This is a genomic window from Enterobacter cloacae complex sp. 402C9 (assembly GCF_050030745.1).
In the GTDB taxonomy this organism is placed as follows: Bacteria; Pseudomonadota; Gammaproteobacteria; order Enterobacterales; family Enterobacteriaceae; genus Enterobacter; species Enterobacter intestinihominis.
The window spans coordinates 576717-690751 of record NZ_JBLGUW010000001.1 but is presented as its reverse complement, the minus strand read 5'-3'; the positions used below and the strand labels follow the sequence as shown (position 1 = coordinate 690751).

At 56.4% G+C, this 114035-nt stretch carries 110 protein-coding genes, 3 tRNA genes, 2 pseudogenes and 1 other annotated feature (2 of these 116 cut by a window edge); of the genes and pseudogenes, 52 read left to right on the top strand and 63 right to left on the bottom strand.

Annotation, left to right across the window (positions count from 1 at the left end):
• From ileS to ACQG1K_RS03310, 3 genes and pseudogenes are all read right to left on the bottom strand, one after another.
• A protein-coding gene (gene ileS / locus ACQG1K_RS03320) for an isoleucine--tRNA ligase (protein WP_199159474.1) crosses the window boundary here: on the bottom strand, nt 1-892 show its 5' end (the start). The gene continues 1925 nt to the left of window position 1, outside the view; 892 of the gene's 2817 nt are visible here — the first part of the coding sequence; the start codon lies at nt 890-892; the stop codon falls past the left edge of the window.
• Nucleotides 893-937: 45 nt separating this feature from the next.
• The gene (gene ribF / locus ACQG1K_RS03315) at nt 938-1864 is read right to left on the bottom strand and encodes a bifunctional riboflavin kinase/FAD synthetase (protein ID WP_023299293.1); all 927 of its coding nucleotides are present in this window, start codon (nt 1862-1864) and stop codon (nt 938-940) included.
• Between the two features lie 7 nt (nt 1865-1871).
• Nucleotides 1872-2089, bottom strand: a pseudogene (locus tag ACQG1K_RS03310) (DUF2575 domain-containing protein).
• Nucleotides 2090-2190: 101 nt separating this feature from the next.
• On the opposite strand from ACQG1K_RS03310, the gene rpsT reads away from it, so the two are divergent.
• Nucleotides 2191-2454: a 30S ribosomal protein S20 gene (gene rpsT / locus ACQG1K_RS03305; RefSeq protein ID WP_003856458.1), complete on the top strand. Its 264-nt coding sequence runs from the start codon at nt 2191-2193 to the stop codon at nt 2452-2454.
• A 58-nt stretch (nt 2455-2512) separates the two neighbouring features.
• Here rpsT and nhaR read toward each other — a convergent pair whose 3' ends face one another.
• The 4 genes from nhaR to dnaK all read right to left on the bottom strand — a co-directional run bounded on the left by nhaR (nt 2513) and on the right by dnaK (nt 7966).
• Entirely contained in the window at nt 2513-3412 is a 900-nt protein-coding gene (nhaR, locus tag ACQG1K_RS03300; protein WP_003856462.1) for a transcriptional activator NhaR, read from the bottom strand.
• A 58-nt stretch (nt 3413-3470) separates the two neighbouring features.
• A complete protein-coding gene (nhaA, locus tag ACQG1K_RS03295; RefSeq protein WP_045621246.1) occupies nt 3471-4646 on the bottom strand; it encodes a Na+/H+ antiporter NhaA in 1176 nt (391 codons plus the stop codon).
• 173 nt (nt 4647-4819) lie between these two features.
• A complete protein-coding gene (dnaJ, locus tag ACQG1K_RS03290; RefSeq protein ID WP_008502040.1) occupies nt 4820-5965 on the bottom strand; it encodes a molecular chaperone DnaJ in 1146 nt (381 codons plus the stop codon).
• Between the two features lie 87 nt (nt 5966-6052).
• Complete coding sequence (gene dnaK, locus ACQG1K_RS03285; RefSeq protein ID WP_006810169.1) at nt 6053-7966, bottom strand: molecular chaperone DnaK; 1914 nt, start codon at nt 7964-7966, stop codon at nt 6053-6055.
• Nucleotides 7967-8262: 296 nt separating this feature from the next.
• Between dnaK and satP the strand changes: the two genes are divergently transcribed.
• Nucleotides 8263-8829, top strand: a complete 567-nt coding sequence (gene satP / locus ACQG1K_RS03280) for an acetate uptake transporter (protein ID WP_022647004.1) — start codon at nt 8263-8265, stop codon at nt 8827-8829.
• Here the strand turns inward: satP and ACQG1K_RS03275 are convergent.
• The 3 genes from ACQG1K_RS03275 to tal form a co-directional block, all read right to left on the bottom strand.
• Nucleotides 8806-10128, bottom strand: a complete 1323-nt coding sequence (locus ACQG1K_RS03275) for an MFS transporter (RefSeq protein ID WP_023305417.1) — start codon at nt 10126-10128, stop codon at nt 8806-8808. The two genes, satP and ACQG1K_RS03275, sit on opposite strands and share 24 nt — an antisense overlap.
• A gap of 122 nt (nt 10129-10250) precedes the next feature.
• Nucleotides 10251-10838 (bottom strand): molybdopterin adenylyltransferase, encoded by a 588-nt coding sequence (gene mog, locus ACQG1K_RS03270; protein WP_367074859.1) that lies wholly within the window; start codon nt 10836-10838, stop codon nt 10251-10253.
• Nucleotides 10839-10948: 110 nt separating this feature from the next.
• A complete protein-coding gene (gene tal / locus ACQG1K_RS03265; RefSeq protein ID WP_003856481.1) occupies nt 10949-11902 on the bottom strand; it encodes a transaldolase in 954 nt (317 codons plus the stop codon).
• 262 nt (nt 11903-12164) lie between these two features.
• On the opposite strand from tal, the gene ACQG1K_RS03260 reads away from it, so the two are divergent.
• The gene (locus ACQG1K_RS03260) at nt 12165-13598 is read left to right on the top strand and encodes an alanine/glycine:cation symporter family protein (RefSeq protein WP_038415297.1); all 1434 of its coding nucleotides are present in this window, start codon (nt 12165-12167) and stop codon (nt 13596-13598) included.
• Between the two features lie 66 nt (nt 13599-13664).
• The gene (yaaA, locus tag ACQG1K_RS03255) at nt 13665-14438 is read left to right on the top strand and encodes a peroxide stress protein YaaA (RefSeq protein WP_367074862.1); all 774 of its coding nucleotides are present in this window, start codon (nt 13665-13667) and stop codon (nt 14436-14438) included.
• 31 nt (nt 14439-14469) lie between these two features.
• Here yaaA and ACQG1K_RS03250 read toward each other — a convergent pair whose 3' ends face one another.
• The 7 genes from ACQG1K_RS03250 to yjjY all read right to left on the bottom strand — a co-directional run bounded on the left by ACQG1K_RS03250 (nt 14470) and on the right by yjjY (nt 21276).
• A complete protein-coding gene (locus tag ACQG1K_RS03250) occupies nt 14470-14757 on the bottom strand; it encodes a DUF2502 domain-containing protein (RefSeq protein ID WP_022646999.1) in 288 nt (95 codons plus the stop codon).
• A 248-nt stretch (nt 14758-15005) separates the two neighbouring features.
• Nucleotides 15006-16292, bottom strand: coding sequence for a threonine synthase (gene thrC, locus ACQG1K_RS03245; RefSeq protein WP_003856490.1), 1287 nt, complete (start codon nt 16290-16292; stop codon nt 15006-15008).
• Nucleotides 16293-16295: 3 nt separating this feature from the next.
• Nucleotides 16296-17225, bottom strand: a complete 930-nt coding sequence (gene thrB, locus ACQG1K_RS03240) for a homoserine kinase (RefSeq protein WP_163346569.1) — start codon at nt 17223-17225, stop codon at nt 16296-16298.
• Between the two features lies 1 nt (nt 17226).
• Nucleotides 17227-19689, bottom strand: coding sequence for a bifunctional aspartate kinase/homoserine dehydrogenase I (gene thrA, locus ACQG1K_RS03235; RefSeq protein ID WP_022646997.1), 2463 nt, complete (start codon nt 19687-19689; stop codon nt 17227-17229).
• A 24-nt stretch (nt 19690-19713) separates the two neighbouring features.
• Nucleotides 19714-19831: a sequence feature (Thr leader region), on the bottom strand.
• Nucleotides 19770-19838 (bottom strand): thr operon leader peptide, encoded by a 69-nt coding sequence (thrL, locus tag ACQG1K_RS03230; RefSeq protein ID WP_015572623.1) that lies wholly within the window; start codon nt 19836-19838, stop codon nt 19770-19772. (Overlaps the previous feature by 62 nt.)
• Before the next feature lie 211 nt (nt 19839-20049).
• The gene (locus ACQG1K_RS03225) at nt 20050-20736 is read right to left on the bottom strand and encodes a tRNA/rRNA methyltransferase (protein WP_063150297.1); all 687 of its coding nucleotides are present in this window, start codon (nt 20734-20736) and stop codon (nt 20050-20052) included.
• Nucleotides 20737-21135: 399 nt separating this feature from the next.
• The gene (yjjY, locus tag ACQG1K_RS03220; protein WP_001541509.1) at nt 21136-21276 is read right to left on the bottom strand and encodes a protein YjjY; all 141 of its coding nucleotides are present in this window, start codon (nt 21274-21276) and stop codon (nt 21136-21138) included.
• A gap of 95 nt (nt 21277-21371) precedes the next feature.
• Between yjjY and arcA the strand changes: the two genes are divergently transcribed.
• A complete protein-coding gene (gene arcA / locus ACQG1K_RS03215; RefSeq protein WP_003856501.1) occupies nt 21372-22088 on the top strand; it encodes a two-component system response regulator ArcA in 717 nt (238 codons plus the stop codon).
• Between the two features lie 48 nt (nt 22089-22136).
• On the opposite strand, the gene creA is transcribed toward arcA, so the two are convergent.
• Nucleotides 22137-22607 carry a protein CreA gene (gene creA / locus ACQG1K_RS03210; RefSeq protein WP_003856503.1) on the bottom strand — a complete coding sequence of 157 codons (471 nt, stop codon included), beginning with the start codon at nt 22605-22607 and terminating at the stop codon, nt 22137-22139.
• Between the two features lie 214 nt (nt 22608-22821).
• On the opposite strand from creA, the gene robA reads away from it, so the two are divergent.
• Nucleotides 22822-23691, top strand: a complete 870-nt coding sequence (robA, locus tag ACQG1K_RS03205; protein WP_022646995.1) for an MDR efflux pump AcrAB transcriptional activator RobA — start codon at nt 22822-22824, stop codon at nt 23689-23691.
• Here the strand turns inward: robA and gpmB are convergent.
• Nucleotides 23688-24335: a 2,3-diphosphoglycerate-dependent phosphoglycerate mutase GpmB gene (gene gpmB, locus ACQG1K_RS03200; RefSeq protein ID WP_006810187.1), complete on the bottom strand. Its 648-nt coding sequence runs from the start codon at nt 24333-24335 to the stop codon at nt 23688-23690. The genes robA and gpmB overlap by 4 nt on opposite strands.
• A 48-nt stretch (nt 24336-24383) precedes the next feature.
• Between gpmB and yjjX the strand changes: the two genes are divergently transcribed.
• The gene (gene yjjX / locus ACQG1K_RS03195; protein WP_022646994.1) at nt 24384-24899 is read left to right on the top strand and encodes an inosine/xanthosine triphosphatase; all 516 of its coding nucleotides are present in this window, start codon (nt 24384-24386) and stop codon (nt 24897-24899) included.
• A gap of 27 nt (nt 24900-24926) precedes the next feature.
• On the opposite strand, the gene trpR is transcribed toward yjjX, so the two are convergent.
• Nucleotides 24927-25256 carry a trp operon repressor gene (gene trpR / locus ACQG1K_RS03190; protein ID WP_003856511.1) on the bottom strand — a complete coding sequence of 110 codons (330 nt, stop codon included), beginning with the start codon at nt 25254-25256 and terminating at the stop codon, nt 24927-24929.
• A 55-nt stretch (nt 25257-25311) separates the two neighbouring features.
• Nucleotides 25312-27249 carry a murein transglycosylase gene (sltY, locus tag ACQG1K_RS03185; RefSeq protein WP_022646993.1) on the bottom strand — a complete coding sequence of 646 codons (1938 nt, stop codon included), beginning with the start codon at nt 27247-27249 and terminating at the stop codon, nt 25312-25314.
• Nucleotides 27250-27475: 226 nt separating this feature from the next.
• Here sltY and ettA point away from each other — a divergent pair, with 226 nt between their 5' ends.
• Complete coding sequence (gene ettA / locus ACQG1K_RS03180) at nt 27476-29143, top strand: energy-dependent translational throttle protein EttA (RefSeq protein WP_426720956.1); 1668 nt, start codon at nt 27476-27478, stop codon at nt 29141-29143.
• A 126-nt stretch (nt 29144-29269) separates the two neighbouring features.
• Here ettA and ACQG1K_RS03175 read toward each other — a convergent pair whose 3' ends face one another.
• The gene (locus ACQG1K_RS03175) at nt 29270-30169 is read right to left on the bottom strand and encodes a LysR family transcriptional regulator (RefSeq protein WP_022646992.1); all 900 of its coding nucleotides are present in this window, start codon (nt 30167-30169) and stop codon (nt 29270-29272) included.
• Between the two features lie 107 nt (nt 30170-30276).
• On the opposite strand from ACQG1K_RS03175, the gene ACQG1K_RS03170 reads away from it, so the two are divergent.
• A complete protein-coding gene (locus ACQG1K_RS03170) occupies nt 30277-31278 on the top strand; it encodes a zinc-binding alcohol dehydrogenase family protein (RefSeq protein ID WP_367074870.1) in 1002 nt (333 codons plus the stop codon).
• A gap of 110 nt (nt 31279-31388) precedes the next feature.
• Here ACQG1K_RS03170 and nadR read toward each other — a convergent pair whose 3' ends face one another.
• The 3 genes from nadR to serB all read right to left on the bottom strand — a co-directional run bounded on the left by nadR (nt 31389) and on the right by serB (nt 35086).
• A complete protein-coding gene (nadR, locus tag ACQG1K_RS03165; RefSeq protein ID WP_003856522.1) occupies nt 31389-32621 on the bottom strand; it encodes a multifunctional transcriptional regulator/nicotinamide-nucleotide adenylyltransferase/ribosylnicotinamide kinase NadR in 1233 nt (410 codons plus the stop codon).
• A 35-nt stretch (nt 32622-32656) separates the two neighbouring features.
• On the bottom strand, nt 32657-34042 hold the full coding sequence (gene radA, locus ACQG1K_RS03160; protein ID WP_003856523.1) for a DNA repair protein RadA: 1386 nt from the start codon (nt 34040-34042) through the stop codon (nt 32657-32659).
• Nucleotides 34043-34117: 75 nt separating this feature from the next.
• Nucleotides 34118-35086, bottom strand: a complete 969-nt coding sequence (serB, locus tag ACQG1K_RS03155; RefSeq protein ID WP_003856524.1) for a phosphoserine phosphatase — start codon at nt 35084-35086, stop codon at nt 34118-34120.
• Between the two features lie 117 nt (nt 35087-35203).
• Here serB and ACQG1K_RS03150 point away from each other — a divergent pair, with 117 nt between their 5' ends.
• Together ACQG1K_RS03150 and lplA are read left to right on the top strand one after the other, a co-directional pair.
• Nucleotides 35204-35848, top strand: a complete 645-nt coding sequence (locus ACQG1K_RS03150) for a YtjB family periplasmic protein (RefSeq protein ID WP_015572615.1) — start codon at nt 35204-35206, stop codon at nt 35846-35848.
• Nucleotides 35849-35887: 39 nt separating this feature from the next.
• Nucleotides 35888-36904, top strand: coding sequence for a lipoate--protein ligase LplA (gene lplA, locus ACQG1K_RS03145; protein ID WP_063146397.1), 1017 nt, complete (start codon nt 35888-35890; stop codon nt 36902-36904).
• Between the two features lie 85 nt (nt 36905-36989).
• On the opposite strand, the gene deoD is transcribed toward lplA, so the two are convergent.
• From deoD to deoC, 4 genes are all read right to left on the bottom strand, one after another.
• Nucleotides 36990-37709 (bottom strand): purine-nucleoside phosphorylase, encoded by a 720-nt coding sequence (gene deoD / locus ACQG1K_RS03140; protein ID WP_003856538.1) that lies wholly within the window; start codon nt 37707-37709, stop codon nt 36990-36992.
• A 125-nt stretch (nt 37710-37834) separates the two neighbouring features.
• Nucleotides 37835-39058 carry a phosphopentomutase gene (gene deoB, locus ACQG1K_RS03135; RefSeq protein ID WP_367074875.1) on the bottom strand — a complete coding sequence of 408 codons (1224 nt, stop codon included), beginning with the start codon at nt 39056-39058 and terminating at the stop codon, nt 37835-37837.
• Nucleotides 39059-39111: 53 nt separating this feature from the next.
• The gene (gene deoA / locus ACQG1K_RS03130; RefSeq protein WP_022646988.1) at nt 39112-40434 is read right to left on the bottom strand and encodes a thymidine phosphorylase; all 1323 of its coding nucleotides are present in this window, start codon (nt 40432-40434) and stop codon (nt 39112-39114) included.
• Between the two features lie 100 nt (nt 40435-40534).
• Nucleotides 40535-41314, bottom strand: a complete 780-nt coding sequence (gene deoC, locus ACQG1K_RS03125; protein WP_022646987.1) for a deoxyribose-phosphate aldolase — start codon at nt 41312-41314, stop codon at nt 40535-40537.
• A gap of 263 nt (nt 41315-41577) precedes the next feature.
• Between deoC and ACQG1K_RS03120 the strand changes: the two genes are divergently transcribed.
• Together ACQG1K_RS03120 and ACQG1K_RS03115 are read left to right on the top strand one after the other, a co-directional pair.
• Nucleotides 41578-43113, top strand: coding sequence for a YjjI family glycine radical enzyme (locus ACQG1K_RS03120; protein WP_063200423.1), 1536 nt, complete (start codon nt 41578-41580; stop codon nt 43111-43113).
• Nucleotides 43088-43948 carry a YjjW family glycine radical enzyme activase gene (locus ACQG1K_RS03115; RefSeq protein ID WP_426720957.1) on the top strand — a complete coding sequence of 287 codons (861 nt, stop codon included), beginning with the start codon at nt 43088-43090 and terminating at the stop codon, nt 43946-43948. The genes ACQG1K_RS03120 and ACQG1K_RS03115 overlap by 26 nt, the downstream gene beginning before the upstream one ends.
• On the opposite strand, the gene ACQG1K_RS03110 is transcribed toward ACQG1K_RS03115, so the two are convergent.
• The 8 genes from ACQG1K_RS03110 to ACQG1K_RS03075 form a co-directional block, all read right to left on the bottom strand.
• Nucleotides 43943-44725, bottom strand: a complete 783-nt coding sequence (locus ACQG1K_RS03110) for a TatD family hydrolase (protein WP_022646984.1) — start codon at nt 44723-44725, stop codon at nt 43943-43945. The two genes, ACQG1K_RS03115 and ACQG1K_RS03110, sit on opposite strands and share 6 nt — an antisense overlap.
• On the bottom strand, nt 44722-45774 hold the full coding sequence (locus ACQG1K_RS03105; RefSeq protein ID WP_023299272.1) for a patatin-like phospholipase family protein: 1053 nt from the start codon (nt 45772-45774) through the stop codon (nt 44722-44724). Before ACQG1K_RS03105 ends, ACQG1K_RS03110 begins: the two co-directional genes overlap by 4 nt.
• Nucleotides 45775-45896: 122 nt before the next feature.
• Nucleotides 45897-46058, bottom strand: coding sequence for a DUF1328 domain-containing protein (locus ACQG1K_RS03100; RefSeq protein ID WP_003856556.1), 162 nt, complete (start codon nt 46056-46058; stop codon nt 45897-45899).
• A gap of 125 nt (nt 46059-46183) precedes the next feature.
• A complete protein-coding gene (gene osmY, locus ACQG1K_RS03095) occupies nt 46184-46801 on the bottom strand; it encodes a molecular chaperone OsmY (RefSeq protein WP_022646982.1) in 618 nt (205 codons plus the stop codon).
• 304 nt (nt 46802-47105) lie between these two features.
• Nucleotides 47106-48695, bottom strand: a complete 1590-nt coding sequence (gene prfC, locus ACQG1K_RS03090; protein WP_022646981.1) for a peptide chain release factor 3 — start codon at nt 48693-48695, stop codon at nt 47106-47108.
• 92 nt (nt 48696-48787) lie between these two features.
• The gene (yjjG, locus tag ACQG1K_RS03085; RefSeq protein ID WP_022646980.1) at nt 48788-49465 is read right to left on the bottom strand and encodes a pyrimidine 5'-nucleotidase; all 678 of its coding nucleotides are present in this window, start codon (nt 49463-49465) and stop codon (nt 48788-48790) included.
• A 19-nt stretch (nt 49466-49484) separates the two neighbouring features.
• Nucleotides 49485-49928, bottom strand: coding sequence for a ribosomal protein S18-alanine N-acetyltransferase (rimI, locus tag ACQG1K_RS03080; RefSeq protein ID WP_022646979.1), 444 nt, complete (start codon nt 49926-49928; stop codon nt 49485-49487).
• Nucleotides 49897-50310, bottom strand: coding sequence for a DNA polymerase III subunit psi (locus ACQG1K_RS03075; protein WP_022646978.1), 414 nt, complete (start codon nt 50308-50310; stop codon nt 49897-49899). The genes rimI and ACQG1K_RS03075 overlap by 32 nt, the downstream gene beginning before the upstream one ends.
• Nucleotides 50311-50412: 102 nt before the next feature.
• Between ACQG1K_RS03075 and rsmC the strand changes: the two genes are divergently transcribed.
• The 4 genes from rsmC to ACQG1K_RS03055 all read left to right on the top strand — a co-directional run bounded on the left by rsmC (nt 50413) and on the right by ACQG1K_RS03055 (nt 51905).
• Entirely contained in the window at nt 50413-51441 is a 1029-nt protein-coding gene (gene rsmC, locus ACQG1K_RS03070; RefSeq protein WP_058677755.1) for a 16S rRNA (guanine(1207)-N(2))-methyltransferase RsmC, read from the top strand.
• Between the two features lie 144 nt (nt 51442-51585).
• Nucleotides 51586-51672 (top strand) — tRNA-Leu (locus ACQG1K_RS03065).
• Between the two features lie 28 nt (nt 51673-51700).
• Nucleotides 51701-51786 (top strand) — tRNA-Leu (locus ACQG1K_RS03060).
• Nucleotides 51787-51818: 32 nt separating this feature from the next.
• A tRNA-Leu gene (locus tag ACQG1K_RS03055) sits at nt 51819-51905 on the top strand.
• A 42-nt stretch (nt 51906-51947) separates the two neighbouring features.
• On the opposite strand, the gene ACQG1K_RS03050 is transcribed toward ACQG1K_RS03055, so the two are convergent.
• Entirely contained in the window at nt 51948-52217 is a 270-nt protein-coding gene (locus tag ACQG1K_RS03050; protein ID WP_026080652.1) for a DUF1435 domain-containing protein, read from the bottom strand.
• Between the two features lie 216 nt (nt 52218-52433).
• On the opposite strand from ACQG1K_RS03050, the pseudogene ACQG1K_RS03045 reads away from it, so the two are divergent.
• Together ACQG1K_RS03045 and fhuF are read left to right on the top strand one after the other, a co-directional pair.
• Nucleotides 52434-53499: pseudogene (locus tag ACQG1K_RS03045) on the top strand (GGDEF domain-containing protein).
• Nucleotides 53500-53594: 95 nt separating this feature from the next.
• A complete protein-coding gene (fhuF, locus tag ACQG1K_RS03040; protein ID WP_022646974.1) occupies nt 53595-54383 on the top strand; it encodes a siderophore-iron reductase FhuF in 789 nt (262 codons plus the stop codon).
• Between the two features lie 77 nt (nt 54384-54460).
• Here the strand turns inward: fhuF and ACQG1K_RS03035 are convergent, their stop codons facing one another.
• Nucleotides 54461-55807, bottom strand: coding sequence for a PTS cellobiose transporter subunit IIC (locus ACQG1K_RS03035; RefSeq protein WP_006810218.1), 1347 nt, complete (start codon nt 55805-55807; stop codon nt 54461-54463).
• A gap of 328 nt (nt 55808-56135) precedes the next feature.
• Here ACQG1K_RS03035 and ACQG1K_RS03030 point away from each other — a divergent pair, with 328 nt between their 5' ends.
• Nucleotides 56136-56594, top strand: a complete 459-nt coding sequence (locus ACQG1K_RS03030; protein WP_046619823.1) for a YbaK/EbsC family protein — start codon at nt 56136-56138, stop codon at nt 56592-56594.
• 37 nt (nt 56595-56631) lie between these two features.
• Here ACQG1K_RS03030 and bglJ read toward each other — a convergent pair whose 3' ends face one another.
• Nucleotides 56632-57267, bottom strand: a complete 636-nt coding sequence (bglJ, locus tag ACQG1K_RS03025) for a DNA-binding transcriptional activator BglJ (RefSeq protein WP_032625381.1) — start codon at nt 57265-57267, stop codon at nt 56632-56634.
• On the bottom strand, nt 57264-58001 hold the full coding sequence (locus tag ACQG1K_RS03020) for a helix-turn-helix transcriptional regulator (protein WP_022646969.1): 738 nt from the start codon (nt 57999-58001) through the stop codon (nt 57264-57266). The genes bglJ and ACQG1K_RS03020 overlap by 4 nt, the downstream gene beginning before the upstream one ends.
• 389 nt (nt 58002-58390) lie before the next feature.
• Here ACQG1K_RS03020 and ACQG1K_RS03015 point away from each other — a divergent pair, with 389 nt between their 5' ends.
• From ACQG1K_RS03015 to ACQG1K_RS02975, 9 genes are all read left to right on the top strand, one after another.
• Entirely contained in the window at nt 58391-59167 is a 777-nt protein-coding gene (locus ACQG1K_RS03015) for a threonine/serine ThrE exporter family protein (RefSeq protein WP_032625377.1), read from the top strand.
• Nucleotides 59158-59631 (top strand): threonine/serine exporter, encoded by a 474-nt coding sequence (locus ACQG1K_RS03010; RefSeq protein WP_058677754.1) that lies wholly within the window; start codon nt 59158-59160, stop codon nt 59629-59631. The genes ACQG1K_RS03015 and ACQG1K_RS03010 overlap by 10 nt, the downstream gene beginning before the upstream one ends.
• A 44-nt stretch (nt 59632-59675) precedes the next feature.
• Nucleotides 59676-60128, top strand: a complete 453-nt coding sequence (locus ACQG1K_RS03005; RefSeq protein ID WP_022646966.1) for a MarR family winged helix-turn-helix transcriptional regulator — start codon at nt 59676-59678, stop codon at nt 60126-60128.
• 84 nt (nt 60129-60212) lie between these two features.
• The gene (locus ACQG1K_RS03000; RefSeq protein WP_003856578.1) at nt 60213-60641 is read left to right on the top strand and encodes an organic hydroperoxide resistance protein; all 429 of its coding nucleotides are present in this window, start codon (nt 60213-60215) and stop codon (nt 60639-60641) included.
• Between the two features lie 124 nt (nt 60642-60765).
• Nucleotides 60766-61311 carry a primosomal protein DnaT gene (gene dnaT, locus ACQG1K_RS02995; RefSeq protein WP_023299265.1) on the top strand — a complete coding sequence of 182 codons (546 nt, stop codon included), beginning with the start codon at nt 60766-60768 and terminating at the stop codon, nt 61309-61311.
• Nucleotides 61308-62045, top strand: a complete 738-nt coding sequence (gene dnaC, locus ACQG1K_RS02990) for a DNA replication protein DnaC (RefSeq protein ID WP_003856580.1) — start codon at nt 61308-61310, stop codon at nt 62043-62045. The genes dnaT and dnaC overlap by 4 nt, the downstream gene beginning before the upstream one ends.
• An 84-nt stretch (nt 62046-62129) precedes the next feature.
• Nucleotides 62130-62612, top strand: a complete 483-nt coding sequence (locus tag ACQG1K_RS02985; RefSeq protein WP_022646964.1) for a DUF2501 domain-containing protein — start codon at nt 62130-62132, stop codon at nt 62610-62612.
• Nucleotides 62613-62884: 272 nt separating this feature from the next.
• Nucleotides 62885-65176, top strand: coding sequence for a phosphatidylglycerol--membrane-oligosaccharide glycerophosphotransferase (gene opgB, locus ACQG1K_RS02980; protein ID WP_063200430.1), 2292 nt, complete (start codon nt 62885-62887; stop codon nt 65174-65176).
• Nucleotides 65176-65685, top strand: a complete 510-nt coding sequence (locus tag ACQG1K_RS02975) for a GNAT family N-acetyltransferase (RefSeq protein WP_023305400.1) — start codon at nt 65176-65178, stop codon at nt 65683-65685. Before opgB ends, ACQG1K_RS02975 begins: the two co-directional genes overlap by 1 nt.
• 229 nt (nt 65686-65914) lie before the next feature.
• Here ACQG1K_RS02975 and tsr read toward each other — a convergent pair whose 3' ends face one another.
• Both tsr and hpaR read right to left on the bottom strand, forming a co-directional pair.
• Nucleotides 65915-67579: a methyl-accepting chemotaxis protein gene (gene tsr, locus ACQG1K_RS02970; protein WP_023305399.1), complete on the bottom strand. Its 1665-nt coding sequence runs from the start codon at nt 67577-67579 to the stop codon at nt 65915-65917.
• Nucleotides 67580-67662: 83 nt separating this feature from the next.
• A complete protein-coding gene (hpaR, locus tag ACQG1K_RS02965) occupies nt 67663-68103 on the bottom strand; it encodes a homoprotocatechuate degradation operon regulator HpaR (protein ID WP_154850072.1) in 441 nt (146 codons plus the stop codon).
• Nucleotides 68104-68371: 268 nt separating this feature from the next.
• On the opposite strand from hpaR, the gene hpaG reads away from it, so the two are divergent.
• The 15 genes from hpaG to ACQG1K_RS02890 all read left to right on the top strand — a co-directional run bounded on the left by hpaG (nt 68372) and on the right by ACQG1K_RS02890 (nt 84631).
• Nucleotides 68372-69649, top strand: coding sequence for a 4-hydroxyphenylacetate degradation bifunctional isomerase/decarboxylase (hpaG, locus tag ACQG1K_RS02960; protein WP_063854308.1), 1278 nt, complete (start codon nt 68372-68374; stop codon nt 69647-69649).
• Complete coding sequence (hpaE, locus tag ACQG1K_RS02955; RefSeq protein ID WP_022646959.1) at nt 69646-71112, top strand: 5-carboxymethyl-2-hydroxymuconate semialdehyde dehydrogenase; 1467 nt, start codon at nt 69646-69648, stop codon at nt 71110-71112. The genes hpaG and hpaE overlap by 4 nt, the downstream gene beginning before the upstream one ends.
• A 2-nt stretch (nt 71113-71114) precedes the next feature.
• Entirely contained in the window at nt 71115-71966 is an 852-nt protein-coding gene (gene hpaD, locus ACQG1K_RS02950) for a 3,4-dihydroxyphenylacetate 2,3-dioxygenase (protein WP_024908288.1), read from the top strand.
• Nucleotides 71967-71975: 9 nt separating this feature from the next.
• A complete protein-coding gene (locus ACQG1K_RS02945) occupies nt 71976-72356 on the top strand; it encodes a 5-carboxymethyl-2-hydroxymuconate Delta-isomerase (RefSeq protein ID WP_367074886.1) in 381 nt (126 codons plus the stop codon).
• Nucleotides 72357-72455: 99 nt separating this feature from the next.
• A complete protein-coding gene (gene hpaH, locus ACQG1K_RS02940) occupies nt 72456-73259 on the top strand; it encodes a 2-oxo-hept-4-ene-1,7-dioate hydratase (RefSeq protein ID WP_015572593.1) in 804 nt (267 codons plus the stop codon).
• A gap of 10 nt (nt 73260-73269) precedes the next feature.
• The gene (gene hpaI / locus ACQG1K_RS02935) at nt 73270-74067 is read left to right on the top strand and encodes a 4-hydroxy-2-oxoheptanedioate aldolase (RefSeq protein ID WP_022646955.1); all 798 of its coding nucleotides are present in this window, start codon (nt 73270-73272) and stop codon (nt 74065-74067) included.
• Nucleotides 74068-74088: 21 nt separating this feature from the next.
• Nucleotides 74089-75435, top strand: a complete 1347-nt coding sequence (gene hpaX, locus ACQG1K_RS02930; RefSeq protein ID WP_032625355.1) for a 4-hydroxyphenylacetate permease — start codon at nt 74089-74091, stop codon at nt 75433-75435.
• Nucleotides 75407-76297: a 4-hydroxyphenylacetate catabolism regulatory protein HpaA gene (gene hpaA / locus ACQG1K_RS02925; RefSeq protein ID WP_022646953.1), complete on the top strand. Its 891-nt coding sequence runs from the start codon at nt 75407-75409 to the stop codon at nt 76295-76297. The genes hpaX and hpaA overlap by 29 nt, the downstream gene beginning before the upstream one ends.
• A 195-nt stretch (nt 76298-76492) precedes the next feature.
• Nucleotides 76493-78055: a 4-hydroxyphenylacetate 3-monooxygenase, oxygenase component gene (gene hpaB / locus ACQG1K_RS02920; RefSeq protein WP_063146387.1), complete on the top strand. Its 1563-nt coding sequence runs from the start codon at nt 76493-76495 to the stop codon at nt 78053-78055.
• 17 nt (nt 78056-78072) lie between these two features.
• Nucleotides 78073-78582, top strand: coding sequence for a 4-hydroxyphenylacetate 3-monooxygenase reductase subunit (locus tag ACQG1K_RS02915; protein ID WP_003856606.1), 510 nt, complete (start codon nt 78073-78075; stop codon nt 78580-78582).
• 120 nt (nt 78583-78702) lie between these two features.
• Nucleotides 78703-78960: an HTH domain-containing protein gene (locus ACQG1K_RS02910; RefSeq protein WP_022646951.1), complete on the top strand. Its 258-nt coding sequence runs from the start codon at nt 78703-78705 to the stop codon at nt 78958-78960.
• A gap of 219 nt (nt 78961-79179) precedes the next feature.
• Entirely contained in the window at nt 79180-81333 is a 2154-nt protein-coding gene (locus ACQG1K_RS02905; RefSeq protein WP_022646950.1) for a carbon starvation CstA family protein, read from the top strand.
• A 96-nt stretch (nt 81334-81429) separates the two neighbouring features.
• Nucleotides 81430-81633, top strand: a complete 204-nt coding sequence (locus tag ACQG1K_RS02900) for a YbdD/YjiX family protein (RefSeq protein WP_003856610.1) — start codon at nt 81430-81432, stop codon at nt 81631-81633.
• Between the two features lie 10 nt (nt 81634-81643).
• On the top strand, nt 81644-82597 hold the full coding sequence (gene yjiA / locus ACQG1K_RS02895) for a GTPase (RefSeq protein ID WP_038415244.1): 954 nt from the start codon (nt 81644-81646) through the stop codon (nt 82595-82597).
• Between the two features lie 186 nt (nt 82598-82783).
• A complete protein-coding gene (locus ACQG1K_RS02890) occupies nt 82784-84631 on the top strand; it encodes a 3'-5' exonuclease (RefSeq protein ID WP_023299250.1) in 1848 nt (615 codons plus the stop codon).
• A gap of 84 nt (nt 84632-84715) precedes the next feature.
• On the opposite strand, the gene ACQG1K_RS02885 is transcribed toward ACQG1K_RS02890, so the two are convergent.
• A complete protein-coding gene (locus ACQG1K_RS02885; protein WP_367074889.1) occupies nt 84716-86074 on the bottom strand; it encodes an esterase-like activity of phytase family protein in 1359 nt (452 codons plus the stop codon).
• 409 nt (nt 86075-86483) lie between these two features.
• On the opposite strand from ACQG1K_RS02885, the gene ACQG1K_RS02880 reads away from it, so the two are divergent.
• Complete coding sequence (locus tag ACQG1K_RS02880; protein ID WP_023299248.1) at nt 86484-87029, top strand: YfaZ family outer membrane protein; 546 nt, start codon at nt 86484-86486, stop codon at nt 87027-87029.
• Nucleotides 87030-87207: 178 nt separating this feature from the next.
• Here the strand turns inward: ACQG1K_RS02880 and ACQG1K_RS02875 are convergent, their stop codons facing one another.
• Complete coding sequence (locus ACQG1K_RS02875) at nt 87208-88578, bottom strand: NAD-dependent succinate-semialdehyde dehydrogenase (protein ID WP_023305391.1); 1371 nt, start codon at nt 88576-88578, stop codon at nt 87208-87210.
• 150 nt (nt 88579-88728) lie between these two features.
• Between ACQG1K_RS02875 and ACQG1K_RS02870 the strand changes: the two genes are divergently transcribed.
• The 3 genes from ACQG1K_RS02870 to ACQG1K_RS02860 are packed head-to-tail and all read left to right on the top strand — an operon-like array spanning nt 88729 to nt 91449.
• Entirely contained in the window at nt 88729-89472 is a 744-nt protein-coding gene (locus ACQG1K_RS02870; protein WP_367074891.1) for a helix-turn-helix domain-containing protein, read from the top strand.
• A gap of 48 nt (nt 89473-89520) precedes the next feature.
• Nucleotides 89521-90174 carry a LysE family translocator gene (locus tag ACQG1K_RS02865; RefSeq protein WP_022646942.1) on the top strand — a complete coding sequence of 218 codons (654 nt, stop codon included), beginning with the start codon at nt 89521-89523 and terminating at the stop codon, nt 90172-90174.
• Between the two features lie 3 nt (nt 90175-90177).
• Nucleotides 90178-91449 (top strand): DUF445 domain-containing protein, encoded by a 1272-nt coding sequence (locus ACQG1K_RS02860; RefSeq protein ID WP_367074892.1) that lies wholly within the window; start codon nt 90178-90180, stop codon nt 91447-91449.
• On the opposite strand, the gene ACQG1K_RS02855 is transcribed toward ACQG1K_RS02860, so the two are convergent.
• From ACQG1K_RS02855 to ACQG1K_RS02825, 7 genes are all read right to left on the bottom strand, one after another.
• Nucleotides 91446-92522 carry a DUF2955 domain-containing protein gene (locus ACQG1K_RS02855; protein ID WP_058645750.1) on the bottom strand — a complete coding sequence of 359 codons (1077 nt, stop codon included), beginning with the start codon at nt 92520-92522 and terminating at the stop codon, nt 91446-91448. The genes ACQG1K_RS02860 and ACQG1K_RS02855 overlap by 4 nt on opposite strands.
• Complete coding sequence (locus tag ACQG1K_RS02850) at nt 92512-93579, bottom strand: HlyD family secretion protein (protein WP_088581776.1); 1068 nt, start codon at nt 93577-93579, stop codon at nt 92512-92514. The genes ACQG1K_RS02855 and ACQG1K_RS02850 overlap by 11 nt, the downstream gene beginning before the upstream one ends.
• Nucleotides 93576-94046 (bottom strand): MarR family winged helix-turn-helix transcriptional regulator, encoded by a 471-nt coding sequence (locus ACQG1K_RS02845; RefSeq protein ID WP_022646938.1) that lies wholly within the window; start codon nt 94044-94046, stop codon nt 93576-93578. Before ACQG1K_RS02845 ends, ACQG1K_RS02850 begins: the two co-directional genes overlap by 4 nt.
• 586 nt (nt 94047-94632) lie before the next feature.
• A complete protein-coding gene (locus ACQG1K_RS02840; protein ID WP_367075516.1) occupies nt 94633-95328 on the bottom strand; it encodes an ArsR/SmtB family transcription factor in 696 nt (231 codons plus the stop codon).
• Nucleotides 95303-95698 carry an amino acid-binding ACT protein gene (locus ACQG1K_RS02835; protein WP_022646936.1) on the bottom strand — a complete coding sequence of 132 codons (396 nt, stop codon included), beginning with the start codon at nt 95696-95698 and terminating at the stop codon, nt 95303-95305. Before ACQG1K_RS02835 ends, ACQG1K_RS02840 begins: the two co-directional genes overlap by 26 nt.
• Nucleotides 95691-96014, bottom strand: coding sequence for an antibiotic biosynthesis monooxygenase family protein (locus tag ACQG1K_RS02830; RefSeq protein ID WP_023305388.1), 324 nt, complete (start codon nt 96012-96014; stop codon nt 95691-95693). Before ACQG1K_RS02830 ends, ACQG1K_RS02835 begins: the two co-directional genes overlap by 8 nt.
• A gap of 243 nt (nt 96015-96257) precedes the next feature.
• Nucleotides 96258-96737: a carboxymuconolactone decarboxylase family protein gene (locus ACQG1K_RS02825; RefSeq protein ID WP_022646934.1), complete on the bottom strand. Its 480-nt coding sequence runs from the start codon at nt 96735-96737 to the stop codon at nt 96258-96260.
• Nucleotides 96738-96838: 101 nt separating this feature from the next.
• On the opposite strand from ACQG1K_RS02825, the gene ACQG1K_RS02820 reads away from it, so the two are divergent.
• Nucleotides 96839-98227, top strand: coding sequence for a PLP-dependent aminotransferase family protein (locus ACQG1K_RS02820; protein ID WP_367075513.1), 1389 nt, complete (start codon nt 96839-96841; stop codon nt 98225-98227).
• Between the two features lie 85 nt (nt 98228-98312).
• Here the strand turns inward: ACQG1K_RS02820 and ACQG1K_RS02815 are convergent, their stop codons facing one another.
• Nucleotides 98313-98474, bottom strand: coding sequence for a DUF1127 domain-containing protein (locus ACQG1K_RS02815; RefSeq protein WP_003863073.1), 162 nt, complete (start codon nt 98472-98474; stop codon nt 98313-98315).
• Between the two features lie 176 nt (nt 98475-98650).
• On the opposite strand from ACQG1K_RS02815, the gene ACQG1K_RS02810 reads away from it, so the two are divergent.
• Nucleotides 98651-100066 (top strand): PLP-dependent aminotransferase family protein, encoded by a 1416-nt coding sequence (locus tag ACQG1K_RS02810; protein WP_022646932.1) that lies wholly within the window; start codon nt 98651-98653, stop codon nt 100064-100066.
• A 102-nt stretch (nt 100067-100168) separates the two neighbouring features.
• Here the strand turns inward: ACQG1K_RS02810 and foxA are convergent, their stop codons facing one another.
• The 3 genes from foxA to ACQG1K_RS02795 form a co-directional block, all read right to left on the bottom strand.
• On the bottom strand, nt 100169-102277 hold the full coding sequence (foxA, locus tag ACQG1K_RS02805) for a ferrioxamine B receptor FoxA (RefSeq protein ID WP_115504204.1): 2109 nt from the start codon (nt 102275-102277) through the stop codon (nt 100169-100171).
• Between the two features lie 121 nt (nt 102278-102398).
• Entirely contained in the window at nt 102399-103352 is a 954-nt protein-coding gene (locus ACQG1K_RS02800) for a helix-turn-helix domain-containing protein (RefSeq protein ID WP_022646930.1), read from the bottom strand.
• Nucleotides 103353-103490: 138 nt separating this feature from the next.
• Nucleotides 103491-103724 carry a DUF2171 domain-containing protein gene (locus ACQG1K_RS02795; RefSeq protein WP_003863067.1) on the bottom strand — a complete coding sequence of 78 codons (234 nt, stop codon included), beginning with the start codon at nt 103722-103724 and terminating at the stop codon, nt 103491-103493.
• A 220-nt stretch (nt 103725-103944) separates the two neighbouring features.
• Here ACQG1K_RS02795 and ACQG1K_RS02790 point away from each other — a divergent pair, with 220 nt between their 5' ends.
• Entirely contained in the window at nt 103945-104130 is a 186-nt protein-coding gene (locus ACQG1K_RS02790; RefSeq protein ID WP_010427252.1) for a hypothetical protein, read from the top strand.
• A 38-nt stretch (nt 104131-104168) separates the two neighbouring features.
• Here the strand turns inward: ACQG1K_RS02790 and ACQG1K_RS02785 are convergent, their stop codons facing one another.
• The gene (locus ACQG1K_RS02785; RefSeq protein WP_023305383.1) at nt 104169-105290 is read right to left on the bottom strand and encodes a cupin domain-containing protein; all 1122 of its coding nucleotides are present in this window, start codon (nt 105288-105290) and stop codon (nt 104169-104171) included.
• Between the two features lie 134 nt (nt 105291-105424).
• A complete protein-coding gene (locus ACQG1K_RS02780) occupies nt 105425-106030 on the bottom strand; it encodes an ATP-dependent Clp protease proteolytic subunit (protein WP_022646928.1) in 606 nt (201 codons plus the stop codon).
• Between the two features lie 318 nt (nt 106031-106348).
• Here ACQG1K_RS02780 and ACQG1K_RS02775 point away from each other — a divergent pair, with 318 nt between their 5' ends.
• Nucleotides 106349-106966 carry a response regulator transcription factor gene (locus ACQG1K_RS02775; protein ID WP_367075507.1) on the top strand — a complete coding sequence of 206 codons (618 nt, stop codon included), beginning with the start codon at nt 106349-106351 and terminating at the stop codon, nt 106964-106966.
• A gap of 3 nt (nt 106967-106969) precedes the next feature.
• Here the strand turns inward: ACQG1K_RS02775 and ACQG1K_RS02770 are convergent, their stop codons facing one another.
• The 5 genes from ACQG1K_RS02770 to ACQG1K_RS02750 all read right to left on the bottom strand — a co-directional run.
• Nucleotides 106970-112555, bottom strand: a complete 5586-nt coding sequence (locus tag ACQG1K_RS02770; RefSeq protein ID WP_367075505.1) for a trifunctional serine/threonine-protein kinase/ATP-binding protein/sensor histidine kinase — start codon at nt 112553-112555, stop codon at nt 106970-106972.
• Nucleotides 112556-112564: 9 nt separating this feature from the next.
• On the bottom strand, nt 112565-112945 hold the full coding sequence (locus ACQG1K_RS02765) for a response regulator transcription factor (RefSeq protein ID WP_006810275.1): 381 nt from the start codon (nt 112943-112945) through the stop codon (nt 112565-112567).
• A gap of 23 nt (nt 112946-112968) precedes the next feature.
• Nucleotides 112969-113229: a XapX domain-containing protein gene (locus tag ACQG1K_RS02760; protein WP_006810276.1), complete on the bottom strand. Its 261-nt coding sequence runs from the start codon at nt 113227-113229 to the stop codon at nt 112969-112971.
• Entirely contained in the window at nt 113226-113447 is a 222-nt protein-coding gene (locus ACQG1K_RS02755) for a DUF1427 family protein (protein WP_022646923.1), read from the bottom strand. The genes ACQG1K_RS02760 and ACQG1K_RS02755 overlap by 4 nt, the downstream gene beginning before the upstream one ends.
• 61 nt (nt 113448-113508) lie before the next feature.
• Nucleotides 113509-114035 carry the 3' portion of a hydrolase gene (locus ACQG1K_RS02750; RefSeq protein ID WP_022646922.1) on the bottom strand. 160 nt of this gene lie beyond the right edge of the window, so only the last 527 of its 687 coding nucleotides appear in the window; its start codon lies off the right edge, out of view — the gene reads right to left on this strand; its stop codon occupies nt 113509-113511.

Here is a 114035-nt window from a genome sequence, read left to right as displayed (position 1 = left end):
CTTTTAAGGTACCCAGCACGCTGTAATCAGTGATGTTCGCGCGTTTAAGCACGCTTTCAACCAGATCTTTTGCCAGGATAACCGCGCGACCATCAATTTGTACCAGCGCGTACTCAAACTCACCGGACAGGGAAATGGCACGGTTGGCTGGTAACGTCCACGGGGTGGTGGTCCAGATAACCAGCGAGACTGGACCGCTTACGCCTGGCAGGCCAAATTTAGCTTTGATCGCATCCTGATCGACCGCTTCGAACGCCACGTCGATAGAAGGCGAGGTTTTGTCGTAATACTCTACTTCCGCTTCTGCCAGCGCAGAACGGCAGTCCACGCACCAGTGCACCGGCTTAGCGCCTTTATGCAGGTGACCGTTGCCGATGATTTTACCCAGCGCACGGATAATGTTGGCTTCGGTTTTGAAGTCCATGGTCAGGTACGGGTGCGACCAGTCGCCCAGCACGCCCAGACGGATGAAGTCAGCGCGCTGACCGTCAACCTGGGTGGCAGCGTATTCGCGGCATTTCGCGCGGAACTCTGCGGCGGTGAACTTCTCACCTGGCTTACCGTACTCTTGCTCCACTTTCAGCTCGATTGGCAGACCATGGCAGTCCCAGCCCGGAACATAAGGCGAGTCATATCCCGCGAGTCCTTTGGACTTCACGATAATGTCTTTCAGAATCTTGTTTACAGAGTGACCAATATGAATGCTGCCATTCGCATAGGGAGGGCCATCATGCAGAATGAAGGTTTTTTTGCCTTTTTTGGCTGCACGAATGATGCCGTACAGGTCATCATCAGTCCAACGCGCCAGCATTCCCGGTTCGCGCTTGGCGAGATCGCCGCGCATCGGGAACCCTGTTTCCGGCAAATTCAGGGTTGATTTATAGTCACTCATCAGATTCTCGGTTCCGTATTTATCACGTAGGCAGTTAAGCCGGTTCTAAAGCCCAAAAAACTCGCGGGCCGTTAATTCATCTCGCGCGATTTGCGCCTTAAGTTCATCCAGCGAAGCGAATCGCTGTTCATTGCGTATTTTTTTACGCAGTATCACATCTATATGGCGACCGTAGAGGTCCATTACAACGTCCAGCAGGTGTACTTCTAACTGTTGACGCACACCGGAAACCGTTGGACGTGTACCAATGTTGGCAACACCGTAAAAAGGCTTCTCACCCAGTCCTGCCACTTCCACCGCATAGACCCCTTTAACCGGGGAGACCTGACGACGCAGCGGTATATTCGCCGTCGGAAAACCTATCGTGCGGCCCAGCGCATCGCCATGGACCACACGACCTGAAATTGTGAACGGATGACCCAGCAGCGTTTCTGCCGTGTCCAGTTCATCGTTCGCCAGCGCCTGACGTACCGCCGTGCTGCTGACGCGCACCCCGCCCTCACAGAAGGTCATCGTACTGGTGACGTCAAACCCGTACTCCAGGCCAGCCTTCTGTAATAACAAGAAATCGCCCTGACGACCAGCGCCAAAGCGGAAATCATCGCCCACGGCGAGAAACTGCACGCCAAGCTGCCTGACCAACAGATCGCTGACAAAGTTTTGTGCGGTCAGCGCGGCAAACCGACGGTCGAAGCGTACGCACAGGACGTAGTCCACGCCGGACTCCGCCAGGTAGCGTAACTTCTCACGCAGACGCGTCAGCCGCGCGGGGGATTTCTCGCCGGCAAACAGCTCCAGCGGCTGCGGTTCGAAAATCATCACCACAACGGGCAGGCCACGCGCCTCCCCTTCTTTACGCAATCCCTGCAACAGCGCCTGATGCCCACGATGCACGCCGTCAAAATTACCAATGGTCAGCACGCACCCGTGCGGGGCTTGACTGAGATTATGTATGCCGCGTATCAGCTTCATGACTGGCTCAAAACAGTGAAAATCGCCAAAGTATACCTTGTACGGCGGTTAAGGTTAACCGGCGATTGTTCACGCGAAACAGAAAGCCGTATGATTTCATCAGGCTGACCTTTCACAGCAAAAAAATCTGCCCGAGAACTGCGATTTTTATGCCGAAAGGCTGTATTCACGAAAGACAAGCTGGTAGAATCCTGCGCCATCACTACGTAACGTAGCGTCGCTCATTAACGGCGCTTATTTGCACAAATCCATTGACAAAAGAAGGCAAAGAGGGCATATTCCTCGGCCTTTGAATTGTCCACATAGAACATATTTGGGAGTTGGACTTGGCTAATATCAAATCAGCTAAGAAACGTGCCGTTCAGTCTGAAAAGGCTCGTAAGCACAACGCAAGCCGTCGCTCTATGATGCGTACTTTCATCAAGAAAGTATACGCAGCAATCGAAGCAGGCGACAAAGCTGCAGCGCAGAACGCATTTAACGAAATGCAACCAATCGTGGATCGTCAGGCTGCTAAAGGTCTGATCCACAAAAACAAAGCAGCGCGTCATAAAGCAAACCTGACCGCGCAGATCAACAAACTGGCTTAATCGCTACTTGTTGTTGCTTGTTTGAAAGAACCCGCTTAACGCGGGTTTTTTTATGTCTTCAGATTGCCGGCGGCGTAAACAGCGCCGAGTAGTCGCGGTTGCAGATTCGCTGCACCGCCGGGTGCTGAATCATCCTTTCGGCGAATATGGCGTGATACTCTTCCATCACGTTATCCACCCTGCCAATCTCGGTAATCTTGTCGTCTGAATAGAGATCGTGCGCGTACAGCGTCGGGGCAACGAAGATAGCGTTGTGCGCCTCGCCAAAAGCCTTCATCAAAGCCGCATCGTCGAACTCACCGAGGATCTCCACGTTCAGCCCCTGCGAGTTAAACCAGTTCAGCAGCTTACGTCCGAGCATAGACCGCCTACCCGGCACCAGCAGGCGGCGCTCTTCCAGGCAGGCAGGAAACGGTTTTTCCGGCGGCGGATTAATGCACCAGAAACTGACGCCGCATTCGCCAATTTTCACCGAGAACAAGCCTTCCTGCTGCGTGGAGTCGATTGGGCAATCCGAAATGATCATATCCAGCTTATGCTGGCTCAGCTGTTCCAGCAGCATCTCGTGAGTGGACTCAAAGCAGCGTAAATGAATCTGTTCATCTTCCACCACCGCCGCATCCAGCACACCGCTTACCAGCCGTTTGGACAACGCATCCGCCACGCCCACGTCAAAGAGCAGGTTCGACTCTTTGCGATAGTTAACGATATCCAGCATCTCCTGGCTCAGGGTGAACATCTTGTCCGCATAGCGGAACACCAGTTCGCCCAGCTCGCTCGGCTCAATGCCACGTCCTTTCCGCTTAAAAAGCTTGCCCTGTAAGCGCTCTTCCAGGGCTTTGATTTGCCCGGTAATAGTTTGTGGTGTCAGGTAGAGCGCCTCTGCCGCTCCCACGACCGAGCCCTGCTTGTAGACATGCCAGAAGTAATAGAGATGGTTATAGTTCAAATGAGACATCACGTTTTCACTCCCTGATAGTTTATCGGGAGAAGGCTTCCCTTCTCCCGGTTTCCTGTTATGCCTGGACAGCCTGTCCGGACAACTTCACCTTCAACAAGGTATAACCAATAACCGCGGCCAGTAACGACCCGATAAGAATGCCGAGTTTCGCCCAGACGATAAGCTCAGGCGCGCTGGCACCAAACGCCAGCGTCGAGATAAAGATCGACATGGTGAATCCAATACCGCACAGCACGCCGATGGCCATAATCTGACTAAAGGTGGTTCCGTTTGGCAATGACGCCAGCTTCAGCTTCAGCGCCAGCCAGCAGAACAGGCTGATACCCAGCGGCTTACCGATAAACAAACCGGCGATGATACCCAGCGGCAGCACAGAGGTGAGTCCGTCCAGGGTAACACCGGCCAGGGAAACACCCGCGTTGGCAAATGCAAACAGCGGCAGGATCATAAAGCCCACCCACGGATGAAGCACATGCTCCAGCTGTCTGGCAGGCGATTTGCCGTCCTGCTCCTTCAGCGGAATAAAGAAGCCAACGATGACGCCCGCCAGCGTGGCATGCACGCCAGACTTCAGCACCGCCGTCCACAGCACCATCCCCACCAGAATATAAATACCCGTGCGTCGGACGTTGAAGACGTTCAGCAACGCCAGCACCGCAATAGCCACGGCCGCCACGCTCAGCGACAAAACCGACAGATCGCTGGTGTAGAACAGCGCGATAATCACGATAGCGCCCAGGTCATCGATAATCGCCAGCGCCATCAGGAAAATTTTCAGTGCTACCGGGACGCGGCTACCGAGCAAGGCTAAGACCCCGAGCGCAAACGCGATATCCGTTGCGGCCGGGATCGCCCAGCCGTCACGCGCAATCGGATCCTGCCACGCAAACGCGAGAAAGAGCAACGCGGGAACGATCATCCCGCCAATCGCCGCGATCACCGGAAACGCCGCGCGCTGACGGCTGGCAAGAGAACCGATCACCAGCTCACGTTTGACCTCCAGGCCTACCAGCAGGAAGAACACCGCCATCAGCGCATCGTTGATCCACAGCAGCATATTCTTGTTAATTTCCAGCGCCCCGACCTTCAGCTCGACGGGGGTTTCCAGAAATGCGTGATAGAGATCGCGCGTCATACCCATATTGGCGAGCAGCATGGCGGCTGCAGCAGCAATAATCAGGATGACGCCGCCGGATGCCTCACTGCTAAAGAAACGGTGTAGTAATTTCACGTTTAAACTCTCTTTTACAACAATACCTCGGTAAAACCATAATATCAGCGCAAACAGATCGGTAAAAACAGATTAATATTGGTTATAGATTCAGTTTAACCGAGGAATAACGCTATAAAGCAAAAAGCCCGGAATCGCTTCCGGGCTTTAAAGGATAGCAACCAGCTGGCAGGTTAGCGGGTTAAATCGTCGAAGAATTTTTTGACGCCATCGAAGAAGCTTTTGGAGCGCGGGCTGTTTTTCTCACCCGTCGGGCCACCAAAACTCTCCTGAAGCTCTTTCAGCAGCTGTTTCTGCTTGTCGTTCAGGCCGACCGGCGTTTCAACGACCACGCGGCATAACAGGTCACCCTGCGCGCCACCGCGAACGGATTTAACGCCTTTGCCGCGCATGCGGAACAGCTTCCCGGTCTGGGTTTCGCCAGGGATTTTCAGGTTAACGCGACCGTCCAGCGTCGGCACTTCGATTTCGCCGCCCAGCGCCGCCATCGCAAAGTTGATCGGCACTTCACAATACAGGTTGTTACCTTCACGCTCGAAGATGGCGTGCTGTTTAACCTGAACCTGAACGTACAGATCCCCTGCCGGTGCGCCGTGCTCGCCAGCTTCACCCTCACCTGCCAGACGGATGCGGTCGCCCGTATCCACGCCTGCCGGGATCTTAACGGACAGCGTTTTGGTTTTCTCCACACGACCGTGACCGTGGCATTTGGTGCACGGATCTTTAATCAGCGTACCGCGACCATGACAATGCGGACAGGCCTGCTGCACCGCGAAGAAGCCCTGGCGCATCTGCACCTGACCGGAACCGTGACAGGTTGGACAGGTCTGTGGCTGAGTCCCCGCTTTCGCGCCGCTGCCGTGGCAAACGTCACACTCTTCCAGCGTCGGGATACGGATCTCTTTGGTTACGCCACGAACCGCTTCTTCCAGCGTCAGGTCCATGTTATAGCGCAGATCTGCGCCGCGCGCCGCGCGCTGACGACCACGACCGCCGCCGAAGATATCGCCAAATACATCGCCAAAGATGTCGCTGAAATCAGCGCCGCCGCCGAAGCCGCCGCCACCAAATCCACCGCCGCCCATGCCGCCCTGTTCAAAGGCCGCGTGACCATACTGGTCATAAGCCGCACGTTTTTGTGCATCGGTCAGGACTTCGTAGGCTTCTTTAATCTCTTTAAATTTGGCTTCAGCCTCTTTGTCACCCTGGTTACGGTCAGGGTGGAATTTCATGGCCAGGCGCTTATATGCCTTTTTGATTTCACGCTCTTCCGCAGTTTTCGGAACGCCTAAAATCTCGTAATAGTCTTGCTTTGCCATTGGTTTTTTTAAGCCCCTTAACATGCGAGCACGGGCGTGGAGAATACTCCTACGCCCGTGCCGATTAATTACCCTGCATCAGGGCGATTATTTTTTATCTTTCACTTCTTCGAACTCAGCGTCGACAACATCGTCGTCTTTCGCGTTGTTCTGGGAAGCATCAGCGCCCGCCTGCTGCTGTGCGTGCTGCTGCTGAGCGATTTCCATCAGCTTCTGAGAAACCTGTGCCAGCTCCTGCATCTTCGCTTCAATGTCCGCTTTGTCTTCGCCTTTCAGAGACGTTTCCAGCGCGCTCAGTGCAGTTTCGATCGCAGTTTTGTCTTCCGCTGGCAGTTTATCGCCCGCTTCTTCAACCTGCTTACGGGTGCTGTGCAGCAGATGGTCACCCTGGTTACGGGTCTGAACCAGCTCTTCGAACTTACGGTCGGATTCCGCGTTAGCTTCGGCATCACGAACCATTTTTTCGATTTCCGCTTCGTTCAGGCCAGAAGATGCCTTGATGGTGATCTTCTGCTCTTTACCGCTGTTTTTGTCTTTCGCAGACACGTGCAGGATACCGTCAGCATCGATGTCGAAGGTGACTTCGATCTGTGGCATGCCGCGTGGTGCCGGGTTAATACCGTCCAGGTTGAACTGACCCAGAGATTTGTTATCCGCCGCACGCTTACGCTCACCCTGAATCACATGAATGGTTACCGCAGACTGGTTATCTTCAGCGGTAGAGAACACCTGGCTGTGTTTCGTCGGGATAGTAGTGTTTTTGTTGATGAGCGGAGTCATCACGCCACCCATGGTTTCGATACCCAGTGACAGCGGAGTAACGTCCAGCAGCAGTACGTCTTTCACTTCACCCGTCAGAACACCACCCTGAACCGCAGCACCGATAGCAACCGCTTCGTCCGGGTTCACGTCTTTACGTGGCTCTTTACCAAAGAATTCAGCAACTTTCTTCTGAACCATTGGCATACGAGTCTGACCACCTACCAGGATAACGTCCTGAATATCAGACACGGACAGGCCAGCGTCCTGCAATGCAACTTTCAGTGGCTCGATAGAACGGTTCACCAGGTCTTCTACCAGGCTTTCCAGTTTCGCACGGGTCACTTTGATGTTCATGTGTTTTGGACCGGTCGCGTCTGCGGTGATGTACGGCAGGTTCACGTCGGTCTGCTGAGCGGAAGACAGTTCGATCTTCGCTTTCTCAGCGGCTTCTTTCAGGCGCTGCATGGCCAGCGGGTCGTTACGCAGGTCAATGCCCTGATCTTTCTTAAACTCGTCAACGAGGTAGTTGATCAGACGGGTATCGAAGTCTTCACCACCCAGGTGGGTATCACCATTGGTTGCCAGAACTTCGAAGGTTTTTTCGCCGTCAACGTCGTCGATTTCGATAATAGAGATATCGAAGGTACCACCACCCAGGTCGTAAACCGCGATAGTACGGTTGCCAACTTCTTTATCCAGACCGTAAGCCAGCGCAGCTGCGGTTGGTTCGTTGATGATACGTTTTACTTCCAGACCTGCGATACGGCCAGCATCTTTGGTTGCCTGACGCTGAGCATCGTTGAAGTAAGCAGGTACGGTGATAACAGCTTCAGTTACCGGTTCACCCAGGTAATCTTCCGCGGTTTTCTTCATTTTCTTCAGCACTTCAGCAGAGATCTGCGGAGGTGCAGTTTTGGTGCCTTTCACATCAAGCCATGCATCGCCGTTATCGGCTGCGATGATTTTGTAAGGCATGATGGAAACGTCACGCTGAACTTCTTCGTCCTGGAAGCGGCGGCCAATCAGGCGTTTGATTGCAAACAGGGTGTTTTGCGGGTTTGTCACTGCCTGACGTTTAGCCGGCTGACCAACCAGAGTTTCACCATCCTGGGTATAAGCAATGATAGAAGGCGTGGTGCGATCGCCCTCGGCGTTCTCCAGCACACGTGCAGTAGTGCCATCCATAATCGCTACACAAGAGTTGGTCGTACCCAGGTCGATACCAATAATTTTACCCATCTAAACGTCTCCACTAAAAATTCAGTCAACATGTGGTTGTGTACCTGTAATAAGGGCAGAACGTGCTTTTTCAACTGCCCAGATTTGATTTTTTTCAGGTCCACACACTGCGGTTGCTTACAAGATGGGGTCACAACGGCATCCATCAAGGGGGAAGGATAAAAAATTTTTTAATTTCACCCCGATGAGATCATAGACGGCGCCGATGCCGCCCATTATGATGCCGCGCCCCGTCAGGGAGAACTGGCGCGGGTTTAACCATTTCACCATATTAATGATGATTTTTTTGAGGACTTATGGGCAACACTAAGTTGGCTAATCCGGCTCCGCTGGGCCTGATGGGTTTTGGCATGACCACCATTCTGCTGAACCTGCACAACATCGGGATGTTCCCGATGGACGGCGTAATCCTGGCGATGGGCATTTTTTACGGCGGTATCGCGCAAATTTTCGCGGGCCTGCTGGAATATAAGAAAGGCAATACCTTCGGCTTAACCGCCTTTACCTCTTACGGTTCGTTCTGGCTGACGCTGGTCGCCATTCTGCTGATGCCTAAAATGGGCCTGGCAGATGCTTCAAACGCCCATTTCCTGGGCGTGTACCTGGGACTGTGGGGCGTGTTCACCCTGTTCATGTTCTTCGGCACCCTGAAGGCGAACCGCGCGCTGCAATTCGTCTTCCTGAGCCTGACCGTGCTGTTCGCTCTGCTTGCCGCGGGTCACCTGGCGGATAACGAAGGCATCGTTCACGTTGCCGGCTGGGTCGGTCTGGTGTGCGGCGCAAGCGCTATCTACCTGGCAATGGGTGAAGTGCTGAACGAGCAGTTCGGCCGCACCGTATTACCGATTGGTGAAAAACACTGATCCCTCTGTCGTGCCCGCGTCGCGGGCACGACATCCCTCTGACTGGCGAAGCCACATCCCCAATACCAGCCCCATCAGCGATAACGCCAGCACGTACCATGCAGGTGCAAGGGGTGACAGCCCCATCAACACCGTGACCACAATCGGGGTCAGCCCACCGAAAATGGCATACGAGACGTTATAAGAGAAAGAGATGCCGGTGAAGCGTACCTCCGGCGGGAAGGCGCGGACCATTACGTACGGTACGGCGCCAACGACGCCCACGCACAGCCCGACGATGCCGTACAGCAGGAACAACTGTTCAGGATGGCTGCCCGCAAGATGGTAGAATGCCCAGCTCGACGCGGCCAGCAGCAGGCTGCCGACAATAAAGGTCACGCTGGCACCGAAACGATCCGCCGCCAGTCCCGCGGCCAGACAGCCAAAGCAGAGCATAATTGTCGCGATACTGTTCGCCTGTAACGTCACAGCAGGCGCAAAACCGTACTGTTTTTGCAGCCAGACCGGCGACATCAAAATGACCACCACGATACCCGCAGACAGCAGCCAGGTCAGAAGCATCGACACGACTACCGCTTTTTTATGCCGCACTACTACGGTTTTTACCGGCAATTCTTGCGCCAGCGCCTTCCGCTGCTGCATTTCCAGAAATACTGGCGTCTCCTGCAACCAGCGTCGCAGGTACATTGCCACTAGCCCAAACGCCCCGCCCAGAAGGAACGGGATACGCCAGCCCCAGTCGTGAACGGCCTGTTGCGTCATGCTGGTATTGATGATGGTTGCAACCACGGAGCCAAGCAGGATCCCAATCGTCAGCCCTGCGGTCAGCGTTCCGCACGCAATGCCGATGCGGCGCACCGGGACGTGCTCAGCGACAAACACCCACGCGCCCGGCACTTCCCCGCCGATGGCCGCGCCCTGGAGAATACGCATCAGCAGCAGCAATAACGGGGCGATAATGCCCATCGACTCATAGGTAGGCAAAAGGCCAATCGCCAGCGTCGGCACGGCCATCAGCAGGATGCTGAGGGTAAACATCTTCTTGCGCCCAACCAGATCGCCAAAGTGCGCCATAACAATGCCGCCCAGCGGACGCGCCAGATACCCGGCAGCGAAAATGCCGAAGGTTTGCACCTGACGCAGCCATTCAGGAATATCCGCCGGGAAAAACAGCGCCCCCACGACGGCGGCGAAGAAGACAAAGATGATGAAGTCGTAAAACTCCAGCGCGCCGCCCAGAGCAGCGAGCGTGAGGGTTTTGTAGTCCTGTCGATTCAGAGGTCGGGTGTTATGTGACATAGCGAACCATTGTGCATGTGTTGTGGATTATTTTTTACAGCAATCGTAAAGAAAAAATTACTATATCGTAAATCCATTTACACGCTACTGCGGCTGGCGCTAATGTCACATTTAAAGCATTTTCAGGAGATTGTTTCGCGGCGAGCGCTTTTAGGGCGAAATGCTGCTACCACGTTGCCGTCAGTTTCCACGTACGGACCGTCAAGCAGTTGTATACAATACGGTACACTTGCAAAGATACCGTGGACGATAACGCTGCCGTCTTCGGCTTTTACTCCTTCCAGCGTTTCTTTTATCGACTTCGGCTGCCCCGGCAGGTTCAGGATCAGCGCCTGTTTGCGGATCACCCCGACCTGACGGGAAAGAATGGCCGTCGGGACAAAGTGTAGACTGATCTGGCGCATCTGTTCACCGAAGCCCGGCATTTCACGATCGGCGATAGCCAGCGTCGCGTCCGGCGTTACATCGCGGCGCGCGGGACCGGTTCCGCCCGTCGTCAGCACAAGGTGGCAGCTCATCTCATCCACCAGTTCACACAGGGTTTGCTCGATGATCGGCTGCTCGTCCGGGATCAGGCGAGTCTGGATCTCAAACGGGGTAGTGAGCGCGCTGCCCAGCCACTCTTCCAGACCAGGGATGCCTTTATCCTGATAAACACCGCTGGAGGCGCGGTCAGAAATCGACACTAAGCCGATGCGTAAGGTAGTCATATCCATTCCATTCAAAAAGTACTGATTAAAGGGAATGATACACGCAGAGAGAAAATTCAGACAGAGGCGGGGGAAAGAGGCGTGACCGGGAACCCGGTCACGCAGAATGATTACAGCAGGTCGCCGATCATTTTTTCCAGTTTTTCCTGGTCGATAGCAAACTTACGGATACCGTCCGCCAGTTTATCTACGGCCATTGGATCCTGGTTGTGCTGCCACAGGAACTCGGACTCGGTGATGCGCTCTGGGCGCGCTTTCACTTCACCGGTGTAGGACAGTTTACGCTCGATAGCACCTTCGCTTTCTGCCAGCTCTTTCAGCAGCGCAGGGGCGATGGTCAGGCGGTCACAGCCAGCCAGCTCAATGATTTCACCGACGTTACGGAAGCTTGCGCCCATAACAACGGTCTCATAGCCGTGCTGTTTGTAGTATTCGTAGATTTCCGTCACGGAAATCACGCCTGGATCTTCAGACGCCGCATACTCTTTCTTGTCGGTGTTGGCTTTGTACCAGTCCAGAATACGGCCCACAAACGGAGAAATCAGGTATACGCCAGCTTCGGCACATGCACGCGCCTGTGCGAAGGAGAACAGCAGAGTCAGGTTACAGTTGATCCCTTCTTTTTCCAGCTGTTCAGCGGCGCGAATGCCCTGCCAGGTAGAGGCCAGTTTGATCAGGATACGGTCGTTGCTGATGCCCGCATCGTTGTACAGTTTGATCAGGCGTTTTGCTTTGGCAATAGACGCTTCGGTGTCGTAGGACAGGCGAGCATCAACTTCAGTAGAGATACGGCCAGGAACGAGCTTCAGGATTTCCAGACCGATGTTTACTGCCAGTTTGTCAGTCGCATCCACAACCTGCTGCGCGCGGTCATTGCTCTGTGCTTTTGCCCAGGTCACCGCCTCGTCGATCAGTTTGCGATACTCAGGGATCTGCGCGGCGTTAAGGATCAGAGAAGGGTTGGTTGTAGCATCCTGCGGCTGGTACAGCTTCATTGCCGCAATATCTCCGGTGTCAGCGACGACAGTGGTGAACTGACGAAGGGAGGTCAATTTATCCGTCATGATAGTGTTTCTCTTTTAACGTTCCCTGGATAATTCACACTACCGACAGCCTGCCAGCAGCGGAAAAATGACAGGTTTACTTGTTAGGGGGATGTAACCGGTCTGCCCTGATGATAACACGAGTGAGAGGCAGCGCAACCGCAGACAGTGCGCTTAGGCAGAGTATGATAAACTCAGAATATTAACAGGCTGCTAAGTAACAGCATGCACAATCAGTGGTAGCGCTTACATATTCACGTTGGCATCAACAAGAGGGACGTTAGTGCCTGATTTCTTTTTCTTTATTAACGAAGTTCTCTGGGGTTCAATCATGATATACCTGCTTTCAGGGGCAGGTATCTGGTTTACGTGGCGCAGCGGACTGATTCAGTTTCGCTATATTCGCAAATTTGGCAGAAGTCTGAAAAACAGCGTCACACCACAGCCGGGCGGCCTGACCTCATTTCAGGCGCTCTGTACCAGCCTGGCCGCGCGCGTCGGCAGCGGTAACCTGGCCGGTGTCGCGCTGGCAATCGGCGCGGGCGGTCCGGGCGCGGTATTCTGGATGTGGGTGACGGCGATTATCGGTATGGCCACCTCCTTTGCTGAATGCTCGCTTGCGCAGCTCTACAAAGAAAAAGACGGCAACGGTCAATTTCGCGGCGGCCCCGCCTGGTATATGGCTCGCGGACTGGGAATGCGCTGGATGGGCGTCCTGTTCTCAATCTTTTTACTGATGGCCTATGGTCTTATTTTCAATACCGTTCAGGCTAATTCCGTCGCCCACGCGCTGCGCTTTGCCTTCAATTGTCCGGAGTGGCTGACGGGCAGCGCGCTTGCCCTTCTCACCCTGCTGACCATTGTGACCGGGCTGAGAGGGGTTGCCCGCCTGATGCAGTGGCTGGTTCCGCTGATGGCGCTGCTGTGGGTGTCAACCAGCCTGATGGTATGCGCGATACATATCGACGAGGTGCCGAACGTCATCGTCACCATTTTCCAAAGCGCGTTCGGCTGGCGCGAAGCGGCTTCCGGCGCGCTGGGTTACACCCTTAGCCAGGCTCTCACTGCGGGTTTTCAGCGAGGCATGTTCTCCAACGAGGCGGGAATGGGCTCCACGCCGAATGCCGCCGCAGCGGCCGCATCCTGGCCCCCGCATCCCGCCGCGCAGGGCATTGTACAGATGATTGGCGTCTTCACAGACACCATTGTTATCTGCTCCGCCAGTGCGATGATAATGTTGCTGTCCGGCGCCGTTGAACATCCATCCGGCAGTACAGCAGGCATTCACTGGGTACAACAGGCGCTGGTCTCCCTCGTCGGCGGTTGGGGCGCAGGCCTTGTCGCCCTTGTCGTGGGGCTTTTTGCCTTCAGTTCTATTGTGGTGAACTATATCTATGCCGAGAACAACCTTATTTTCCTGAAAGTTGACTCGCGTCTGGCCCGCAACATCCTTCGCGCGGGTGTGCTGGCCATGGTATTTGTCGGTTGCCTGCTCAGCATGCCGATGATCTGGCAACTGGCGGATGTCATTATGGCGCTGATGGCCATCACCAATTTGACGGCAATTTTGCTTCTTTCACCGGTTGTGGCGCTGATCGCGCGCGATTATCTGCGTCAGCGCAAGCTCGGCGTACAGCCCGTCTTTGACGCCTCACGCTATCCCGAAATCGAATCACAAATTGCTCCTGGCACCTGGGATGATTTGCCGCGGCAATAACAGCTATCGATCAATTCAGGGCGATTTTTTGTTAAAGTCGCTCTAAATTTCCTGCAAGGACTGGATATGCTGATTCTGATTTCACCTGCCAAAACGCTCGACTACCAGAGCCCGCTCGCCACTGAGCGTTATACCCAGCCGGAATTGCTGGACTACTCGCAACAGCTGATCCACGAGGCGCGTAAGCTTTCGGCTCCGCAAATCGCTTCGCTGATGAGCATCAGTGATAAACTCGCCGACCTGAACGCCACCCGTTTTCACGAGTGGCAGCCTGACTTCACGCCCGCTAACGCCCGCCAGGCGCTGTTGGCCTTCAAAGGTGACGTCTACACTGGCCTGCAAGCAGAAACGTTTAGCGAAGCCGATTTCGATTTTGCCCAGCAGCATCTGCGCATGTTATCCGGCCTGTACGGGGTGCTGCGCCCGCTGGATCTGATGCAGCCATATCGTCTGGAGATGGGTATCCGCCTGGAAAACGCCAAAGGCAAAGATTTGTACCAGTTCTGGGGCGATGTCATTACCGATAAGCTTAACGCGGTGCTACAAGCCCAGGGGGACAACGTGGCGATCAACCTGGCCTCCGATGAGTACTTCAAATCGGTGAAGCCGAAAAAGCTGGATGCGGACATTATCAAGCCGGTGTTCCTCGACGAGAAAAACGGCAAATTTAAAGTGATCAGCTTCTACGCCAAAAAAGCGCGCGGTCTGATGAGCCGCTTCATCATTCAAAACCGCCTGACGAAGCCAGAGCAGCTCACTGGCTTTAACAGTGAAGGGTATTTCTTCGACGAGGCATCGTCAGGAAAAAACGAGCTGGTGTTTAAGCGTCACGAGCAATAAAAGACAACCCCGCCAGCTGGCGGGGTTTGTGTTAATGGTGCTTCCGGTCCGGCCCCGGGCGATGATCGTCATGACGGTGATGATCGTGACGATCGCGATGTTCATCGTGCGGACGCCAGTGGTTATCGCGCCAGTCATAGTGCGCTTTCCACCAGTCATGGTCGCGCCAGCGGCCGCCATCCCAGTAGTGTCCGTTATTATCCCGATCGCCAATTTGCAGTTTTACCGCAGGGACGAGGGTGATCTCAGCTGCCTGCACCGCCATGGGAGCGACCAGCATCAGTGAAAGCGCGATAAGTGCAGGTTTCAGTGTAGACATAGGTGACTCCTTATTCTTCTTGCCCAACGTGGGCCGATGTAAGGAGAGTACGTGATGGGAACGGTGGATGTTATTCTCTGCAATCCTAAACCCTAAGTGACCGCATTTATTGGGAATTTCTGCTTTTTTCCTGCTGTTTTTCTCCTTATTTTCTCCATAAAAAAGCCGGATGGCGGCTTCGCCTTACCCGGCCTACTTTCTGAAATGTTCCAGGCCCGGTAAGGCGTAGCCGCCACCGGGCAATAAACTCACGCTCGGGTCATCATCAGCTTACGCAGTGCGGCAAAGTCTGCGGGCAGCTCATGGGACAGCAACGGCAGGTCGGCGCGCTCGGCCAGCTCTTTTGGCAGCGGCAGCGTTTCACCCAGGATCGCTTCCACGCTCTCTTTGAACTTGGCCGGATGGGCGGTACCGAGGAACAGGCCATACTCACCCGGTTGAAGCTGATCGCGCAGGGCACGATAGGCAATCGCCGCGTGCGGCTCAGAGGTATAGCCCACCGCTTTCAGCTCGCGCATGGTGGCTTTCGTGGTTTCGTCCGTCACCGCTGCGTAGCCCAGGTCGCCCAGACGCCAGACCTTACGGCGGAACAGCTCTTCCACACGCGGCCAGTTGTTAGGCTGTGACACATCCATCGCATTGGAGAGCGTGGCCTGCGTCGCGTTCGGCGCCCATTTTCCGTCCTTCAGGAAACGCGGCACGGTGTCGTTGGCGTTGGTAGCGGCGATAAAGCGCTTCACCGGCAGGCCGAGTGATTTCGCCAGCAGGCCCGCCGTCAGATCGCCGAAGTTCCCGCTTGGCACAGAAACTACCAGCTGATTGCGCGCGTCCTGCGGCAGCTGGGCCACCGCTTCGAAGTAGTAGCAGATCTGCGCCAGCAGACGGCTGATGTTGATGGAGTTGGCAGAGTTCAGCCCCAGCGCCGCCTTCAGCTCTTCGTCATCGAAGGCCTGCTTCACCAGCGCCTGGCAGGCATCGAAATCGCCGTCGATCGCCACGGTTTCAATGTTGCCCCCAAGAGTGCAGAACAGTTTTTCCTGAAGCGGGCTGATTTTGCCTTTCGGATAGAGGATCACCACGCGGACGTTTTTCAGGCCGTAGAACGCATGAGCCACCGCCGCACCGGTATCACCTGAGGTCGCGGTCAGGATGGTCACCGGTTTGTCGCCGCTGATGTGGGTCAGCATCTGCGCCATAAAGCGACCGCCGAAATCTTTGAACGCCAGCGTCGGGCCGTGGAACAGCTCCAGACAGCCAACGTCAGGCTCCACCTGCTTCACCGGGGCCGGGAAAGCAAACGCCGCGCGCACGCGCTCTTCGAGCAGCTCCTGCGGGATTTCGTCGCCAATAAACGCAGACAGAATTTTGGTGCTGCGGGTGACAAAGTCCTGCTTAAGCAGTTCATCGATTTCAGTCAGTTGAAATTCTGGCAGGTCGTGGGGGAAGAACAGCCCCTGATTTTTGCCCAAACCCTGCGTTACCGCCTGCGCAAAGCTGACCTGCTCGTTATGATCTTTAAGGTTGTAGAGTTTCATTCGTTATCCCAGTACTCGTGCGCCAGCCGTGTCCAGACGGCAAATATGAACAAAGCCTTCCTGATTTTGCAGGTAGTGTTTAGAGAGCCAGTCCGCCACGCGCTGCGCGGTGTCTGGCTTGTCGCATAAGGCGAACAGCGTTGGGCCGGAGCCGGAGATGCCGCACGCCTGTGCGCCGATATCCATGGATGCCTGTCGCGCTTCGTTAAAGCCCGGCAGCAGCTTCGTGCGATACGGCTCGGCAATAACGTCTTTCATCAGTTTCGCCGCCAGCTGCGGCTGTCGGGTATAGCAGGCATGAATAAAGCCCGCCAGATGACGCCCGTGGGCGATACAGTCCTGACGACGATACTGCGCCGGCAGGATCGCACGCGCTTCGGCGGTAGAAACCTTAATGCCCGGATAGGCAAGCACCCACAGCCACTCATCAAACCCTGGCACCTGCTGGCTGATGATGCCATTTTCTTCAATCATCAGCTGCATGCCGCCAAGGAAGCACGGCGCCACGTTATCATAATGAATGCTGCCGGAGATGCGCCCTTCCAGCTCGCCCATCAGCGCCAGCAGGCGGCTGTTGTTCAGCGGCTTGCCGCAGTGCTCATTCATCGCCACCAGCGCGGCGACCACCGAGCAGGCGCTGGAGCCGAGTCCCGAACCAATCGGCATGCTCTTTTCCAGCGTCATGGCGACCGGCACGTTTTTACCGATCTCCTGACAGAAGCGTTCCCAGCACTGATAAACGATATTCTCACGCGGTTCAGGCGGCAGCTTGCTGGCAAAACGGCCGACGTTATTCAGGGTGAAGCGCTCTGCCGCCTCAACCGTTACCGTATCGCCCAGCAGCGAACCATCCACCGGCGTGACCGCCGCGCCCAGCACGTCAAATCCGACGCTCATATTGGCGCTGGAAGCCGGGGCATATACTTTAACCATCTTAAACTCCTAACTTCCATGACAGGGTACGCAGCAGATCGGCAAACACGCCCGCCGCCGTCACATCATTCCCTGCGCCATAGCCGCGAAGTACCAGCGGCAGTGGCTGATAATAATGGCTGTAGAACGCCAGGGCGTTCTCGCCGTTTTTCACCTTGTACAGCGGATCGTTGCCATCCACTTCGGCAATCTTCACGCGGCAGACGCCGTCTTCTTCAATATTGCCAACATAGCGCAATACCTTACCTTCATCACGGGCTTTCGCAACGCGGGCGGCAAAGGCGTCGTCAAGCTGCGGTAACCTGGCCATAAAAGCGCTGACGTCGCCGCTGTCATCAAATTCTGCTGGCAGCACCGGCTCAATCACGATATCCGAAAGCTCCAGCTCGCGGCCGGTTTCGCGCACCAGGATCAGCAGCTTACGCGCCACATCCATACCGGAGAGGTCGTCGCGCGGATCCGGCTCGGTGTAGCCCAGCTCGCGCGCGGCGCGGGTGGCTTCCGACAGGCTCATCCCTTCGTCCAGCTTGCCGAAGATAAACGACAGGGAGCCGGAGAGGATGCCGGAGAAACGCTGTAGTTCGTCGCCCGCGTTCAGCAGGTTTTGCAGGTTCTCGATGACCGGCAGGCCCGCGCCCACGTTGGTGTCATACAGAAACTTGCGGCGCGACTTGCTCGCCGCCAGACGCAGCTGGTGATAGTAATCCATCGACGAGGTGTTGGCCTTTTTGTTCGGCGTCACCACATGGAAACCTTCGCGCAGGAAATCCGCGTACTGATCGGCCACCGCCTGGCTGGAGGTACAGTCGACGATCACCGGGTTAAGCAGGTGATACTCTTTCACCAGACGGATCAGACGACCCAGGTTGAACGGCTCTTTCGCCTCTTCCAGTTCCGCCTGCCAGTTTTCCAGGTTCAGACCGTGGACGTTAGTCAGCAACGCTTTCGAGTTCGCAATTCCGCAGACGCGCAAATCGATATGTTTCTTCTTAAGCCACTCCTGCTGGCGCTTTACCTGCTCCAGCAGCGCGCCGCCGACGCCGCCGACGCCCACCAGGAACAGCTCAATCACCTGGTCGGTGTTGAACAGCATCTGATGCACCACGCGCACGCCGGTAGTGGCGTCATCGTTATCCACGACAACGGAAATTGAACGCTCTGATGAGCCCTGGGCAATCGCCACGATATTGATATTGGCCCGCGCCAGGGCGGCAAAGAATTTGGCGGAGATTCCGCGCAGGGTGCGCATGCCGTCGCCTACCACGGAGATCACGGCCAGACGCTCCTGAATAGAGAGCGGCTCCAGCAGCTCTTCTTTCAGCTCCAGGTAGAACTCTTCTTCCAGCGCGCGACGGGCGCGCAGGCAATCGCCCTGCGGGACGCAGAAGCTGATGCTGTATTCGGAAGAAGACTGCGTGATCAGCACCACGGAGATCCCATTACGGGACATGGCCGCAAACACGCGTGCCGCCATGCCAACCATACCTTTCATACCCGGGCCAGAGACGCTGAACATCGCCATGTTATTAAGGTTCGAAATGCCTTTTACCGGCAGGTCATCTTCATCAGCGCTGGCGCCAATCAGCGTACCCGGCGCCTGCGGATTACCGGTATTTTTAATCAGGCAAGGGATCTGGAACTGGGCAATCGGGGAGATGGTACGTGGGTGAAGCACTTTGGCGCCGAAGTAGGAAAGCTCCATCGCTTCCTGGTACGACATCGACTTCAACAGCCTGGCGTCCGGCACCTGGCGCGGGTCACAGGTATATACACCATCAACGTCAGTCCAGATCTCACAACAGTCTGCACGTAAACAGGCCGCCAGCACGGCAGCGGAGTAGTCAGAGCCGTTACGCCCCAGCACCACCAGTTCGCCCTTCTCGTTACCGGCGGTGAAGCCTGCCATCAGGATCATGTGGTCAGACGGGATTTTGCTCGCCGCAATGCGGCGTGTCGACTCGGCAATGTCGACGGTGGATTCAAGGTAGTGTCCCACAGCCAGCAGTTTTTCAACCGGATCGATGACCGTCACGTGGTGACCGCGCGCTTCCAGCACGCCTGCCATGATGGCGATAGAGAGTTTTTCACCCCGGCAAATTAGCGCCGCGTTGATGCTGTCCGGGCATTGACCCAGCAGGCTGATACCGTGAAGGACATGTTTAATCTGGGCAAATTCGAGTTCAACGGTGGTTTTCAGCTGCGCCAGCGGGAAGCCAGGCTGGGCGTCTGCCAGCCCCTGAAGCAGTTCAGCGAAGATACGTTCGGCGTCGCTGATGTTCGGAAGTGCATCCTGGCCACCGATGGTTTTTTCAATCATCGCCACCAGGTGGTTCGTGATTTTTGCCGGGGCAGAGAGCACGGTAGCAACCTGCCCCTGCCTGGCGTTACTTTCCAGGATATCGGCAACACGCAGAAAACGCTCTGCATTTGCCACTGATGTACCGCCGAACTTCAACACTCGCATGGTTCTACCTCATTTCCTTTAGCCGAAAAAAAAGCCCGCACTGTTCAGGTGCGGGCTTTTTTCTGTTTTTCCTGTACGCGTCAGCCCGCATCGTTACCTGTGGTAATGATGATGGTTGTAGTAATGGTGGTGATGCTGATGCGTTTCATGGATGTTGTGTACTCTGTCATTATTATCTGTCTGTGCTCTATTCTTTTAGGGTTAAAGGATCGGACACCTTAAGTCAATGAATTTTTAATTTGATCACAATTCGGGACATTCTCACGTCCCGCTGCGTGCAGATTTATTTTCATCGGAATACCCCAGATGCAACCCCAGACATCAGCAGGATCGGCCATAATAAAAACCTATGACACTATTTTACTCGGCTAATTTTTTTTCAATATCATGAAGCAATCGGTGCAGCATTGCCGTGTCGCGCTGTTCAAGACGCCCCAGGCGCTGCTGTAACCAGTCCACCATTTTTTGATCGTCAGCGACGCCCAGTTGTTCGAGAAGCTTATCTGCACGAATACGCAGCGCCGCCAGCTGGTTTTCATCCGTTACTGACGCTGGCGGCTGAGGAATTTGTATTAAGGATGCTAATTGATAGCAGTACACCATCACCGCCTGCCCCAGATTCAGTGACGGATAATCCGCCACCATCGGCGCGCCCGTCAGCACGTCAGCCAGTTCCAGTTCTTCGTTAGTCAGCCCGGAATCTTCTCGCCCAAACACCAGCGCGGCTTTCTCCAGCCACTGGCTTTTTTCTTCCAGCATTGGCACCAGTTCAGCAGGCGTGGCGTAATAATGAAACTTCGCCCGGCTGCGCGCGGTCGTCGCGACGGTAAACGAAATATCGTGCAGCGCCTCAGCGAGCGTAGCGTAAGTGGTTATATTATCGAGAATATCACCCGAACCGTGCGCCACCCATCGCGCAGCAGGCTCCAGATGCGCCGTGCTGTCTACGATACGCAAATCGGTAAAACCCATGGTCTTCATGGCACGCGCCGCAGCGCCAATATTTTCAGCTCTTGCTGGTGCCACCAGCACAATCGACAGATGCATTTATGCTCTCTTTTTAATCAGTTAGCAGGTAAAAATGTGATTCACTTCAACATATTACGCAGCACGAATTTACAATTTTGCAACACAAATCACCGAAATAGCGTTTCATAACAATTAAAAAAAGCTAAACTATTTTGTGGCTGAACAATCAGTTAGAATGTTAACAGAAGTCCATTATCCTTATGTTTTGTAATGATAATGACCTTATGAATACTCTTTTCCGATTGGATTCGTACCGTTTATCAATCAATGTCCGCAACTAGTTGGTTTATTGAAAAATTGTGACAAAGGCTAGCATTCAGCTACGATGATTTCATCAAACTGTTAACGTGCTACAATTGAACTTGATATATGTCAACGAAGCGTAGTTTTATTGGGTGTCCGGTGTCACTTAGCCTGTTATGTTGCTGTTAAAATGGTTAGGATGACAGCCGTTTTTGACACTGTCGGGTCCAAAGGGAAAGTACCCACGACCAAGCTAATGATGTTGTTGACGTTGATGGAAAGTGCATCAAGAACGCAATTACGTACTTTAGTCACGTTAAGCCGATCATGTTAATTTGCGACATGCATCAGGCAGGTCAGGGACTTTTGTACTTCCTGTTTCGATTTAGTTGGCAATTTAGGTAGCAAACATGCAGACCCCGCACATTCTTATCGTTGAAGACGAGTTGGTAACACGCAACACGTTAAAGAGCATTTTCGAAGCAGAAGGCTACGATGTCTTTGAAGCGACCGATGGCGCAGAGATGCATCAGATCCTTTCTGAAAATGATATCAACCTGGTGATTATGGATATCAATCTGCCGGGCAAAAACGGGCTTCTTCTGGCGCGCGAACTGCGTGAACAGGCGAACGTCGCGTTGATGTTCCTGACAGGCCGTGACAACGAGGTTGATAAAATTCTTGGTCTGGAAATCGGCGCGGATGACTACATCACCAAGCCGTTCAACCCTCGCGAGTTAACCATTCGTGCACGCAACCTGCTGTCCCGCACCATGAATCTGGGTACGGTCAGTGAAGAGCGTCGTAGCGTCGATAGCTACAAATTCAACGGCTGGGAACTTGATATCAATAGCCGTTCGCTGATTAGCCCGAACGGTGAGCAGTACAAACTGCCGCGCAGTGAATTCCGCGCGATGCTGCACTTCTGCGAAAACCCGGGCAAGATCCAGTCCCGTGCAGAACTGCTGAAGAAAATGACCGGTCGTGAGTTGAAGCCACACGATCGTACCGTTGACGTAACCATCCGTCGTATTCGTAAACATTTCGAATCTACGCCTGATACGCCGGAAATCATCGCCACGATCCATGGTGAAGGCTATCGTTTCTGCGGTGACCTCCAGGAGTAATTCTCCCGTCACGCAGTAAAAAACGGCGCTTTTGCGCCGTTTTTTTTATCAATGCCACGGCATAATCGGCACCGCGCTAATCGCGTTTTTCGGTGAGCCTTCCACGACTTTGTCGGAATAAGCCAGATAAGCCAGTGTGTTACGCTTCGCGTCATAAAAACGGACCACCTGTAGCTTTTTGAACACCAGCGAGGTCCGTTTCTGGAATACAACGTCGCCCTGCGCTTTGCCGTTTTTAATTTTGTCACTCAATTCCACCGGACCAACCTGCTGACAGGAGATGGCCGCGTCAGACGTGTCTTCAGCCAGCCCCAGGCCGCCTTTAATCCCGCCGGTCTTCGCCCGGCTGACATAGCAGGTGACGTTTTTAACGTCCGGATCGTCAAAGGCCTCCACCACAATTTTGTGGTCCGGCCCAAACATTTTAAACACGGTGTCCACGGAGCCAATTTGCTCCGCCTGTGCCACGCGCCCTGCCATCAGCGCCAGTGCTGCAAAGACTAAAACCTTGTATTTCATATTGTTACCATTCATAAAAATTACGCTGAGCGATTATTCAACAGGTTAGATAAAAATGTAGCAAGATCACAGGATTAGAATATATCCGCACTTAAATCACCACAAAAAGCATTTATGCGCAAAAAAAACACTGAATGCTAAAACGTCAAAAAATGCTATTATCCGCTAACCTGTAAACAGGCACCTGCGGCAGTTTTAAGGATGAGGATAGTATATGGATCAGGCTGGAATTATTCGCGACCTGCTCACCTGGCTGGAAGGTCATCTCGACCAGCCTTTGTCACTGGATAATGTGGCGGCAAAAGCAGGCTATTCCAAGTGGCATCTGCAAAGGATGTTCAAGGATGTCACCGGTCATGCTATCGGTGCCTATATTCGCGCACGTCGTTTATCAAAGTCTGCTGTCGCGTTGCGCCTGACCGCGCGACCAATCCTGGATATTGCCCTGCAATATCGTTTCGATTCACAGCAAACCTTCACTCGCGCCTTTAAAAAACAGTTCTCGTTAACGCCAGCGCTTTATCGCCGCTCGCCGGACTGGAGCTCCTTTGGTATGCGTCCGCCGCTGCGTCTGGGCGAGTTTGCGATGCCAAAATATGAAATCATCACCCTGCCGGAAACGCACCTGGTCGGCACCACACAGAGCTACTCCTGTTCCCTGGAGCAGATCTCCGAGTTCCGCCATCAGATGCGCGTTCAGTTCTGGCGCGAATTTTTAAGCCACGCTCCGGCGATCCCGCCGATTCTGTATGGCCTGAACGAAACGTATCCAAGCCAGGAAAAAGATGACGAGCAGGAAGTGTTCTATACCACGGCGCTGACGCCTGACATGGCAAACGGTTACATTCATGGCTCGAAGCCTGTCGTGCTGGAAGGCGGCGAGTATGTGATGTTCTCATACGAAGGGTTAGGAACGGGCGTTCAGGAGTTCATCCTGACCGTTTACGGGACCTGCATGCCGATGCTGAATCTGAATCGCCGTAAAGGTCAGGACATTGAGCGCTACTATCCGGCGCAAGATGCAAAACCGGAAGAAGGCCCTATCAATCTGCGTATGGAATTCCTGATTCCGGTACGTCGTTAACGCTGCAACTCATCCAGTGCAGGGGCATCAAGATGCGAAATGTCCCCTGCCATCTCAACCACCCACCCCGATGCCAGCCAGGCACTTTCCTGATAGTCGATACGGGAAATGGAACAGTTGCGCAGACGCAAACGGCGCTCGGCGTAAGCCGGCAGCCCCAGAATGGTACTCACCAGGCAACCCAGCGCGATACCGTGGCTCACCAGCAGCGGTCGGCTACCTGCCGGGAGTTTCAGGCACTCGGCCAGCGCGGCATGCATGCGCACGCTCAGCTCCTGCATGGATTCCCCCTCAGGGATGCGACCATCTTCAGTGCCGTTCACCAGCGTGCGACGCCAGCCTTCTTCGGTTTCCGTCAGCGTATCGATAGGGCGTTTTTCCAGCACGCCCATATCCAGCTCGCGCAGGCGCGGTTCAAGGGTCACGTCGCAGCCACAGGCATCGGCGATGATGCGTGCCGTCTGCTGCGTGCGGCCTAAATCACTGGAGATGACGTGAGTGATACCCAGCGTTCTGGCGCGCTCCGCCACCTGCCACGCTTGCTGCACACCTTTGTCGGTGAGAGGACTGTCTGACTGGCCTTGAATACGTCGCTCGGCGTTCCACTGCGTTTCACCGTGGCGAACAAGGTATACCTGTAACATGCTTTTTTTCCGTTATACTGCGATGAATTTTTTAAATCGAGCTTAATTATGCACCATGTTGTCTCTGCTACCACCAATCCTGCCAAAATTCAGGCAATTCTAAGGGCATTTGAAGAGATCTTCGGCGAAGGATCCTGCCATATTGACGCCGTCGGCGTCGAGAGCGGTGTGCCGGAACAGCCGTTTGGCAGCGAGGAAACACGCGCTGGCGCACGAAATCGCGTGGCGAATGCAAAAGCCGCCGCGCCAGATGCTGACTTCTGGGTCGCGATTGAAGCAGGTATCGACGAAGGGGCGACCTTCAGCTGGGTTGTCATCGAAAGCCGCGAGCAGCGCGGCGAAGCGCGTTCAGCCACGCTGCCGCTGCCGGAGGTCATACTGGAGAAAGTCCGCGCGGGTGAGGCGCTGGGGCCGGTAATGTCGCACTACACCGGCATTGATGAGATTGGTCGTAAAGAGGGGGCGATTGGCGTCTTTACCGCGGGCAAGCTCACCCGTTCGAGCGTTTACCACCAGGCCGTTATTCTGGCGTTAAGTCCGTTCCATAACGCGATTTATCGTTAAGTTTGTAGGCCGGATAAGGCGAAGCCGTCATCCGGCGTTTTTCAGCAATACCGCTTCAAGCCACTGACGCAGTTCAACCGGCGCCGACTTCAGGCTATTTGAACCCCGGGTAATCGTCGCGATGCCCGCGCCCAGCTCGTTTTTCAGTTCACGCTGGCTCATCTCGCCACGCAGCAGTTCCTCAATAATGCGTACCCGTGTACCCAGCGCTTCACGCTCGTCTGGCGTCAGCATCAGCTGTAGCAAGGGTAAATGCAGATCTTTGTCGTAAGACTGGCGGAGCAACTCCACAAAACGAAGCCACTCCTGATGACGCTGTTCGGCCATGGCCGAGGAATACGGGGAATGCTGGGTCATGTTATGCTGCCTCTTGTACTCATTAACGAGTACAGCATAACACAACCCGCGCCGATCAGTAACGTCTCTGCCACTCGGCATCGCTCATCAGGGCATCTTTCTCCCCCATGAAGTGCCGATAGTAGGCGTCATACGCCAGCACGTTCTTCACATATCCGCGCGTTTCCGAGAACGGAATGCTCTCGACGAACGCCACGGCGTCGAGTCGCCCTGCGCTGTTGCCAAGCCATGTCCGCACGCGGCCTGGCCCGGCGTTGTACGCGGCTGACGCGAAGATGCGGTTATTACCGAACTGCTGATAGACGTACTGCAAGTAGCTGGTACCGATGTTGATGTTGGTCTCCGGATCCAGCAGCTGGGACGGGCTGCTGTAGCCTGGGATATTAAACATCTTCACCGTGTGCGTCGCGGTGCCCGGCATAATTTGCATCAGGCCGCTGGCCCCCACCGGCGAACGCACTTTCGGGTTCCAGGCGCTTTCCTGACGGGCAATGGCCATCGCGTAGCTTTGCGGAATATCTTTGCCGCTGGTGTAGCGATCGAACAGATCCTTATAAGCCAGCGGGAAACGCTCTTCGAGATGATCCCACAGCTTGCCGGCGATCGTCGCCTGCACGCTCAGATCCCACCAGCGATTATCAAACGCATAGCGGGCAAGCTGCGCCTTCTCGTCGGTGGTACGGCTGGTGACCAGGTTGGCCCATTCGCTGCGCGCGGTATTATCCAGATTCCAGTACATCAGCTCGCGCACGCGCGCCATTTCCGGACCCTGCGTCAGCGCCGGGTTCGCGTTGGCTGGCGCTTTGTCGATCTTCAGGGTGTACTCCTCGCCCAAACGCTGCGCCGCCGCCATCGGGTAGAAGCCGCGCTGCTGCATCAGGGAGTGGAGGATCGCTTTGGCTTCGTCTTCACGACCACGCTCCAGCAGCAGGTCCGCCTGCCAGTAACGCCATTCATCTTTCTCTTTAGCATCCATCGGCAGGCGCGCCAGCCAGGTATTGAGGCCACGACGATCGCCCGTTCCCAGCGCCATGCGCACGCGACGCTCCACCAGCGAGACAGAGTTTGAACGCATTACCGCGTCGTCACGCCAGCGCGCCTGTTCGTCGGTGACATCTGTTCCCATCAGTCGCCATGCCACAATATCGCGCAGTTCCTGGGTTTGATCGTCATTAAGCTGCTGGGCCTGCACCAGCTGCGGGATCATCAGCCGGGCGTTTTCCACATCCTCACGCGCCACGCTGGCAAAGGCCACCGCCGCCATCTGGCGGGTAAAATCGGTCGCGCCGGTGGTACGCGCAAACGTCAGCACGGTATTGGGATCGTTTGCCAGACTGATAACGGCAGAGGCAATGGTCTGATAATCCGCGGGCATCTGGCCCGCCAGCACGGTAACCAGCCGGGTGTTACCGGCCTTCATCGCCAGGCGAATACGTTCCAGGTAAGAGAGCGGATCCTGCTTGCCCGAGGCGCGCCAGGCGCTGAACAGCGGGTCACAGGCGTTTGGCTGGCTTTTGCCCGTCAACCACAGCTCTTTCGCGCCGGTCCAGGCTTCCTCCTGCTGACCGGTCGCCCATTTCGCATAATAGTAATTACACTGCGCTTCCGTCGCGCCCGGCTTATCCGGGCTGAAAGCCAGCAGGCCGCGCCAGTCTTCGCGACGGGCCAGCTCGTTCACAAACCGTGACTTCAGGGTGCGCGCAGGCGGCAGTGTCGGGTTCGCCTGAATGAAGTTATTTACGGTGACGGTCGGTTGATTCATGAGATCATCAGTGATCTGACGATACTCCAGATACGGATACAGCGGATAATCCTTCAGCGTCGGCATCAGCGCCTGCACTGTATCCATCTGCTTGTTGTCCCATGCCTGCTTAATCTGGGCATAGCGGTTACGTTGTTCATCCAGTGAATCGGCATGCACCGCCTGGCTTACCGCCATTACGCATACGCTGGCAGCCAGCAGACGCCAGACCACCCGTTTGGCTTTTTCCACAAGCTCTTCCTCATTGTTTTTCGTCAGTTGCAGCGTCTTGCCACGTTAAAGTTACCTCAACTTATGCTAACCAGGCATCCCACAACGCGCCACGTCATGAACACTTTTTTACCTTTCTTGCGCGTTTTAACACTCCCGACGTTCCTGGCTGGGATTAGGGCGTGAAAAAGGCTACACTTCGAGGCTGAAATTCATTCTCATCACGATAAAAGAGGCGAAGTCCAACGTGGCTCAATTCGTTTATACCATGCATCGTGTCGGCAAAGTTGTCCCGCCGAAACGTCATATTCTTAAAAATATCTCGCTGAGCTTTTTCCCGGGCGCAAAAATCGGTGTTCTGGGTCTCAACGGTGCCGGTAAGTCCACCCTGCTGCGCATCATGGCCGGCATCGATACAGACATCGAAGGTGAAGCCCGTCCGCAGCCTGGCATCAAGATCGGCTACCTGCCGCAGGAACCTCAGCTGAACCCGGAACACACCGTGCGTGAATCCGTTGAAGAAGCGGTATCCGAAGCGGTTAACGCCCTGAAAGGTCTGGATGAAGTGTATGCCAAATACGCCGAGCCGGATGCGGACTTCGACAAACTGGCCGCTCAGCAGGGCAAATTTGAAGAGATTATCCAGGCGCACGACGGTCACAACCTGAACGTGCAACTGGAGCGCGCGGCAGATGCCCTGCGTCTGCCGGACTGGGATGCGAAAATCGCGAATCTCTCCGGTGGTGAACGCCGCCGCGTGGCGCTGTGCCGCCTGCTGCTGGAAAAACCAGACATGCTGCTGCTCGACGAACCAACCAACCACCTGGATGCGGAATCCGTGGCGTGGCTGGAACGCTTCCTGCACGACTTCGAAGGCACCGTGGTGGCAATTACCCACGACCGCTACTTCCTCGACAACGTGGCGGGCTGGATCCTGGAGCTGGACCGCGGCGAAGGGATTCCGTGGGAAGGTAACTACTCCTCCTGGCTGGAACAGAAAGATCAGCGTCTGGCGCAGGAAGCGTCTCAGGAAGCGGCGCGCCGTAAATCTATTGAGAAAGAGCTGGAGTGGGTGCGTCAGGGCGCGAAAGGCCGTCAGTCCAAGGGCAAAGCCCGTCTGGCGCGCTTCGAAGAGCTGAACAACACCGAATACCAGAAACGTAACGAAACCAACGAACTGTTTATCCCGCCTGGAGCACGTCTGGGGGATAAAGTGGTTGAAGTGACCAACCTGCGTAAGTCGTACGGCGACCGCCTGCTGATCGACGATCTGACCTTCTCCGTACCGAAAGGCGCTATCGTCGGCATTATCGGTCCGAACGGCGCGGGTAAATCCACCCTGTTCCGCATGATGTCCGGTCAGGAACAACCTGACAGCGGCTCTATCACCCTGGGTGAGACCGTGAAGCTGGCCTCCGTTGACCAGTTCCGTGACGCGATGGACAACAGCAAAACCGTGTGGGAAGAAGTCTCCGGCGGTCTGGATATCATGCGTATCGGCAACACCGAGATGCCAAGCCGCGCCTATGTTGGCCGCTTTAACTTCAAGGGCACCGACCAGGGCAAACGCGTGGGCGAGCTGTCTGGCGGTGAGCGTGGTCGTCTGCACCTGGCGAAGCTGCTTCAGGTTGGCGGCAACGTTCTGCTGCTCGATGAACCTACCAACGACCTGGACATCGAAACCCTGCGCGCGCTGGAAAACGCCCTGCTGGAATTCCCGGGCTGCGCCATGGTTATCTCGCACGACCGCTGGTTCCTTGACCGTATCGCAACCCACATTCTGGACTACCAGGACGAAGGTAAAGTGGAGTTCTTCGAAGGTAACTTCACCGAATACGAAGAGTACAAGAAACGCACGCTGGGCGCAGACGCGCTGGAGCCGAAGCGTATTAAGTACAAGCGTATTGCGAAATAAAAGCAAAACGGCAACTTCGGTTGCCGTTTTTTATGTTTGTTCCCTCTCCCCGTGAGGGGGCCAGAGTGAGGGCATCAGGCCGCACAGTGTGTAGGCCGGGTAAGGCGAAGCCGCCACCCGGCTTTTTTATTTGCCCACGTAATACCGCTTCACCTCATCAAACTGCATCGCAAAGTCGATATAGCTCATCAGCGCAGGCGAATTGAGCTTACGGCTCGGATAGGCCAGCCAGAGATCGTTCCCCTCAACGCGCCACTCCGGTAGCACCTTTACCAGCGCGCCCTTTTCGATTTTATCTTCCAGCAGGAATGCGGGTAACAGCGTGATCCCCGCCCCGGCAATGGCGCATTCTCGGGCGTACACCAGGTTATCCGTCATGTGGGCGTTATCCGGCAGGTAGCGGTAATCCTCACTCTCGCTTCGCAGAAGCCACTCCGACCATGCCCGGTGCGTAATGCAGCGGTGATCCACAAGCTGTCGGGGATGGATTAACGGCGCCCGACGCGCCAGATAGTCAGGCGAGGCCAGCATGTAGCGCGGACAGTGCCCAATCATGCGGCCAATCAGGGAAGAATCCTGCGGTTTGCCGGTGCGCAGCGCCACGTCAAAGCCCGACTCGACCAGATCCACCACATCGTCTGAAATTGATACATCCAGCGACACGTCAGGGTAGCGAAGCTGGAACTCGGCATTCATATGCGCCAGCAGCGTCGCGCCAATCCCTGCCGGACAGGTGATCCTCAGCCGTCCGCTGGGGTTTTCTCGCAGCCGCTGAATGGCATACTCCGCGCGCTCGCTGGCCGCCAGCATCTCGCGGCAGTGCACCAGATAGTGCTCGCCCGCAAACGTCAGGCTTATTCTGCGCGTCGTGCGGTTAAGCAGGCGGATCCCCACCTGCTGCTCCAGCTGGCTAATGCGCTGGCTGACGCTGGATTTCGGCAGTTCAGCCTTCTGCGCCGCCGCAGTAAAGCTGCCCATCTCAGCCACCAGCGCAAACAGCGCCATATCCTGTAGCTGTTTAAACATGATTGTTCACCCTGTACGAACGCTGAGTTCTTGATTGTCCATCTTATCATGCAGCTGACCACTTAATAGACTAGCCTCAACACAACGCATTCATTGAGGAGAACATCATGTCTGTTAAAGCCATTGCCGTTAACCCAGAAAATCCCTCCACCTTCGTTGAAATTACCCCGCCGATGCCGCAGCCCGGCGAGTACGATCTGCTGGTGGAGGTGAAAGCCGTCTCCGTAAACCCGGTGGATACCAAAGTACATGCAGGCATTGCCAAAAGCGGACTGAAGGAGCCGCGCATTCTCGGGTGGGATGCCAGCGGGATCGTCAAAGCCGTCGGGGCTGGCGTCACCGGATTCAAACCGGGTGACGAAGTATGGTACGCGGGGGATATCACCCGACCGGGCAGCAATACCACGCACCAGCTTATCGATGCGCGCATTGTCGGGCACAAGCCTTCAAACCTTGGCTGGGCCTCTGCGGCAGCACTGCCGCTGACGGCGCTCACCGCGTGGGAAGGCCTGTTTGAACGGCTGAAGATTCAGGATGCCGACGCAGATAAAACGCTGCTGATAATTGGCGGCGCGGGTGGAGTCGGATCGCTGGCGATCCCGTTTGCGAAGCACAACAGTAAGGTGAAGATCGTCGCAACCGCCTCACGAGAAGATTCCGCCCGATGGTGTCGCGATCGCGGGGCTGACGTTGTCGTAGATTACCGCGACCTGAAGGGTGAACTGGCGAAACAGGGGCTCACCTTTGTGGATTACATTTTTATCCTCAACGACACCGACGGGCACTGGGATGCGGTCAGCGATCTGATTGCCCCTCAGGGACACATTTGTTCCATCGTTGAAAATGCGCATCCGCTAAACCAGGACAAGCTGAAGTCCAAATCTGCCGCCCTGCACTGGGAATTTATGTACACCCGCAGCATGTACCAGACCGCGGATATGGCGCGCCAGGGCGAGATTTTAAATGAGGTGGCGAAGCTGGTGGATAACGGCGTGGTGGAAAGCTCGCTCAGCGAAACGCTGCACGGGCTGAGCGTGGAAAGCATTACCGAAGCGCACCGCATGGTGCTGGAGGGGCATATGCGTGGGAAAGTGGTGGTTGAGTATTGAGTGGACTGATTCCCTCACCCTGCCCTCTCCCCACGGGGGAGAGGGTAAAGTCAGCTCCGTGCGATCCCCTCTCCCCTTTGGGGAGAGGGTTAGGGTGAGGGGTAAGTTTTTTACCCCTGCTCACCCATCATCTCTTTCACCAGTTCGACGCAGCGCAGGAAACGGGTGTCGTAATCCGACTCTTCCACATGCACAAACTCAACGTTGTTCTCGTTGAGCATCTCCACCAGCATGGTCTGGAACTCACGCCTGTCTACCGAGCTGCCCAGGCTGCGCATACCGTCGGCTACCCATGGCGTGTTGTTTTCCAGCAGGATAACCAGATCAAAGCGGTATTCATCAATCAGCGCCTGCACAAACGGGTGCTCGCGCCCCTCGTACTTTTTGCAGAACGCCTGCGTGGTGACAAAATCGGTATCAATAAACGCGACTTTATTGGCGTATTTCACCGCGAAATCAATGTACTGGGCATGACCAAGCGCGATTTTATCGTAGTCGGAATACTGTAATGCCATCTCGTCACCACCGAGGTGTGAGAAGACGTAATCGCGGCCATACTCCCACGCACTGGTGGTATTGAAGATATTCGCCAGCTTATTCACCAGCGTCGATTTCCCGCTCGACTCGCCGCCGAGGATCGCCACCGTACGCACGAAGAACGGCTTCACCTCGGTCGGAATGTAGTCCCAGTAGCGGAACGGGTTCTCGCGGATCTGCGCCCCGCTGATGTTCATAAAGGTGCGTTTAGGATCGATCAGCACGGTTTCGATACCCAGATGCTCGCGGAACTGCGGCGCGTCGGACTCTTCAGAGGTGTAGATCCAGTTAGGCGCAATGCCCTTCTCTTCCATAAACGCTTTGATGCCGTTACTCCACACGTCCCAGCCGTGCGGATACGGCTCCATGCCCTCTTCGTTAAAGGCATGAATACGAATATTTTTCTGATATTTAAAGGTCTGAAGCAGCCAGCGCAGGCGGTCCGGCACGGTGGGCTGCTGCGACATGGCGCTGTCTTCAAACAGCTGGCGATCGCGGGTTTCATCATAACCCATGATGATATGCAGCTCGTCGACCTGGCTACAGGCGCGCTGGATCAGATAGATATGCCCGGTATGCAGCGGGTAGAACTTACCGAACACCACGCCAATGTTCTTTTGCATCCGCGGAAATTCAAGCCCCAGAAAACGGTGCAGCGCTTCCAGCTTCTGCGCGCTGGGGCTTTTGATTTTGGCGTTCAGCAGTTGGCTCAGGTAGCCCTTGGTCATGCCGCTGGCGTCCGCTACCTGCTGTAACGTGCAACCCTTCTGGCGGATAGCGGTCTTGATGTAGTCAAATGATGACATAAATTACGGTGCCTCCTGCAAAATCGAATACGTAATTATAAGTCGTCAAAGACATTTAACGCATCTGCGAGTTTTTTAACGCCAAAAACCTGCATCCCTTCCGGGATTTTTTTCGGCACGTTAGCGGCCGGAACAATTGCGCGGCGGAAGCCATGTTTTGCCGCTTCGGAGATACGCTCCTGACCGCTCGGCACCGGGCGAATTTCGCCCGCCAGCCCTACTTCGCCAAATACCACCAGATCCTGCGGCAACGGTCTGTCGCGCAGGCTGGAGACCATCGCCAGCAACAGCGCCAGATCCGCGCTGGTTTCCGTAACCTTCACCCCACCAACCACGTTGACGAACACGTCCTGATCCGCCATTTGCAGGCCACCGTGACGGTGCAACACCGCCAGCAGGATCGCCAGGCGGTTCTGTTCCAGACCGACCGCCACGCGCCGCGGATTACCCATCATCGAGTGATCCACCAGCGCCTGAATTTCAACCAGCAGCGGACGCGTCCCCTCCCACAGCACCATCACCGAACTACCGGACGTAATCTCGTCGCCACGGCTCAGGAAGATGGCCGACGGGTTGCTGACTTCGCGCAGCCCCTGCTCGGTCATGGCAAACACGCCCAGTTCATTCACCGCGCCGAAGCGGTTTTTATGGCTGCGCAGGGTACGAAAACGGGAATCCGCATCGCCGTCGAGCATCACCGAGCAGTCGATACAGTGCTCAAGCACTTTCGGGCCGGCCAGCGAGCCGTCTTTGGTGACGTGGCCCACCATCACTATCGCTACGCCGCGCGTTTTGGCAAAGCGCGTTAAGTACGCAGCCGTTTCACGCACCTGCGCCACGCTCCCCGGTGACGACTGAATGTCCGCCATATGCATCACCTGGATGGAGTCGATCACCATCAGTTTCGGCTGCTCTTCTTCGGCAATCATGCAGATCTGCTCGATGCTGGTTTCCGAGAGCATATTCAGATTGCCGGTCGGCAGACCGAGGCGGTGCGCGCGCATCGCCACCTGCTGGAGTGACTCTTCGCCCGTGACGTACAGGGTTTTCATCTGTTCGGCGAGCTTGCAGAGCGTTTGCAGCAGCAGGGTCGATTTACCCGCGCCCGGGTTACCGCCGATCAGAATAGCGCTGCCCGGCACTACGCCACCGCCGAGCACGCGGTCAAATTCTTTGAATCCGGTTGAGAAGCGCGGCAGCGCCTCAAGGCTGATATCCGAAAGTTTTTGTACCTTCGACACGCCTGCATTGCCCGCATAGCCGCTCAGGCGTTCATTGCGGGCCACGCTCGGCGAAGCCGCCACACCACGCACTTCGGTGATGGTGTTCCAGGCATGACAGGCGCTGCATTGCCCCTGCCAGCGCGGATAATCCGCACCACATTCATTACAGACAAATGCGCGTTTTGGAGCTTTCGCCACGGTTTACCTCGTTATTTCTGTGCGGTCTGCGCGCCGGATAGCGCTGACGCTTACCCGGCCTACAAAAGCAGGCCGCTATTTTTGATTAATGCTGCCGGAGAGAATGCAGAACACGCCCATCAGGTCAGCATGACGGATAGTGACTTCCGTCTTTTCATTCACTTTCGGCTTGGCGTGGTAGGCAATACCCAGTCCGGCAACTTTGATCATCGGCAGATCGTTCGCGCCATCGCCGATGGCGACGGTCTGTTCGACCGGAATGGCGTATTTCTCCGCCAGACGCGTCAGCGTATTGGCTTTGTACTGCGCATCCACGATGTCGCCAATCACTTGTCCGGTGAGTTTGCCGTCCATGATCTCCAGCTCGTTTGCCACCACGGTGGTCAGACGCAGCTTGTCACGCAGGTAATCGGCAAAGAAGGTGAACCCACCGGAGGCAATCGCCACTTTCCAGCCGAGCGTCTCCAGCTTGAGCACCAGCTGCGTCAGCCCTGGCATCAGGGGCAGTTCATCGCGCACCTGACGCAAAATGTTAGCATCGGCCCCCTTCAGGGTCGCCACGCGCTGTCTCAGGCTGGCGGTGAAATCCAGCTCGCCGCGCATCGCGCGCTCGGTGACTTCAGCCACCAGCTCGCCGCTGCCCGCCAGTTTAGCAATCTCGTCAATACACTCGATCTGAATGGCGGTGGAGTCCATGTCCATCACCAGCAGGCCTGGCGTTTTCAGGTGTGGAATTTTGCCGAGCGGAGCAACGTCCAGCCCGGCGTCGTGCGCCAGACGCGTGGCGCGCTGCGTCAGGGAACCCGCCAGGCGAATAACCTGATAATCTTCCACGCACCAGGCCGCAACGATGACCATCGCTGCGCCCAGTTTAGTTTGATACTGGGTGAGGCGTTGCTTATCCAGGCCGCGTCCGTACAGCAGCCAGCCGCTACGGCCAGCGTGGTAATCGAGAGGCATCACCTCATCGCCACTTAAAGAGAGCGGCAATCCTGGCCATAAAGAGACATCCGTTGGCAGGTCGCACCAGGTAATGTTCGGCATTGAAGCTCCTGTAATTTCGTTCGCGCCGGAAGGTTCCAGAGGGAAAATAACGCATGAGGCTACCCTGTAACCATCACTTCTGGCAACATTAAGCCGTAAATTTTAAGCAGGTGGAATATGGCTCGCGCAAAACTGAAATTCCGGCTTCATCGCGCCGTGATTGTCCTGATCTGTCTCGCACTATTAGTGGCGCTTATGCAGGGGGCATCCTGGTTTAGCCAGAATCACCAACGACAGCGTAACCCGCAGTTTGAAGAACTGGCCCGTACGCTGGCGCGCCAGGTGACGCTCAACGTTGCGCCGTCTATGCGCACCGAAACGCCGGATGACAAGCGGATAGCGCAGGTATTGCGCCAGCTTACGGAAAACAGCCGCATTCTGGATGCGGGCGTGTACGATGAACAGGGCGACCTGATTGCCCGCGCGGGTGAGCATGTCGACGTGCGCGACAGGCTGGCGCTGGACGGCAAAAAAGCTGGCGGTTATTTCAATCAACAAATCGTTGAACCCATTCAGGGCAAGAATGGCCCACTCGGCTATTTACGTCTGACACTCGACACCCACACCCTGCCAACCGAAGCCAAACAGGTGGATAACACCACCAATATTTTGCGCCTGATGCTGCTGCTCTCGCTGGCGATTGGCGTGGTACTGGCGCGCACGCTGCTGCAAGGCAAGCGCACCCGCTGGCAGCAGTCGCCGTTCCTGTTAACCGCCAGCAAATCGGTTCCCGAAGAGGAAGAGAGCGAGAAGAAAGAATAGTGATAAAGTAGGCGGATGATTCGGAAAAGGAACTCTGCCATGTCGACGTTACGCCTGCTTATCTCTGACTCTTACGATCCCTGGTTTAATCTCGCGGTAGAAGAGTGCATCTTCCGCCAGATGCCCGCCACTCAGCGCGTCCTGTTTCTCTGGCGCAACGCTGATACGGTCGTTATTGGCCGCGCGCAAAATCCGTGGAAAGAGTGTAACACCCGCCGTATGGAAGAGGACAACGTCCGCCTGGCGCGCCGCAGCAGCGGCGGCGGTGCGGTGTTCCACGATCTCGGCAACACCTGCTTTACCTTTATGGCGGGCAAGCCGGAATACGACAAAACCATCTCGACCTCCATTGTGCTCAATGCGCTCAATTCGCTCGGCGTGACGGCTGAAGCCTCGGGTCGTAACGATCTGGTAGTGAAAACACCTGAAGGCGACCGGAAAGTGTCAGGCTCAGCCTACCGCGAAACGATGGATCGCGGATTCCACCACGGCACATTATTGCTGAATGCCGATCTGAGCCGTCTGGCAAACTATCTGAACCCGGACAAGAAAAAGCTCCAGGCGAAAGGCATTACCTCCGTGCGCGGTCGCGTGGCGAATCTGGTGGATCTGCTGCCGGGGATTACTCATCAGCAGATTTGCGACGCGATCCGTGAAGCCTTTTTCAAGCATTACGGTGAACGCGTAGAAGCCGAGGTGATTTCTCCGGATAAAACCCCGGACCTGCCCAACTTCGCGGAAACCTTTGCGCGCCAGAGCAGCTGGGAGTGGAACTTCGGTCAGGCACCGGCGTTTTCACACCTGCTGGATGAGCGATTTACCTGGGGCGGCGTTGAGCTGCACTTTGACGTGGAGAAGGGCCATATCACCCGCACGCAGGTCTTTACGGATAGTCTCAATCCTGCACCGCTGGAGGCGCTGGCCGCACGTTTACAGGGCTGTCTGTATCGGGCGGATATGTTGCAGCAGGAGTGTGATGCATTAATTGGGGATTTTCCGGAGCAGGAAAAAGAGCTGCGGGATGTATCGGCGTGGATTGCTCAGGCCGTGCGCTAGTAAAAAAGCCCGCTGGCGCTGCGCTTAGCGGGCCTACAAAACCGTAGGCCGGGTCAGGCGAGGCCGCCACCCGGCACAACAGCTCTTACTCTTTATCGCCCAGCAGAACGGATTCCAGCGCGATTTTGATCATGTCGTTGAAGGTGGTCTGACGCTCGGCAGCGGTGGTCTGCTCGTGAGTACGGATATGGTCAGACACGGTGCAGATGGTCAGCGCTTTCGCACCGAATTCAGCCGCCACGCCGTAGATACCGGCCGCTTCCATTTCCACGCCCAGAATGCCGTATTTTTCCATCACGTCGAACATGTCGCCTTCTGGCGAGTAGAACAGATCGGCAGAGAACAGGTTGCCCACGCGCGCGTCAACGCCCAGCGCTTTTGCTGCGTCAACCGCGTTACGCACCATGTCAAAGTCAGCGATGGCCGCAAAGTCATGATCTTTAAAGCGAATGCGGTTGACTTTAGAGTCGGTGCACGCGCCCATGCCGATCACCACGTCACGCAGCTTAACATCCATGCGCACCGCGCCGCAGGAGCCGACACGGATGATTTTCTTCACGCCGAAATCGGTGATCAGCTCTTTGGTGTAGATGGAGCAGGATGGGATACCCATGCCGTGACCCATCACGGAGATTTTGCGGCCTTTATAGGTACCGGTGAAGCCCAGCATGCCACGCACGTTGTTCACTTCACGCACGTCTTCCAGGAAGGTTTCTGCAATGTGTTTCGCGCGCAGCGGGTCGCCCGGCATCAATACGACGTCAGCGAAATCACCCATTTCTGCATTAATGTGAGGAGTTGCCATCTTCAGTTCCTTTTACATTGTTGTTTTTGCCGGGTGGCGGCTGCGCCTTACCCGGCCTACATTCTCTTCTCCCTCTCCCACAGGGAGAGGGTCGGGGTGAGGGCATCAGGCCTCACCCAATCCGTTTAGAACATAGCCTTGCCATATTCCATGTCAGACGTACCAAAGTATTTCGCAATCGTCTGGCCGATGTCCGCGAAGGTTTCACGATGACCCAGCGAGCCCGGTTTGACTTTCGGGCCGTACACCAGCACCGGAATGTGCTCACGGGTGTGGTCGGTACCGGTCCAGGTCGGGTCACAGCCATGGTCAGCGGTCAGGATCAGAATGTCATCTTCCCCCACCAGCTCCATCAACTCTGGCAGACGGCGGTCAAACAGCTCCAGACCCGCAGCATACCCGGCGACGTCGCGACGGTGACCCCAGGAGGAGTCGAAGTCCACGAAGTTGGTGAAGACAATGGTCTTGTCGCCCACTTCTTTCATCTCTTTGATGGTGGCGTCGAACAGCGCATCCAGACCGGTCGCTTTAACCTTTTTGGTGATGCCGCAGTTAGCGTAGATGTCCGCGATTTTACCTACGGAAATGACCTGGCCGTCTTTCTCGTCGACGAGTTTTTGCAGCACGGTCGGCGCCGGTGGCTCCACGGCCAGATCGTGACGGTTGCCGGTACGCTGGAAGTTACCCGCTTTGTCGCCGATAAACGGACGCGCGATAACACGGCCAATATTGTAGCCGCCTTCGGTCAGCTCTTCACGGGCGATCTCGCACAGCTCGTACAGTTTATCCAGGCCAAACGTCTCTTCGTGGCAGGCGATCTGGAACACAGAGTCAGCAGAGGTATAGAAAATCGGTTTGCCGGTTTTCATGTGCTCTTCGCCGAGCTGATCCAGAATCACGGTACCGGAAGAGTGGCAGTTGCCGAGGTAGCCCGGCAGGTTGGCGCGCTTCACCAGCTTATCGAGCAGCTCCTGCGGGAAGCTGTTCTCGTGATCGGAGAAGTAACCCCAGTCAAACAGCACCGGCACGCCAGCGATTTCCCAGTGACCGGACGGCGTATCTTTACCGGAAGAGAGCTCGTGCGCCCACGCGTAGGCGCCCACCACTTCCGCGTTTCCGTCCATACCGGCTGCGATTTTACCGGTAGAACCTTCATGCGCTTTTACCAGCCCGAGGCGGGTCAGGTTTGGCAGGTTCAGAGGGCCTTTACGACCGTTGTCCGCTTCGCCTTTTGCACAGGCTTCCGCGATGTGACCCAGGGTATCGGAACCCACGTCACCAAAACGTTCTGCATCTTCGGTTGCGCCGATGCCGAATGAGTCCAGCACCATAATAAATGCACGTTTCATAATTGTTCTCCGTACTTAGTGCTTCATAAAAATGCGATCAGATCAGTATACCGCTATTCAGTGATACGACGATAGACCGTCGGTGTGGTTTCCGGTGCTTTATCGTCAAGAGTTATTGCCGCCTTCACCGCTTTCGCCGCGTCCTGCCAGCTGGCTTCGTCTTTCGCGTGGATCACCGCCAGCGGACGTTGGCCGTCAACGCTGTCGCCCAGACGGGCCATATCGGTAAAGCCGACGCTGTAATCAATGGTGTCCGATGCCTGACGACGACCGCCGCCCATAGACACGACCGCCATGCCGAGCGCGCGGGTATCCATAGCCGAGACAAAGCCTTCACTGTCCGCATAGACCGCTTTGCTGAGCATCGCGGTGGGCAGGTATTTCGCGTAGTTTTCCACGAAGTCGGTCGGGCCTTTCTGCGCCGCCACCATCCGACCAAAGATCTCCGCCGCTTTGCCGTTGTCCAGCACAGCCTGAAGCTTCGCGCGGGCTTCCGCGTCGTCTTTGGCCAGCTTGCCGGAGATTAACATCTCAACGCACAGCGCCATGGTGACATCGAACAGGCGCGGGTTACGGTATTCGCCTGTGAGGAACTGCACGGCCTCGCGGACTTCAACGGCGTTACCGGCGCTGGACGCCAGCACCTGGTTCATGTCCGTCAGCAGTGCGGTGGTGCGCACGCCCGCGCCGTTGGAAACGCCAACGATCGCTTCAGCCAGCGCCTCAGAGAGTTCATAGGTCGGCATAAACGCGCCGCTGCCCACTTTCACATCCATCACCAGCGCGTCCAGCCCTTCCGCCAGCTTTTTGGCGAGGATAGAGGCGGTGATCAGCGGGATGGAGTCTACGGTCGCGGTAATGTCACGCGTCGCGTAGAAACGCTTGTCTGCTGGCGCAAGAGAGCTGGTCTGGCCGATAATCGCCACGCCAACGTCTTTAATAATGTCGCGGAAGCGGTTGTCATCCGGGAAGATATCGAAGCCCGGAATGGCTTCCAGTTTGTCGAGCGTACCGCCGGTATGACCCAGGCCGCGCCCGGAAATCATCGGGATGTAACCGCCGCAGGCTGCCACCATCGGGCCAAGCATCAGGGAGGTCACGTCGCCCACACCGCCGGTGGAGTGTTTGTCCACAATCGGGCCGTTGAGGTTAAGGCTTTTCCAGTCCAGAACGGTTCCTGAATCTCGCATCGCCATGGTCAGGGACACGCGCTCAGGCATCGACATATCGTGGAAGAAAATGGTCATCGCCAGAGCCGCAATCTGCCCTTCAGAGATGGTGTTATCACGAATGCCGTTGATAAAGAAGCGGATCTCTTCGTCGCTTAATGCATGACCATCACGTTTTTTACGAATAATTTCTTGTGCGAGAAACACGGTAACCTCCATGCGGAATCGGGTGAATGGCGGCGGGTATGTTGACCCGCCCTACGATCCTGTAGGCCGGGTTAGCGTAGCGCCACCCGGCAATTCAAACTTAGTAGCTGCTTGCGCTCTTACCGTCACCGTGACCCAGCGCTTTCAGCAGGCTGGCCAGCAGGCTGGACGCGCCGAAGCGGTAGTGGCGGGAGTCCGCCCAGTCGGCGCCGAACAGCTCGTCGGCAATCGCCAGAAACTGCTGCGCGTCTTCTGCGGTACGCACGCCGCCTGCCGGTTTGAAGCCAACGGTTTTGGACACGCCCATATCACGGATAACTTCCATCATGATGCGCGCGCTTTCCGGAGTCGCGTTGACCGGCACTTTACCGGTAGAGGTTTTAATGAAATCCGCGCCCGCTTTGATAGCGATTTCAGACGCTTTACGAATCAGCGCCTCTTCTTTCAGCTCGCCGGTTTCGATGATCACTTTAAGCAGCACGTTTGCCGCCGCACATGCGTCTTTACAGGCTTTCACCAGGTCAAAACCGACCTGCTCGTTGCCGGCGATCAGCGCGCGGTACGGGAAAACCACGTCAACTTCGTCTGCGCCGTACGCAATCGCCGCGCGGGTTTCCGCCAGCGCGATCTCGATGTCGTCATTACCGTGCGGGAAGTTAGTCACGGTCGCAATGCGCACGTCCGGCGTGCCCTGTTCTTTCAGCGTTTTGCGGGCAATCGGGATAAAACGCGGGTAGATACAGACGGCGGCGGTATTACCCACTGGCGTTTTTGCCTGATGGCACAGGGCGATGACTTTTTCATTGGTGTCGTCATCATTCAGGGTGGTCAGGTCCATCAGTTTCAACGCGCGCAGGCTGCTTGCAGTTAAATCGGTCATAACATTCTCCAACGGCAGTGCCGTATAAATTTTACCTTGCGGGTCTGTGAGTATTCTAACATTCACCCGCATCCACACTTCGACATTCATCACAGTTAATGAAAACTGTGTGCAAATTTGCATTACTGTAATGAGATCTTCTTCAAACTTTCATGCGTCAACCGCCGACAAAAGCAGCGATACCCCCTGTCGGATCAAAAGCCCCGGCAGGCTGGCTTCTTACAATTCGTTCACCATCCGCAGAACCCTCAAGGAAGTTGAACATGCCCGACGCCCTGCAACAACGATGCCAGCACATTGTGACCAGCCCGGTGTTAACCCCGGAACAAAAACGTCATTTTCTGGCGCTGGAAGCGGAGAACAATCTGCTCTATCCCGCTCTGCCAGAGGCGGCCCGCGCCGCGCTGGACGAGGGATACATCTGCGACATGTTCGAAGGTCATGCACCTTACAAACCGCGCTACGTGCTGCCGGACTACGCTAAATTTCTGGCTAACGGCTCAGAATGGCTGGAGCTGGAAGGGGCGAAAGATCTGGATGATGCCCTCTCACTGCTCACTATCCTTTATCACCATGTTCCGTCCGTCACATCAATGCCAGTCTATCTGGGTCAGCTCGATGAGATACTCAACCCATATGTTAAAATTCTAACACAGGATGAAATCGATAGCCGAATAAAACGTTTCTGGCGTTACCTGGACAGAACCCTGCCCGATGCCTTTATGCATGCCAATATCGGCCCGGCGGATACGCCCGTCACGCGTGCTATTTTGCGAGCGGACGCAGATCTGAAGCAGGTCGCGCCGAACCTGACCTTTATTTACGACCCGGACGTCACCCCTGACGATCTGCTGCTGAGCGTGGCGAAAAACATTTGCGAGTGCAGTAAGCCGCATATTTCCAATGGCCCGGTAAATGATAAAATTTTCACAAAAGGTCGCTATGGCGTGGTGAGCTGTTACAACTCCCTGCCGCTGGCGGGCGGCGGCAGCACGCTGGTGCGCCTTAACCTGAAAGCGATTGCGGAGCACAGCCGCTCACCGGAAGACTTTTTCACCCGTACCCTTCCCCACTACTGCCAGCAACAAATCGCGATCATTAATGCGCGCTGCGATTTTTTATATGAACAATCCGGCTTCTTTGAGAATAGCTTCCTGGTGAAAGAGGGGCTGATTGATGCCGATCGTTTTGTACCGATGTTTGGCATGTACGGTCTGGCCGAAGCGGTAAACGTGCTGTGCGAGAAAGCAGGCATTACGGGACGGTACGGTAAAAACGAGCAGGCCAATGCGCTGGGTTACCGCATCAGTGAACAGCTGGCGGCGTTCGTTGAAAACACGCCGGTGAAACACGGCTGGCAGCACCGCGCGATGCTGCACGCGCAGTCAGGGATCAGTTCTGATTCAGGCACCACGCCGGGGGCGCGTCTGCCGTACGGTGACGAGCCAGATCCCATCAGCCACCTGCTGGCCATAGCCCCGCACCATAAACACTATCATTCGGGGATCAGCGATATTCTCACCCTGGATGAGACGGTTAAACGCAATCCTCAGGCGGTGGTGCAGCTGTGCCTGGGAGCGTTCAACGCCGGTATGCGTGAGTTCACCGCGAATGTGGCCGGAAACGACCTGGTGCGCGTCACCGGGTATATGGTGCGGCTCTCCGACCTGGAGAAATATCGGGAGGCCGGCTCGCGCACCAACACCACCTGGCTCGGCGAGGAGGCCGCGCGCAATACCCGTATTCTGGAACGTCAGCCACGCGTGATAAGCCATGAACAGCAGATGCGCTTTAGTTAGTCAGGTTATTCCCTTCTCCTGCGTGGACGGGCCGGGCAGCCGCCTGGCGCTGTTCCTCCAGGGCTGTAACCTGCGCTGCAAAACCTGCCACAACCCGTGGACCATCGGGCGCTGCAACGACTGCGGCGACTGTGTTCCCCACTGTCCTCATGATGCGCTGACGATTCAGGCCGGGCGCGTCTGGTGGCAGGAGAGTCACTGTCAGCAGTGCGATACCTGCCTGCACCTGTGTCAGCAGCAGGCGACGCCGATGGCGCAGCGATACAGCGTCGAGGAGATCCTCTCACGGATCCGCACGTCCGCGCCGTTTATTGAGGGCGTGACCGCCAGCGGGGGTGAGGCCACCACGCAGCTGCCGTTTGTGGTTGCGCTGTTCACCGCGATCAAAGCCGATCCGTCCCTGCGCCATCTGACGTGCCTGGTGGACAGCAACGGCCTGTTAAGCGAAACCGGCTGGCAAAAGCTGTTACCGGTGTTTGACGGCGCGATGGTGGATCTGAAAGCCTGGGGCAATGAACATCACCGTTTTCTGACCGGGCGCGAAAACACGCTGATCAAGCAGAGCATCCGCTGGCTGGCCGATCGTCATCGCCTGACGGAGCTGCGCCTGCTGGTGATCCCCGATCGGTGTGATTATCTGCAACATCTGTCATCGCTGACCGCTTTTATCCACGCGTTAGGGAACGTTCCGGTGCGGATCAACGCGTTTCATGCCCATGGGGTTTACGGGGAGGCGGCGCGATGGCGGAGCGCCACGCCGGAGGACATCGAGCCGCTGGCGCAGGCCCTGGAACGACAGCAGATCACGGTGATCCGCCCGGCCCTTTATCTATAGCGTGATGCCGAAGACCGCGCGGGTATTTTCCAGCAGCGCGCTGGCAATCACATCTTCAGGCTCCTGACGCAGCTCGCACAGCACATCAAAAACGCGCGCCGCCTGCTCCGGGCGGTTGGGCTGGCCCTGAAAACCATTCAGCGGCATGTCAGGGGCATCCGTTTCCAGCAGGAGCGAAGACAGGGGGAGTTGCGCCATCACATCCCGGGTTTTGCTGGCTCGCGGATAGGTGATAGTGCCACCGACACCAATTTTATAGCCCAGCTCGATAAAACGCTGCGCCTGCTGAAGGCTTCCAGCGAAACCATGGACCACGCCCCTGCGCGGCACGTCGATGCGCTTCAGGTGCATCGCCAGTTTGTCATGGGTACGCCTGGAGTGGAGGATCACCGGCAGATCGTGGCGCTTTGCCAGCCGGAGCTGCGCATCCAGGATCGTCTGCTGGCGCTCAAACTGCGGATCTTCACGATAGAGATCGAGGCCGATCTCACCGATGGCAACCAGCTTCGTATCCGCGTTTTGCAGCGTGGCATCCAGCCTGTCGAGATGGTCATCAAGATGGTGCTCAATCACGATCGGATGCAGACCCAGCGCGGCATACAGCGCATCGTGACCCTGGGCAAGCGCCAGGACTTTCTCGAATCTCGCCGCTTCAATAGCGGGCACAATAATGGCTCTCACACCGGCCTCAGCCGCACGCGCAATACTTGATGTTTCCTCCCCGCTAAACGGCGGGAAATCAAAATGGCAATGGGTATCGATAAAAGAGTGCGTCACGCCAGGTCCTCGTTATCGAGTATGCCGTCGTTGGCCTGCGGCGCGTCCACCAGCGGCATCGCCACCGCGTCATTGGCCACACTAGCGGGTGGCAATATGATGCTTTTATGCCGATGAAGAGGCGGTTGCTCGGCCAGCATTTTCCCGACGGTCGCCAGGAAGTAACGCCCGCATAGCCGCCCCGTTTTGTAATCCATACGCAACGCAGGCAGCCGACTGCCCAGCGCCATGCTCAGCAGCGGCTTCGGCGGGTAAATTTCAAAGATGCGCAGCTTGCCCGGTGGTTTTTCAATAAAACGCTGCATCGCGCCGTAGGTGGTTTCATGCTGCTTCGCGATATTCACCAGCGGTTGCAGGCTGCTGTCGCCCAGCCAGCGTTCCATCCGCTTAAACCACTGTGGGGTGTAATACATCTGAGAAGGCACCGTGCGGATCACCACAATGGTTTTCGCCCCGCGACGTGCGGCCTCCTGTACCGGCACCGCGTCGCTGATACCGCCGTCAAGATAGTTTATCCCCTCCAGCAGCGCCCCGGTACGGTAGAAACCCGGGATCGCGCTGGAAGCGCGAATGATATCCAGCCAGTTCTCTTTCTGCGGCGAAAAGTAACCCGGTGAATAGTCATCGCCACGGCTGGCGCACATCCAGAACGCTTTGCCGGTATCGAACAGTCGTGACGCGGTATCCATGGCCAGCGGCATCTGGCTGGAGGTGGCATCCAGTAACCAGTCGAGATCGATCAGGTTCCCGCCGCGCACGAAGCGTACCGGATTGAAGAATTCTTTGGAGGTGGTGTAGCGCATAATCACTTTGCGCGCATAGCCGGGCTGGTTGCAGACATAGGCGGAGAGGTTCTGCGCCCCGGCAGAGGTACCGAAGTAGAGATCGAACGGGTTGAATTGCGCGCGCATAAATTCGTCGAGCACGCCGGCGGTAAAAATACCGCGCTGCCCGCCCCCTTCACAGACCAGCGCAAGCTGGCCTGCATGAAACGGTTTTAACGTCAGCGGCGCAATATTGCCGAGCGTCACGGGAATTCGTTGCCCCACCTCTGCCTTCCTGTTTTCATTATTTTGATGAGACACAGTAACGCACATTCCCGATGGTTCTCAAACGAGAAAAAGCCAGTCACGAGGACTGGCTTGAGTTTGTTTAATAACTATTGCGTTTGCTACGGGCGACGTCGACCCGTAAACAGGCTGACCAGGAACAGAATAATACCGACGACGAAAACAATTTTCGCTGCCCATGCCGCGGTACCCGCCAGTCCACCAAAGCCCAATGCGGCGGCAATTAACGCGATAACCAGAAATATAATGCCCCAACGAAACATAAGCCTCTCCTTTACCATAGTTAATGTCGGCCGCTAAACGTGAGCGCTCAGGTCACTCACCGGCTTTTCCAGAGTCGTTTTTATTTCGCCCGCGGTTTTCAGCCAGACGGGCGAGTGGTACTGCTTTACTTCGTTTTCAGATCGTTTTTGACGCTTTTCACACCATCAATAGCTTTCGCAATTGACTCGGCACGATCGCTTTGTGCCTGGTTCTCAACCGTACCGGACAGCTGGACCACACCATCAGTGGTTTCAACTTTCACCATACGGGATGGCACGATGTCGTCAGCTAACAGTTTAGCTTTGATTTCGCTGGTAGTTGCTGCATCTCCGGCATAGCCCTTCACCGACGATTCTTTGCTGTCACGTACGTGCAGTTTGTCGCTTACAGAGCTTACGCCCTCAACGCCTTTCGCTACTTTAACGGCCTCTTCAGCCTGAGTCTGGCTTTCAACGAAACCGCTCAGAGTGACAACCTTATTGTCGGTTTTAACAGAAATATCGGTGCTCTTAATGGATTCATGATCCACCAGTGCGGCTTTCACTTTTGCTGTGATAGAGCTGTCATCCATGAAATTACCGACTTTATTCATAGAGCTATCGATTTTTTCCCCTGCGGTATTAGCGGTATTTTGCGCTTTATCCATGGTGCTGGATTCCGCCAGAGCAGAACCGCTTACCAGGACACTACCCAACGTTACAGCCAGCAGAGTTTTAGAAATCTTCAGTCTTGTCATATTCATCGATTTATTCCTGTGTTTTGCCCGTTATTTGGGCGACATACTTCCCTAAATCTTGGTTTTATATATTGCGAATTAACACACGGGCGAAATGGAGAACCAGTGGACATGCATTGAACAGTTAATTCATCCACGCCCGGTGCTAAACACTGAGTTAAATATAGATCACAATCAGAGGGGTGCATTCAGAATTGGGGAAAAAACGAACGAATAGCGAAAAATTACGTTGAATTAAGAACATTCCGCAAGGGTTTAATAACACTGGAATTAAAGAAGAGCACGGCGGCTGCCGTGCTCTGTGAGGGAATTAATGCTCGCGCGTTTTGCGGAACTGAACGTCGGGATAACGTTCCTGCGTCAGGTTCAGGTTAACCATAGTCGGGGCGATATAGGTCAGATTATCGCCACCGTCCAGCGCCAGCTGAACTTCGTTCTTACGCTTAAACTCTTCGAATTTCTTCACGTCTGAACATTCAACCCAGCGCGCGGTCGCCACGTTCACCGATTCGTAAATCGCTTCCACGTTGTACTCGCTCTTAAGACGGGCAACTACCACGTCAAACTGGAGCACACCCACCGCGCCCACGATCAGATCGTTGTTGGCGATAGGGCGGAACACCTGTACAGCCCCCTCTTCCGAAAGCTGGACCAGGCCTTTCAGCAGCTGCTTCTGCTTAAGCGGATCGCGCAGGCGAATGCGGCGGAACAGTTCCGGCGCGAAGTTCGGGATACCGGTGAACTTCATCATTTCGCCCTGCGTGAAGGTATCGCCGATCTGAATGGTACCGTGGTTGTGTAAACCAATGATGTCACCCGGATAGGCTTCTTCCACGTGCGAACGGTCGCCCGCCATGAAGGTCAGCGCGTCGGAGATCACTACGTCTTTACCAATACGCACCTGACGCAGCTTCATGCCCTTTTCGTACTTACCGGAAACCACGCGCATAAAGGCGACGCGGTCGCGGTGTTTCGGGTCCATGTTGGCCTGAATTTTAAAGACGAAGCCGGAGAACTTCTCTTCCTTCGCTTCTACTTCGCGGGTGTCGGTTTTACGCGGCATCGGCTGCGGGGCCCACTCAACCAGACCGTCGAGCATATGGTCAACGCCGAAGTTGCCGAGTGCGGTACCGAAGAAGACCGGGGTAATGTCACCGCTCAGGAACAGTTCTCTGTCGAACTCGTGAGAAGCGCCTTTGACCAGCTCAAGCTCATCGCGTAGTTGCGCGGCCAGCTCTTCACCGACAGCGGCGTCCAGCTCCGGGTTGTCCAGCCCTTTCACGATGCGGACTTCCTGAATAGTGTGGCCCTTACCGGTCTGATACAGGTAGGTTTCGTCTTTATAGAGGTGGTAAACCCCTTTGAACAGCTTGCCGCAGCCAATCGGCCAGGTGATTGGCGCGCAGGCGATTTTCAGCTCGTTTTCCACTTCATCCATCAGCTCCATCGGATCACGGATGTCACGGTCGAGTTTGTTCATAAAGGTGAGGATCGGCGTATCGCGCAGACGAGTGACTTCCATCAGCTTGCGGGTACGATCTTCAACACCTTTCGCGGCGTCGATCACCATCAGGCAGCAGTCCACCGCCGTCAGGGTACGGTAGGTATCTTCGGAGAAGTCTTCGTGCCCCGGGGTGTCCAGCAGGTTCACCAGGCAGTCATGATACGGGAACTGCATCACGGAGGTGGTAATCGAAATACCACGCTGCTTTTCCATCTCCATCCAGTCGGATTTAGCATGCTGGCTGGAGCCACGGCCTTTAACGGTACCCGCGGTCTGGATCGCCTGTCCGAACAGCAGCACCTTCTCGGTGATGGTCGTTTTACCGGCATCCGGGTGCGAGATAATGGCAAAAGTGCGGCGTTTGGCCACCTCTTGCAGATAAGGAGACAACGTCATAATCAATTCTTCTTAGGTAAGCGCGGCAGCAGGCCGCGCATCATGGAATACGAAAAATGCGGCTATTTTACCCATCAACAGGGGGCAGGCAATCATTGTTTACACAGGAGCTGCTCCAGTTCGTTCAATGACGTAACGGTCCAGGTCGGCTCGATGCCTTCCGGCAGCGTGCGGCCATGCGCATTCAGCCAGACGGTCGACAGGCCCGATCTCATACCTCCCAGAATATCAGATTCTGCCGTATCCCCCACCATCAGCACGCGATCGCGGTCAGGATTGCCCGCTTGCGCCAGCGCATAATCGAAAATACGCGGATCCGGCTTCGGCACGCCTACCTCTTCGGAGATCACCAGCGCGTCGAAATGATCGCGCAAGCCAGTGCGTTCAAGGCGGATCTGCTGAAGCGCGGTAAAGCCGTTGGTGATGATCCCAAGCTTCACCTTCCCTTTCAGCGAATCCAGCAGAGAAACGGCGCCGGGCAGCGGCGCGCAGATATCCGCCATCGCATTCAGGAAGGCCTCGTTCAGCACCCCAGGACTGATGTTTAACCGTTCAGCCCAGACGTCAAAACGCTGATGCTGAAGCTGTAACGCGGTGATGGCTCCGTTCTGGTAATCCACCCACAGCGGCTTGTTCACCGCCTGATAGTCCTGAAAATCTTCCGCGGTGAACGTCACGCTATAGTCGAGAAACATCCGCTGTAGGCCGCCGAACGAGTCAAACGTAAACAGCGTTTCGTCGGCATCAAAGAAAATCCAGTCCCATTTCATCGTTACAACCTTATTTTCGTTATCCAATCGGCAGAGCCATGATAATGGCGTCTTCACGTCCCTCTGCGGTGGGGTAGTAGTTACGGCGGATAGTCGCCTCGTTGAAGCCTAAGCTTTCATAGAGCGCGATGGCGGCGACATTGGACGCGCGCACCTCCAGCCACAGGGTGAAAACGTCACGGGTTTCCAGCTCACGAATGAGGTGCTCAAGCAGATCCCTGCCCAGCCCGCGGCGCTGGTAAGCGGGATCGACCGCGATATTAAACAGCGTCGCCTCGTCCAGAACGACCTGCGTGATGGCGAACGCGGCCATCGCACCGTCAACGTCCAGGCGGAGATTTAAATAGCGTTCGCCCTGATTGCTGGCAAACGTCTTTTCGCTCCACGGAAAGGCATGGGCGCGTGTTTCAATCGCGAACGCGGTGGCCAGGTCAGCCGTCGTGAGGGAAGAAATCGTGTTCATATTCGCAAATTTGTTGCCATAGCGCGCTACGCGCTTTTGGGTTGGCTTTCAGTTCGTCCAGCGCTGGCGAGCTGATCTGGCTTCCTTCAAGAGGTAGCTCATCCACCGCCCCGATTCGCCAGCTGTTACAGCGGCTGTCAGGGGGAAGCATCGCGACGCTTTCGGGCGCCAGCTGTAATACCTGATCGTTTGTCACCTTCAGGGTGCGAAGGACATCCTCAATCAGGGGTTCGTTCAGGGCAGGCGGCGCTTCTGCCACCATCACCAGGCGGACATGCGCAGGGATGGAGATGGCTATTTCGCCCCGCAACGCCGTCGGGCGACGCAAAGCCCACTGGGTGATGCCCAGCTGCTGCAACTGCCAGTCTCGTCGGGATGTCATAGCGAAAACTCCTGTCTCTCAGGCGCGCAAATATAGCAAATGTGTCGAAACTGCGCCATCTACCTACTATAATCCCCGCCTGAGTTTATTGAGGAACAATTCATGTCTGCATTTACCCCGGCAAGTGAAGTCTTGCTGCGTCACAGTGATGATTTCGAAGAAAGCCGTATTCTGTTTGCCGGAGATATGCAGGATGACCTGCCCGCACGTTTCGACTGTGCTGAAAGCCGTGCCCACACCCAATACTACCACCACTGGCAGGTGCTGAGCCGCCAGATGGGCGAGCGCGCACGCTTTAGCCTTGTGGCGGAGCAGAGCGATATTGCCGACTGCGATACGCTCATTTACTACTGGCCGAAGAACAAACCGGAAGCCCAGTTCCAGCTGATGAACCTGCTTTCTCTGCTGCCGGTCGGCTGCGATATTTTTGTCGTCGGTGAGAACCGCAGCGGGGTGCGAAGCGCAGAGCAGATGCTCGAAGGCTACGCGCCGTTGACGAAAATCGACAGCGCCCGACGCTGCGGCCTGTATCATGGCCGTCTGGAAAAACAGACCATTTTTGATGCCAACACCTTCTGGGACGAGTACCAGCTTGACGGCCTGACCATTAAAACCCTGCCGGGTGTGTTTAGCCGTGACGCGCTCGATACGGGCAGCAAGCTGCTGCTTTCCACCCTGACGCCGCACACCAAGGGCAAGGTGCTGGATGTCGGCTGTGGCGCGGGCGTGCTGTCAACGGTTCTCGCCAGCCACTCACCAAAAGTGCGTTTAACCCTGTGTGACGTGAGCGCCCCGGCGGTAGAAGCCAGCCGCGCCACGCTTGCTGCGAATGGCATTGAAGGCGAAGTGATTGCCAGCAACGTTTTCTCCGACGTGACCGGTCGCTTTGACATGATCATCTCTAACCCGCCGTTCCACGACGGGATGGAGACCAGCCTTGAAGCGGCGCAAACGCTGATCCGTGGCGCAACCCGTCACCTTAACAGCGGCGGTGAGCTACGTATTGTGGCGAATGCCTTCCTGGCGTATCCGAAAGTGCTGGATGAAACCTTCGGCTTCCACGAAGTGATCGCCCAGACAGGCCGCTTTAAGGTGTATCGCACCGTGATGACGCGCCAGGCGAAAAAGTAATTCCCCTGCCCGGCGATGGCTGACGCTGCCATCGCCCATTTTTGCAGCAATCAAAACAACGTGCGCAATTTTCTGTTGACGTAAAGCTGAAAACATCTAGAATGCGCCTCCGTGGTTACGATACTTTTACAGTGTCGATGGTATGCGAAGGTGGCGGAATTGGTAGACGCGCTAGCTTCAGGTGTTAGTGTCCTTACGGACGTGGGGGTTCAAGTCCCCCCCCTCGCACCATAAATCACGTTGATATTGCTCGCACTGGGCGAAGGTGGCGGAATTGGTAGACGCGCTAGCTTCAGGTGTTAGTGTCCTTAGGATGTGGGGGTTCGAGTCCCCCCCCTCGCACCAACGAGGCGATATCAAACCAGTAAGATGACTGTGCGAAGGTGGCGGAATTGGTAGACGCGCTAGCTTCAGGTGTTAGTGTCCTTACGGACGTGGGGGTTCAAGTCCCCCCCCTCGCACCAATTATCTTACATCCCTTCAGCAGTACCTCTTGTTTTTCCCTTTTATTTCAAACTCATCAGAATCACCAGCAGTCCACTGATTAGCGCAACGCATGATGGCAACAGCACGTAATGCCGTAACTGTTTGTGCCAGATCATCGCGGATGTCACCAGCAAGCCCGAAACAATCATTGCTTTCCAGACATCAATGGGAAGATCGGCAAACATCAGCCCACCGATAATGGAACCAGGCAGCAATATTCCCCACCCACTTCCCAGCGCTTTGCTCAACATGGTTTCACCTCTCGCACTGATAATGATAACCAGTATCATATGATAGTAATTATCAATTGTCAGCATGCGACGTAAGAAATTGCGCCAGCAATTGCTTTCCCATAATGACAGAGAATGTGTAAGGTGATAAATTGCCCACCTGTTAACTTCCGATAACGTTTTTCTGATAATAAAAATTCAATTTTGTAGCGACCAATATTGCATAACAACATCTTGCTCATTGTTTTAATTGAGTTTTAATAAAAACGCACGCATATGACATCACAATCCTGGCTGTCCTTAGTCAACAAGAAATATCAGCTTTCTTTACGTTTATTTTTATTTCTGAACGCTGCATCAGCATTGTTCTCGGTAACAAACCCTCTCTATTCCGTTCGTGTGTTATCAGTCCCCCTGTTTGCCGTACTGACTGTCAGCACTGGCTTACTTATCTGGCACTGGAAAAACAGCACGCGAAAAATAAATATCCCTGTTGTTTCAGCTATTTTTGGGTTTTTATGGGCATGGCAGATCGTCTCAAAATTTCTATTAATAACGCACGATCACGCAACCTATTTAATGATGGCGCTATTAACAGTGCTTTTTATAGGGTCTCTGGCTTTCGCCAGTAATATTAAAGCCTTTACGTTACATTCATTTCCCGCTTTTATATCCTGCCTGTGGCTTAGCCCGTCCGAAAACTGGTTGAGAATGGCCTATTTTTTCGCGCTGCCGGTGGTCGCCATTGGTATCCATCATGTTCTTCAGCGGCGTAATGACCGTTTCGCCCAGGAGCTGCTTTCCGAACTGCTCGAAGAGCGTGAAACCCTGACCGATCTCAGCATGATGGACCCGCTCACCGGCCTATATAACCGTCGCGGGCTGCAAAGCCGGCTTGAGAACCTCCCCAGGCCTGACGCTGGCGAGCACTTTGTGCTGCTGATGGATATCGACCATTTCAAAGCCTACAACGATCATTACGGCCATATGATGGGCGATCAGGCCTTGATCAGGGTCTCGGCTGCGATCCGCGACGCCGTGCGCTCACGCGATGTTGTCGCCCGGTTTGGCGGGGAAGAATTTATGGTGCTGTTAAGTAACATCCCACTGGAGCAAGCGCGCCAGACAGCTGAACGCATACGTCAGAAGGTTTACGATCTCAAAATCCCCCACATGTTTAACGAAAGCGTCGCCACTAACGTGACCATCAGCATTGGCATAGCCATGTTCGAAGGTGAAGACGTTGATGGCGCACTGGCGAAAGCCGATAAAGCCCTCTATGAAGCCATAGCATATGGGACGCAACAGCATTCTGCTGAGCGACGAGCTTCATATCGCCTGAAACCGCCTTCACAGCGCCAGGATAAAACGCTTGCGCTCGGTTTTATCTATAGTTAGGATTGGCAATCATTATCATTTAGATTTGTAATCCACACTATGGCGACTCGTACCGCACACATCGTTGAGCCACTACTCTGGCGAGCTCCACTCTCCGCCGGAGAAACGACGCTTGCGGATGCCATTCGGGAAAAAATCGCCGTAACACGCGCCCATCTGCTGGATTTCATCAAACTGGATGAAGCACCGCCGCATCATGCTCTGACGCTGACTCAGTGGCAACGACCTGCCGAGCTGCGGTCACTGCTGGCAACCTATTCCGACCATATTTATCGTAACCAACCGACGCTGGCGCGGGAAAATAAACCGCTGCTTTCCCTCTGGGCACAATGGTATATCGGGCTGATGGTGCCGCCTGTCATGCTGGCCCTGTTGACCCAGGAAACGATGCTCGATCTCTCGTCGGAACATTTCCACGTCGAATTCCATGAGACCGGACGCGCCGCCTGTTTCTGGATTGATGTACACGAAGATCCGAGCGCGAGTCACCTGTCAGCGCAGGCGCGTATGGAACGGTTGATTACAAGAGCGCTGGTTCCGGTCATTGATGCGCTGGAAGCGACGGGGGAGATCAACGGCAAACTGATCTGGAGTAATACCGGGTATCTTATCCACTGGTATTTAACGGAGATGAAGCCGCTGCTCGGCGACGAGAAAGTGGATGCGCTGCGTCAGAGCTGTTTCTTTGCCAGACAGCTGTCGGATGGGCGGGATAACCCTCTTTACCGCACCGTGGTTCCGCGTGAGGGACTTCTGGTGCGTCGTACCTGCTGTCAGCGCTACCGTCTGCCGGATGTCCAGCAGTGCGGCGATTGCACGCTTAAGTAGTCTGGCCCTGCCTGAAACCCGCAGAGAGAGGGAACAAACACTAAAAACGGCAACCTGCGTTGCCGTTTTGCTTTTACCTAAGCGACCTGCTGATTTTCCTCTTCCCCATTACGCTGTGCTTCTTCCGCTTCCTGCTGAAGCAACTGTTTCTCGTACACCTTGAAGAACGGGAAATAGATAATGGCGGAAACGCAGGCCAAAACCAGCACCAGAATGGCTGCACGGAAATCCCAGCCCAGCGCCCAGGCGGCACCAACCGGAGCCGGTGCCGTCCACGGCACAACGGAAATCACGCGGCCAATCAGATCAAACTTCATCGCTGCCCATGCCAGCACGGCATTGACCATCGGCGCCAGCAGGAAAGGAATAAAGAACACCGGGTTCATCACAATCGGCGTACCAAAAATCACCGGTTCATTGATATTGAAAATGCTTGGCACCACGCTCAGGCGTCCAATGGAGCGCAGGTGCGCGGAGCGGCTACGCAGGTAACAGAACACCAGCCCCATCGTCGCTCCTGACCCACCGATCACAATAAAGAACGTCCAGAAGGCTTCCATAAAGATGTGTGGTAAAGGCAGGCTCGCCGCCAGCGCGGTCTGGTTCGCCCCCAGGTTCGTCAGCCAGAACATTTGCAGCATACCCGAGACAATCGCTGCGCCGTGGATCCCGGCAAACCACAGCAGGTGGCCAATCAGCACCGCCAGCAGGATCGCTGGCAGCGAGTCCGCCGCAGAGACCAGCGGTTTGAATATCGACATGATGGCCTGTGGGATCAGCATACCGAACTGCGACTGGATCAACAGACTCAGCGGATAGAGCGTCAGCACCACCACCAGCACCGGGATCAGCAGGTCAAACGAGTTTTTGATCATCGGCGGAACCTGGTCTGGCAGGCGGATCCCGATATTATGTGCTTTCAGGAAACGCATCATCTCAACGCAGTAAATCGCCACCAGGATCGCGGTGAAAATCCCGGTCCCTCCAAGGCTATCAACCGGTAAGGCGCCTTTGGTTTTAGGCGCGGCGACCAGCAGGAACGCCATCAGCGACAGCATCGCGCACATGAACGGATCCAGCTGATGGGTTTTAACGTAATGTTTGCCCAGGTTGTAGGCGATAGCCGCACAGATATAGAGGGACATCACCCCCATCGTCATATCAAACGGCGTCAGAATTTGACCTTCAAACTGCTTCGCCATATCCAGCCAGGCGCGAGCAAAGCCCCAGGTGGTATCTGGCGAAAAAGGTGGGTAAGCGAACACTAATAAAAACGACCCGACAATCATAAACGGCATTGCCGAGATGAACCCGTCACGAATCGCCATAACGTGACGCTGGGAAGAGATGCGCCCGGCAATAGGGCTGACATAATTTTCAACGAAGCGGAAAATCAGATTAAATGCAGCATGGTTGGCAGACATAGCAGATCTCCTGTCAGACGTTCGTTTCGGACGTTCTCACGTCACACGTTGTTCCATACATCAGCGTCACAACCTTGCCGGATCGTGTACCTGCGGTACTGCTCAAACGGAATGGTTTCATAATTAGCTCTTATTATTAGATACAGGGGAAGTTACACACTCAGTATTAATCTCTGCATCACGCTCTGCAACCGGTTACTGTAACCGGTTTCTGTGAATGTGAAGGCGATCCAGAAATCGCTCCTGACGGATATTTGTTACTTAAGGGATATTTACAGCGACTAAATTCTTATGACAGATTACGGAAGATATTTGTCAGGAGGAATCAATGAGTTTGCAGTCTGTACAGCAGTTTTTCGCCGAACACGCTCCGGATATAGAAATCATCGAGCTTAACCAAAGCACAGCGACTGTTGCCCTTGCTGCTGCCGCGCACAACGTTGAACCCGGCCAAATTGCCAAAACGCTGTCACTGAAAATTAAAAATGATGTGATTCTGGTGGTTGCAAAAGGCGATGCGCGTCTGGATAACAAAAAGCTCAAAGAGACATTCGGCGCAAAAGCCCGCATGCTCAGCTGCGATGAGGTAGTAACCCTGACGGGTCATCCTATTGGCGGCGTCTGCCCTTTTGGACTGGAAAATCCGCTCTCTGTTTACTGTGACATCACTTTAAAACAGTACGCCGAAGTGTTACCCGCAGCGGGCGCCATCCACAGTGCGGTGCGTATATCGCCCGACAGAATGGCGGAACTGACCGCAGCAAAATGGGTTGATGTCTGTATTTGAACGTTGCGCCAGAAAAATTCTGGCGCATCACTTAACACTACGAGAAAGAAGGAACGGTGAGAGCGGAACGGCGAATTTCCCTGACCGGGAGATGCGCCAGGATATCTGCCGCATCCAGTAATCCCACATCAGAATTGACGCCCAGCTTTACCATTGCGTTAAACTTATGCGCACGGATGGTTTTGATATTGCGTTCAAGCTGTGCCGCAATTTCAGGGATCGAAAAACCCGATGACATATATCGCAGAATCGCCCTTTCAGTTGGGCTTAGCATACGATGCTGGCTCACACACCAGTGATTGTACACGTTGTCGTTCACGTGATGCGTTTCGCTGAGTAATGTCTCCAGCCCCTCCATTAACTGCTTCAGCGGAACCGATTTACTGATAATTCCATGTAAGCGAGAAGGCGAAAGATGGCTGACCAGTCTCGCCTCCATTTCATCAGAGGCCAGCACGATACGCTTGACGTCGCTGTGGGTGAAGGTGAGATCCCGCAAACAGGCCAGACAGTTTCGCCGCTCCTCACGCTCATCGGACAATGAATAAATTACGGCAAAGAATGAGATTTCCGAGAGCGCCGCTTTGAAGTTGTCAAATCTGGCAAACAGGTGCACCTGGTAATGGCTCAGGGCGGGCATCGCAAAAAGATGCTTCAGCCCCATAGCGCTCATTGAGCAGCTTTCGATGACGGCGATATGTTTTGTTGCAGTGGTCTTTTCCATTCCTCAAACTCTCCATAAGCCGACATTAAACTGAGTTCTCGCATTCCCTGGGTACTGCTTATCCACGCGTACATATCGGCATTACTGCGAAGTGATAAGCGACGCATTGCACTGTTTTTCTGTGCACTGATCGTTTTATTACTTTTATTAAGTAGCGTGGCTATTTGGTTGATTCCCCAACCTTTACCTAACAAACGCAACACCTTGCGTTCAGAGTGGGTAAGCGCAATCATTTGCTCACTCTCCTCTTCAATATCAGGATTTTCCGGTATCAATAACGTCTGGCTTATTCGCTCGGCGCGTTCACTCCCCGCGCGAATAGCGTTAATTACGCCTTCAATGGGTTCCATATCCGAAAGCAGCGTGCTTTCCGGACGCATAAGAAGCTCTACTGCAAGTGGATAAAGGGGGCGCGAAACGAGGAATATCCAGTGAATATCCCGGTACTGATTCATTAACCCATAATATTGCTCAAGCGTGCCGCGTGGATTACGATACTCACCCGAAATATCGGCAATAACGACCCCAGCGCGACGCAATTGTAATAACGTCAACTCCTGCATCGAACGGCAGTACGTTATCTCAAAATCGGGAAAATGACGCGACATGACGCCACCTAACCCATTTTGCATAACCGGTACTCTGCTGATCACCACTCCGTGTTTACCATTCAATGGCAACATAGACCCTCCCTGTCATGAATTCTTTATTTAAGAACGAACTAACCCTGCAAGGTTAAACACGTTTGCATTCCGAAGTACAAACGGGTTAATACTCGCAAAATAGAACAAATATCACATGGGTTAAGAAACGCCCAATACAGGCCTAATATCGCATAAAGACCATTTAAATTTAATTCAAATTGCGTGAAAAGATCGAAAATATGAAATTAGAAATACTTAATATATTGTTTTTATAAATCCTAATTTCACATTCATTAAATAAATAACAATGCTGTCTTTCCTCCGCCCCCATCGCGCCACTGATCGCACAAATGTTGATCTGGCCCAGCGCAAAGGGCCCTGCACTTTGTGTTAAAAGTAAGCAATCTCTCTTCTCTTCAGGGCGTTTCATGCAGGCAGATCGGTCTACGCAACGTGCCACCACGCGGCTATGTATTCAGTGCGGGCTTTTTCTCTTACAGCACGGCGCAGAAAGCGCCCTCGTCGAAGAGCTCTCCACACGCCTTGGGCTGGCGCTGGGGATGGACAGCGTTGAGAGTTCCATCTCGTCAAATGCCATTGTGCTGACCACCATTAAAGACGGACAGTGCCTGACCTCCACCCGTAAAAATCATGACCGCGGCATTAACATGCACGTCGTGACGGAAGTGCAGCACATCGTGATCCTTGCTGAACACAAGCTGCTCGATCTCCGGGAGATAGAAAAACGTTTCAATCAAATCAAACCCCTCCGGTATCCGCGCTGGCTGGTTGTGCTGATGGTGGGACTGTCCTGCGCCTGCTTCTGCAAGCTCAACGCGGGCGGCTGGGACGGCGCTGTCGTGACCTTCTTTGCCAGCAGCATCGCAATGTATGTCCGCCAGCTGTTGACGCACAGACAGCTACATCCGCAAATTAACTTCTGCATCACGGCATTTGTGGCGACAACCGTATCCGGCCTGCTTTTGCGCCAGCCCTACTTCGCCAGCACGCCTACTATTGCGATGGCCGCCAGCGTATTGCTGCTGGTGCCAGGTTTTCCCTTAATTAATGCCGTCGCTGATATGTTCAAAGGCCATATCAACACCGGTCTGGCGCGCTGGGCGATAGCCAGCCTGCTGACGCTGGCGACCTGTATCGGGGTGGTAATGGCCATGACACTCTGGGGGTTACGCGGATGGGCGTGATGGATTTTATGCTCGTACTGGCACAGGACTTGCTCTTGTCTGCCCTTCCCGCCGTTGGTTTTGCGATGGTGTTTAACGTCCCACAGCGTGCATTACCCTGGTGTGCGCTGCTGGGTGCCATTGGCCACGGCTCTCGTATGATCATGATGACAGCGGGCTTTAATATTGAATGGTCGACGTTTATCGCCTCCATGCTGGTTGGCAGCATCGGTATTCAGTGGTCCCGCTGGTATCTGGCGCACCCGAAGGTATTCACCGTGGCGGCAGTGATTCCTATGTTCCCGGGCATTTCAGCCTATACGGCGATGATCTCCGCCGTCAAAATCAGCCATTTTGGCTACAGCGAACCCCAGATGATCCTGCTCCTGAGCAACTTCCTTAAAGCCTCGTCGATCGTGGGTGCGCTCTCCATCGGCCTGTCGATCCCCGGCTTATGGCTTTACCGCAAACGTCCACGCGTATAATAAAATCGCTTGCAATTGTATCGCGCACTATCTATATTCATTTCATGGACGCAAAAACGAACGACACCACCAACGCGCTTCTGCTGGATAACCAGCTCTGTTTTGCCCTCTATTCGGCAAATCTGGCGCTTAACAAGCTGTACCGGCAACTGCTGGCGCCGCTTAATCTGACCTACCCGCAATACCTGGTGATGCTGGTGCTGTGGGAACAGGATGATATTACGGTGTCAGACATTGGCGAGCGGCTGTTCCTGGATTCCGCCACGCTGACTCCCCTGCTGAAACGCCTGGAAAGCGCAGGATTGATCCTCCGCCAGCGTTCCCGTCAGGATGAGCGTCAGGTCGCCGTCACCCTGAGCGACGCGGGTCGGGCGCTGCAACAGCAGGCCGTGACGATACCCCACGCCGTGGGCTGTGCAGCGCAGTGTGATACCGACACCATGCTGGCGCTCAAGCAACAGCTCGAAAGTTTGCGCCAACAGCTGCATCGCGCGTAAGGCTGTACTTTACGCGTCTAATTTTAACTCAAAACATCGCGCGCTATTTAATAGCGCATATAAACGTAAGATGAGGAACCTGCCATGTCTTTAGAAAAAGTTGTCTACACTGCCAAAGCCAAAGCAACCGGAGGCCGTGATGGCCGCGCCACGTCTTCCGATGGCGTTCTGGATGTCAAACTGGGTGTGCCAAAAGAGATGGGCGGCATGGGGGGTGAAGTAACCAACCCTGAACAGCTGTTCGCTGCGGGTTACTCCGCCTGCTTCCTGGGCGCAATGAAGTTCGTTGCGGCACGCGATAAATTCGCTCTGCCAAAAGACGCCTTTATTGAAGGCGAAGTGGGGATTGGCCCGCTGCCAACCGGTTTTGGTATCGAAGCGAAGCTGAACATCCACGTTGAAGGGATGGACGCAGCGGAAGCCAAAAAACTGGTGGATGCGGCGCACATCGTCTGTCCGTACTCTAACGCGACGCGCGGCAATATCGACGTGACGCTGAACATCATCGCGTAGCCAGCCCCTGTGATTTTAGCCCCGGTAAGCGTAACGCCACCGGGGAAATCCTCTCCTTTCCTCCCCTCTCTCTGTGCTACCATAACCCTCAATCACGCCCGTAGTAATCAGTTGAGAAAGTGTTATGTCCTCCAGAATTCTGACCACCAGCATTGCTGGCATTGATGCCTTTATGCGCGATCCTCGCGGTGTGTTGACGCACGCCGAAGGCGGCACGCTCGCGGTATTTGCCGACAACGCCCCGGCGTTTTATGCGGTCACGCCGGAACGTCTGGCGCAGCTTCTGGAAATTGAAGAGAAGCTGTCGCGCCCGGCAAGCGATGTCATGCTGGATAATCAGTTTTTTGACGAACCCGCCAGCGCCCCGGTGGCCGTTCCAATGGGGAAATTTCCCATGTACGCCGGTTGGCAGCCGGACGCCGATTTTCAGCGGCAGGCGGCCTTATGGGGAATAGCCCTCTCGCAGCCCGCAACACCGGAAGAGCTGGCAGCCTTTACCGCATACTGGCAAGCTGAAGGAAAAGTCTTCCACCATGTTCAGTGGCAGCAAAAATTCGCGCGCAGTCTGCAAATCAACCGCGCCAGCAACAACGGCCAGCCAAAACGTGATATCAATGCTTTTTCAGAACCGGACAAAAAAATCCCTGATGGATTCCGAGGTGCGAAATGAAAAACGTCGGCGACCTGATGAAACGTTTGCAGAAGATGATGCCTGCCAACGTGAAGCCCGCCTTCACCACCGGTGAAGAGCTGCTGGCATGGCAAAAAGAGCAGGGTAAAATTCGCGCGGCTGCCCTCGCCCGCGAAAACCGCGCGATGAAAATGCAGCGCACCTTTAACCGCTCGGGCATTCGCCCTCTGCACCAGAACTGCTCCTTCGAGAATTATAAGGTCGAGTCTCAGGGGCAGATGAACGCCCTTAACCAGGCGCGCCAGTACGTGGATGAATTTGACGGCAACATCGCCAGCTTCATCTTTAGCGGAAAACCCGGCACCGGGAAAAATCACCTCGCCGCCGCTATCTGCAACGAGCTGCTGCTGCGCGGGAAGTCAGTGCTGATTATCACCGTGGCCGATATTATGTCCGCCATGAAAGACACCTTCAGTAATCGCGAAACCAGCGAAGAACAGTTGCTAAATGATTTAAGTAACGTGGATTTGCTGGTCATCGACGAGATCGGTGTCCAGACGGAGTCCCGCTACGAAAAAGTGATCATCAACCAGATTGTCGATCGCCGTTCGTCGTCAAAACGCCCAACCGGTATGTTGACGAACCACAATATCGACGAGATGACCCGACTTCTTGGCGAGCGGGTGATGGATCGCATGAAGCTGGGGAACAGCCTGTACGTCATCTTCGACTGGGACAGCTACCGCAGCCGCGTCACCGGCAAAGAGTATTAAGATATTTCCAGGGAGCGCCGGAAGAGCAGAGGTATATACTGAACCCACTTCTGGCCCAAAACGGACCTTGTTGAGTAAATCATTATGAAAAAACAATTTCTTATCAGCATCCTTACTGGCGCCCTGCTGGTGACTGGCGCAGCGCAGGCCGCATCATGGCAGGAGTCGCTCTCCAGCGCAGCAAGTGAGTTAACCAAAGAGAGCGGCACGTCCCAGGGCGGACTGTCAGCCTCGTCCCTCACCGGCCTGCTGGGCAACAGCTCCCAAAGCCTGAGTGCCGGAACGATGAACAACGCCGCGGGTATTCTGGAATACTGCGCGAAGCAGAAACTGGCTTCCGTCACCGATACCGAAAACATCAAAAACCAGGTGTTGGGTAAACTGGGACTGGACACCCAGGAGCAGAAAGCGGACACCAACTATATGGACGGTATACAGGGCCTGCTGAACGCGCAAAATGGTCAGCAGCTGAACCTCAGCACCCTTGGAAATTCATCTCTGGCGAAACAGGTGAAAACGAAAGCCTGCGATCTGGTGCTGAAACAAGGCGTTAATTTCCTCTCCTGATTGTCCCCCTTTTTTCTGCCACAACACGCCGCGTTTATTACATTAGTCTTATACCGCGGCGTGAAGTGCGTTTTTTTACCCCCTGACACCACCTCAGCCTCCGTATGCCACGATGCGACTGTATTCAAAAATCCGATTTTATAAACCAAATCCTAACAACAGCACACTTTCGTGACACTAAAATTGCAGCTAAGCGACATCGCAATTACATTGTATTACCCAAAAAATAAGCAATTAGCCGGCTAAGCGTCCGGCATGATGAGGATCTGCTGTTGTCAGAGTTAATGTCCCTTGTCCTTTTCCTGGCTTCCATCGGCGTTTATGCCTGGAAAGCCGGTCGTCACACCTGGTGGTTTGTGGCCACCCTGGTGGTGCTCGGTATTTTTATTGTTTTAAACATTACGTTATATGCCAGCGATTACTTTACCGGCGACGGTATTAACGACGCGGTGCTCTACACATTGACCAACAGTCTGACCGGCGCAGGTGTGGGTAAGTACATCCTTCCGGGTCTGGGGCTGGTGGTCGCCCTGGTGGCCATCTTCGCCGCGCTGGCCTGGGTTCTGCGCCGTCGCCGTCACCGTCCGCATCATCATGGCTACAGCCTGCTGGCGCTGTGCCTGGCGCTGGCCTCCGTGGATGCCAGCCCGGCCTTCCATCAAATTACCGAGCTGGTAAAATCCCAGTCGGGCGATGGTGACCCGGACTTTGCGGCCTATTACAAAGAACCCTCGAAGAAGATCGACAATCCCAGACTCAACCTGGTCTATATCTACGGCGAAAGTCTGGAACGCACCTATTTTGATAACGATGCTTTCCCGAACCTGACGCCAGAGCTTGGCGCGCTGAAAAACCAGGGCCTCGACTTCAGCCACACCGTGCAGCTGCCCGGCACGGATTACACCATCGCCGGGATGGTGGCCTCCCAGTGCGGCATTCCGCTGTTCGCCCCGTTTGAAGGCAACGCCTCCGCCTCAATGTCGAGCTTCTTCCCGCAGAACATTTGCCTCGGCGATATCCTGAAAAACTCGGGCTATGAAAACTACTTTATGCAGGGCGCAAACCTGCGCTTTGCCGGGAAAGATGTGTTCCTGAGATCCCACGGTTTCGATCACCTGTATGGTTCCGAAGAGCTGAAAACCACGGTGGCCGATCCAGCCTACCGCAACGACTGGGGCTTTTACGACGATACCGTTCTGGATGAAACCTGGAAGAAATTCGAGGAGCTTTCCCGCGCCGGTAAACGCTTCTCGCTGTTTGCGTTGACCGTCGACACGCATCATCCGGATGGTTTCGTCTCACGCACCTGTAAACGTCAGGGCTACGACATTGACGGTAAAAACAACAAGTCGTTCAGCGCTGTGACCTGTAGCCAGGAACATATCGCGGCGTTAATCGAGAAAATCAAAGCGTCGCCGTATTTCAAAAATACGGTCATCGTCGTTTCATCTGACCATCTGGCGATGAAAAACAGCGCCTGGGATGAGCTGAATAAGCTGGATCGCAGCAACCTGTTCTTTGTGCTGCGCGGCGATAAACCGCAGCAGGAGATCATTGCCGCTAAACGTAACTCGATGGATAACGGCGCTACCGTGCTGGATATTCTGGGTGGCGATAACTTCATTGGCCTGGGCCGCAGTACGTTGTCGGGCCAGTCCCTGTCGGAAATCTTCCTCAACATGAAGGAAAAAATCCTCGCCTGGAAGCCGGATATCATTCGCCTGTGGAACTTCCCGAAAGAGATAAACGACTTCACCATCGATCAGGATAAAAAAATGATCGCGTTCTCCGGCAGCCATTTCCGCCTGCCTCTGCTGCTGCGCGTGTCGGATAACCGCGTCGAGCCGCTGCCGGAAAGCGAATATTCCGCGCCACTGCGCTTCCAGCTGGCGGAATTCGCCCCGCGCGATAATTTCGTCTGGGTCGATAAATGCTACAAAATGGGCCAGCTCTGGTCACAAGAGCTGTCACTGTCCACCGACTGGTGCGTCTCACAGGGGCAACTCGGCGGCGAGCAGACCGTGCAACACGTTGATAAACCGCAGTGGCAGGGGAAAACCGCGTTTAAAGATACGGTCATTGATACCGCACGCTATCAGCGCAACGTTGACCTGCTGAAAATCGTCGACAACGACATCCGTTATAAAGCTGACAGCTTTATCTTTAACGTTGCCGGCGCGCCTGAAGAGGTGAAGCAGTTCAGCGGTATTTCACGTCCCGAATCCTGGGGGCGCTGGTCTAACGCGCAGTTAGGTGATGAGGTGAAAATTGAGTATACCCATCCGCTGCCGGAGAAATTCGATCTGGTGATCACCGCCAGGGCATTTGGTCCCAACGCAAACCGTCCTGTGCCGGTGCGCGTCGGCGATAAAGAACAGATGCTGACGCTGAGCAATGATGTCACCACCAGCACGCTGCATTTCGATAACCCCACACGCAGCAATACGCTGGTCATTGTGCCGCCCGAGCCGCAGTCCACTAACGAAGGGAATATTCTCGGTCACGCTCCGCGCAAGCTGGGGATCGGCATGGTGGAGATTAAAATTGTGAGCAGCGCTGGCTGATGACGGCGTTCACCCTTCGCCCGACGCGCATCGACGACGTCGCTGCCCTGCCCGCCATTGAACGCGCGGCGGGGCAGCGATTTCGCGACGTTCCTGAGCTGGCCTGGCTGGCAGACAGCGAGGTTATTTCCGTTGAAGATCACCTCGGTTACGCCGGACGCGGATTAAGCTGGCTGGCGCTGGCTGACGACAGGCCCGTGGGCTTTATTCTCGCCGAAGCCCAGCCATCTTCGCTGTTTATTGTGGAACTTTCGGTTCATCTGGACTGGCAGGGACGAGGTCTCGGACGCCGGTTGATTAACCGTGTCGCAGAGCATGCCCGCACGCTGGGGCTAACCTCGCTGACGTTAACGACGTTTCGTGATGTCCCGTGGAACGCGCCCTACTACAGGCGATTAGGGTTTGAAATGATGACGACGCTGACGCCGGAAATGCGCCAGAAACGTGAAGAAGAGACGGCGCACGGTTTAGCGTATGGTTCCCGCTGCGCCATGCGCCTGCCTCTGTAAAATCGCCCGGTGGCGCTGCGCTTACCGGGCCTACAAAACCCAATTCCGCAGGCCAGGTCAGACGCAGCCGCCCCCGACAAAACCCCCAATCAGTAGGCCGGGTAAGGCGCAGCCGCCACCCGGCGAAACCCACAATCCGTAGGCCGGGTAAGGCGTAGCCGCCACCCGGCAAAACGCACATCCCGTAGGCCGGGTAAGGCGTAGCCGCCACCCGGCGAAACGCACAACGTCAGAACGTTTCCCAGTTATCGCCCGCATCTGCGGTCGCCGGTTTACGCGCCACTACCGGTGCGGCAACGCTTTTCGCGGAGGCGAACTCGCGCGCCTTCATCTGTTCCTGCTGAATACGGAACACCGCAACGGCCTGCGTCAGACGGCTCGCCTGCTCTTCCAGTGCCGCCGCGGCCGCCGCAGACTCTTCCACCAGCGAGGCGTTCTGCTGGGTCACGCGATCCATCTCAGCCACCGCCAGCCCCACCTGGTCGATACCGCGGCTCTGCTCATCAGACGCAGACGCGATTTCGCCCATGATGTCCGTCACGCGCGTTACCGCATTCACGATCTCACCCATGGTTTCACCGGCGCTTTCTACCAGCGTTGAACCCAACTCCACGCGCCCCACGGAGTCTTCAATCAGGCTCTTGATCTCGCGAGCCGCCTGGGCGCTGCGCTGCGCCAGGTTTCGTACTTCACCTGCAACCACCGCAAAGCCGCGGCCCTGCTCGCCCGCACGTGCCGCTTCTACCGCCGCGTTCAGCGCCAGAATATTAGTCTGGAAAGCAATCCCGTCGATCACGCTGATAATATCGGCGATTTTCTGCGAACTGCCGGCGATGTCGCGCATGGTCTGCACCACGTTATCCACCACTTTCCCGCCTTTCTGCGCGGTTTCAGACGCGCTCAGGGCCAGGTTGCTCGCCTGACGGGCATTCTCGGCGTTCTGCTTCACGGTGGCGGTCAGCTGTTCCATACTGGCGGCGGTCTCTTCCAGAGAGGCAGCCTGCTGCTCGGTACGGGATGAGAGATCGTTATTGCCCATCGAGATTTCGCTCGCACCGCTGTAAATGGCGTTTGCGCCGTTACGCACGTCACCCACGGTGCGCACCAGCTCGCCCTGCATATGGCGCAGGGAGTCAGCCAGTTCACCCATCTCGTTGGAGCCTTCCACGTCGATGCGCTTCACCAGGTCGCCGCTGGCGATATGACGAATGCTGTCAATCAGACGGTTCAGCGGCGAAATCAGTGCCTGACGAATACCCAGCCAGACGGCAACAATCACCACCAGCACCGCAGCCAGCACGCTAATCAGCACCCAGATAGCCTGGCGGTAAGAGCTGTTGCTGTCTTCAACCGCGGTCTGATAGAGCGCGTCGTTTTGTTGCAGATAGCTGACGTACTGCTTCTCAAAGCCATCCTGATAGCTCTGGGTCGGCTGGTCGAAGAACTCGTTGATCTTGCCCGCCCCCAGCAGCTGGATCAGCTCGGCCAGCGCGCCGTGGTAGATATCGTAATTACGTTTGATTTCCAGTGCCGCAGCGTCGCTCTGACGCGGGTCACGCGGAAGTGCTTCGTAATCCGCCCAGTTTTTTTCCGCCTGTTTCAGAGACGCAGAGGCTATCTGCATCAGCTCGGCGACGGTTGAGCCGCTGCCGATATTGTTCTGATCCATCATATAGCGGATACCCGCGCGGTTCAGGGTGTTACGGGTTTGCAGCAGCGCCACCCAGCTACCGTTCAGGGTGGATTGTTGCTGGCGAATGGTTTGCAGGATGGTGAAATTCTCTTTGTCATGCTTCAGGGCATTGAAGAAAAGACCACCGGATGTGAGTTGTAAAAGGCCAAATATCGCTAAAACCAGCAGTAAGCTGGTGACAATCTTGATACGATTTAACATGTTTTCTCTTTCCTCAGACAGATACAGAATTTTCGGCCTGGAAAGGGAAAACTTTACGAAAATCATCCTGGATTTTAGGGTTTTTACTCTTCGTCCCGCGCGGCAATATGTCGGTTTCCGAGTTCAATAAACTCTTCCAGCAGCGCCGTGAGCTGCTTCATCTTCTCCGGGGTATATTCCGCCTCAATCTGCTGGTACGCCTCTTCCACCTGAGCCTGAGCACGATGGTACAGCGCGTTGCCTTCTTTCGTCAGCGATACGTACAGCTTGCGCTGGTCATTCACCGGCTTTAAGCGCAGCACCAGACCGTCGCGCTCCATCCGCGTCAGAATGCCGGTCAGGCTTGGGCGCAAAATGCAGGTGCGGAACGCCAGATCATGAAAATCCATGGAGGGATGCTCGGCCAGTACGCGGACGATACGCCACTGCTGCTCGGTCAGATTATGCCGTTTCACTATCGGGCGGAAGTAGCCCATCGCCGCTTCACGCGCCTGCAACAGCGCGATGGTTAATGAGTCATGCATCACCTTCCCCTTACATCACTAACAAGTAAACAATTTAAAACAGATGCTTTTATAGACAACACGTTGTAACCCAAAAAGTCTAACAGAAACAACGCCATTTTTTTAATACATTGATTTAAATGATAATTAACCCATTGGTGTAAATTTATTGTTATTCATATCACAAATTATTCACTTCTGATTGCGAAACGAACAGCAAAAGCATAAAACCAGATCATTAACATATTAATGAAATCAAAACCGGACAGCCGGTTTGAGGAGTATGGGAATGAAAGGTACTGTTTTTGCCGTAGCGCTAAACCACCAGAGCCAGCGTGCGGCCTGGGCTGAGGCGTTTGAAAAAGCCCCCTATAACGCGCCGCCAAAAACGGCGGTGTGGTTTATCAAGCCACATAACACCGTTATTCGCGCAGGCGAGCCGATTCCCTTCCCGCAGGGAGAAACCGTGTTAAGCGGCGCAACGGTGGCGCTGGTGGTGGGCAAAACCGCCAGCAAAGTACGCGTTGAAGAGGCGGCGGCGTACATCGCCGGCTACGCGCTGGCCAACGAAATCAGCCTGCCGGAAGAGAGCTTCTACCGCCCGGCTATTAAAGCCAAATGCCGGGATGGATTTTGCCCGCTCGGCGAACCTGTCGCCGTTGATAACGTGGACAACCTGACCATCATCACCGAGATCAACGGTCGCGAAGCGGACCACTGGAACACGGCCGATCTGCACCGCAACGCCGCCGAACTGCTGAGCGCCCTGAGCGAATTTGCCACCCTGAACCCCGGCGATGCGATATTGCTCGGTACCCCGCAAAGCCGCGTCGAAATTCGCCCGGGCGATCGGGTACGCATTCTGGCAGAGGGATTTCCGCCGCTGGAAAACCCGGTGGTGGAGGAACGCGACGTTACCATCGCTTCGCGCACGCCGCCGCACGCCACGCTGTTCGCCCTCGGCCTGAACTACGCCGATCACGCCAGCGAGCTGGACTTCAAACCGCCCACCGAGCCGCTGGTGTTTATCAAAGCGCCGAACACCTTTAATGGCGACAACCAGACCTCGGTGCGCCCAAACAACATTGAATACATGCATTACGAAGCCGAGCTGGTGGTGGTCATCGGTAAAACCGCGCGTAAGGTCAGCGAAGCCGAGGCGATGGACTATGTTGCGGGCTACACGGTGTGCAACGACTACGCCATCCGCGATTATCTCGAAAACTACTATCGCCCGAACCTGCGGGTGAAAAGCCGCGACGGGCTGACCCCCATCAGCCCGAACGTAGTGCCAAAAGAAGCCATCCCTGACCCGCACAACCTTCGTCTTCGCACCTACGTCAACGGTGAACTGCGTCAGGAAGGCACCACCGCCGATCTCATTTTCAGCATCCCATTCCTGATTGCGTATCTGAGCGATTTCATGACCCTGCAACCGGGCGACATGATTGCCACCGGCACGCCGAAGGGGCTGTCCGACGTGGTACCGGGCGATGAGGTGGTAGTGGAAGTGGAAGGCGTAGGCCGCCTGGTAAACCGAATTGTCAGTGAGGAGACTGCAAAATGAAAAAGATTAACCACTGGATCAACGGGAAAAACGTCGCCGGAAGTGAGTACTTCCAAACCACTAACCCGGCCTCCGGCGAGGTGCTGGCAGAAGTGGCCTCCGGCGGCGAAGCCGAAATCCATCAGGCCGTTGCCGCCGCCAAAGAGGCGTTCCCGAAATGGGCCAACCTGCCGATGAAGGAGCGTGCGCGCCTGATGCGTCGCCTGGGGGATCTGATTGACCAGAACGTGCCGGACATTGCCGCCATGGAAACCGCCGACACCGGCCTGCCGATCCACCAGACCAAAAACGTGCTCATTCCACGCGCCTCGCACAACTTCGAGTTCTTCGCCGAGGTGTGCCAGCAGATGAACGGCAAAACCTACCCGGTCGATGACAAGATGCTCAATTACACCCTCGTGCAGCCGGTGGGCGTCTGTGCGCTGGTGTCGCCGTGGAACGTGCCGTTTATGACCGCCACCTGGAAGGTCGCGCCGTGCCTGGCGCTGGGTAACACCGCGGTGCTAAAGATGTCCGAGCTCTCCCCGCTTACCGCCGACCGTCTGGGCGAGCTGGCGCTGGAGGCGGGCATTCCGGCGGGCGTGCTGAACGTAGTGCAGGGCTATGGCGCCACGGCGGGCGACGCGCTGGTGCGTCATCATGACGTGCGCGCCGTCTCCTTCACCGGCGGCACCGCCACCGGGCGTAACATCATGAAAAACGCCGGGCTGAAGAAGTATTCCATGGAGCTGGGCGGCAAATCTCCGGTGCTGATTTTTGAAGACGCGGACATTGAGCGCGCGCTGGACGCCGCCCTGTTCACCATCTTCTCCATCAACGGCGAACGCTGCACCGCCGGCTCGCGCATCTTCATCCAGCAGAGCATCTACCCGGAGTTCGTCAAACGCTTTGCCGAGCGCGCCAGCCGCCTGCGCGTGGGCGACCCGACCGATCCGAACACCCAGATTGGCGCGCTGATCAGCAAGCAGCACTGGGAGAAGGTCTCCGGCTACATCCGCCTCGGCATTGAAGAGGGGGCAACCCTGCTGGCGGGCGGCCCGGACAAACCGACCGATCTGCCTGCGCACCTGAAAGGCGGCAATTTCCTGCGCCCGACGGTGCTGGCGGATGTCGATAACCGCATGCGCGTGGCGCAGGAGGAGATCTTCGGGCCGGTGGCCTGCCTGCTGCCGTTTAAGGATGAAGCGGAAGGCCTGCGCCTGGCAAACGACGTGGAGTATGGCCTGGCGTCGTACATCTGGACGCAGGACGTCAGCAAAGTGCTGCGTCTGGCGCGCAACATCGAAGCGGGCATGGTGTTCGTCAACACCCAGAACGTGCGCGACCTGCGCCAGCCGTTTGGCGGCGTGAAGGCCTCCGGCACCGGGCGTGAGGGCGGCGAGTACAGCTTCGAGGTCTTCGCGGAGATGAAAAACGTCTGTATCTCCATGGGCGACCATCCTATTCCAAAATGGGGGATCTGATCATGGGAAAATTAGCCTTAGCAGCAAAAATCACCCACGTGCCGTCAATGTATCTCTCTGAACTGCCTGGCAAAAACCACGGCTGCCGCCAGTCAGCCATCGACGGGCATAAAGAGATCAGCAAGCGCTGCCGCGAGCTGGGCGTCGATACCATTATCGTCTTCGACACCCACTGGCTGGTGAACAGCGCGTATCACATCAACTGTGCGGACCATTTTTCAGGCGTCTACACCAGCAACGAGCTGCCGCATTTTATTCGCGACATGACCTACGACTACGACGGCAACCCGGAACTCGGCCAGCTGATCGCCGACGAAGCGGTGAAGCTTGGCGTGCGCGCCAAGGCGCACAACATCCCGAGCCTCAAGCTGGAGTACGGCACGCTGGTGCCGATGCGCTACATGAACGCGGATAAGCACTTCAAAGTGGTCTCCATCTCGGCGTTCTGTACGGTTCACGACTTCGCCGACAGCCGCAGGCTGGGCGAGGCGATCGTCAGCGCCATCGAAAAGTACGACGGCACCGTGGCGGTGCTCGCCAGCGGCTCGCTGTCGCACCGCTTTATCGACGACCAGCGTGCGGAAGAAGGGATGAACAGCTATACCCGCGAGTTCGACCGTCAGATGGACGAGCGGGTGGTCAAGCTGTGGCGCGAAGGCCAGTTTAAAGAGTTTTGCAGCATGCTGCCGGAGTACGCCGACTACTGCTACGGCGAGGGCAACATGCACGACACGGTGATGCTGCTGGGGATGCTGGGCTGGGATAAATACGACGGCAAGGTTGAGTTCCTCACCGAGCTGTTCGCCAGCTCCGGCACCGGCCAGGTCAACGCCGTTTTCCCGCTGCCCGCATAAGGAGTCGTTATGCCGCACTTTATTGCTGAATGTACCGACAACATCCGCGCGCAGGCCGACCTGCCGGGGCTGTTCGCCAAAGTGAACGAGGCGCTGGCCGTCACGGGCATCTTCCCTCTCGGCGGCATCCGCAGCCGCGCCCACTGGCTCGATACCTGGCAGATGGCGGACGGTAAGCACGATTACGCCTTTGTGCATATGACGCTCAAAATCGGCGCCGGGCGCAGTCTGGAGAGCCGGGAAGAGGTCGGTGAAATGCTGTTTGCGCTGATCAAAACGCATTTTGCAGCGCTGATGACCGCCCGCTATCTGGCGCTGTCTTTCGAGCTCGACGAGCTGCACCCGACGCTCAATTACAAGCAGAACAACGTGCACGCGTTGTTTAAGTAGCCGTCTGCTCGCCCGGTGGCGCTTCGCTTACCGGGCCTACAACGGCTCGAACGTAGGCCGGGATCGCTACGCGCCACCCGGCAACAACAGGATATCGCCATGCTCGACAAACACACCCATACCCTGATCGCCCACCGCCTGCATCAGGCGGAACAATCCCGGGAGCAGATCCGCGCGATCTCGCTTGAGTATCCGGAGATCACCATTGAAGACGCCTACGCCGTCCAGCGCGAATGGGTGAGCCTGAAAATTGCCGAAGGCCGCGTGCTGAAAGGCCACAAGATCGGCCTCACCTCCAAAGCGATGCAGGCCAGCTCGCAGATCAGCGAACCAGACTACGGCGCACTGCTGGACGATATGTTCTTCCACGACGGCAGCGACATTCCCGTGGATCGCTTTATCGTCCCGCGCATCGAAGTGGAGCTGGCCTTCGTGCTGGCAAAACCGCTGCGCGGCCCGAACTGCACGATCTTCGACGTCTATAACGCCACAGACTACGTCATCCCTGCCCTGGAGCTGATCGACGCCCGCTGCCACAACGTTGACCCGGAAACCCAGCGCCCGCGCAAGGTATTCGACACTATCTCCGATAACGCCGCCAATGCGGGCGTGATCCTCGGCGGCCGCCCGATTAAACCCGACGAGCTGGATCTGCGCTGGATCTCCGCCCTGCTCTACCGCAACGGCGTGATCGAAGAGACCGGCGTGGCCGCAGGCGTCCTTAATCATCCGGCGAACGGCGTGGCGTGGCTGGCGAACAAACTCGCGCCATACGACGTGCAGCTTGAGCCAGGCCAGATCATCCTCGGCGGCTCGTTTACCCGCCCGGTTGCCGCCAGCAGAGGCGACACCTTCCACGTCGACTACGGCAACATGGGCTCCATCAGCTGCCGCTTTGTGTAAGGAGATGATCATGCAAAACGCATTCAAAGCGGCGCTGAAAGCGGGCCGACCGCAAATCGGGCTATGGCTGGGGCTAACCAGCAGCTACAGCGCTGAGCTATTGGCCGGGGCCGGTTTTGACTGGCTGCTGATCGACGGGGAGCACGCGCCGAACAGCGTACAGACCGTTCTGACTCAGCTACAGGCCATCGCCCCTTATCCCAGCCAGCCGGTGGTGCGCCCGTCGTGGAACGATCCGGTGCAGATCAAGCAGCTGCTGGACGTGGGGGTGCAAACCCTGCTGGTGCCGATGGTGCAAAACGCCGACGAAGCGCGGCTGGCGGTCAGCGCCACCCGCTATCCACCCGCGGGCATTCGCGGCGTCGGCAGCGCGCTGGCGCGGGCGTCGCGCTGGAACCGTATCCCGGACTATCTGCATCAGGCTAACGACGCCATGTGCGTGCTGGTGCAAATCGAAACCCTAAGAGCGTTAAAAAACCTGCCGCAGATCCTGGACGTGGACGGCGTCGACGGCGTGTTTATCGGCCCGGCGGATCTGAGTGCCGACATGGGCTTTGCCGGTAATCCGCAGCACCCGGAGGTGCAGGCCGCCATTGAGCAGGCGATCGCGCAGATACGCGCCGCCGGTAAAGCGCCCGGCATCCTGATGGCGAACGAGCAGCTGGCGAAACGTTACCTTGCACTCGGCGCGCTGTTTGTCGCCGTCGGCGTCGACACCACCCTGCTCGCCCGCGGCGCGGAAGCGCTGGCGGCACGTTTTATCGAACAACCGGTTACGTCAGTTAATAACAATAAATCCGTCTACTAAACGTAAGATCTGGAGCGCAGCATGACGACCTCTACCCTGCAAGATAAGAAAGCTATAGAACATCGCGTTATCAACAAGCTGTTCCGTCGTTTGATCGTGTTTCTCTTTATCCTGTTTGTCTTTTCGTTTCTCGATCGCATCAACATCGGCTTTGCCGGGCTAACGATGGGCAAAGATCTGGGCCTCACGTCGACCATGTTTGGCCTGGCCGCGACCTTGTTTTACGTCACCTACGTGCTGTGCGGGATCCCCAGCAACATCATGCTGGCGAAAATCGGCGCGCGGCGCTGGATCGCCGGGATCATGGTGGTGTGGGGCATCGCCTCTACCTGCACCATGTTCGCCACCAGCCCGGAAACGCTCTACGTCCTGCGCATGCTGGTGGGCATTGCCGAAGCCGGTTTCCTGCCGGGGATCCTGGTCTATCTCACCTGGTGGTTCCCGGCGTATCACCGCGCCCGCGCCAACGCGTTGTTTATGATCGCCATGCCGGTGACCATGATGCTCGGCTCGATCCTCTCCGGGTACATTCTGGCGATGGACGGGCTGTGGAACCTGAAGGGCTGGCAGTGGCTGTTCCTGTTGGAGGGGCTGCCGTCGGTGGTGCTCGGCGTGGTGACCTGGTTCTACCTTAACGACACCCCGGATCAGGCCACCTGGCTGGATGATGATGAAAAGCAGGCACTCAAAACGATGATCGCCCGCGAGCAGGAACTGGCCATTGCGCACGTCGCCACGCCGCGATCGACGCTGCGCGAGGTGCTGACGCCCGCCGTACTGCTCTACACGCTGGCCTACTTCTGCCTGACGAATACGCTGAGCGCGATCAACATCTGGACGCCGCAGATCCTGCAAAGCTTCAACACCGGCAGCAGCAATATCGTGATTGGCCTGCTGGCGGCGATCCCGCAGTTTTGCACCATCCTCGGGATGATCTGGTGGAGCCGCCGCTCCGACAGGCTGAAAGAGCGAAAAAAGCACACCATCCTGCCGTATCTGTTTGCGGCGGCGGGATGGATGCTGGCCTCGGCGACCGATCACAGCCTGATCCAGCTGCTTGGCATCATCATGGCCTCAACCGGATCGTTTACCGCCATGGCGATATTCTGGACCACGCCGGACCAGGTGATTAGCCTGCAATCCCGCGCGGTGGCGCTGGCGGTGATCAACGCCATCGGCAACGTCGGGTCTGCCGTCAGCCCATTGCTGATTGGTATTCTGCGCGACGCGACCGGCAGCTTCAGCTCGGGGCTGTGGTTCGTGGCGGGTCTGCTGGTAGTGGGCGCACTGGTGCTGACGCGCATTCCGATGACGCAGCGGGTTCAAAAGAGGAACGATCATGTGCCAGAGCCCTATCGCCAACATTGATATCAGCAAGGAGTACGACGAAAGTCTGGGCACCGACGATGTGCACTACCAGTCGTTCGCCCGCATGGCGGCCTTTTTTGGCCGCGACATGCAGGCGCACCGCCACGACCAGTATTTTCAGATGCATTTTCTCGACACCGGGCAGATTGAGCTGCAGCTCGACGACCACCGCTACTCGGTGCAGGCGCCGCTGTTCGTTCTGACACCGCCGTCGGTGCCGCACGCGTTTATCACTGAATCCGACAGCGACGGCCACGTGCTGACGGTGCGCGAGGATCTTATCTGGCCGTTGTTAGAAGTGCTCTACCCCGGCACGCGGGAGGCGTTCGGCCTGCCGGGGATCTGCCTGTCGCTTGCCGACAGGCCTGACGAGCTGGCGGCGCTGAAGCATTACTGGCAGCTCATTGCCCGGGAATCCACGGAACAGCTGCCGGGCCGTGAGCATACGCTGGTCCTGCTGGCGCAGGCCGTATTTACCCTGCTGCTGCGCAACGCGAAGCTCGACGACCACGCTTCAGGCGGCATGCGCGGCGAGCTGAAGCTGTTTCAGCGCTTTAACCAGCTGACAGATGCGCATTACCACGAGCACTGGACGGTGCCGGAATACGCCAGCGAACTGCATCTTACCGAATCCCGCCTGACCGATATCTGCCGCCGCTTTGCCAACCGCTCGCCGAAACGGTTGATCTTCGACCGCCAGCTGCGGGAAGCCAGGCGCTTGCTGCTGTTTTCCGACAGCACAGTGAGCGAAATTGCCTGGCAACTGGGGTTTAAAGATCCGGCCTATTTCGCCCGTTTTTTCAACCGACTGACGGGGTGCTCACCCAGCGCATACCGGGCGCAGAAAGTACCGGTTTCCTGAACGCATCACGGTTCGTAGGGCGGGTAAGCGCAGCGCCACCCGCCGAAAAGCCGCACAGATCACAAAACAACATCCCACCCGAAAAGTACCTGCCGTTGTCCCAATCGTCCCTTCACGTTCCGCCCCTCTCACGCTTCAATTAAACAACAAAAACAAAACATAAATTTAACAACCATCTTCCGATACGAGGTCCCTATGAAGCCTGAAGATTTCCGCGCTAATGCCAAACGTCCGTTAACCGGTGAAGAGTATTTAAAAAGCCTGCAAGATGGCCGTGAGATTTATATCTACGGCGAGCGCGTTAAGGACGTTACTACCCACCCGGCATTTCGCAATGCGGCGGCGTCCATCGCCCAGATGTACGATGCCCTGCACAAGCCAGACATGCAGGATACACTCTGCTGGGGCACCGACACCGGCAGCGGCGGCTACACCCATAAATTCTTCCGCGTGGCGAAAAGCGCCGACGATCTGCGCCAGCAGCGCGACGCCATCGCCGAGTGGTCGCGCCTGAGCTACGGCTGGATGGGCCGCACGCCAGACTACAAAGCCGCGTTCGGCTGCGCGCTGGGGGCTAACCCTGCCTTCTACGGTCAGTTCGAGCAGAACGCCCGCAACTGGTACACCCGTATTCAGGAAACCGGCCTGTACTTTAACCACGCCATCGTCAACCCGCCTATCGACCGCCATAAACCGGCGGACGAGGTGAAAGACGTTTACATCAAGCTGGAGAAAGAGACCGACGCCGGGATCATCGTCAGCGGCGCGAAAGTGGTGGCCACCAACTCTGCGCTGACCCACTACAACATGATTGGTTTTGGCTCTGCGCAGGTGATGGGCGAAAACCCGGACTTCGCGCTAATGTTCGTCGCGCCGATGGATGCCGAAGGGGTGAAGCTGATCTCCCGCGCCTCTTACGAGATGGTGGCAGGGGCGACCGGCTCCCCGTACGACTACCCGCTCTCCAGCCGCTTTGACGAGAACGACGCCATTCTGGTGATGGATCATGTGCTGATCCCGTGGGAAAACGTGCTGATCTACCGCGATTTCGACCGCTGCCGTCGCTGGACGATGGAAGGTGGCTTCGCCCGCATGTACCCGCTTCAGGCCTGCGTGCGTCTGGCGGTGAAGCTCGACTTCATCACCGCTCTGCTGAAGAAATCGCTGGAGTGTACCGGCACCCTCGAGTTCCGCGGCGTGCAGGCGGATCTCGGCGAAGTGGTGGCGTGGCGCAACATGTTCTGGGCGCTGAGCGACTCCATGTGCTCCGAAGCCACGCCGTGGGTAAACGGCGCGTACTTGCCTGACCACGCGGCGTTACAGACCTACCGCGTGATGGCGCCAATGGCCTACGCGAAAATCAAGAACATCATCGAACGCAACGTGACCTCCGGGCTGATCTACCTGCCGTCCAGCGCGCGGGACCTGAACAACCCGCAGATCGACCAGTATCTGGCGAAGTATGTGCGCGGCTCCAACGGGATGGATCACGTCGAACGCATCAAGATTCTGAAACTGATGTGGGATGCCATCGGCAGCGAGTTTGGCGGACGTCACGAGCTGTACGAAATCAACTACTCCGGTAGCCAGGATGAGATCCGCCTGCAATGCCTGCGTCAGGCGCAAAGCTCCGGCAACATGGACAAGATGATGGCGATGGTTGACCGCTGCATGTCCGAGTACGATCAGCACGGCTGGACCGTACCGCACCTGCACAACAACACTGATATCAACATGCTGGATAAGCTGCTGAAATAACGCAGCGGGAGGTTTCAATGCAATCTGAAGAACGCCTGCGTTTTCGCGACGCGATGGCCAGCCTGTCGGCGGCGGTGAATGTGGTCACCACCGAGGGCGATGCGGGCCGCTGCGGCATTACCGCCACCGCCGTCTGTTCGGTCACGGATACCCCGCCCTCGGTCATGGTCTGCATCAACGCCAACAGCGCCATGAACCCGGTCTTCCAGGGCAACGGTAAACTGTGCGTCAACGTGCTGAACCACGAGCAGGAGATCATGGCCCGCCACTTTGCCGGGATGACCGGCATGGCCATGGAGGAGCGCTTTGCTCTCTCCTGCTGGCAGAAAGGACCGCTGGCGCAGCCGGTGCTGAAAGGCGCCCTGGCAAGCCTGGAAGGTGAGATAACCCAGGTGCAAACCATCGGTACCCATCTGGTCTACCTGGTGGAGATTAAGAACATCATCCTCAGCAGCGAGGGGCACGGCCTGATCTACTTCAAACGCCGTTTCCACCCGGTGATGATGGAGATGGAAGCCGCGGTTTGATCCCGTTGCACAAAAAAACGCTAAGGTTTCCGCAAAGGTGCGCCGTTAACTATCCATAAGATAAATTTTTCGGGGCGGCTGACGACGTCGTCAGCCGTCCCCTTAACGCTGGAAAGTCTTATGGCCCCTTCACCCCGAAGCCGCTCGGCTGAGCGTCTGGTTGACATCATTATTGCTCTGCACCGCAACGGAAGCGTTAATCGCCGCGATCTGATGCAAAAATTTGGCATTACCGAACGTACGGTGTACCGCGATCTACAGGCCCTTTCCCCAATTATCGAACACGACGGCAAAGGACGCTATCAGCTGCTGCCCGCATATCAGCCCTGCCGCTGCACGCAATGCCCTGATGCGAACGACGAAACCCCGCAGGGCTAGATTATTCTCAGTGATCTCAATCACATATTTTCTCCCGCCGGGGGTGAGCCTTAACCACTCACCCTCGCTTTTGACCGCTCACGCATCGCTTTCAACCACTCACCCATTTACCGTGCTTTACACGCGCGAGGATCTGGCACGATCGCTCCAGCATTAATCAATACCTCCTCACAACGAACCCTGACCCTTTTTTCTTTACATAAAAAACCAGGTCTTACTATGGATACTAAAAAACTACTTAAGCACGTGCCCTGGGCCATCCTCGGGATCATCGGCGCTTTCTGTCTGGCGGTTGTCGCATTACGCCGGGGCGAGCACGTCAGCGCCCTGTGGATCGTGGTCGCGTCGGTTTCCGTCTATCTTGTGGCTTATCGCTACTACAGCTTGTACATCGCGCAGAAGGTCATGAAGCTCGACCCGACGCGCGCCACCCCGGCGGTCATTAACAATGACGGCCTGAACTATGTGCCAACCAACCGTTACGTGCTGTTTGGTCACCACTTCGCCGCCATTGCAGGCGCGGGTCCGCTGGTCGGTCCGGTGCTGGCTGCGCAGATGGGCTACCTGCCGGGTACGCTCTGGCTGCTCGCGGGCGTAGTGCTGGCGGGAGCGGTGCAGGACTTTATGGTGCTGTTTATCTCCTCGCGCCGTAATGGTTCGTCGCTGGGCGAGATGATCAAAGAGGAGATGGGCCGCGTGCCGGGCACGATCGCCCTCTTCGGCTGCTTCCTGATCATGATCATCATCCTGGCAGTGCTGGCCCTGATCGTGGTGAAAGCGCTGGCCGAAAGTCCGTGGGGCGTCTTCACCGTCTGCTCTACCGTGCCGATTGCGCTGTTCATGGGCATCTACATGCGCTTCCTGCGCCCTGGCCGCGTTGGCGAGGTGTCGGTCATCGGTATCGTGCTGCTGGTCGCCTCCATCTACTTCGGCGGTGTGATTGCCCACGACCCGTACTGGGGCCCGGCGCTGACCTTTAAAGACACCACCATCACCTTCGCGCTGATCGGTTACGCGTTCATCTCAGCGCTGCTGCCGGTGTGGCTGATTCTGGCTCCGCGTGACTACCTGGCGACCTTCCTGAAAATCGGCGTGATCGTCGGGCTGGCAATCGGGATTGTGATCATCAACCCGGAGCTGAAAATGCCGGCGGTGACGCAGTACATTGACGGTACCGGTCCGCTGTGGAAAGGTGCCCTGTTCCCGTTCCTGTTTATCACCATTGCCTGCGGTGCCGTGTCTGGCTTCCACGCGCTGATCGCCTCCGGCACCACGCCGAAGCTGATGGCCAACGAAACCGACGCGCGCTTCATCGGTTACGGCGCGATGCTGATGGAATCCTTCGTGGCGATCATGGCGCTGGTTGCGGCGTCGATTATCGAGCCTGGGCTGTACTTCGCGATGAACACCCCACCAGCGGGTCTCGGCATCACCATGCCAAACCTGCATGAGATGGGCGGCGAAAATACCGCGCTGATCATGGCGCAGCTGAAAGACGCCAGCGCACACGCGGCGGCGACCGTCAGCTCCTGGGGCTTCGTGATATCGCCTGAGCAGATTATGCAGACCGCGAAAGACATCGGCGAACCATCCGTGCTGAACCGCGCAGGTGGCGCACCGACGCTGGCGGTGGGTATCGCACACGTGTTCCACAAAGTGCTGCCGTGGGCGGACATGGGCTTCTGGTACCACTTCGGTATCCTGTTTGAAGCGCTGTTCATCCTCACCGCGCTGGATGCCGGTACGCGTGCAGGCCGCTTCATGTTGCAGGATCTGCTGGGTAACTTCGTGCCGTTCCTGAAGAAAACCGACTCTCTGGTAGCAGGTGTTCTGGGTACTGCGGGCTGCGTAGGTCTGTGGGGTTACCTGCTGTATCAGGGCGTTGTAGACCCGCTGGGCGGCGTGAAGAGCCTGTGGCCGCTGTTCGGCATCTCTAACCAGATGCTGGCGGCTGTGGCCCTGGTGCTGGGCACCGTTGTCCTGGTGAAGATGAAACGCACCAAATACATCTGGGTAACCGTGGTGCCTGCGCTGTGGCTGCTGCTCTGCACTACCTGGGCGCTGGGTCTGAAACTGTTCAGCACCAACCCGCAGCTGGAAGGCTTCTTCTTCATGGCTAACCAGTACAAAGAGAAGATTGCCGCAGGCGGCGCGGATCTGACTGCGCAGCAGATTGCCAACATGAACCATATCGTGGTGAACAACTACACCAACGCGGGTCTGAGCATTCTGTTCCTGGTGGTGGTGTACAGCATTATCTTCTACGGCATTAAAACCTGGATGAAAGTGCGTAATGCCGATGGCCGTACGGACAAAGAAACCCCGTACGTGCCGGTGCCGGAAGGCGGCGTGAAGACGTCTTCACACCATTAATAAAATGGCGGGTGGCGCTGCGCTGACCCGCCCTACAACGTTACTGTAGGCCCGGTAAGCGTAGCGCCACCGGGCTTTTTCTTATCAGGACACGTTATGTTTGGTAACTTAGGCGAAGCAAAAAAATACCTCGGTCAGGCGGCGAAAATGCTGATTGGCATTCCGGACTATGACAACTACGTTGAGCATATGAAGACCAACCATCCGGATAAGCCGTACATGACCTACACTGAATTCTTCCGCGAGCGTCAGGAAGCGCGCTACGGCGGAAGTGGAGAAGGCGGCGTCCGCTGCTGCTAAAGGAGAAACCATGACCCCGATTGCCGTTACCCTGCTGACCGGTTTTCTCGGCGCCGGTAAAACCACCCTGCTGCGCCACATCCTGAATGAACAGCACGGCTTCAAAATCGCCGTCATTGAAAACGAATTTGGCGAAGTCTCCGTTGACGATCAGCTGATTGGCGACCGCGCCACGCAGATCAAAACCCTGACCAACGGCTGCATCTGCTGCACCCGCTCCAGTGAATTAGAAGACGCCCTGCTGGACCTGCTCGACAGCCGCGATCGCGGTGACATCGTCTTCGACCGTCTGGTGATCGAGTGTACCGGCATGGCCGATCCCGGCCCGATTATTCAGACCTTTTTCTCCCACGATATTCTGTGCCAGCGCTACCTGCTGGACGGCGTCGTCGCGCTGGTGGATGCGGTACACGCCGACGAGCAGATGAACCAGTTCACCATCGCCCAGTCTCAGATTGGCTACGCCGACCGCATTCTGCTGACCAAAACCGACGTGGCGGGTGAAAGCGAAAAACTGCGTGAGCGCCTGACGCGCATCAACTCGCGCGCACCCATTTATACCGTGACGCACGGCGATATCGACCTGTCTCAGCTGTTCAACACCAACGGCTTTATGCTGGAGGAGAACGTCACCGCGAAACCGCGCTTCCACTTTATGGCAGACAAGCAAAACGACGTAGCGTCGATTGTGGTGGAGCTGGACTACCCGGTGGACATCAGCGAGGTCTCGCGTGTGATGGAGAACCTGCTGCTGTCGTTTGCCGACAAGCTGCTGCGCTATAAAGGAATGCTGTGGATCGACGGCGAGCCGAACCGCCTGCTGTTCCAGGGCGTGCAGCGCCTGTACAGCGCCGACTGGGATCGTCCGTGGGGCGATGAACCGCCGCACAGCGTGATGGTGTTTATTGGAATACAGCTGCCGGAAGAGGAAATTCGGGCAGCGTTTGCGGGACTGAAAAAGTAAATCGTCGCTCCCTTTTAAACAGTAAAGGGGGCGTATTTCATTAAGGCAAAATGCGGGTTTCGCCCTTTCTGTTTGCAATATTGTCTGTTAATGTTCTTATCATGAATGAAATCATGCTTTGATTAATATTGGTTACAATATTAATCAATTGGATTTATATAATTTTCATGAATTGGTAGGCGTAATATGGCAATCATTATTCCCACGGTTAGCAGCTGTAGCGAGAAAATTACGGCAGGAGAAAAAAGACTGGCAAGGCTTCTGGAGGGTGGGCTCAGCGAACAATGTACCTGCTGGTATGATACCCGAATGGGAGACAAAGACGATCATCCTGATTTTGTGATTCTGGCCCCCGATAAAGGGCTGCTGTTTATAGAAGTGAAAGACTGGTATATCACAAAAATAAAATCGGCTAATAAAACCCATATTAATTATGAAACCAAAAACGGCATAGAGCCGTTGAAGAACCCACTCGAACAAGTTCGACAATATACCTTTCATATCATCAATAGCCTGAAAAAAGATCCCCTGCTTCGCCAGAAACAGGGAGAGCATGAGGGCGGTTTTATTATGCCGTATGGATACGGTGTTTATTTGAGCAACATCACTCGGGCACAGCTGGAAAAGAGTTTTACACCTGAGGAGTTGAATGAAATATTGCCCGCCAGCCAGGTGATATGCAAAGACGAACTCAACGAGTTTATGACTCGAGAACAAATCTCTGGCCGGCTCGAATCCCTTCTCAAACATCACTTTGTTCATAACACAACACCACAGCAGCTCGACCGCATCCGGTGGCATCTTTATCCCGATGTCCGCATTAACCCATCCGTTACGCGGGTTGACCTGGATAATTTTACTTTCCACACCCCTGATGTGGTATGCATGATGGACAGGAACCAGGAACAACTCGCCAGAAGTATGGGGGCGGGACACAGGGTAATTCATGGCGTGGCAGGTTCGGGCAAAACGCTCATTTTGCACCACCGATGTATTGAGCTTGCCAACAACATTGAAAACACCAAACCGATACTGGTGATTTGCTACAACATTACGCTGGCTAAAAAACTCAAAGCGCAGCTCGAACAGCATAGCCTCAGACTTCCCGTCGAAGTTATCCATTTCCACGCCTGGTGTTATCAGCAATTAAACGCGCATCGGCGTCTTCCCCCCAGGAGCAAAAACTTTATTGAGCTGATGGAGAATGCGCTGACGGTGGCATTTGAAGAGGGAGCAATCAAACCGGAGCAGTACAGCGCCGTTTTGATAGATGAAGGACACGATTTTAAACCGGAATGGCTAAGAATCCTCGCCAAAATGCCGGACAATAAAGATAGCTCCCTGCTGTTTCTGTACGATGACGCTCAGTCAATTTATCAGAAAAAGAAAGCTCTCGATTTTACCCTGTCCAGCGTCGATATAAAGGCTCAGGGCCGTACAACTATTTTGGATACCAATTATCGCAACACCCGGCAAATACTCCATTTTGCCAGCAGCGTAGCATTTAATTATCTCAATAATCACATAGAAGCTTCTCTCAAATACCAGCAGCCTGCCGCAGGTGGCCTGTCCGGGAAGTATCCCGCGCTGGCCAGCTTTGATAATCAGGACGAGGAGATTACGCGCGTCCTCGATTGGGTCACAGAGCAGCGACAGGAAGGTGTTGCGTGGTCAGAAATCGCCATACTGTGCCCCTCAACCTACAGCATTTCAGGCATGCTCGCGCCAAGGCTTGAAGCCCGCAAGATCCCATACCAGATGATTGTCTCCAGCGATGATAAAAAGCACTGGTCCCCGCAGAATGATTACCTCTGCGTCATGCCGCTGCCCAGCAGCAAGGGGCTTGAGTTTAATTCGGTCGCCATTATGGATGCGGCAAAGGAAAGGGACAGTGAAGATCTGAGTGACGATATCAAGCGCCTTTACGTCGGCATTACCCGCGCACGACAGAATCTTCTGGTGACAATGCACGGAACCGGAAGCCTGCGAGATCATCTGGTCGAGACCTGGGAAAAGAGCGTTAAGTCGATCTAACTATTCCGCGTTGAAAAGTATCTGCACCGAACAATCCCCTCTCCCCTGTGGGGAGAGGGCCAGGGTGAGGGGTAAAGTCCAATATTATTTCAACGCCTCCGGCAGCGTCACAATCCACAGCTCGCTGTCGGAATCCGGCTTCTTCAGCGGCTTGACGCTGAGGGTAGTTTCAACCGCTTTGTCATCCAGCGTCAGCTTGCCTTCCGCGTTCACCCGATAATCCTTGAGCTTCTTGCCCTCGGCCGGGTTGTGCATCGCCACCTTCACGCCAAAGTCGTTATCGTTCGCCACCGCCAGCGTTTTGTCGTCAATCAGCGCCAGCCCTTCGGCTTTTTCCTGCTGCCAGCCCAGCGCACGCAGATCGACCACCTGCGTTTTTTCCGCAAGTGAAATGCCGCGCTGCGCCAGCGTTTTCTCATCGTCAAATTCCGGGTATTCGCCCGGCTTGTCGAAGGCGGCCAGATCGCTCGCCTTGCTCAGATCCACCCTGTAGATGAGGTTACGCATTACGTCGTTTTTATCTTCGCCCTGTTCAATCAGCAGGATAGTGTGGTTATCCAGCGCCACGATATCGCCGATTTTGGCGTCGCTGTTTTTGGTGTAGGCCGCGCTGTCGACAGGGTAGCCGTACATCGCGGTTTTTCCGGTCGCCGGATCGAAGCTGACCAGTCGCGTAAACAGCGCCTGCTTTTTGCTCTTCCCGTCGATATCCAACGTACTCTGGACAGCGGCGATAATACGTCCGTCCGGCATGCGGGTCAGGCCTTCAAATCCCCGGTTTGCCTGGCGCCATTTGATAACATTTGGCAGACCGCCCGCGATGGATTTCTCCCCTTCCGCCGCCTGTGGGCCGTGGATCGCGAGGATTTTCCCTTTACTGTCAATATTAATCAGGAACGGGCCATACTCATCGCACAGCCAGTAGCCGCCCTTCCCGTCCGGCGTGATGCCTTCCGTATCCAGCCCGCGGTTATCGCCTTTCAGCACTTTTAAAGTGTCGCTTAGCGCGATTTCATTGGTGGAACCAATCACGCCACTTTGCAGCGGCAGACCGTTGATTTCGCCTTTATCGTCATGCAAAGGACGCGCGTCCACGGCCTCCGCTTTACCGTTTTGCACGCGGATCGTCATTAGCAGCGGGGCGAAATCCGGGGTAACAAAGATTTTAGCGTCATTTTTCCCCATTTTTGGCGAATCCGCGTTAGGACCGCGATCGGTCACGGTCGTAAACGTCAAGGCATCGCCCTGCTTGCCCGTAAACAGCAGGCCAGAGCCAATCCCCACAGGCAGCCCGTTCGGAAACGCGCTGGCAAACGCACCGCTGTATTTGACATGCGCGCCTTCGGGAAAACTGACGACGTAACGCTCCGCGGTTGGCTGTGCCGCCAGGCCAGAGAAAGAGAGCGCACAACCAATTAGCACAGGAATGATTTTTCTTTTCATAGTGTTAGCACCCAGTAAGTGAAGCCAACAACGTAATGAAGAAACGTGTCAGAAAAATGACATGGTGAAAGCGGTTCGGCACGACGGGGCGTATAGCCACCTCCAGAAATGTAAACCTGTGTCTTTATCTGTGACAACTGAAACACTTTTGGAAATTATTAGAAACTCAATTAATTCATCCTGAACTAATTTTTCCGACCCGTTCAGCGTACGTTTAATGAGAATCCTGAACCCTTCCTAAACGCGAATGCATTAGGTATTGACTCCTTGCCGGGTCAACATTCGAACAACATTTAAAATTCAAAAACCAAACAAAAACAGCATAAAAACGTGACAAGCATCGCATTTGCAGAGATAAACAGCTCTTGTTAAGGTGCCCTCAGATTAATTTGATGACGAGGAAAAACTCATGAAAAAGCTCAACGTTCTCCTTCTTTCCGCTCTGACTGCCGTATCGGGCTCCGCACTGGCCATGGGCGGCAGCATTGAGCAGGGTAAAAACTTTACCAACCTGAATGTGGAAATGGGGAAATCAACCTCCGGTCTGTACACCGAAGGTAGCTGGCTGAAAAACACAGATGACGGCACCACAACCGGTGGCGTAGGAGCAGGCTACAACTTTGAAGTCGGCCCGGTGATGCTGAACGCAGGCGCTAAGGCCCTCTACGTTGGCCCGAAAAAAGGCGATAACGGCGTGGCGTTCCCGGTCGGCGGCGGTGTGAACGTTGCCCTGACCGACAGCATCAGGGTATTCGGTGAAGGCTACGTTGCGCCAGACGGCCTGAACAACAGCGTGAAAAACTACGTTGAAGCGAACGGTGGCGTAAGCTGGACGCCAGTGAAGCCGGTGACGCTGAAGGTGGGTTATCGTCACGTGAGCGTTGATGGTAAAGACGGTCGTCCTAACCACACGCTGATTGACGGCGCATATGTTGGCGGTGGCGTGTCCTTCTAAGCCTGTTTGCCCGTTTCGCCCGGCGGCGCTACGCTTGCACGGGCCTACAATGAAGGGTGCAATTTATGAATATGATTGCACCTTGTAGGCCGGGTAAGCGCAGCGCCACACGGCAAAAAAGGCGATGAGACTGTTAATAAAAAAACCTGCCGGATGGCAGGTTTTTTTATGTCCGACATTACTTGCGAACAACCACCAGTTTCTGGTTCACAAACTCTTTGATCCCCAGGTCCGACAGCTCGCGTCCGTAACCCGAACGTTTTACGCCGCCGAACGGCAGTTCTGCCGCCGTATCGGTGAGCCAGTTGATGTACACCATCCCGGTCTCAATACGCGATGCCATCTTCTTCGCGCGCTCAATATCCTGGCTGAACACCGCTCCGCCCAGGCCGTAGTGGGAGTCGTTCGCCAGCGCGACCGCCTCGTCGTCGTTTTTCACCACGTAAATCTGCGCTACCGGGCCAAAGAACTCTTCGAAGTACGCCGGGTTGTCGCGTGAGATGTTGGTCAGGATGGTCGGCTCAAAGAAGCTCCCGTCTCGCTGCACAGGTTTGCCGCCATAGTGCAGCGTAGCGCCGTTTTTCACCGCCTCGTTAACCTGTTTGGTCAACGTGTCGAGCGCGTCTTTAGAGGACAGCGGCCCCAGCGTGGTGCTTTCGTCCAGCGGATCGCCAATCTTCACCTGCTTAAATGCCTCGGTGAATTTGCTCAGGAAGGCATCGGCAATCTTTTCATGCAGGATAAAGCGCTTCGCCGCGGTACAGACCTGCCCGGCGTTGTTGAGCCGCGCGTTAACGCCGATCTTCACCGCTTTATCCAGGTCCGCATCGTCGAGCACCACGAATACGTCATTACCGCCAAGCTCCAGCGTGGATTTCTTAATGTGCTTCGCTGCCTGGGCCGCTACCACGCTGCCCGCTTTTTCTGAACCGGTTAGCGCCGCGCCCTGTACGCGATCGTCAGCGATGATGTTCGCCACCTGATCGGACGAGATAAACAGGTTGGTCCACGCCCCTTCCGGCGCGCCCGCCTCACGCACCAGATGGGCGAAGGTTTCCGCACAGTGCGGCACAATGCTGGCGTGTTTAGCGATGACAGGGTTACCCGCCGCCAGGTTTGGCGCAAGAACGCGCATCAGCTGATAGTATGGGAAGTTCCATGGTTCGACGGCCATCAGCACGCCGATGGGGTGATGTTCAACCCATGCTTCCCCGAGTTCAGAGTCATACTTCACCGGGGCCAGGAACTGCTTCGCGTTGTCCGCATAGTAGCGGGCGATTTGCGCGCACAGCTTCACCTCGCCGCGGCTCTGTTCGATGAGCTTACCCATCTCCTGGCTGGCGATTTTCGCCAGCTCCTCCACGCGTTCGTCGATCAGGTCCGCCAGCTTATGCAGTACCGGCAGGCGCTGGCTTATGTCGCCTTTCGCCCAGTCGGAGTGATAGAGCGCATCGGCTGCCTTCAGCGCCGCTTCAACATCTGCGTCAGTGTGGGAGGGATATTCTTTGATGAGCTGGTTAGTGGCAGGATTTACTGTCTGATAAGCCATATCGAATCTCCATGTTTTACCGCTTAGGGTATTAAGGGTAGTCAACATGACTGGCTATGGACGTAAAGTTGGGTATATCCGGAAGGTTCTGAGTAAAGCGATGCCATACCGTGGCTGGCGTGGTATAAAAAACCTTCATAAGGAGTTGCTATGACCGATACCCGCCACATCCGTCAGACCTTTCACCGCGCCTCGGGCCTTGAACTACGCAGCACGTGGCAAAGCATGCAGGCGTACAAACGCCATTGCCACCCTCAGCTCTCCATCGGCGCAATTGTGGAAGGCCAGACCTGCTGCGTGTGTAATGGCAGAGAATACATCCTCCAGCCCGGGGACCTGATTGTGATCCCGGCTTATGTCCCACACAGCTGCAACCCTGTTGCCGGGCAGCCGCGCAGTTATCATATGCTTTATATCGATACGGACCTTCCCCTTGCGGTTCAGGTGATTCGCAACGCTACGCTGTTTATGTATTACTGGGAAGTTGTTGAGAGGATGTCCCCTGCGTCCGTGGACAGGCTGCTTGCTGCCCTTCCCCAATGCATGGATGAGGCAGAAAAGCCTGGATCAACCAGCCAGCAGGTTCAGCAGGCATTTCTTTCCAGTCTTTCCAGCCCGCCTTCCCTCGACGCACTTGCGCAACGATTCTCGCTGCGAAAGGAGACGCTGATCCGTACCTTCAAGAAGGACACGGGCCTGACGCCTGGCAGCTTCCTCAATATCTTCCGCGTAGAGTACGCCAAAGCGCGGCTGCGTGCCGGGGATGATATCGCCGATGTCGGCTACCAGAGCGGGTTTGCTGACCAGAGCCATTTTCATAAGACCTTTGTGCGCTACACCGCCGCCACACCGCGCCAGTACGCTACGGGCCGATCAATATCAGACAATAAATAAGTTCTGTGTTTCCGTAATCTGGCCCCAGTTTTGCATTCTGAGGTCGCTATGGAACTGTTCTTCCCTTCCGCTTTTCTCGCCCTGGCGCTGGCGCATTTTGTTGCCCTGTTAAGCCCGGGCCCGGATTTTTTCCTGCTGATGGGCTACGCCGCCCGCTACCGACTGCGCGGCAGCGCCGGATTGTGCATCGGGATAGCGGCAGGAAACGGGCTTTACATTTTGCTGGTCATTATGGGATGGAGCGCGCTGCGTCAGTTCGCGTGGCTGTTCACGTTGATTGAATTATCCGGCGCACTGTATTTGCTCTGGATCGGCTCGCATCTTGTACGCAGCCGACCGCAGACGCTGGCGCTAAATGAAACACATGAGCGCTGCCCTTCGCTGCGTAAGCAGATCCTGCTGGGGCTGGGTTCGGCGCTGTTGAATCCCAAAAACGCGTTGTTCTACCTGGCGCTGATGACGGCGTTACTCGGGCCGGACGTCACGCTGCTTCAGCAGGCGACCTGCGGCGTCTGGATGGTGATGGTAGTACTGGTATGGGATTTTGCGCTGGTGTCGCTGATGGGGTTACCGGCGGTTCAGCGAAAGCTCAGCCGTTCGCTCTGGCTGATAGAGCGCACGGCGGGGGTGGTATTGATGGGGTTTGGTGGGTGGGTGCTGTGGCGGTTTTTGCACTTTTCCCCCGTATCCCTCTATCCTTAACCCATGGAAAAACATACCGAACTCAAACGCGCCAAGCTTCTCGCGCTGTCGCTGCTGCTGATTGCCGCTGCGGCCTTTATCACTACCCTGTTCCTGCCGCAAACCTTCTGGGTACGCGGCGCAAAAGCTATTGCCGAGGCGGCGATGGTCGGCGCGCTGGCGGACTGGTTTGCCGTTGTCGCGCTGTTCCGCCGGGTGCCAATTCCCTTTATCTCGCGCCATACGGCGATTATCCCGCGCAATAAGGACCGCATCGGCGACAATCTTGGCCAGTTCGTGCAGGAAAAGTTTCTGGATACCCAGTCGCTGGTCGCATTAATTCGCCGCTACGAGCCGGCCCAGATGATTGGTGCCTGGTTCAGCAAGCCCGACAACGCCCAGCGCGTCGGGCTGCATTTGATGCAGGTGATGAGCGGTTTGCTTGAGCTGACTGACGACGGGCGCATTCAGCGCCTGCTCAAACGCGCGGTGCATAAGGCTATCGACAAGGTCGATTTAACCGAGACCAGCGCCGTCATGCTGGAAAGCATGACCAAAAACAACCGTCACCAGGTGCTGCTGGACGCCATCATCAACCGTCTGATTACCCTGATTCAGCGCGAGAGCACGCGGGAATTTATCTCTGACCAGATCGTCCACTGGCTGAAGACCGAGCATCCGCGCAAGGCGATGGTGCTGCCCACCGAGTGGCTGGGCGATCAGAGCGCAGAGATGGTGTCGAACGCGGTGAACACGCTGCTGGATGATATCAGCCACGACCGCACGCACCAGATCCGTCGGGCATTTGACCGCGCCACGCTGAAGTTCATCGACAACCTGAAAAACGACCCGGAGATGACGGCCAAAGCCGACAACATCAAGCACTATCTGAAGAATGATGAAGCATTTAACCGCTACCTGGGTGAAATGTGGGCTGACCTGCGCCAGTGGCTGAAAAATGACATGCAGAGCGACGATTCCCGCGTGAAGCAACGTATCGCCAACGCCGGGCTGTGGTTTGGTGAGACGCTGTCGAATGATGCCAGCCTGCGTGCGTCGCTGAACGAGCATCTGGAGCAGGCCGCGCACCGCGTCGCGCCGGATTTTGCGGCATTCCTGACGCGCCATATCAGCGACACGGTGAAAAGCTGGGACGCCAAAGATATGTCACGCCAGATAGAACTCAATATCGGTAAAGATCTTCAGTTCATTCGCGTAAACGGTACCCTGGTAGGCGGAACGATTGGCCTGATCCTGTTTTTACTTTCTCAGTTGCCCGCCGTGGTGGGGCATTAATCCGCTTTTGGCGGCGCGATAACGTAGCGCGTCGCCTCGAAACGGTTCAGGATCAGGTGCATCAGAAAGACCATCGTCAGCGTGACCACCAGCGCGAAGGTAACGGAGGTGATACGGTACAGATCGCTGAACACCAGATCGCTGTCCGGATGCATGTTTTGCCCGAACATAATGCCGATGGTGGTAATGCTGGAAAATCCCACCCCGGCCCCGACCTTCTCCATCACGTGCAGGCGCGCGCCAAATGCCAGCCCGAGGCCGATCAGCGGCATCATCAGCAGCATATGGCTGCTGTGATCGTACAGAATAAGCTGAACGACGAGGATATAGAGACAGCCCAGCACCACGCCGACCACGCGCCAGATGGAGCTCATCACCGCGCCGCGGTAGTGCATCGGGAACAGGATCAGAATGCCCGCCATCAGCGCCGAGAGCGAATCGCTTAAGTCGCTCATCTGAAATACCACGAAAATCAGCGTCGCCACGGTGCCGGAGAGCAGCGACTCGTGGCGCACGCGGGCATCGTCTTTCTCTATCAGCGGCGGCGGCTTACGTGGCTCCACGTCCGGCAGCAGGTAATTCATCAGCGCGCTCAGACACACCGCCATCACGCTCGCTTCAATGTTGGAGAACAAAAGCGTGTGCCAGTTGGTGGTGGGGTAGCTCATAAAGTTGAGCATTACGCTCTGGCACACCACGCCCATCGAACCGAACAGAAACAGCGGCCCCTTGCTCATAAAGCGAAAGCGCATCACGTACAGGGCAAAGACCACCAGCGTCATAATGACCGGCCATTGCGACAGAAAGCCGATGATGATCACCATTTCGACGCAGTTGAGCGATGCGCTGAAGATAAACTGCTTCGCCACGTGGCGGTTAAACACCGGCACCAGCGACAGCAGCATGATCGGGTAGACCACAAAAAACACGCCGTAGCTGGTGTTGTAGAAGCTCGAAATACTGAGCGCAATCATCCCGGCAAAGACAATGCGCAGGGTCTGGCGGAAGTCGTTTGCCGTGTAGACGATGTTGCCGTGCGGGGTAAATACCCGCGCCAGAGTGCTAATAGACATAGTGAAGCAGGCTCACCAGATGGATTTGCATCCCGGAGAAGAAGCGCGCAAAGGGCCCTTCGCTGTTGTAGAGCTGCACGGTGGCGCGCGCGCCGGTCGGCAGCGACTTCGGTAAGGCTTCGTCCAGCGCCACGTGAATGCGCATTCGCTGGGCATCGCGCACCCAGCGGTTAGAGGTTTCCGGTTCAGAAAGTTGACCGTTAACGGCTTCCTGACCGGCGAGGATCCCCGCGTCACTGCTGGTCACGTGGGCGCGGAAAACCCGTCCCGGAAAGGCGTCAAACACCACGGCGGCGTCGGTCCCCTGGTGGGTATGACGCAGGCTCTTCTCGCGGAAATCCGCCACAATATCCGTCTGCGTATTCACCAGCGCCAGCGCTGCCGAACCGGACGAGGCGTAAAAACCGGGGCTTAATTGCAGATTACTCACCGTGCCGTCCGCCTCGGCGTAGACCTTCGTCCAGCCAAGATTCAGCTCCGCTTCATCCAGCGCGTTACGGTATTTTTGCAGCGTCACGTTACGGTGTTCATTCCGCTCGCCGCGCTGAATGCGCAGGTTATGAATATTCGCCTGAATCGAGCTGACGGACTGCTCGCTGCTCTGCCAGGTAGTGCGGACCTTATCCAGATCCGCCTGCGACACGTTCTGCAGGGTGCTCAGTTTCTGGTAGCGGTCGAAAGTCACTTTGTCGTTACGCGCGGTCAGCACGGCGGTCTTCAGGCTGGCCTGCGCGGCGGCGATCTGCGCGTCCAGTTGTTCGTTGGAAAGGCGAGCCTGCTCAAGCGCGATCTGCGCCGCTTCCACTTTATTGCGAAACGGGGTGTCGTCGAGCTCAAACAGCAGATCGCCTTTCTTCACCTGGCTATTGTTGTGGACATGGACCGCCGCCACATAGCCGGAGACACGGGCAGACACCGGCGTCACCACGCGCATCACGGTGGAATCCGGCGTCAGCGGGATCCAGATATCCGCGACGATAAAGTAGACAAACATCAGCAGGAAAGAGGCAATACTTACCCTTACCCAGCGGGCAAACTTTTGTTCAGGAGTCATTATTTTTCGGTCTTGTTATCTTCTTCGCGGATTGTCCGCAAATTGCAGGCGATTTGATTCAGGGTGGCGCTGAAAATGTCGAGATGTTCAGGCGCGATGTTTTGCGATACGCGCGTCTGAAGCGTCTCAATTACCTGGGTGAGCCTGTTAAGTACAGCTTTTCCCTCAGGCGTCAGCGTCAGAAGCCGGATGCGCTTGTCATACGGCGAGACGGTGCGCAGCAGGTAACCCTGTTTTTCCAGCTGTGTCAGGGTGCGCATTAGCGGCGGCAGTTCAATGCCCTGCACCTCCGCCAGCTCACTCACCGAGACGTTATCCCCGAGCTGATGCAGCTGCATCATCACCGTCCAGCTCGACTGGGTTAACCCGGTATCGAGAATGGCGTCGTCAATGACAGCACGCCACTGGCGCACGATCATCGCCATCCGCATGCCCATCGGCCTGCGGCTAAACAGTTCTTCTTCACTCATGGGGAAACCTCTCGTCACACGCGGTCACGATAATAGTTATCAGGGTAAGTATCAAGAAACGAGAAGTTAAAGCGCAGGAATTGCGAAATGAGATTCTCCCTCTCCCTGTGGGCTGAGGGTTCCCCACAAATTAATGCGAGCACTGAGCAATCCCCTCGCCCCTCCGGGGAGAGGGTTAGGGTGAGGGGAACATACGGCGGTGGTGGTCATTCCGTTCACTTTATGTTCCTTGCTACTCTGTAACGACATGACCGGTGAACGTGCCAGGGTGGCTCAGTCGCCACCACCCTGGCGACCCGGGCTCCCGGCGGTAAATCGCCGCTTCGCGGTGCCCTCGGCTTATTCCTTCCGGCTTATCGGGTACGGGCGGAGGCAACGTCCCTGTAAAGCCGCCCTCTCGGCGCATCCCTGCGCCTCGCCCCGGCCGGAAGGCAAACGCCTCAGCGATTTACAGCCGGACCAGGGCATCGCTGACAGCCCTCAGTCATTTAGAAAGCAACTTTATTGCTTCTGCATAAAAAAATTACTGGGGATCCCTCAGCCCACAGGGAGAGGGGCAGCGTGAGGGCACAGCCCGCAGCGGAGTTTAGCGGCTAAAATGTCTGGTGATGGCGCCCTGTCCTGAAGCCGTCACAACCACCTCCCTGTACCCCGCCACCCGCTGGATCCACCCTTTGCTTTCCAGATAAAGAAGCAGCGCTGCGCCGGCTTCGCCTCCGAGATGAAACCGCCGCTCGCTCCAGTCCAGGCAGGCGTAGCACGCTTTTCGGCGCGAATGAGCGCTTAACGAAACGCCGAGCTTCAGAAACTGCTCCCGACCATACGGCGTGAGCGCTGAACCGTCTGCCTCCAGCCAGCCTGCTGCCTGCATGAAATCGTAGATCTGCACCGCCACCGCGCCTGCGAGATGGTCGTAGCAGGTCCGGGCTTTACGCATGGCTTTCGGCGCGGTAGTTTCCGGCGGGGTAATGCGGCGCCAGGAGAGCCCCATCATCTGCTCGACTAACTCCGCCACGTCATGCCCCGCCAGACGATAGTAGCGATGCCGCCCCTGAGACAGGCAGGTAATCAGTTTGCCGTCCATCAGCCGGGCGAGATGCCCGCTGGCGGTCGACGGCGCAACGTCTGCCGCCGCACTCAGTTCGGTGGCCGTCCACGCTCGCCCGTCCATTAGTGCACAGAGCATTTTCACGCGCGACGGATCGGCCATTGCAGCCGCTACAGCGGCAATGGCCTTTTCCAGCATCGCGCTGTTATCAGAGGGTAAGCTCGTCTTTAACATTCGTCGCCCAGGGTGTGGTGATCTCAGCGGCCAGCTTATCATCATCCGTCAGCAGAATAAGGTGATTCGCGTGGTCGCTGTACTGAGTCAGGATAGACACGCCCTTTGCGGCCAGCGCCGCCGCTATCTCGCCCAGCTCGCCAGGACGCTCCTGCTTAAGCTTTCTGATCACCGGCTTTCGCAGCGCCTGCACGGTAAACCCGGCGTCGAGCAGCACACGGCGGGCTTTTTCCCCGTCCTCCACCAGGAAATGGGCATCCGTACCGAAAACGCCGCCCCCCTCCAGCCCCACGCCGTTGCGGCCTAACAGCTGTCCAAAGCGCGCCAGCTCGCCGGGCCTGTCGCTAAAAATCACGTGAACGTCATACATCCGCGTGCCCTCTCGTTTCAGAGCTGTACTCCCGCACCAACTGCGCCACGCGAATACGGTAGAAAGAAAAAATCGACTCCCGGCCTTCGGCCTGCGCGGCCTGATGGAAGACATTCTGCTTCCAGCGGCGGACGGCCTCTTCATCCCGCCACCAGGAAAGGGACAGGATTTTGCCGTCGATGCTCAGGCTCTGAAAACGTTCTATATCAATAAAGCCGTCGATGTCCGCCAGCAAAGGCTTGAGTTCAGCGGCAAGCTGCAGATAGCGCGCCTGATGATGAGGCTCCGCTTTGGCTTCAAAAAGGACTGCGATCATGGGTGTCTCTCCGTTGTGAGGGTGTGGAGAGAATGCAGGAGGAAAAACCACAATGCTTCGGTATGGAGCGAAGTGTTTGCCGGATGGCGCTGCGCTTATCCGGCTTACGGGTTCATGTAGGCCCGGTAAGCGTAGCGCCACCGGGCAGGGTTTAACCCACCATCGACTTCGACTCCATAAACGCCCCAATCCCCCACTCGCCTGGATTACGGGCGCTGGTGGCGATGATCCGCGAGCGCGGAATTATTCCAGGTTAGCCTTGTTCAGACCGTAAGCCGCATCCAGCGCGCCCGGCTCCATGCGGGAGGTAATGCCCAGGCGGTTCCAGGCGTTGATCGCTACGATGGCGAAGTTCAGCTCTGAAATCTCGACATCCGAGAAATGCTCCGCCACGCTGCGGTACAGCGCATCGCTCACGCCATGTACGCCAATCTGGGTCAGCGCTTCGGTGAAGGCCAGCGCCGCTTTTTCACGGGCGCTAAACAGCGGGGACTCGCGCCAGGCCGCCAGATGGTACAGGCGCAGCTCGCGCTCACCGGCGATTTTAGCCTCTTTCGAGTGCATATCCAGACAGAAGGTGCAGCCGTTCAGCTGCGATACGCGAATGTCGATCAGGTGCTTCAGTGCCGGATCAATAGAGGTTTTCGCCACCTCCATGCTCAGGGCAGAAAGCGCGTTGGCAAGTGCAGGTGTGGCTTTGTGGTGGTTTACGCGGGTGCTCATTGTCTTTCCTCTTTTTGTGCCGTTTTTTTCATGCGATAAGGCAAATCTACGCCGTTAATGACATAGTAAAAAGACACAAAAAGCGTGAAATGAGGTAGGACATGAAGCCGGGCTATCATGAGATTTATTCCCGCTATCGCGACAACATCACTCGCGGCGTGCTGAAGCCGGGCGATAAAGTGCCTGCCATCCGCGTGCTGGCTGAAGAGCTGAAGGTGGCGCGTAAAACCGTCGAGACGGCGTATGCCATTCTGACGGGCGAAGGGTATCTGGTAAGCCAGGGCGCGCGCGGGACGCGGGTGAACCCGGATCTTCTGCTGCCCGCGCAACACGCCCCCACAGAACATGCGACCGGCACGCTGCCGGCGTCGTTGATTAGCCAGCGCGAACGGGCCGGTTTTCTGCGCCCCGGCATTCCGGCGCTCGACAGCTTCCCCTATAAAAAATGGCTGCTGCTGGCGGGCCAGGCGACGCGCGCCATGCGTCAGGATGAAATGCTCAACCCGCCGGTGCTGGGCTGGTATCCGCTGCGCGAGGCGATTGCCCGCTATCTCAATATCTCGCGCGGGTTATCCTGCACCGCCGAACAGGTACTGATCACCAGCGGCTACAGCGGCAGCCTGCGCCTGATCCTCGACACGCTTGCCAGCCGCAGCGACAAGGTGGTGTTTGAGGATCCGGGCTATTTTATGGGCCAGCAGCTGCTCAAGCGGATCGTGCCCCGCCTGCACACCGTGCCGGTTGATCGCTGCGGAATCGATACGGACTACCTGCTCCGTCATCATCGCGACGCGCGTTTTGCCATCGTGACCCCGTCGCATCAGAGTCCGCTGGCGGTGACGCTCTCACTGCCGCGCAAGCAGCAGCTGCTCGACTGGGCGTCACAAAACGAGGCGTGGATTATCGAAGACGATTATGACGGGGAATTTCACTACACCCGCAAAGTGCTGCCGTCGATGAAAAGCCTCGACCAGCATGACAGGGTGATTTTTATGGGCACCTTCAGCAAAACCATCATGCCTTCACTGCGCATGGGCTACGTGGTGATGCCCGCCAGCACCGTCGGGGCCTTTACCGACTGCGCGGACATTACCACCAGCGGCCAGCCGGTGCTGACGCAAAAAATCCTCACCGCATTTCTCAACGAAGGGCATTTTTTTCGTCATCTGAAAAAGATGCGCGCCCTGTATCAGATCCGCCGCGACTGGATGATTGCCGCCCTAGGTGAGGTCTATGGTGACCTGTTCTTCACCGAGCAAAACGACGGTGGAATGCATATTGTCGCGTTCCTCGCAAAGGGAAGCGCTGACCGGGAGATCGCCCGCTGCTGGCAGGAACAGCAACTACAGGTTAATGCGCTGTCGGAGTGGTATCGCGGGTCGGGCAAACGCTACGGGCTGGTGATGGGCTATAACAACGTGCGGTCATATCAGGAGGCGGTTGAGCTGCTGGAAAGGCCGAAACGGCAGACGCTTGCGCTGTTGAGTTGAAAACCGCCGGGTGGCGGCTGCGCCTTACCCGGCCTACGGTCTCCTGTAGGCCCGGTAAGCGTAGCGCCACCGGGCAACCCTATGCTTACACATCATATCGCGATAACCCAACGTCCTTGAGCTGCTCGTCGCTCATCTGGCTCAGAATGCGGCGGGTACGGTTGATGCGATACCAGTTACGCAGCGTTTTCGCTACCCAGACAAACGCGATAAACGGACGTTTTGAACGATTCTCGTAGAATTCCATGATGCTCTCCTCGCTGTGCCAGTGGGGTTATCATCATGGAAAACGGCCAGTACAATACAGATTCAAAAACTGCTTTTGTTTACCATACAGATCCGCTAAAACGGTATCTGCATGGCGTTTTACCCACCAATCTGTACTGGTTTAATAATCTGTATGGTGAAAACAAAGGATACAGCATGACGCGCTATCAACATCTGGCCAACCTACTGGCAGAACGTATCGAACAAGGGCTGTATCGCAGCGGCGAACGTCTGCCGTCGGTACGCACGCTGAGCCAGGAACACGGCGTGAGTATCAGCACCATACAGCAGGCCTACCAGATCCTCGAAAATCTCCAGCTGATCACGCCCCAGCCGCGCTCCGGTTATTTTGTCTCGAAACGCAAAGCGCAGCCGCCCGTACCGGCGATGACGCGCCCGGTGCAGCGCCCCGTGGACGTCACCCAGTGGGATGAGGTGATGATGCTGCTGGACGCCCGCGCCGACAAAGAGATGATCTCCTTTGGCGGCGGCTCGCCGGACATCAACCAGCCGAGCCTGAAGCCGCTGTGGCGCGAGATGAGCCGCATTGCGCAGCATAACCCTGGCGAAATGCTGAGCTATGACGTGCTCGATGGTCGTCTGGAGCTGCGCGAGCAGATCGCCCGCCTGATGCTGGACGGCGGCTCCACCGTGGCGGCAAACGAGATTGTGATCACCAACGGCTGCCACGGCGCGCTGTCGATCGCCCTGCTCTCGGTGTGCAAACCGGGGGACATCGTGGCGGTCGAGTCGCCGTCGTTTCACGGCACCATGCAGATGCTGCGCGGATTCGACATCAAGGCGATTGAAATACCTACCGATCCCGAGACCGGGATCAGCATCGAGGCGTTAGAGCTGGCGCTGGAGCAGTGGCCGATCAAAGCGGTGATCCTGGTCCCCAACTGCAATAACCCGCTCGGGTTTATCATGCCGGAAGCGCGTAAAAAGCAGGTGCTGGCGCTCGCCCAGCGGCACGATATTGTGATTGTGGAGGATGATATCTACGGCGAGCTGGCCGCAGAGTACCCGCGCCCGCGCACCATTCACTCGATGGACATTGATGGCCGCGTGATCCTCTGCAGCTCCTTTACCAAAACCGTGGCGCCCGGGCTGCGCGTCGGCTGGATTGTGCCGGGGCGCTATTACGACCGGGTGATGCACATGAAATACGCCGCGGGCGGGTTTAACGTGCCGGGCACGCAGATGGCGGTGGCGGCGTTTATTCGCGACGGTCATTACCATCGCCACGTGCGGCGCATGCGCCAGATTTATCAGCAGAATATGGAGACCTACACCTGCTGGGTGCGGCAGTATTTTCCGGCAGAAATATGCGTTACCCGCCCGCAGGGCAGCTTCCTGCTGTGGGTCGAGCTGCCGGAGACGGTCGACATGGTGTGCGTCAGCAAGCAGCTGTGCCGTCTGAAGATCCAGGCTGCGGCCGGGTCGCTGTTTTCCGCCTCCGGTAAGTACCGCAACTGTCTGCGGATCAACGTGGCGCTGCCGCCGACGGATAAACATCGCGAGGCGTTGAAAAAGATGGGTGAGGCGATTGTGATTGCGATGGAGGGGTAGTGCGGCATTTTGCCCTCACCCCGGCCCTCTCCCACAGGGAGAGGGTGAAAACCGATCCCGTAGGCCCGGTAAGCGCAGCGCCACCGGGCATTGGCTAACGACTCAGAACGTCCACGAAACGCTGCCGACAATGCTGCGCTCTGCACCGAAGTAGCAGTAAGAGAGCGAGTTACACGCCGCAACGTAGCTTTTGTCCGTCAGGTTATTGACGTTCAACTGCGCGCTCACGCCCGTGAGCCCCACTTTCGACAGGTCATACCCCACAACCATATCCACCAGGGTGTATGACGGTAGCGTATGGGTGTTCTGACGATCGCTGGCGATCCCGTTGACATAGCGCACGCCGGAGCCGACGGTCAGGCCGTCCAGCGGGCCGCTTTTGACGTCGTAGCTCAGCCAGGCGCTGGCCATGTTACGCGGGGCATAGACGGCGCGCTTGCCCTCCTCTTCCGGGCTGCTCTTCTTGTAGCGAATATCCGTATAGGTGTAGGCCGCCTGCATGCGCAGGCTGTCGGTCAGCTGTCCAATCGCCTCCAGCTCAACGCCTTCGGATTCGATTTCACCGATGGAACGGTACGGATCGGTCGGCTCCTCTTTAGTGGCAATGTTCTTCTGGTTGATGCGGAACACCGAGGCGCTGAACTGGCTGTTCATCCCCTCCGGCTCATACTTCACGCCCGCTTCCCACTGCTTGCCCTTCATCGGATCCAGGATATTCCCCTGCTCGTCGGCAAAGCTGGTCGGCGTAAAGGCGGTGGAGTAACTGACGTACGGCGCGACGCCGTTATCAAACAGATACAGCAGCGCCGCGCGGCTGCTGAAGTTGTTTTTATCCAGATCGCTGCGGGTATGGTTGAAGTTGTCGACGTTCGACACGCTCACCTGGTCGTAACGCCCACCCAGCGTGAGGCGCCAGCGGTCAATGGACATCTGATCCTGCAGGTAGTAGCCGGTCTGGCGCAGCTTATGCTTTTCCCTGCTGTACTGGGTGATGTAGTCCGGCTTCGCGCCATAAGCAGGATGGAAAGCGTCAATCGGCGGGAAGCCGCCGTAGTAGCCGGTGACGTTGTTGGTGCGGTCCTGGTAGTCAATGCCGATCAGCACGCGGTGGTTCACCTCGCCGGTATCGAAGCTGCCGTCGACCTGGTTATCCAGGGTGATGGCGTTCATCTTCTCGTCGGAGCCGGAATAGCCGCGGTTCAGCTCGGTGTCGTTCAGCCAGCCTGCGGCATACACCTGGTTCAGCTCGACTTTGGTGTGCAGGTAGCGCAGCTTCTGACGCACGGCCCAGCCGCTGTCAAACAAGTGCTCGATGTTATAACCGACCATGTTTTCCCGACGATCGTACTTGTCGTAATCGTCTTCACCTTCAAAAAAGGTGTTGGAGATTTTCTTACCGCTGTGCGGCACGACGGTGCCCTCATACGGCAGGCCGGAGTGGCTGCCGCCTTCCGGATCGCGGTGCAGGTAGGCCATCAGATCCAGACGGGTATTATCGGTGATACGCCAGGTCAGGCTCGGCATCAGCGCGTAACGCTCTTCTTTGAGCGGATCGAACTGGGAATCGGCATAGCGGGTCATCCCGCTGAGGCGCACCGCCACGCGGTCGTTATCATCAACCGGGCCGGTGACGTCGAACATCGCCCCGCGCTGGTTATTGTTACCGGCGAAGAGCTTGATCTCCCCGCCCGGATCGAACGATGGCTTACGGGAGGTGAGCGCCACGATGCCGCCCGGCGATGAGCGACCGTACAGCACGGAGGCCGGGCCGCGCACGACTTCGACACTGTCCAGGAACCACGGATCAACCACCAGCGAGCTGTGGGAATTGGTGTCGCCCATCATCTTCAGTCCGTCGAGGTAGACGTTGTCCAGGCTGCCGTCCGAGAAGCCGCGCAGCACCATGTAGTCGAAGCGGTTTGATGCCCCAATCTGGTTGCTGTATACCCCCGGCGTGTAGCTCACGGCCTGACGCACGCTGGTTGCGCCCTGCTCTTCGAACTGCTCGCGGGTGACGATAGAGACCGATTGCGGGGTTTCAATATCCGGCGTTTCAAGCTTGGTGGCCGCAGACTGCATCTGCGAGGTCACCACCACGGTGTCAGTTTTTTGGGCATCCTGCGCCAGTAAAGGAAAAGCGACGCTACCGGTAACCCATCCCACCAGCAGTGCCAGACGCGATTTAGCAAACATAACCCTCTCCAGAGATATTTCTTATTGTTAATAAGAATTATTACCTTTTTGAGGGTGCAAACAGCTATGCGCGCCGCCAGGTTATGTATGCGCGATGCTAAACCGCACGGGATACGTTCGCGCGATGGACAAAATTACGTTAGCGGAGTTTGCGCACGTCACCCGGTGAAATCCCGTAATGACGACGAAACGCGGTGGCGAAGTTGGTGGCATGCTGATACCCGCACATCCAGGCGGCCTGCTGTACGCTATGGCCTTCCAGCAGATAGCGACGCGCCAGCGCAAGGCGACAGTCGCGGAGATAATCGAAGAGTGTGCAGCCGTAGCGTTGACGGAACTTGCTGCGCAGGCTGCTTGGGCTCATGGCAGCAAGGGCTGCCAGCTGCGCGAGTGTATGGTCACGTTCAGGAGACTGTTCCAGCAGGCACCGGACGCGTTCCAGACGCGCATGCTCAGGGCGGCTCGGACAGGGCAGCTGGCACTGGTTCAGGCCGTGGCCGAGCAGCTGGTACATGAGCCCCTCCAGCAACAGCTTACGCGAGAGCACGCTTCCCCCCTGCCGCTGTGCATGCTGAATGCCTGACATCACAAACTCGGGAACGTGCCAGACAAACGCGGGGGTATTCAGGCTTTGCCATTCCAGCAGCAGCGACTCAAGCAGGGCTTCACGTCCGGCATCGTGCGGGTACACGCCAAACGAGAGCGTTTTCAGCGTGCTGTCAGCATCGTGACGCGCGCTCATCACCTGATCTTCACTCAGACGCGAGCTGAACGCCATGCCCGGGCGGACGGGATAATCGATACCATTGAGCGTGAGCGTCACGCACCCTTCCAGCACCACCAGCATATAAAGCGGGCTGCTGTGGCGAGAGGTGGTTTCATAGGGCTGTAATACACGTACGTCGGAATGGGTCAGTGAAATGCCGGACGAGAGCGTCATCTCTTCAACATTCCCCTGCAACACGGGGCTGCCGCTGACCTGCTCATCTTTTAGCTGCGGGAAACGGTAGTCGATGCCGTAGCGCTCGCCGAATATTTGAAAATCCTCAACAAAAAATATGCGCTTCGCTGATGTATTTTCACTCTGGAGCATAATTCGGAGCCTGCATCGGGGAAAGGACAGGCAAAACAGTACCATTCATTTGCCATGGCAGCAATCACCGGGCGCAGACACTATTACGCTCCGGACGAAGCCGGAGCGAAGGCGTATATTTCTTTACGAGAAATATATTTATGCTTCCTGCCACTCAGCAAAAACCTCTTTATGGTTTTTGGTCAGGACAACTTTATTATCTTCGACCTTATCGACCCAGCCGAGAGGAATAAAGTGGTGCTTGCCGCCTGATTCCGGGTCGCTCTTCGCAAGCTTGATACGCTCACCATCAAGATGGTCTACAACCCCGACATGCGTTCCGCAGCTGGCGACAACCTGAGTGTGATCCTTAATTGCGCTTTTATCTACCATATTAATTCTCCTGTTTCGGTTATTTGCCTGTTGCACGAAATTAACTGTAGCGCATAAATTCGGACCTGAAATGCGTATTAGCATTTTGAAACATCATTGACAGAACCGAATATTATGTCTATTTAGCGCCGAATTGAAAAAAATAAGAATGAGATGAATTATTAGCGACTGATTATTTTCCGTTCATAATTAAAGTATCGCAACCAACGAGGAGGTATTTATGACGATTCGCAACAATCGGACAGAAATTTCGCTGGCTCTTGGTGAAGCGGTCTTAGACATCGTGCAAAAAGGCCATGAGGTATCGCGAGAAAATCTCGCCCAAGCGATGAAAATCAAAGCGGAAAAAGAGCGCGACGATGAGCGGCTTCTGAACTACTGGAAGGCCTGTAATATGCTGGTTTGAACGTAGCGGCGTTTAGTCTGACTAAACGCCGCTGTCTGTTACTCGTCGAAGTACCAGTATCCCTGGTTAATCAATCCGGTCAACTCTTCCACAAACGCCGGATTATTCAGAGCTACACCCAGCTCGGCCTGGCCGAGCTGGGTGTAGCGGGACAGCGCGTCCGCCCCGTTCACATCCGCCGTCTCCAGCTGTTCGCTGTTGATAAAGAAGCAGCCGTTGATGTTCAGCACGCGCAGCCCGCTCAGGCGTGATAGCGTTTCGCCCCCTTGCAGCGCGTCGAGCACCTCGTCTGCGGAATACGGCGGCTCGGCGGCGGCAATATCCAGCTCGTGACGCGGCGTGGAGACGAAGCTGCCGAACCATTTTGTAAAATCATCCGGCTTGCTAATCATGTCGATCATCATCTGGCGAATGCGATCGAGCTCGTACTGCTCCACGCGGCCCGGGTGTTCGCGGCAGGTCAGATCCGGATCGCTGTAGTGCTCGCCACCCAGATCGTTTTCCAGCGCGTAATCGGCAAAGCTGCTGATCAGATCGCGACCGTTCGGCCCGCGGAAACCGACAGAGTAGTTGAGCGCGGTTTCATGGGTGAAGCCGTCATGCGGGAATCCAGGCGGAATATAGAGGATATCGCCCGGGGCCAGATCTTCGTCAATGATTGGCTCAAACGGATCGACGTGCAGCAGGGCCGGATGCGGACAGAACTGACGCATCGGCAGCTTGTCACCCACGCGCCAGCGACGGCTACCCATCCCCTGAATAATAAACACATCGTACTGATCGATATGCGGCCCAACGCCGCCGCCCGGGACGGAGAAGGAGATCATCAGGTCATCGAGACGCCAGTCCGGCAGGACGCGGAACGGACGCACCAGCTCTGCGGCGGGCATATGCCAGTGGTTCACCGCCTGCGCCAGCAGAGACCAGCCGGTTTCACCGAGGTTATCGAAATGCTCAAACGGGCCATTGCTCGCCTGCCACTTGCCGTTAGCATGGCTTACCAGGCGGCTATCGACTTCCGGCTCCATCGCCAGACCCGCCAGTTCATCAGGGGTAATGGGGTCGACAAAATTCGGGAAGGCATTTTTCAGCACAACGGGTTGTTTTTGCCAGTATTTCTCAAGAAATTCCGGCCAGTCGAGGTTCAGTTGATACGCCATGGTTAGCACCAGTGAGAGGGGAGACAGGCGCGATTATAGAAGAGACAGCCAGGGGGGAACTTGTCATGGGTCAATCGAGCGCGCGTAGGTCGGGTAAGGCGAAGCCGTCACCCGACGCACGCGCGGGCTAAAACTTAATCCAGGTTCAGCTCGTCATAATGGGTGATCAGTTTGCCCACGATGCCGTAGTCCAGCGCTTCCGCCGGTGACATCCAGAAGTTACGGTCGGTGTCCTTCTTCACTTTCTCCAGCGGCTGGCCGGTGGCGTCAGCAATCAGTTTGTTTACGCGTTCCAGCATGCGGATAATCTCGCGCGCTTCGATTTCGATATCCGTTGCCTGACCGCGCACGCCGCCCAGCGGCTGGTGGATCATAAAGCGGGTATTCGGCAGCGAGTAGCGGTGCTCTTTTTTCGCCGCCAGGAAGATGGTGATCCCGGCGCTTGCCACCCAGCCGGTGCCAATGACGTGCACTTCCGGTCGGATAAACTTAATGAAGTCGTGGATGGTGTCGCCCGCTTCCACGTGGCCGCCCTGGCTGTTAATGTACAGCTTGATCGGATCGTTGCTGACGCTTTGCAGCAGGATCATCTGAGTGATGACTTTCTGGGCCAGCTCCTGGTTGATCTCACCGGAGATGACAATCGAACGGGATTCCAGCAGTTTTTGCTGTAGAGCGCCCGCGCCGCTTGTTCCTTCCGCTTTTTCTTTATCGTCACTGCTTTTCAGTGTGTAGTGCATCGTTATGTCCTCAGCTTGTCGCGCTCAAAATCAGAGTGTAGCCTGTTTTACCCGTCGGCGTCCTCACACAAAACATCGTGGCTCAGGATGAATATCGCCTGTGTCACGCTCTGGCTTCGCAGCAGGAAAGGTCTCTAAAAACAGCGTTCCGATCCTAACTAATTCGCCACATTTTTATTACACTTTCATATCATCTTCATATTGCCGAATGATAATAATTATTAATGTGTTAGTATGAATGAGGATAGCAAACAGTCGCTTACGTTCAAAAAGGCGCATTTTATTCTCGATGGTTTACTGATCACACCGGGGCGGTGAATGGAACACATTGTTTATGTGGTTGATGACGATGACGCAGTCAGGCAGTCCGTTGTTGGGCTGCTGGAATCAGCGGATATACACGCCCTTGGCTTTTCCTCAGCAGAAGCCTTTCTCAGCCATCCCTTTGAGGATCTGCCCTCCTGCGTGATCCTCGATATGCAGATGCCCACGATCACCGGGTTTGATGTCGCAGATGCGCTGAAAGCCAACGGGCGAGAAATACCGATCATTTTTCTCACCGGTCACGGCACCATCCCTATGTCCGTCCGGGTGATCAAAGGCGGGGCCTACGAATTTCTCACTAAACCCGTTGAATCCAGCGCCCTCATTGGCTCTATCGAATCCGCGCTCAGGCTGGCACAGCACAACGCCGCCCGCGTCAAAGAGCACTACGCCCTGAAACAGCGCCACATGTCCCTCACGCCGCGCGAGCATGAGGTGCTTCAGCTTGCCATCAGCGGCAAGCTCAACAAGCAGATCGCCGCCGAGCTGGGCGTCAGTGAGATCACGGTGAAAGTACACCGCCGCCGGGTGATGGAGAAAATGCAGGTCCGCTCCGTGGCCGAGCTGGTCAGGGTGGTCGAGCGCCTGACCAAACATCAGCCAGCGGAATAACCGTTACGCCTCCTGTCCGGCAAGCGGCAACGCGAAGGTAAACACCGTCCCGTACGGCTCTCTGCGGCGCGCGCTCAGTTTTCCCCGGTGCCGTTCAATGATGCTGGCGCTGATGGTCAGCCCCATTCCCATTCCCTGCGCTTTGGTCGAATAGAACGAGTCAAAGATCCGCTCGGTGAGCTCCGGCTCAATGCCGCTGCCGGTATCGGCGATCTCAAAGATCACCTTCCCTTCGGCGCAGTTCGCGGTGGCGATCGTGATGCAGCACGGGCGATCCGTCACTTCCGCCATCGCTTCCATCGCATTCATCACCAGGTTAAGCAGCACCTGCTGGATCTGCACGCTGTCGCCGATGATAAAGCTGTCGTCAGCGTTCAGGAGATAATCAACGCTTATGTGTCGCAGCTCAAGTTCGCTGCGGGAGAGCATAATGATGTGGTGGATCAGGAAGTGCAGATCGATTCGCGTAAACGTGGGGTCCTGTTTGCGCGTCAGAGATTGAATGCTGCGGATGATCTCCCCTGCCCGCTCGCCCTCGGCAGCGATCTCCTCCAGCCCCTCGCGCACTTTGTCCAGCCGCGCCGGATCGCGGTTGAGCCAGCGCAGGCTCGCGCCGGCGTTCGAGACAATCGACATCAGCGGCTGGTTGATCTCGTGCGCGATCGAGGAGGTGAGTTGCCCGACGGTGGTGGCCCGTGAGACTCGCGCCAGATCCGCCTGCGCCACCCGCATCGCATCTTCCGCCGCCCGCTGGCTGGTGATGTCGGTAATGATGCCGTAATACTCATTCACCTCGCTGCCCACGCCCACCGGATCGCCAATCCCGAGAATGTAGCGAACGGAGCCGTCGGTGCGGATAATGCGAAACTCCGCGCGCATCGACAGTCCGTCACGCACGCTCTGATTAACGAGGTTACCGATCCGGCCATAATCATCCTCATGCACGAAGGTCAAAAACTCCGCCATTGAGATCATCTTTTGCTGCTCCGGCAGGCCAAGAATACGGGCGTACTCTTCGGACATAAACATCAGATCCTGCACCAGCTCCCAGCGCCAGCTGCCGGTATGGCTGATCTGCTCACCCAGCATCAGCGAGGTCTGGCTGGCGCGCAGCTCTTTCTCCACCCGTCGGCGGTGGATGTTTTCCGCCAGCAGCTCGGCGTAGAGCCGTGCCGTCTCCAGCGAAACCGCCGCCTGCGCGCCCAGCAGGCTGACCACGCGCGAATGTTCGGCGGTAAACACTTCCGGCATCAGGCGGTTTTCCAGATACAGAACCCCCACCAGTCGCGCCTGTTTGAACATCGGGACACACATCACGGCGGCGCCGGACGTCACCAGATAAGGATCCTGGCTGAACGGGTGAAATTCCTCCGGTTTGCCGGTGCGGATCTCCTGCCCGGTGCGGATCACCGCGGCCAGCACCGACAGCGGCATGTCCGTCGCCATCGGTGTCTCTTTCAGGATGCGAACCCGCACCCCGTCGGTGCTGGTCCAGGCGCTGGCTTCGATCTCCGGGATGTGATTATCGCTGACGCGAAGCAGCAGGCCACGCTGCGCCCCGGCCCGTTCAAGCAGCAGCGTCATCAGGTTTTCAATTAAACGCTCGAGGTTGATTTCTTCGGACAAGGCGCGTGAGGCTTTGATGACGCTCTGTAAATCGCGGATCACCTCGTTCTGGGCAAATGCCACGGTGTCGTACGCGCGGCTCTGCCCGGAGGCCAGCAGATGCGGGAAATCCTGCTCCAGCTGACGCACCTTGGCCTGCGCCCCGGCGCGGCCCCAGGCGGCAATCGAACCGCGGAAATGGGCGTCGGAGGCGGTCGGGTAGCCGCAGGCCAGCGAGAAACGCCCTGCCAGCTCGTGGGCCAGGGCATTGATCGGGTTAAACCCGCCCTCCCGCGAGAGCCGCACCGCCTTTTCATACTGCTCCAGCGCGATGCTGTTCATGCCGTCCAGACGGACGATTTCGGCATAAATCAGCGCCTCTTTATCGGCAAACGTGCCCGGATTGATCCGCGCCCAGAGGGCAATTTTGTCGTAATGGTGATGAATACTGCGGCGATAATCCGCCGAGAAGGTCTCCGGCGTAAGCTGGCGGGAGAGCGCCAGCGCGCTGTAAAAATGGTAATCCAGCAGATGGATATGGCCCGGTGCGGACCACGCATACCAGCCCGCCCTCTCTAAATCCGCCTGCGCGTCGGCGTATTCGCCGCAGGTAAAGTGCGCCATCCCGCGATAGAGCCAGTACCAGAACAGCATGGTCGAGGTCTGCTCGGGCGCCTGCTCCGGCGGTGCGGGCAGCAGATCGTCAGGCAGCGCCTGGGCGGCGCTCCATGTGCCCGTCACCGGCGTGCGTAAAAACTCCACGTAGCGGCGCTGAATGTGCAGAACGGTTTCAATGTCCTGATAATCCGTTTTACGCACAAAAGCCAGACCGCGATCGATGCTGGTCAACACGCCGTCCAGATGATCGCCCCGGGAGAGGAAGTTAATGATCTGATGACAAGCCGCGAAGCAGGCCATCGTCATGTCGCCGTGGGTCACCGCCGAGGTAAAGCAGGCCTTGGCGCACTCGATAGTGTACGACAGCGGCTGGGTCCAGACGCTGAGCTGGTCGAGCGGCAGCAGAGTTTTAGCTTCATAGGCATCATAGCCGTGGCGGTTCACCAGCTCGCGAGCCAGCGTGCCGTACTCAAACCCGAGACGGTATTCGGCATAGCGGTGGCCAATCAGCACGCCAAACCAGGCCATCGCCGTGGTGGATGCGCCGGTTATGCCGCGATCGAGCGTGAGGTGCATCATCCGGCACAGGAGTAAAAAGTGCAGGCGCGGGCAGGTAAAGCTGGCGAAAATACTGGCGCTGTAAAGCAGGTTCATTACCGCTTCGGTCTCCGCGCTCTCCATCAGCTTAAGCTGAGTAAACGGGTTCTGCGGCGCGTCGGCGGTGCGTTGACAGAACTGCTGCCAGGCCTCGTCACATTCGGCATTTTCCGGGTAGCGGCTGATCTGGATCCCGAACACGCCCAGCCAGCATAACGACGCCTCCAGCGCCAGGCGGATCTCCGACTGCCGCATATAGACTTCCGCCAGCAGGTTAGCGGCCAGCGCTTTCTCCGTCAGCCCGCCCGGTGAGCCGAGGATCGTATCGCACAGCGCGCGCGTGCGCTCCAGGTGCCCGAGCGCGAACTCACAGCCCGCCTCTTCGATATCCAGCATAAAGTCCGAGACCGGACCCGCGTTCCCCAGCGCTCTGGCGGTCTGGATGTAACTTAAGGCGGAAAGGTAATCGCCGGTACGCTTCGCACGCCGCGCGGCCTGGAGGCTCAGCTCACGGAATCTCTGGCGCTGCGGCGCAGGCTGGATGCAGTCCAGCGCGGCGCTGACGTGGTGAACCGCGCGGAACAGTAGTTCGTTACCCGCCGTCTGCCGCGCGGCATCCGCCAGCAGGCTGGCGGTGGTCAGGTGCAGATGGCTTTTCTCGCCCTCATCCAGCAGGGCAAAGGCGGCTTCCTGCACCCGATCGTGGGTAAAAGCGTACTCTTTCTCCGTCAGCACAATCAGCTGAGCGGTAACCGCCGGATGAAGGGCGTAGCGGATTTCCGCCGCCGACTGCCCCACCACGCGGCACAGCATCTCCAGCTCGCCCGTGCAGCCGAGGCAGGCGATGCTGCCCAGCAGGCGGCGCGTCTCGTCGGGCATCTCCTTGAGCTGTTCAAGCACCAGCGTCACCACGTTCTCGGTGTAATGCCGGGCGCGGATGGCCTGGAGATCGTAATGCCATTTCCCCTGATATTTGTTGTGCACCACCAGTCCGTCATCGACGATGCGGCGGAAAAATTCCTGAACGAACAGCGGGTTGCCGCCGGTTTTTTCATGGATCAGCGTGGCAAGATCGGAGGTGCCGGTACTGCGGGCATGAAAAATCCCCCCGAGCCAGCGTGCCACGGCCTTCACCGACAGCGGCTGCGGCACGATCGTCATGGCATGCTGCGCCGCCTCCGGCAGGCTCGCCAGCGCGGTCTGCAAGCTGGGATCAGAAAGCGAACTGAGATCGCGGTGCGCCACCACCACCAGCAGCGGGATGGCGCCGCAGGCGCGCAGCAGGTGATCGAGCGTTTGCAGGCTGGCGGCGTCGATCCACTGCACATCATCCAGCAGCAGCACCAGCGGCGCGCCCTGGGTGGCGAAGGTTTTCACCAGCGCCAGCACCATATGGCTGAAGCGCGCCCGCGCGTCGATGGAAAATGTATCCGCAGAGAAACGCGGTTTGTTCTCAAGAAATAAATTCAGCTCCGGCACCAGGCTGACAGCCAGCTCCTCGAAGCCTTCCAGCGCGCGCGACAGGCGGATTTTCCACGTCGCCACCTCCCCGGCTGGCAGCCCGAGCAGGTGCAGCGTGAGCGTCCGAAACGCCGAACTCAGCACGCCGTAGGGCAGCGTGGGAGAGTATTGATCGACCTTGCCCACCGCCAGCAGCACCTTGCGCTGTTGCAGCGATTTCAGCGTGGTGGCGATCACGGAAGATTTGCCGATCCCCGACGGACCGCCAATCGTCACCAGTTCCGGCGCACCGCTCTGGCTGACCCGCTCAAACGCGGCGATGACGTCGCTGGCCTGCGGATGCGCAGAGAAAAGCGAATCGGCAAGATGGATCGCCGGAGAGCGATCCTGCTTGCCGGGAATAAAGTCGACGATCTCACCTTCGGCGGTCAGCGTCGCCTGGCAGCGCCTGAGGTCGGCAATCAGCCCGTCGACGGTCTGATAGCGATTCTCCGGATTCTTCTCCAGCAGCTTAAGGATAATGGTCGACAGCATGCCGGGTACGTCCGGACGCACCCGGCCCGGCGCAAGCGGCTCAGAGGCAATGTGGTAATGCGCCCAGTTAGTCTGGTCATCAGCGCTCAGTTCAAACGGCAATCGCCCGGTCAGAAGTTCATAAAGCACGATACCCAGACTGTAGAGATCGCTCCTGCTGTCGACGGCGCGCCGGGTACGCGTGGTGTGTTCCGGTGACATGTAGGCGGGCGTGCCGCCAGACGCGGCAAGCCGGGACTGGGAGAATGCGTCGGAGGTGGCGCAGGAAAGACCAAAGCTGCACAGACGGCTGGTGGCGTCGTGATGAACGAAGATCGACCCGGGTTTGATATCGCCGTGGATCAGGTTGTGCAGATGCATCTGGCGCAGGGGACCGCAGATGCGGATCGCCATCTCGATAAAGCGGGCGATCCCGGAAATCGCCTTACCTGCCCGGCACGCCAGCAGTTCAAAGCAGAACGGCGCGTAGACCAGCGCAAAACGTCCGCGGTACTGGGTTGAAGCGACGGGCCGGATAGCCCAGCCGTCATGAAGTCGATCGCGCAGGGCAAACTCGTTTTTAAGCAGCCGCGTTGCCCGCTCCTCTTCTTCATCGCTGACCGCGGTGGCAATAATAAACGAACCGCCTGACTGGGGATGCCGCCCGTTCATCCAGGAGATGCCGCCCTCCTGCGCCAGCACGGTAAAAATAACATCCTCTTTCAGAACAAAAGCCCGCCCTTCATGGAGACTTCCCCGGGCGGGCCAAAATGCAGGCGACGTTTGTTCGTTCATCCGCGATCCTTATTGTCGGCGGGTCAGCTCCCGCTGAATATGATCCAGCAGAATATCGATGTTAATCGGCTTACGCAAAAATGCAGCGGCGCCCAGGCTGAGTGCATACCGCTGCATATTTTCATCCGCATGGCCGGAGATAAACAGTATTGGCGGCGGCGGCGTGGCCAGCAACCGCAGCTTCTCAAACAGCTCGATCCCGTTCATGCCGCGCAGCTTGATGTCGGTGATCACCAGCGACGCGCCGGACAGGGCGAGAGGGTGGCTCAAAAACACCTCTGCCGAATCGAAGGTATCGGTAGCATACCCTTCCGATTGCAGCAGGTTACTGAGCCCGCTGCGAACAGAGCGTTCGTCATCAATGATGGCAATGCGCCACGGCAGCGTCATGCTGTCTTTCCTCAAACAATTCGTTACGCGTCGCGGCTTTCCTTCGCGGGCGCTGGGGGCGCGGTACCGCTGATTTTCGGTACGCATTCATGACGAAACCAGGCCAGGGTCAGCGGTTCGCGGCTCACCAGACGCCGTCCGATGGGGATCAGTTGTTCACCCACCAGCATGCCGAACAGGCCAAGCAGCGCGACGACCGGCGGCGCCGGGGAATGCACGTCGAGCAGGGCGTAAATTACCCCAGCCGCGACCCCGCACACCAGCGAAATAATCCAGGCCTTCATGATGACGCTCCGGTCAGGTGCTGAACGTGGGGAACCGTCACCTGCACGCCAGCGGGATTATCGCGGGATAAAAGATGACGCATCGCCTGTTCCCCTGCCAGCATGCCCAGCAGGCCAATCAGCGCCAGCGCGGGCGGCGCGGGGGAACGCACCTTCAGCACGGCATACATCAGGCCAATCAGCACGCCTGCCGCGAGGGATATCAACCCTGTACTCATTGTGAACTCCAGAGAAAAAGGCAGTGGCGAGCCGGATGAGGGACCAGCCCGCCGCCGGGATTTAGCGTGCCGGAACCGGCGCTAAGGTACGGTGCTCGCTCTTCTGGCGAGACGGCGCTTTGTGCACCATGGTGTAGGCGTAATCCACGCCCATGCCGTACGCGCCGGAGTGCTCGCGCACGATATCCATCACCGCGGTGTAGGTCTCTTTATGCGCCCAGTCACGCTGCCACTCCAGCATCACCTGCTGCCAGGTCACCGGGATCACGCCCGCCTGGATCATGCGCTGCATCGCGAAGTCGTGGGCTTCTTTGGAGGTGCCGCCGGACGCGTCCGCCACCATATAAATTTCGTAGTCCCCTTCCAGCATCGCGCACAGGGCAAAGCTGTTGTTGCACACTTCGGTCCACAGGCCCGCGACAACCACCTTCTTCTTGCCGTTAGCCTTCAGCGCGTCGCGCACTTTCTGGTCGTCCCAGGAGTTCATGGAGGTACGCTCCAGAATGTCCTGACCCGGGAACACGTCCAGCAGCTCCGGATAGGTGTTACCGGAGAAGCTTTCGGTTTCAACGGTGGTGATGATGGTCG

Excerpts from the sequence above, each read along its gene's own strand:
- ACQG1K_RS03005 (WP_022646966.1), top strand. The coding sequence starts at position 59,676 with ATGGACGCAAAAACGAACGACACCACCAACGCGCTTCTGCTGGATAAC.
- hpaI (WP_022646955.1), top strand. The coding sequence starts at position 73,270 with ATGCAAAACGCATTCAAAGCGGCGCTGAAAGCGGGCCGACCGCAAATC.
- yjiA (WP_038415244.1), top strand. The coding sequence starts at position 81,644 with ATGACCCCGATTGCCGTTACCCTGCTGACCGGTTTTCTCGGCGCCGGT.
- bglJ (WP_032625381.1), bottom strand. The coding sequence starts at position 57,267 with ATGAGCGCTATGGGGCTGAAGCATCTTTTTGCGATGCCCGCCCTGAGC.
- prfC (WP_022646981.1), bottom strand. The coding sequence starts at position 48,695 with ATGACGTTGTCTCCTTATCTGCAAGAGGTGGCCAAACGCCGCACTTTT.
- thrC (WP_003856490.1), bottom strand. The coding sequence starts at position 16,292 with ATGAAACTCTACAACCTTAAAGATCATAACGAGCAGGTCAGCTTTGCG.
- ACQG1K_RS02875 (WP_023305391.1), bottom strand. The coding sequence starts at position 88,578 with ATGGCTTATCAGACAGTAAATCCTGCCACTAACCAGCTCATCAAAGAA.
- ACQG1K_RS02890 (WP_023299250.1), top strand. The coding sequence starts at position 82,784 with ATGGCAATCATTATTCCCACGGTTAGCAGCTGTAGCGAGAAAATTACG.
- ACQG1K_RS02770 (WP_367075505.1), bottom strand. The coding sequence starts at position 112,555 with ATGAACGAACAAACGTCGCCTGCATTTTGGCCCGCCCGGGGAAGTCTC.
- hpaH (WP_015572593.1), top strand. The coding sequence starts at position 72,456 with ATGCTCGACAAACACACCCATACCCTGATCGCCCACCGCCTGCATCAG.
- ACQG1K_RS03225 (WP_063150297.1), bottom strand. The coding sequence starts at position 20,736 with ATGCATCTGTCGATTGTGCTGGTGGCACCAGCAAGAGCTGAAAATATT.
- ACQG1K_RS02820 (WP_367075513.1), top strand. The coding sequence starts at position 96,839 with ATGAAGCCGGGCTATCATGAGATTTATTCCCGCTATCGCGACAACATC.
- ACQG1K_RS03075 (WP_022646978.1), bottom strand. The coding sequence starts at position 50,310 with ATGACATCCCGACGAGACTGGCAGTTGCAGCAGCTGGGCATCACCCAG.
- gpmB (WP_006810187.1), bottom strand. The coding sequence starts at position 24,335 with ATGTTACAGGTATACCTTGTTCGCCACGGTGAAACGCAGTGGAACGCC.
- ACQG1K_RS02855 (WP_058645750.1), bottom strand. The coding sequence starts at position 92,522 with ATGTCTATTAGCACTCTGGCGCGGGTATTTACCCCGCACGGCAACATC.
- serB (WP_003856524.1), bottom strand. The coding sequence starts at position 35,086 with ATGCCGAACATTACCTGGTGCGACCTGCCAACGGATGTCTCTTTATGG.
- ACQG1K_RS02790 (WP_010427252.1), top strand. The coding sequence starts at position 103,945 with ATGACGATTCGCAACAATCGGACAGAAATTTCGCTGGCTCTTGGTGAA.
- lplA (WP_063146397.1), top strand. The coding sequence starts at position 35,888 with ATGTCGACGTTACGCCTGCTTATCTCTGACTCTTACGATCCCTGGTTT.
- ACQG1K_RS02785 (WP_023305383.1), bottom strand. The coding sequence starts at position 105,290 with ATGGCGTATCAACTGAACCTCGACTGGCCGGAATTTCTTGAGAAATAC.
- arcA (WP_003856501.1), top strand. The coding sequence starts at position 21,372 with ATGCAGACCCCGCACATTCTTATCGTTGAAGACGAGTTGGTAACACGC.
- nadR (WP_003856522.1), bottom strand. The coding sequence starts at position 32,621 with ATGTCATCATTTGACTACATCAAGACCGCTATCCGCCAGAAGGGTTGC.
- hpaD (WP_024908288.1), top strand. The coding sequence starts at position 71,115 with ATGGGAAAATTAGCCTTAGCAGCAAAAATCACCCACGTGCCGTCAATG.
- ACQG1K_RS03150 (WP_015572615.1), top strand. The coding sequence starts at position 35,204 with ATGGCTCGCGCAAAACTGAAATTCCGGCTTCATCGCGCCGTGATTGTC.
- satP (WP_022647004.1), top strand. The coding sequence starts at position 8,263 with ATGGGCAACACTAAGTTGGCTAATCCGGCTCCGCTGGGCCTGATGGGT.
- ACQG1K_RS02780 (WP_022646928.1), bottom strand. The coding sequence starts at position 106,030 with ATGCACTACACACTGAAAAGCAGTGACGATAAAGAAAAAGCGGAAGGA.
- ACQG1K_RS02755 (WP_022646923.1), bottom strand. The coding sequence starts at position 113,447 with ATGAGTACAGGGTTGATATCCCTCGCGGCAGGCGTGCTGATTGGCCTG.
- robA (WP_022646995.1), top strand. The coding sequence starts at position 22,822 with ATGGATCAGGCTGGAATTATTCGCGACCTGCTCACCTGGCTGGAAGGT.
- ACQG1K_RS03010 (WP_058677754.1), top strand. The coding sequence starts at position 59,158 with ATGGGCGTGATGGATTTTATGCTCGTACTGGCACAGGACTTGCTCTTG.
- ACQG1K_RS02880 (WP_023299248.1), top strand. The coding sequence starts at position 86,484 with ATGAAAAAGCTCAACGTTCTCCTTCTTTCCGCTCTGACTGCCGTATCG.
- ACQG1K_RS03175 (WP_022646992.1), bottom strand. The coding sequence starts at position 30,169 with ATGTTTAAACAGCTACAGGATATGGCGCTGTTTGCGCTGGTGGCTGAG.
- ACQG1K_RS02840 (WP_367075516.1), bottom strand. The coding sequence starts at position 95,328 with ATGTTAAAGACGAGCTTACCCTCTGATAACAGCGCGATGCTGGAAAAG.
- hpaB (WP_063146387.1), top strand. The coding sequence starts at position 76,493 with ATGAAGCCTGAAGATTTCCGCGCTAATGCCAAACGTCCGTTAACCGGT.
- yaaA (WP_367074862.1), top strand. The coding sequence starts at position 13,665 with ATGCTGATTCTGATTTCACCTGCCAAAACGCTCGACTACCAGAGCCCG.
- deoB (WP_367074875.1), bottom strand. The coding sequence starts at position 39,058 with ATGAAACGTGCATTTATTATGGTGCTGGACTCATTCGGCATCGGCGCA.
- thrB (WP_163346569.1), bottom strand. The coding sequence starts at position 17,225 with ATGGTTAAAGTATATGCCCCGGCTTCCAGCGCCAATATGAGCGTCGGA.
- hpaX (WP_032625355.1), top strand. The coding sequence starts at position 74,089 with ATGACGACCTCTACCCTGCAAGATAAGAAAGCTATAGAACATCGCGTT.
- ACQG1K_RS02865 (WP_022646942.1), top strand. The coding sequence starts at position 89,521 with ATGGAACTGTTCTTCCCTTCCGCTTTTCTCGCCCTGGCGCTGGCGCAT.
- ACQG1K_RS03020 (WP_022646969.1), bottom strand. The coding sequence starts at position 58,001 with ATGTTGCCATTGAATGGTAAACACGGAGTGGTGATCAGCAGAGTACCG.
- hpaG (WP_063854308.1), top strand. The coding sequence starts at position 68,372 with ATGAAAGGTACTGTTTTTGCCGTAGCGCTAAACCACCAGAGCCAGCGT.
- hpaA (WP_022646953.1), top strand. The coding sequence starts at position 75,407 with ATGTGCCAGAGCCCTATCGCCAACATTGATATCAGCAAGGAGTACGAC.
- ACQG1K_RS02775 (WP_367075507.1), top strand. The coding sequence starts at position 106,349 with ATGGAACACATTGTTTATGTGGTTGATGACGATGACGCAGTCAGGCAG.
- ACQG1K_RS03120 (WP_063200423.1), top strand. The coding sequence starts at position 41,578 with ATGCCCGACGCCCTGCAACAACGATGCCAGCACATTGTGACCAGCCCG.
- ACQG1K_RS02765 (WP_006810275.1), bottom strand. The coding sequence starts at position 112,945 with ATGACGCTGCCGTGGCGCATTGCCATCATTGATGACGAACGCTCTGTT.
- ACQG1K_RS03030 (WP_046619823.1), top strand. The coding sequence starts at position 56,136 with ATGAGTTTGCAGTCTGTACAGCAGTTTTTCGCCGAACACGCTCCGGAT.
- yjjG (WP_022646980.1), bottom strand. The coding sequence starts at position 49,465 with ATGAAATGGGACTGGATTTTCTTTGATGCCGACGAAACGCTGTTTACG.
- ACQG1K_RS02830 (WP_023305388.1), bottom strand. The coding sequence starts at position 96,014 with ATGATCGCAGTCCTTTTTGAAGCCAAAGCGGAGCCTCATCATCAGGCG.
- ACQG1K_RS03015 (WP_032625377.1), top strand. The coding sequence starts at position 58,391 with ATGCAGGCAGATCGGTCTACGCAACGTGCCACCACGCGGCTATGTATT.
- ACQG1K_RS02905 (WP_022646950.1), top strand. The coding sequence starts at position 79,180 with ATGGATACTAAAAAACTACTTAAGCACGTGCCCTGGGCCATCCTCGGG.
- ACQG1K_RS02985 (WP_022646964.1), top strand. The coding sequence starts at position 62,130 with ATGAAAAAACAATTTCTTATCAGCATCCTTACTGGCGCCCTGCTGGTG.
- ACQG1K_RS03050 (WP_026080652.1), bottom strand. The coding sequence starts at position 52,217 with ATGATACTGGTTATCATTATCAGTGCGAGAGGTGAAACCATGTTGAGC.
- rsmC (WP_058677755.1), top strand. The coding sequence starts at position 50,413 with ATGTCTGCATTTACCCCGGCAAGTGAAGTCTTGCTGCGTCACAGTGAT.
- ACQG1K_RS03115 (WP_426720957.1), top strand. The coding sequence starts at position 43,088 with ATGAACAGCAGATGCGCTTTAGTTAGTCAGGTTATTCCCTTCTCCTGC.
- dnaT (WP_023299265.1), top strand. The coding sequence starts at position 60,766 with ATGTCCTCCAGAATTCTGACCACCAGCATTGCTGGCATTGATGCCTTT.
- creA (WP_003856503.1), bottom strand. The coding sequence starts at position 22,607 with ATGAAATACAAGGTTTTAGTCTTTGCAGCACTGGCGCTGATGGCAGGG.
- dnaJ (WP_008502040.1), bottom strand. The coding sequence starts at position 5,965 with ATGGCAAAGCAAGACTATTACGAGATTTTAGGCGTTCCGAAAACTGCG.
- yjjX (WP_022646994.1), top strand. The coding sequence starts at position 24,384 with ATGCACCATGTTGTCTCTGCTACCACCAATCCTGCCAAAATTCAGGCA.
- ACQG1K_RS02860 (WP_367074892.1), top strand. The coding sequence starts at position 90,178 with ATGGAAAAACATACCGAACTCAAACGCGCCAAGCTTCTCGCGCTGTCG.
- ACQG1K_RS02825 (WP_022646934.1), bottom strand. The coding sequence starts at position 96,737 with ATGAGCACCCGCGTAAACCACCACAAAGCCACACCTGCACTTGCCAAC.
- hpaR (WP_154850072.1), bottom strand. The coding sequence starts at position 68,103 with ATGCATGACTCATTAACCATCGCGCTGTTGCAGGCGCGTGAAGCGGCG.
- ACQG1K_RS02835 (WP_022646936.1), bottom strand. The coding sequence starts at position 95,698 with ATGTATGACGTTCACGTGATTTTTAGCGACAGGCCCGGCGAGCTGGCG.
- ACQG1K_RS03100 (WP_003856556.1), bottom strand. The coding sequence starts at position 46,058 with ATGTTTCGTTGGGGCATTATATTTCTGGTTATCGCGTTAATTGCCGCC.
- ACQG1K_RS02945 (WP_367074886.1), top strand. The coding sequence starts at position 71,976 with ATGCCGCACTTTATTGCTGAATGTACCGACAACATCCGCGCGCAGGCC.
- ACQG1K_RS03250 (WP_022646999.1), bottom strand. The coding sequence starts at position 14,757 with ATGTCTACACTGAAACCTGCACTTATCGCGCTTTCACTGATGCTGGTC.
- dnaC (WP_003856580.1), top strand. The coding sequence starts at position 61,308 with ATGAAAAACGTCGGCGACCTGATGAAACGTTTGCAGAAGATGATGCCT.
- ACQG1K_RS02900 (WP_003856610.1), top strand. The coding sequence starts at position 81,430 with ATGTTTGGTAACTTAGGCGAAGCAAAAAAATACCTCGGTCAGGCGGCG.
- tsr (WP_023305399.1), bottom strand. The coding sequence starts at position 67,579 with ATGTTAAATCGTATCAAGATTGTCACCAGCTTACTGCTGGTTTTAGCG.
- ACQG1K_RS02760 (WP_006810276.1), bottom strand. The coding sequence starts at position 113,229 with ATGAAGGCCTGGATTATTTCGCTGGTGTGCGGGGTCGCGGCTGGGGTA.
- trpR (WP_003856511.1), bottom strand. The coding sequence starts at position 25,256 with ATGACCCAGCATTCCCCGTATTCCTCGGCCATGGCCGAACAGCGTCAT.
- mog (WP_367074859.1), bottom strand. The coding sequence starts at position 10,838 with ATGACTACCTTACGCATCGGCTTAGTGTCGATTTCTGACCGCGCCTCC.
- tal (WP_003856481.1), bottom strand. The coding sequence starts at position 11,902 with ATGACGGATAAATTGACCTCCCTTCGTCAGTTCACCACTGTCGTCGCT.
- ACQG1K_RS02845 (WP_022646938.1), bottom strand. The coding sequence starts at position 94,046 with ATGAGTGAAGAAGAACTGTTTAGCCGCAGGCCGATGGGCATGCGGATG.
- deoC (WP_022646987.1), bottom strand. The coding sequence starts at position 41,314 with ATGACCGATTTAACTGCAAGCAGCCTGCGCGCGTTGAAACTGATGGAC.
- ribF (WP_023299293.1), bottom strand. The coding sequence starts at position 1,864 with ATGAAGCTGATACGCGGCATACATAATCTCAGTCAAGCCCCGCACGGG.
- nhaR (WP_003856462.1), bottom strand. The coding sequence starts at position 3,412 with ATGTCTCATTTGAACTATAACCATCTCTATTACTTCTGGCATGTCTAC.
- hpaE (WP_022646959.1), top strand. The coding sequence starts at position 69,646 with ATGAAAAAGATTAACCACTGGATCAACGGGAAAAACGTCGCCGGAAGT.
- ACQG1K_RS02800 (WP_022646930.1), bottom strand. The coding sequence starts at position 103,352 with ATGCTCCAGAGTGAAAATACATCAGCGAAGCGCATATTTTTTGTTGAG.
- rimI (WP_022646979.1), bottom strand. The coding sequence starts at position 49,928 with ATGAACACGATTTCTTCCCTCACGACGGCTGACCTGGCCACCGCGTTC.
- fhuF (WP_022646974.1), top strand. The coding sequence starts at position 53,595 with ATGGCGACTCGTACCGCACACATCGTTGAGCCACTACTCTGGCGAGCT.
- thrA (WP_022646997.1), bottom strand. The coding sequence starts at position 19,689 with ATGCGAGTGTTGAAGTTCGGCGGTACATCAGTGGCAAATGCAGAGCGT.
- ACQG1K_RS03170 (WP_367074870.1), top strand. The coding sequence starts at position 30,277 with ATGTCTGTTAAAGCCATTGCCGTTAACCCAGAAAATCCCTCCACCTTC.
- ACQG1K_RS03000 (WP_003856578.1), top strand. The coding sequence starts at position 60,213 with ATGTCTTTAGAAAAAGTTGTCTACACTGCCAAAGCCAAAGCAACCGGA.
- ACQG1K_RS02870 (WP_367074891.1), top strand. The coding sequence starts at position 88,729 with ATGACCGATACCCGCCACATCCGTCAGACCTTTCACCGCGCCTCGGGC.
- ACQG1K_RS02815 (WP_003863073.1), bottom strand. The coding sequence starts at position 98,474 with ATGGAATTCTACGAGAATCGTTCAAAACGTCCGTTTATCGCGTTTGTC.
- ACQG1K_RS03275 (WP_023305417.1), bottom strand. The coding sequence starts at position 10,128 with ATGTCACATAACACCCGACCTCTGAATCGACAGGACTACAAAACCCTC.
- ACQG1K_RS02915 (WP_003856606.1), top strand. The coding sequence starts at position 78,073 with ATGCAATCTGAAGAACGCCTGCGTTTTCGCGACGCGATGGCCAGCCTG.
- dnaK (WP_006810169.1), bottom strand. The coding sequence starts at position 7,966 with ATGGGTAAAATTATTGGTATCGACCTGGGTACGACCAACTCTTGTGTA.
- ACQG1K_RS02885 (WP_367074889.1), bottom strand. The coding sequence starts at position 86,074 with ATGAAAAGAAAAATCATTCCTGTGCTAATTGGTTGTGCGCTCTCTTTC.
- ACQG1K_RS02795 (WP_003863067.1), bottom strand. The coding sequence starts at position 103,724 with ATGGTAGATAAAAGCGCAATTAAGGATCACACTCAGGTTGTCGCCAGC.
- ACQG1K_RS02910 (WP_022646951.1), top strand. The coding sequence starts at position 78,703 with ATGGCCCCTTCACCCCGAAGCCGCTCGGCTGAGCGTCTGGTTGACATC.
- ACQG1K_RS02975 (WP_023305400.1), top strand. The coding sequence starts at position 65,176 with ATGACGGCGTTCACCCTTCGCCCGACGCGCATCGACGACGTCGCTGCC.
- deoD (WP_003856538.1), bottom strand. The coding sequence starts at position 37,709 with ATGGCAACTCCTCACATTAATGCAGAAATGGGTGATTTCGCTGACGTC.
- ACQG1K_RS03035 (WP_006810218.1), bottom strand. The coding sequence starts at position 55,807 with ATGTCTGCCAACCATGCTGCATTTAATCTGATTTTCCGCTTCGTTGAA.
- ACQG1K_RS02810 (WP_022646932.1), top strand. The coding sequence starts at position 98,651 with ATGACGCGCTATCAACATCTGGCCAACCTACTGGCAGAACGTATCGAA.
- osmY (WP_022646982.1), bottom strand. The coding sequence starts at position 46,801 with ATGAATATGACAAGACTGAAGATTTCTAAAACTCTGCTGGCTGTAACG.